The organism is Corynebacterium sp. zg-331, assembly GCF_014267345.1.
In the GTDB taxonomy this organism is placed as follows: domain Bacteria; phylum Actinomycetota; class Actinomycetes; order Mycobacteriales; family Mycobacteriaceae; genus Corynebacterium.
Genome location: NZ_JACMYD010000001.1, coordinates 516633 through 631975, shown reverse-complemented (window position 1 = coordinate 631975; position 115343 = coordinate 516633). Strand labels below are relative to the sequence as shown.

The 115343-nt window shown below is 65.5% G+C and carries 108 protein-coding genes, 1 tRNA gene and 1 riboswitch (2 of these 110 cut by a window edge); of the genes, 32 read left to right on the top strand and 77 right to left on the bottom strand.

Features of this window, described 5'->3' with window-relative positions; all coding sequences use genetic code 11:
• The 8 genes in view from H7347_RS03090 to H7347_RS03055 are tightly spaced (at most 30 nt apart) and all read right to left on the bottom strand, a layout consistent with a single transcriptional unit that may run on beyond the window.
• On the bottom strand, positions 1-176 hold the start of the coding sequence (locus tag H7347_RS03090) for a YafY family protein (RefSeq protein WP_152821098.1). It extends 775 nt beyond the left edge of the window; only the first 176 of its 951 coding nucleotides appear in the window; it begins with the start codon at positions 174-176; its stop codon lies beyond the left edge, outside the window.
• A complete protein-coding gene (locus H7347_RS03085; protein WP_186337166.1) occupies positions 173-1099 on the bottom strand; it encodes a YafY family protein in 927 nt (308 codons plus the stop codon). The genes H7347_RS03090 and H7347_RS03085 overlap by 4 nt, the downstream gene beginning before the upstream one ends.
• On the bottom strand, positions 1080-2420 hold the full coding sequence (gene pafA, locus H7347_RS03080) for a Pup--protein ligase (protein WP_152821094.1): 1341 nt from the start codon (positions 2418-2420) through the stop codon (positions 1080-1082). The genes H7347_RS03085 and pafA overlap by 20 nt, the downstream gene beginning before the upstream one ends.
• Positions 2421-2425: 5 nt before the next feature.
• Entirely contained in the window at positions 2426-2617 is a 192-nt protein-coding gene (locus H7347_RS03075) for a ubiquitin-like protein Pup (protein ID WP_152821093.1), read from the bottom strand.
• 18 nt (positions 2618-2635) lie between these two features.
• Positions 2636-4156 carry a depupylase/deamidase Dop gene (dop, locus tag H7347_RS03070; protein ID WP_152821091.1) on the bottom strand — a complete coding sequence of 507 codons (1521 nt, stop codon included), beginning with the start codon at positions 4154-4156 and terminating at the stop codon, positions 2636-2638.
• Complete coding sequence (gene arc, locus H7347_RS03065; RefSeq protein ID WP_152821089.1) at positions 4134-5696, bottom strand: proteasome ATPase; 1563 nt, start codon at positions 5694-5696, stop codon at positions 4134-4136. Before arc ends, dop begins: the two co-directional genes overlap by 23 nt.
• Before the next feature lie 29 nt (positions 5697-5725).
• The gene (locus H7347_RS03060) at positions 5726-6562 is read right to left on the bottom strand and encodes a tRNA (adenine-N1)-methyltransferase (protein WP_152821086.1); all 837 of its coding nucleotides are present in this window, start codon (positions 6560-6562) and stop codon (positions 5726-5728) included.
• A 30-nt stretch (positions 6563-6592) separates the two neighbouring features.
• Positions 6593-7813: a M18 family aminopeptidase gene (locus H7347_RS03055; protein ID WP_152821084.1), complete on the bottom strand. Its 1221-nt coding sequence runs from the start codon at positions 7811-7813 to the stop codon at positions 6593-6595.
• A 34-nt stretch (positions 7814-7847) separates the two neighbouring features.
• Between H7347_RS03055 and H7347_RS03050 the strand changes: the two genes are divergently transcribed.
• A complete protein-coding gene (locus tag H7347_RS03050; protein ID WP_152821082.1) occupies positions 7848-8642 on the top strand; it encodes a RecB family exonuclease in 795 nt (264 codons plus the stop codon).
• Here the strand turns inward: H7347_RS03050 and H7347_RS03045 are convergent.
• The 9 genes from H7347_RS03045 to H7347_RS03005 form a co-directional block, all read right to left on the bottom strand.
• Positions 8639-10285 (bottom strand): formate--tetrahydrofolate ligase, encoded by a 1647-nt coding sequence (locus tag H7347_RS03045; protein ID WP_152821080.1) that lies wholly within the window; start codon positions 10283-10285, stop codon positions 8639-8641. The two genes, H7347_RS03050 and H7347_RS03045, sit on opposite strands and share 4 nt — an antisense overlap.
• A gap of 29 nt (positions 10286-10314) precedes the next feature.
• Positions 10315-11622 carry an anaerobic C4-dicarboxylate transporter gene (locus H7347_RS03040; protein ID WP_152821078.1) on the bottom strand — a complete coding sequence of 436 codons (1308 nt, stop codon included), beginning with the start codon at positions 11620-11622 and terminating at the stop codon, positions 10315-10317.
• Positions 11623-11722: 100 nt separating this feature from the next.
• Entirely contained in the window at positions 11723-13201 is a 1479-nt protein-coding gene (aspA, locus tag H7347_RS03035) for an aspartate ammonia-lyase (protein WP_152821076.1), read from the bottom strand.
• A 67-nt stretch (positions 13202-13268) separates the two neighbouring features.
• Complete coding sequence (gene hisG / locus H7347_RS03030) at positions 13269-14111, bottom strand: ATP phosphoribosyltransferase (RefSeq protein WP_152821074.1); 843 nt, start codon at positions 14109-14111, stop codon at positions 13269-13271.
• A gap of 11 nt (positions 14112-14122) precedes the next feature.
• Entirely contained in the window at positions 14123-14386 is a 264-nt protein-coding gene (locus tag H7347_RS03025; RefSeq protein ID WP_186337165.1) for a phosphoribosyl-ATP diphosphatase, read from the bottom strand.
• Positions 14387-14399: 13 nt separating this feature from the next.
• Complete coding sequence (locus H7347_RS03020; RefSeq protein WP_152821072.1) at positions 14400-15086, bottom strand: HAD family phosphatase; 687 nt, start codon at positions 15084-15086, stop codon at positions 14400-14402.
• A 7-nt stretch (positions 15087-15093) separates the two neighbouring features.
• A complete protein-coding gene (locus tag H7347_RS03015; RefSeq protein ID WP_152821070.1) occupies positions 15094-15477 on the bottom strand; it encodes a hypothetical protein in 384 nt (127 codons plus the stop codon).
• Between the two features lie 23 nt (positions 15478-15500).
• Positions 15501-16733, bottom strand: coding sequence for a cysteine--1-D-myo-inosityl 2-amino-2-deoxy-alpha-D-glucopyranoside ligase (gene mshC, locus H7347_RS03010; RefSeq protein ID WP_152821068.1), 1233 nt, complete (start codon positions 16731-16733; stop codon positions 15501-15503).
• A gap of 72 nt (positions 16734-16805) precedes the next feature.
• Positions 16806-17624 carry an undecaprenyl-diphosphate phosphatase gene (locus H7347_RS03005; protein WP_152821359.1) on the bottom strand — a complete coding sequence of 273 codons (819 nt, stop codon included), beginning with the start codon at positions 17622-17624 and terminating at the stop codon, positions 16806-16808.
• A 78-nt stretch (positions 17625-17702) separates the two neighbouring features.
• On the opposite strand from H7347_RS03005, the gene H7347_RS03000 reads away from it, so the two are divergent.
• From H7347_RS03000 to H7347_RS02990, 3 genes are read left to right on the top strand one after another with little or no spacing between them, the layout of a single operon-like run.
• The gene (locus tag H7347_RS03000) at positions 17703-18560 is read left to right on the top strand and encodes an aldo/keto reductase (RefSeq protein ID WP_186337164.1); all 858 of its coding nucleotides are present in this window, start codon (positions 17703-17705) and stop codon (positions 18558-18560) included.
• A gap of 23 nt (positions 18561-18583) precedes the next feature.
• On the top strand, positions 18584-19618 hold the full coding sequence (locus tag H7347_RS02995) for a hypothetical protein (RefSeq protein ID WP_186337163.1): 1035 nt from the start codon (positions 18584-18586) through the stop codon (positions 19616-19618).
• Between the two features lie 9 nt (positions 19619-19627).
• Positions 19628-20719: a quinone-dependent dihydroorotate dehydrogenase gene (locus tag H7347_RS02990; RefSeq protein ID WP_152821062.1), complete on the top strand. Its 1092-nt coding sequence runs from the start codon at positions 19628-19630 to the stop codon at positions 20717-20719.
• Here H7347_RS02990 and H7347_RS02985 read toward each other — a convergent pair.
• Positions 20716-21237 (bottom strand): YbhB/YbcL family Raf kinase inhibitor-like protein, encoded by a 522-nt coding sequence (locus tag H7347_RS02985; RefSeq protein ID WP_152821060.1) that lies wholly within the window; start codon positions 21235-21237, stop codon positions 20716-20718. The two genes, H7347_RS02990 and H7347_RS02985, sit on opposite strands and share 4 nt — an antisense overlap.
• Before the next feature lie 125 nt (positions 21238-21362).
• On the opposite strand from H7347_RS02985, the gene H7347_RS02980 reads away from it, so the two are divergent.
• The 4 genes from H7347_RS02980 to H7347_RS02965 all read left to right on the top strand — a co-directional run bounded on the left by H7347_RS02980 (position 21363) and on the right by H7347_RS02965 (position 23365).
• Positions 21363-21448, top strand: a tRNA-Leu gene (locus H7347_RS02980).
• 53 nt (positions 21449-21501) lie between these two features.
• Complete coding sequence (locus tag H7347_RS02975) at positions 21502-22107, top strand: GNAT family N-acetyltransferase (RefSeq protein WP_152821058.1); 606 nt, start codon at positions 21502-21504, stop codon at positions 22105-22107.
• Entirely contained in the window at positions 22077-22796 is a 720-nt protein-coding gene (locus H7347_RS02970) for a TVP38/TMEM64 family protein (RefSeq protein ID WP_370513893.1), read from the top strand. The genes H7347_RS02975 and H7347_RS02970 overlap by 31 nt, the downstream gene beginning before the upstream one ends.
• Positions 22797-22822: 26 nt before the next feature.
• Positions 22823-23365 carry a MarR family transcriptional regulator gene (locus H7347_RS02965; protein WP_152821056.1) on the top strand — a complete coding sequence of 181 codons (543 nt, stop codon included), beginning with the start codon at positions 22823-22825 and terminating at the stop codon, positions 23363-23365.
• Here the strand turns inward: H7347_RS02965 and H7347_RS02960 are convergent.
• The 3 genes from H7347_RS02960 to H7347_RS02950 are packed head-to-tail and all read right to left on the bottom strand — an operon-like array spanning position 23362 to position 25792.
• On the bottom strand, positions 23362-24498 hold the full coding sequence (locus tag H7347_RS02960) for an SPFH domain-containing protein (RefSeq protein ID WP_152821054.1): 1137 nt from the start codon (positions 24496-24498) through the stop codon (positions 23362-23364). The two genes, H7347_RS02965 and H7347_RS02960, sit on opposite strands and share 4 nt — an antisense overlap.
• Positions 24498-24929 (bottom strand): NfeD family protein, encoded by a 432-nt coding sequence (locus H7347_RS02955; protein ID WP_186337162.1) that lies wholly within the window; start codon positions 24927-24929, stop codon positions 24498-24500. The genes H7347_RS02960 and H7347_RS02955 overlap by 1 nt, the downstream gene beginning before the upstream one ends.
• Positions 24930-24955: 26 nt before the next feature.
• A complete protein-coding gene (locus H7347_RS02950; protein ID WP_152821052.1) occupies positions 24956-25792 on the bottom strand; it encodes a DUF3097 domain-containing protein in 837 nt (278 codons plus the stop codon).
• 22 nt (positions 25793-25814) lie between these two features.
• Here H7347_RS02950 and H7347_RS02945 point away from each other — a divergent pair, with 22 nt between their 5' ends.
• On the top strand, positions 25815-26525 hold the full coding sequence (locus H7347_RS02945; protein ID WP_152821050.1) for a hypothetical protein: 711 nt from the start codon (positions 25815-25817) through the stop codon (positions 26523-26525).
• Here H7347_RS02945 and H7347_RS02940 read toward each other — a convergent pair.
• The 3 genes from H7347_RS02940 to H7347_RS02930 form a co-directional block, all read right to left on the bottom strand.
• Entirely contained in the window at positions 26489-27562 is a 1074-nt protein-coding gene (locus tag H7347_RS02940) for a ferrochelatase (protein WP_152821048.1), read from the bottom strand. The genes H7347_RS02945 and H7347_RS02940 overlap by 37 nt on opposite strands.
• A 39-nt stretch (positions 27563-27601) precedes the next feature.
• Positions 27602-29311 carry a DIP1281 family NlpC/P60 protein gene (locus H7347_RS02935; protein WP_152821354.1) on the bottom strand — a complete coding sequence of 570 codons (1710 nt, stop codon included), beginning with the start codon at positions 29309-29311 and terminating at the stop codon, positions 27602-27604.
• 438 nt (positions 29312-29749) lie between these two features.
• Positions 29750-30229: a DUF6676 family protein gene (locus tag H7347_RS02930; protein ID WP_152821046.1), complete on the bottom strand. Its 480-nt coding sequence runs from the start codon at positions 30227-30229 to the stop codon at positions 29750-29752.
• A 235-nt stretch (positions 30230-30464) separates the two neighbouring features.
• Between H7347_RS02930 and can the strand changes: the two genes are divergently transcribed.
• The 5 genes from can to H7347_RS02905 are packed head-to-tail and all read left to right on the top strand — an operon-like array spanning position 30465 to position 36309.
• Positions 30465-33287, top strand: a complete 2823-nt coding sequence (gene can / locus H7347_RS02925) for an aconitate hydratase (protein ID WP_370513892.1) — start codon at positions 30465-30467, stop codon at positions 33285-33287.
• 9 nt (positions 33288-33296) lie between these two features.
• A complete protein-coding gene (locus H7347_RS02920) occupies positions 33297-33857 on the top strand; it encodes a TetR/AcrR family transcriptional regulator (RefSeq protein WP_186337161.1) in 561 nt (186 codons plus the stop codon).
• Between the two features lie 49 nt (positions 33858-33906).
• A complete protein-coding gene (locus H7347_RS02915; RefSeq protein ID WP_152821042.1) occupies positions 33907-34680 on the top strand; it encodes a glutamine amidotransferase in 774 nt (257 codons plus the stop codon).
• Entirely contained in the window at positions 34665-34934 is a 270-nt protein-coding gene (locus tag H7347_RS02910; RefSeq protein ID WP_152821040.1) for an ACT domain-containing protein, read from the top strand. Before H7347_RS02915 ends, H7347_RS02910 begins: the two co-directional genes overlap by 16 nt.
• 10 nt (positions 34935-34944) lie before the next feature.
• Positions 34945-36309: a PFL family protein gene (locus H7347_RS02905; RefSeq protein ID WP_186337160.1), complete on the top strand. Its 1365-nt coding sequence runs from the start codon at positions 34945-34947 to the stop codon at positions 36307-36309.
• On the opposite strand, the gene H7347_RS02900 is transcribed toward H7347_RS02905, so the two are convergent.
• Both H7347_RS02900 and H7347_RS02895 read right to left on the bottom strand, forming a co-directional pair.
• A complete protein-coding gene (locus tag H7347_RS02900) occupies positions 36306-37964 on the bottom strand; it encodes an AMP-binding protein (protein WP_227658946.1) in 1659 nt (552 codons plus the stop codon). The two genes, H7347_RS02905 and H7347_RS02900, sit on opposite strands and share 4 nt — an antisense overlap.
• 11 nt (positions 37965-37975) lie before the next feature.
• Positions 37976-38812, bottom strand: coding sequence for a GDSL-type esterase/lipase family protein (locus tag H7347_RS02895; protein WP_152821037.1), 837 nt, complete (start codon positions 38810-38812; stop codon positions 37976-37978).
• Between the two features lie 277 nt (positions 38813-39089).
• Positions 39090-39181, top strand: a riboswitch (SAM riboswitch).
• 6 nt (positions 39182-39187) lie between these two features.
• On the opposite strand from H7347_RS02895, the gene H7347_RS02890 reads away from it, so the two are divergent.
• The 4 genes from H7347_RS02890 (at position 39188) to H7347_RS02875 (ending at position 44639) form a co-directional block, all read left to right on the top strand.
• Entirely contained in the window at positions 39188-40255 is a 1068-nt protein-coding gene (locus H7347_RS02890) for a methylenetetrahydrofolate reductase (RefSeq protein ID WP_152821035.1), read from the top strand.
• 23 nt (positions 40256-40278) lie between these two features.
• Positions 40279-42627 (top strand): 5-methyltetrahydropteroyltriglutamate--homocysteine S-methyltransferase, encoded by a 2349-nt coding sequence (gene metE, locus H7347_RS02885; protein ID WP_152821033.1) that lies wholly within the window; start codon positions 40279-40281, stop codon positions 42625-42627.
• Positions 42628-43224: 597 nt separating this feature from the next.
• Positions 43225-43455, top strand: a complete 231-nt coding sequence (locus H7347_RS02880) for a helix-turn-helix domain-containing protein (RefSeq protein ID WP_152821031.1) — start codon at positions 43225-43227, stop codon at positions 43453-43455.
• Positions 43452-44639: a type II toxin-antitoxin system HipA family toxin gene (locus H7347_RS02875; RefSeq protein WP_152821029.1), complete on the top strand. Its 1188-nt coding sequence runs from the start codon at positions 43452-43454 to the stop codon at positions 44637-44639. The genes H7347_RS02880 and H7347_RS02875 overlap by 4 nt, the downstream gene beginning before the upstream one ends.
• A gap of 263 nt (positions 44640-44902) precedes the next feature.
• On the opposite strand, the gene H7347_RS02870 is transcribed toward H7347_RS02875, so the two are convergent.
• The 8 genes from H7347_RS02870 to H7347_RS02835 are packed head-to-tail and all read right to left on the bottom strand — an operon-like array spanning position 44903 to position 52749.
• Positions 44903-46534, bottom strand: a complete 1632-nt coding sequence (locus H7347_RS02870; protein ID WP_186337159.1) for an ABC-F family ATP-binding cassette domain-containing protein — start codon at positions 46532-46534, stop codon at positions 44903-44905.
• 23 nt (positions 46535-46557) lie between these two features.
• Positions 46558-46935, bottom strand: coding sequence for a metal-sulfur cluster assembly factor (locus tag H7347_RS02865; RefSeq protein ID WP_222129902.1), 378 nt, complete (start codon positions 46933-46935; stop codon positions 46558-46560).
• 1 nt (position 46936) lies between these two features.
• Positions 46937-47389 carry a Fe-S cluster assembly sulfur transfer protein SufU gene (sufU, locus tag H7347_RS02860; RefSeq protein ID WP_186337158.1) on the bottom strand — a complete coding sequence of 151 codons (453 nt, stop codon included), beginning with the start codon at positions 47387-47389 and terminating at the stop codon, positions 46937-46939.
• Positions 47386-48660 carry a cysteine desulfurase gene (locus tag H7347_RS02855; protein WP_152821025.1) on the bottom strand — a complete coding sequence of 425 codons (1275 nt, stop codon included), beginning with the start codon at positions 48658-48660 and terminating at the stop codon, positions 47386-47388. Before H7347_RS02855 ends, sufU begins: the two co-directional genes overlap by 4 nt.
• Positions 48660-49415: a Fe-S cluster assembly ATPase SufC gene (sufC, locus tag H7347_RS02850; RefSeq protein WP_152821022.1), complete on the bottom strand. Its 756-nt coding sequence runs from the start codon at positions 49413-49415 to the stop codon at positions 48660-48662. Before sufC ends, H7347_RS02855 begins: the two co-directional genes overlap by 1 nt.
• 44 nt (positions 49416-49459) lie before the next feature.
• Entirely contained in the window at positions 49460-50629 is a 1170-nt protein-coding gene (gene sufD, locus H7347_RS02845) for a Fe-S cluster assembly protein SufD (RefSeq protein WP_152821020.1), read from the bottom strand.
• The gene (gene sufB, locus H7347_RS02840; RefSeq protein ID WP_152821018.1) at positions 50630-52075 is read right to left on the bottom strand and encodes a Fe-S cluster assembly protein SufB; all 1446 of its coding nucleotides are present in this window, start codon (positions 52073-52075) and stop codon (positions 50630-50632) included.
• Positions 52072-52749, bottom strand: coding sequence for a metalloregulator ArsR/SmtB family transcription factor (locus tag H7347_RS02835; protein WP_152821016.1), 678 nt, complete (start codon positions 52747-52749; stop codon positions 52072-52074). Before H7347_RS02835 ends, sufB begins: the two co-directional genes overlap by 4 nt.
• 156 nt (positions 52750-52905) lie before the next feature.
• On the opposite strand from H7347_RS02835, the gene mptB reads away from it, so the two are divergent.
• The 6 genes from mptB (at position 52906) to H7347_RS02805 (ending at position 59281) form a co-directional block, all read left to right on the top strand.
• A complete protein-coding gene (gene mptB / locus H7347_RS02830; protein WP_186337157.1) occupies positions 52906-54567 on the top strand; it encodes a polyprenol phosphomannose-dependent alpha 1,6 mannosyltransferase MptB in 1662 nt (553 codons plus the stop codon).
• Positions 54568-54573: 6 nt separating this feature from the next.
• Positions 54574-55500 carry an ABC transporter ATP-binding protein gene (locus tag H7347_RS02825; RefSeq protein WP_186337156.1) on the top strand — a complete coding sequence of 309 codons (927 nt, stop codon included), beginning with the start codon at positions 54574-54576 and terminating at the stop codon, positions 55498-55500.
• 2 nt (positions 55501-55502) lie between these two features.
• Positions 55503-56267: an ABC transporter permease gene (locus tag H7347_RS02820; protein WP_370513891.1), complete on the top strand. Its 765-nt coding sequence runs from the start codon at positions 55503-55505 to the stop codon at positions 56265-56267.
• 61 nt (positions 56268-56328) lie between these two features.
• Complete coding sequence (locus H7347_RS02815) at positions 56329-57345, top strand: zinc-dependent alcohol dehydrogenase family protein (protein WP_152821012.1); 1017 nt, start codon at positions 56329-56331, stop codon at positions 57343-57345.
• Between the two features lie 109 nt (positions 57346-57454).
• Positions 57455-58390: a COX15/CtaA family protein gene (locus tag H7347_RS02810; RefSeq protein WP_186337155.1), complete on the top strand. Its 936-nt coding sequence runs from the start codon at positions 57455-57457 to the stop codon at positions 58388-58390.
• 3 nt (positions 58391-58393) lie between these two features.
• On the top strand, positions 58394-59281 hold the full coding sequence (locus tag H7347_RS02805) for a zinc-binding dehydrogenase (RefSeq protein ID WP_152821010.1): 888 nt from the start codon (positions 58394-58396) through the stop codon (positions 59279-59281).
• Between the two features lie 2 nt (positions 59282-59283).
• On the opposite strand, the gene H7347_RS02800 is transcribed toward H7347_RS02805, so the two are convergent.
• A complete protein-coding gene (locus H7347_RS02800; RefSeq protein WP_370513899.1) occupies positions 59284-60261 on the bottom strand; it encodes a heme o synthase in 978 nt (325 codons plus the stop codon).
• Between the two features lie 188 nt (positions 60262-60449).
• Here H7347_RS02800 and tkt point away from each other — a divergent pair, with 188 nt between their 5' ends.
• The 5 genes from tkt to pgl all read left to right on the top strand — a co-directional run bounded on the left by tkt (position 60450) and on the right by pgl (position 66906).
• Positions 60450-62543 (top strand): transketolase, encoded by a 2094-nt coding sequence (gene tkt, locus H7347_RS02795; RefSeq protein WP_186337192.1) that lies wholly within the window; start codon positions 60450-60452, stop codon positions 62541-62543.
• A 17-nt stretch (positions 62544-62560) separates the two neighbouring features.
• Positions 62561-63652 (top strand): transaldolase, encoded by a 1092-nt coding sequence (gene tal, locus H7347_RS02790; protein WP_152821008.1) that lies wholly within the window; start codon positions 62561-62563, stop codon positions 63650-63652.
• Between the two features lie 93 nt (positions 63653-63745).
• A complete protein-coding gene (gene zwf, locus H7347_RS02785) occupies positions 63746-65263 on the top strand; it encodes a glucose-6-phosphate dehydrogenase (RefSeq protein WP_186337154.1) in 1518 nt (505 codons plus the stop codon).
• A gap of 15 nt (positions 65264-65278) precedes the next feature.
• The gene (locus H7347_RS02780; protein WP_186337153.1) at positions 65279-66202 is read left to right on the top strand and encodes a glucose-6-phosphate dehydrogenase assembly protein OpcA; all 924 of its coding nucleotides are present in this window, start codon (positions 65279-65281) and stop codon (positions 66200-66202) included.
• Entirely contained in the window at positions 66199-66906 is a 708-nt protein-coding gene (gene pgl / locus H7347_RS02775) for a 6-phosphogluconolactonase (RefSeq protein WP_152821006.1), read from the top strand. The genes H7347_RS02780 and pgl overlap by 4 nt, the downstream gene beginning before the upstream one ends.
• 13 nt (positions 66907-66919) lie before the next feature.
• Here pgl and secG read toward each other — a convergent pair whose 3' ends face one another.
• From secG to carA, 27 genes are all read right to left on the bottom strand, one after another.
• Positions 66920-67153 carry a preprotein translocase subunit SecG gene (secG, locus tag H7347_RS02770; protein WP_152821004.1) on the bottom strand — a complete coding sequence of 78 codons (234 nt, stop codon included), beginning with the start codon at positions 67151-67153 and terminating at the stop codon, positions 66920-66922.
• A gap of 98 nt (positions 67154-67251) precedes the next feature.
• A complete protein-coding gene (gene ppc / locus H7347_RS02765) occupies positions 67252-70017 on the bottom strand; it encodes a phosphoenolpyruvate carboxylase (protein WP_370513890.1) in 2766 nt (921 codons plus the stop codon).
• A 77-nt stretch (positions 70018-70094) separates the two neighbouring features.
• Positions 70095-70877, bottom strand: a complete 783-nt coding sequence (gene tpiA / locus H7347_RS02760) for a triose-phosphate isomerase (RefSeq protein ID WP_152821002.1) — start codon at positions 70875-70877, stop codon at positions 70095-70097.
• Positions 70878-70908: 31 nt separating this feature from the next.
• Positions 70909-72126: a phosphoglycerate kinase gene (gene pgk, locus H7347_RS02755; protein ID WP_186337152.1), complete on the bottom strand. Its 1218-nt coding sequence runs from the start codon at positions 72124-72126 to the stop codon at positions 70909-70911.
• Between the two features lie 84 nt (positions 72127-72210).
• On the bottom strand, positions 72211-73215 hold the full coding sequence (gap, locus tag H7347_RS02750) for a type I glyceraldehyde-3-phosphate dehydrogenase (protein WP_186337151.1): 1005 nt from the start codon (positions 73213-73215) through the stop codon (positions 72211-72213).
• Between the two features lie 274 nt (positions 73216-73489).
• Positions 73490-74503 carry a DNA-binding protein WhiA gene (whiA, locus tag H7347_RS02745; protein WP_152821000.1) on the bottom strand — a complete coding sequence of 338 codons (1014 nt, stop codon included), beginning with the start codon at positions 74501-74503 and terminating at the stop codon, positions 73490-73492.
• A gap of 14 nt (positions 74504-74517) precedes the next feature.
• Positions 74518-75477 (bottom strand): uridine diphosphate-N-acetylglucosamine-binding protein YvcK, encoded by a 960-nt coding sequence (gene yvcK / locus H7347_RS02740; RefSeq protein ID WP_186337150.1) that lies wholly within the window; start codon positions 75475-75477, stop codon positions 74518-74520.
• Positions 75478-75485: 8 nt separating this feature from the next.
• Positions 75486-76373 carry an RNase adapter RapZ gene (rapZ, locus tag H7347_RS02735; RefSeq protein ID WP_152820998.1) on the bottom strand — a complete coding sequence of 296 codons (888 nt, stop codon included), beginning with the start codon at positions 76371-76373 and terminating at the stop codon, positions 75486-75488.
• Positions 76374-76382: 9 nt separating this feature from the next.
• Positions 76383-78434: an excinuclease ABC subunit UvrC gene (gene uvrC / locus H7347_RS02730; RefSeq protein ID WP_152820996.1), complete on the bottom strand. Its 2052-nt coding sequence runs from the start codon at positions 78432-78434 to the stop codon at positions 76383-76385.
• A 14-nt stretch (positions 78435-78448) separates the two neighbouring features.
• The gene (locus H7347_RS02725; protein WP_193702279.1) at positions 78449-79012 is read right to left on the bottom strand and encodes a PH domain-containing protein; all 564 of its coding nucleotides are present in this window, start codon (positions 79010-79012) and stop codon (positions 78449-78451) included.
• A 10-nt stretch (positions 79013-79022) separates the two neighbouring features.
• Positions 79023-79496: a 6,7-dimethyl-8-ribityllumazine synthase gene (gene ribH, locus H7347_RS02720; RefSeq protein ID WP_152820992.1), complete on the bottom strand. Its 474-nt coding sequence runs from the start codon at positions 79494-79496 to the stop codon at positions 79023-79025.
• A gap of 7 nt (positions 79497-79503) precedes the next feature.
• Positions 79504-80781, bottom strand: a complete 1278-nt coding sequence (locus H7347_RS02715) for a bifunctional 3,4-dihydroxy-2-butanone-4-phosphate synthase/GTP cyclohydrolase II (RefSeq protein ID WP_186337149.1) — start codon at positions 80779-80781, stop codon at positions 79504-79506.
• A gap of 10 nt (positions 80782-80791) precedes the next feature.
• Positions 80792-81406: a riboflavin synthase gene (locus H7347_RS02710; RefSeq protein ID WP_152820990.1), complete on the bottom strand. Its 615-nt coding sequence runs from the start codon at positions 81404-81406 to the stop codon at positions 80792-80794.
• Positions 81406-82395 (bottom strand): bifunctional diaminohydroxyphosphoribosylaminopyrimidine deaminase/5-amino-6-(5-phosphoribosylamino)uracil reductase RibD, encoded by a 990-nt coding sequence (ribD, locus tag H7347_RS02705; RefSeq protein ID WP_152820988.1) that lies wholly within the window; start codon positions 82393-82395, stop codon positions 81406-81408. Before ribD ends, H7347_RS02710 begins: the two co-directional genes overlap by 1 nt.
• Complete coding sequence (rpe, locus tag H7347_RS02700; protein ID WP_152820986.1) at positions 82380-83054, bottom strand: ribulose-phosphate 3-epimerase; 675 nt, start codon at positions 83052-83054, stop codon at positions 82380-82382. Before rpe ends, ribD begins: the two co-directional genes overlap by 16 nt.
• A gap of 10 nt (positions 83055-83064) precedes the next feature.
• Positions 83065-84561: a transcription antitermination factor NusB gene (locus tag H7347_RS02695; RefSeq protein ID WP_186337148.1), complete on the bottom strand. Its 1497-nt coding sequence runs from the start codon at positions 84559-84561 to the stop codon at positions 83065-83067.
• Positions 84558-85502, bottom strand: coding sequence for a methionyl-tRNA formyltransferase (gene fmt / locus H7347_RS02690; RefSeq protein ID WP_152820982.1), 945 nt, complete (start codon positions 85500-85502; stop codon positions 84558-84560). The genes H7347_RS02695 and fmt overlap by 4 nt, the downstream gene beginning before the upstream one ends.
• Positions 85499-86023, bottom strand: coding sequence for a peptide deformylase (def, locus tag H7347_RS02685; protein WP_152820980.1), 525 nt, complete (start codon positions 86021-86023; stop codon positions 85499-85501). Before def ends, fmt begins: the two co-directional genes overlap by 4 nt.
• Positions 86024-86042: 19 nt before the next feature.
• Positions 86043-88073, bottom strand: a complete 2031-nt coding sequence (locus H7347_RS02680) for a primosomal protein N' (protein ID WP_152820978.1) — start codon at positions 88071-88073, stop codon at positions 86043-86045.
• An 11-nt stretch (positions 88074-88084) separates the two neighbouring features.
• The gene (gene metK, locus H7347_RS02675; RefSeq protein ID WP_186337147.1) at positions 88085-89308 is read right to left on the bottom strand and encodes a methionine adenosyltransferase; all 1224 of its coding nucleotides are present in this window, start codon (positions 89306-89308) and stop codon (positions 88085-88087) included.
• A gap of 56 nt (positions 89309-89364) precedes the next feature.
• Positions 89365-90609, bottom strand: a complete 1245-nt coding sequence (coaBC, locus tag H7347_RS02670) for a bifunctional phosphopantothenoylcysteine decarboxylase/phosphopantothenate--cysteine ligase CoaBC (RefSeq protein ID WP_152820974.1) — start codon at positions 90607-90609, stop codon at positions 89365-89367.
• Positions 90610-90735: 126 nt separating this feature from the next.
• Positions 90736-91026 (bottom strand): DNA-directed RNA polymerase subunit omega, encoded by a 291-nt coding sequence (gene rpoZ, locus H7347_RS02665; protein WP_186337146.1) that lies wholly within the window; start codon positions 91024-91026, stop codon positions 90736-90738.
• A gap of 61 nt (positions 91027-91087) precedes the next feature.
• Positions 91088-91660: a guanylate kinase gene (gene gmk / locus H7347_RS02660; RefSeq protein WP_152820972.1), complete on the bottom strand. Its 573-nt coding sequence runs from the start codon at positions 91658-91660 to the stop codon at positions 91088-91090.
• 3 nt (positions 91661-91663) lie between these two features.
• A complete protein-coding gene (gene mihF, locus H7347_RS02655; protein ID WP_186337145.1) occupies positions 91664-91987 on the bottom strand; it encodes an integration host factor, actinobacterial type in 324 nt (107 codons plus the stop codon).
• A 204-nt stretch (positions 91988-92191) separates the two neighbouring features.
• Entirely contained in the window at positions 92192-93013 is an 822-nt protein-coding gene (pyrF, locus tag H7347_RS02650) for an orotidine-5'-phosphate decarboxylase (RefSeq protein ID WP_186337144.1), read from the bottom strand.
• Complete coding sequence (gene carB, locus H7347_RS02645) at positions 93010-96351, bottom strand: carbamoyl-phosphate synthase large subunit (RefSeq protein WP_152820968.1); 3342 nt, start codon at positions 96349-96351, stop codon at positions 93010-93012. The genes pyrF and carB overlap by 4 nt, the downstream gene beginning before the upstream one ends.
• 30 nt (positions 96352-96381) lie before the next feature.
• Positions 96382-97584, bottom strand: coding sequence for a glutamine-hydrolyzing carbamoyl-phosphate synthase small subunit (carA, locus tag H7347_RS02640; protein ID WP_186337143.1), 1203 nt, complete (start codon positions 97582-97584; stop codon positions 96382-96384).
• 274 nt (positions 97585-97858) lie between these two features.
• Here carA and H7347_RS02635 point away from each other — a divergent pair, with 274 nt between their 5' ends.
• Together H7347_RS02635 and H7347_RS02630 are read left to right on the top strand one after the other, a co-directional pair.
• The gene (locus tag H7347_RS02635) at positions 97859-98338 is read left to right on the top strand and encodes a YbjN domain-containing protein (RefSeq protein ID WP_186337142.1); all 480 of its coding nucleotides are present in this window, start codon (positions 97859-97861) and stop codon (positions 98336-98338) included.
• Complete coding sequence (locus H7347_RS02630; protein ID WP_152820966.1) at positions 98335-98778, top strand: YbjN domain-containing protein; 444 nt, start codon at positions 98335-98337, stop codon at positions 98776-98778. The genes H7347_RS02635 and H7347_RS02630 overlap by 4 nt, the downstream gene beginning before the upstream one ends.
• Here H7347_RS02630 and nusB read toward each other — a convergent pair.
• From nusB to aspS, 15 genes are all read right to left on the bottom strand, one after another.
• On the bottom strand, positions 98756-99280 hold the full coding sequence (gene nusB / locus H7347_RS02625; protein WP_186337141.1) for a transcription antitermination factor NusB: 525 nt from the start codon (positions 99278-99280) through the stop codon (positions 98756-98758). The genes H7347_RS02630 and nusB overlap by 23 nt on opposite strands.
• 8 nt (positions 99281-99288) lie before the next feature.
• Positions 99289-99852 carry an elongation factor P gene (gene efp, locus H7347_RS02620; protein WP_186337140.1) on the bottom strand — a complete coding sequence of 188 codons (564 nt, stop codon included), beginning with the start codon at positions 99850-99852 and terminating at the stop codon, positions 99289-99291.
• A gap of 45 nt (positions 99853-99897) precedes the next feature.
• Entirely contained in the window at positions 99898-100989 is a 1092-nt protein-coding gene (locus H7347_RS02615) for an aminopeptidase P family protein (RefSeq protein ID WP_152820964.1), read from the bottom strand.
• A gap of 34 nt (positions 100990-101023) precedes the next feature.
• Entirely contained in the window at positions 101024-101479 is a 456-nt protein-coding gene (aroQ, locus tag H7347_RS02610) for a type II 3-dehydroquinate dehydratase (protein WP_186337139.1), read from the bottom strand.
• Positions 101476-102540 (bottom strand): 3-dehydroquinate synthase, encoded by a 1065-nt coding sequence (gene aroB, locus H7347_RS02605; protein ID WP_152820962.1) that lies wholly within the window; start codon positions 102538-102540, stop codon positions 101476-101478. The genes aroQ and aroB overlap by 4 nt, the downstream gene beginning before the upstream one ends.
• A 44-nt stretch (positions 102541-102584) precedes the next feature.
• On the bottom strand, positions 102585-103094 hold the full coding sequence (locus tag H7347_RS02600; RefSeq protein ID WP_186337138.1) for a shikimate kinase: 510 nt from the start codon (positions 103092-103094) through the stop codon (positions 102585-102587).
• The gene (aroC, locus tag H7347_RS02595; RefSeq protein ID WP_152820958.1) at positions 103091-104308 is read right to left on the bottom strand and encodes a chorismate synthase; all 1218 of its coding nucleotides are present in this window, start codon (positions 104306-104308) and stop codon (positions 103091-103093) included. The genes H7347_RS02600 and aroC overlap by 4 nt, the downstream gene beginning before the upstream one ends.
• 13 nt (positions 104309-104321) lie before the next feature.
• Positions 104322-104720, bottom strand: coding sequence for an A24 family peptidase (locus tag H7347_RS02590; protein ID WP_152820956.1), 399 nt, complete (start codon positions 104718-104720; stop codon positions 104322-104324).
• 11 nt (positions 104721-104731) lie between these two features.
• Entirely contained in the window at positions 104732-105544 is an 813-nt protein-coding gene (locus H7347_RS02585) for a shikimate dehydrogenase (RefSeq protein ID WP_152820954.1), read from the bottom strand.
• On the bottom strand, positions 105541-106731 hold the full coding sequence (mltG, locus tag H7347_RS02580; protein WP_227658945.1) for an endolytic transglycosylase MltG: 1191 nt from the start codon (positions 106729-106731) through the stop codon (positions 105541-105543). The genes H7347_RS02585 and mltG overlap by 4 nt, the downstream gene beginning before the upstream one ends.
• On the bottom strand, positions 106728-107246 hold the full coding sequence (ruvX, locus tag H7347_RS02575; protein WP_152820952.1) for a Holliday junction resolvase RuvX: 519 nt from the start codon (positions 107244-107246) through the stop codon (positions 106728-106730). The genes mltG and ruvX overlap by 4 nt, the downstream gene beginning before the upstream one ends.
• 195 nt (positions 107247-107441) lie before the next feature.
• Positions 107442-110123 carry an alanine--tRNA ligase gene (alaS, locus tag H7347_RS02570; protein ID WP_186337137.1) on the bottom strand — a complete coding sequence of 894 codons (2682 nt, stop codon included), beginning with the start codon at positions 110121-110123 and terminating at the stop codon, positions 107442-107444.
• Between the two features lie 79 nt (positions 110124-110202).
• On the bottom strand, positions 110203-111558 hold the full coding sequence (locus H7347_RS02565) for a replication-associated recombination protein A (protein WP_186337136.1): 1356 nt from the start codon (positions 111556-111558) through the stop codon (positions 110203-110205).
• Between the two features lie 5 nt (positions 111559-111563).
• Positions 111564-112802 (bottom strand): phosphotransferase, encoded by a 1239-nt coding sequence (locus H7347_RS02560; protein ID WP_152821322.1) that lies wholly within the window; start codon positions 112800-112802, stop codon positions 111564-111566.
• 33 nt (positions 112803-112835) lie between these two features.
• A complete protein-coding gene (gene aspS, locus H7347_RS02555; RefSeq protein ID WP_186337134.1) occupies positions 112836-114644 on the bottom strand; it encodes an aspartate--tRNA ligase in 1809 nt (602 codons plus the stop codon).
• Positions 114645-114771: 127 nt separating this feature from the next.
• On the opposite strand from aspS, the gene H7347_RS02550 reads away from it, so the two are divergent.
• On the top strand, positions 114772-115343 hold the 5' portion of the coding sequence (locus H7347_RS02550) for a neutral zinc metallopeptidase (RefSeq protein WP_152820946.1). The gene runs 304 nt beyond the window's last position; the window shows 572 of its 876 coding nt (coding positions 1-572); the start codon lies at positions 114772-114774; its stop codon lies off the right edge, out of view.

Below are 115343 nucleotides of genomic sequence, written 5' to 3'. Positions count from 1 at the left end.
GGCATCAGCCCGGGTAGGCCGCAGCAAAACAGGCGATTGAGATCTGTCATGATCTCCTGGGGCGTTCGGCCTAGGTCGCGGGCCGCCTCGAACACGGAGCGGTCGGGGTGCGCCTCAAAGTACGGGATGAGGTTAAGCACGCGGACCAGCTCTTCTACCCGATGCAGGTTGCTCATTGCGCCTCCTTGAGCAGTGCGATGATTTCCGCGCGCAGTTCCTCGTCGTCGAGCAGGATCGCGTCCGGCCCGTGGGCCGCCACCGTGCGCACCAGCCAATCTCGATCCACTCCGCGAAGTTCCGCGATCTCCCCGGTCATCGTTGCGACCTCGCGCAGGGCCAGCACACGCCCCGGACGCAGCCACACCCGTGCGTCTACCCGCTGCCGATGCCGCTCCAGGGCAGTCACGACGATGGCCTGGAGATCCTGGCCATCAGCCTCGTGCTCGCGTTTGCCGATCTCGCGGAAGTCCGCGGTGCGCACCAGGCGGAAGGACCGCGGCTGACGGCGCTCCACGTCGAAGCCCACCAGGTAGAGCCGATCGCGGTGATTGACGATCCCCCAGGGATCCATCGCTCGCGTGGTGCCCCGGTAATGGAACTCTACGCGCCGTCTCCTCGTGATGGCCGCGACGAGGGCGGTCAGCGTGCGGGCGGAGACCCTATCCCAGTCCCCGCTGCCGGTGATCTCCGGGGAGGCCTCGCTCAGGTCTCGATGCGCACCACCGGCGGCGAGTTTGGCCCAGCCGGATCGCGCGAAGGCACCCAGCTGCCCGCCGCGTCCCATCTGACCGGCTACCCCCAGCACGGCGACCTCCTCGGCGGTGAACTCGATGGGCGGAAGTTCGTAGTCCTCCTCGCGCAGGCGGTAGGAGGCAACGCCGTCGCTTTTGCTCCGCTCCAGGGGCACCCCGGCCTGAGCTAGGGTGCGCAAGTCGCGCTGCAGGCGCTTGCGGGCGGTGTCCTCGCTGACTCCGCCGTATCCGGCCACGTGCTCGCGCAGCCACCGTCCGGTGAGGTAAGGCCGCCCGGTGCGGGTGGCGTGGAGGAAGGCGAAGGTGAGGTTCACCAGGCGTTCGAGATCACTGCCGCGCACGGCCATGATGCTCCTCCATATAGGAAACGAGGTCATCGACCCGGGCGTCCACGGCGGCAAAGGGGTCGTCGAGTTCAACCAAGCGCGGCTCGGGCCGATTAACCTTCAGGCGCAGCCAATCCGCCGTGACCGGTGCGTGAAGCTCCCGCGCGCGGGAGAGAAACTGCCCGCGCAGCCTTGCCCTGGTGGTTTGCGGCGGCGTGACGGTGGCCAGGGCGGCTTCTTCTTCGGTGATCCATCGGCGGATGAATCCCTTGGATTCCAGCACGCGGGCCAGGCCCCGACTGGGGCGAATGTCGTGGTAAGCGAGGTTGATCTGGGCCAGGCGCGGATGCTCCCACCCGCAATCTAGGCGCTGGCGGTAGCGTTCCAGCAGCGAATACTTGATGGCCCAGTCGATCTCCCGGTCAATGGCTGAGTAATCCCCCGTTTCCAGGGCGTCTAATACGCGCCGCCACAGATCCACCACGGCGCTTAAGTGAGGGTCCTGCGGGCGGTGAGCCAGCCATTCCTGTGCGGCCGCGCACAGTGCTGATTGGAGATCCAGGGCGCTGAGAGTGGTGCCATCCGTGAGCGTGAGGACAGCGCGAGCGTCCTTGTTGACGGCGCGGATCGCGGCGATGGGATCGGCCAACTCCCAGTCCGGTAGCGGGTATCCCTCCTCTATCATCTCCAAGACCAAAAGGGTGGAACCGACCTTGAGCGCCAGGGTGGGTTCGGCCATCACCGAGTCTCCCACAATCACGTGCAGGCGCCGGTAACGGGAGGAATCCGCGTGGGGCTCGTCGCGGGTATTGATGATGGGTCGCGAGCGGGTGGTGGCTGAGGACACCCCCTCCCACACCTGCTCCGCGCGCTGGGAAAAGCGGAAGGTCCCGTCGATGTTTCCGGCCCCACAGATGATCTGCCGGGTGACCATGAAAGCGAGCAATTGCCGACCCAGGGTCTTGAGCACCGTGCTCCGGCCGATGAGGTAGTTTTCGTGGCAGCCGTAGGAATTGCCCACGGAGTCCAGGTTGTTTTTGAACAGGTAGACCGGGGTGTCCAGAGCCTCCTGGGCTCGCAGCGCCAGCTCGTCTACCGCCGCGTCCCCGGCACGCTCGTGGGCGATAAGCTGCGGTATGCTATCGCATTCCGCCGTGGCGATCTCCGGGTGCGCGCCCACGTCGAGGTACAGGCGTGAGGCGTTGGGGAGAAACACGTTAGAGCTGGCGTATTTCTCCACCACGGGGCGAAACAGCTCTCGGGCGACGTCCTCGGGGCTCAGGCCCCGGCGGCCGGTGCTCAGCCCGTATTCGGTCTCTATGCCAAAGATCCGGCGGAACATGGCTCTTATTGTCCGCCCTTCTGAACGTAGGAGTTGACGAACTCCTCGGCGTTGTCCTCCAGGAGGCCGTCGATCTCGTCGAGGAGGTCGTCGGTGCCTTGGGTGTTGATCTGCACCTGGGCGTGATCCAGGGCCTCTCCTGCGGGATCGTCCTGGTTGCCGTCGGCGGTGCGGTGAAGGTGAGTGTGCTCGGACAAGGCAAAGACCTCCTTGGGTTAGGCAGTGGAAGGGGTGTAATGGTGGACGGAGTAGCCGCGTTTTTCCAGGCCGCGCAGGACCTCGGCGGCGCTGGTGGCCCTGGCTACCAGGTCGCCGACCTCGGCCTCGGTGAGGCGGCCGACTTCTGGCATAGAAAGACGCAGATCATCGAGAGCGAGGGACTGCCAGCTGGCCGCGGCGATCTCTGCCGGGAAGCGAGCCAGGAGCTGGCCGCGCAGCCACGCCCGGGAGTGGGCCGGCGGTGCGACGGCGGCTCGGGCAATCTCCTCGGCGCTGAGCAGGGTGCGCATTCTTTTCTTGCGCACCAGCGCACTATAGAGGCTGCGCTGCGGATCCACGTCGCTGTATTGCAGATCGATTAGGCGCAGTCGGGGATCCCCGGGCGTCGCCCCGCGTTCCTGGTAGGCGCGGATGAGCGCGTACTTGGCCACCCAGTCCAGCAGGTGCGCGGCCGCCATCGGGTCGTGGGCCAGCAGGGCCGCGGCTTCGTCCCAGGCGGCGAGCACCCGTGCGTCCGTCGCGCTGAGCGGGCGCACGCGCGCCCGGTACTGAGCCAGGATCTCCAGGGCGGTGAGCTCGCGGCCGTCGCGAAGCGCTAGACGCACACGCAGATCGAGGTCCCGGGAAACGCGGGTGAGATCCCCCACTGGGTCGCACAGGCGCAGATCACTAAAGTCCACCTCGGCCTCCACGGCGTCGATGACCAGGGAGGTCATTCCGAGCTTGAGCAGCGTGGAGGTGTGCGAGCGGTTGGCATCGCCCACGATGACATGCAGGCGGCCGTAGCGCTCGGCATCGGCGTGAGGCTCGTCGCGGGTATTGATGATGCCCCGGTTGAGCGTGGTCTCTAGGGAGACCTCCTGGCGGAAGTAATCGGCGCGCTGCGAGATCTGGAACCCGTCGTCCTGGCTTTCCTCGCCGATGCCCATGCGTCCGGCCCCCACCAGGACCTGGCGGGTGACGAAGAAGGGAATGAGGGCCTGGCTGAGTTCCTCGAAGTCCGTGTCCCGGGAATAATGATAGTTTTCGTGGGATCCGTAGGATGCCCCCTTGCCATCCACGTTGTTTTTATAGATTTTCAGCGGTGGGCAGGGTTCGTGTCCCTTGAGCACGGAGGTGTTGTGTTCGCTGAGCCGTTGCACATCCCGGATGGCCTGGGAAATGATGACGTCCCCGGCGGCGTCGTAGAGCAGGGCCTGCCAGGCATCGGCGCACTCCGGGGAGGAATACTCCGGGTGGGCGTGATCGACGTAGAGCCGGGCGCCGTTGGGCAACATGACGTTGGCCACGCCTACCGCGTCCGGGTCCACCACCGGAACCGTGTGGTAGCGGCGCAGATCGAAGCCGCGGGTATCTCGCAGGGGCGATTCGTCCTGATAATCCCAGCGCGAGCGCGCCCCGGTGTGCGCGGCGGCGTAGGCCACCACCGCGTGGCTGGAGGTGATAATGGGGCTGAGCCCGGGTTCGCTGGGCGTGGCGATCCCGTACTCCGTTTCAGTTCCCAGGAACCGTGCCATGGCTCTCACCATATCGAAGTGCCCGGGCCTCGATCACGCGCGCGTCCTGGCGTCCGACGATGCGCGACCATTCCTCCGGGTTGGAGGTATTAGGCAAATCCTCGCTTTCGCGCTGTTCCGCCGCCACTGCGGCGCGCATGTGGTCGGCGCTGATGCCCGCGCGGGAGGCCCCGGCTAGGTGCTCCTTGATGGCGATCTTCTTGGCCCGATCCACCACGTTGGCGATCATAGCCCCGGAGGCGAAGTCCCCGTAGTGGAGCACCGCCGTGGAGCCGTCGCTTAAGGTCAACTCCACGTAGGGGCGCGGGGCAAACATCTCCGCCACGGCGGCCTCGATGAGTTCCTCCGTGGGCTGCGCCACGGGAATAACCCCGCTGATGTAGCGGCGGAAGATATCGCGTGCGGCCTCGGGGCCAGGGCGCTCGATGCGGATCTTGACGTCCAGGCGCCCGGGCCGCAAGATCGCCGGATCGATCAGCTCCTCGCGGTTGGTGGCGCCGATGACGATCACATTGTGGAGGCTTTCGACCCCGTCGAGCTCCGTGAGCAGCTGAGGCACGATGGTGGTCTCCACATCCGAACTGCGTCCGGAGCCGCGGGTGCGAAAGAGCGACTCCATCTCGTCAAAGAAGATGATCACCGGCCTCCCCCCGGAGGCCAACTCCCGGGCGCGCTCAAAGATCGTGCGAATTTGCCGCTCGGTTTCCCCCACGTACTTGTTGAGCAGTTCCGGGCCCTTGACGTTGAAGAAGTAGGCGGCCGAGCCGCCGCGTCGGGATAGCGAGTGCGCCACGGCCTTGGCGATCAGCGTCTTTCCACACCCCGGAGGCCCGTAGAGCAAGACCCCCTTGGGCGGACGTAGATCGTAGGCGGCGTAGAGCTCCGGATGACTAAAGGGGAGCTCCACGGCGTCGTGAATCTGCTCGATCTGGGCGTCCAATCCCCCGATGTCCTCGTAGGTGACGCTGGGGACCTCCTCCAAGGAAAGCTGGGCGACCTCGGAGTGGGGCACGACCTCGAAGCCATAGGCGGATTTGGGGTCGTAGATGAGCGTGTCGCCCACCTTGGGTGGGTGCTCCAGCAGCGGGCCGGCCAGGCGGATGACCTGCTTGTCCCCCGTGGAATCCTCCACCACGGCCCGATGCCGCCCCATGAGCTGCTGGATGGTGGCCAATTGCCCGGTGGTGCGAAAACCGGTGCCCTCTAGCAGCTGGTGGCCCTGGCCCAGGCGGACCTCTGCGCCCGGCATGAGATCGGCCAGGCATACCATCGGGGACATGGGCACGCGCAGCCGCCGCCCCTGGCTCATGATCTCGGCCGAGGAGCCATCGTCCGAGCGTTCCAGGAACGTACCATAGGTTGAGGGCGGCGCGGCCATCTCCTCAAGCTGTTGATAGAGGTTAGAGAGCTTGTCGCGGGAAGACTTCAGCATCTCCGCCAGCTTGGCGTTGCGCTCCCCCAGATACTTGTTGTTGCGCTTGAGCTCCTTGACCTCATCGGCAAGATCGAGTGTCCAGGTGTCGGGGCGTGGGCTGGTCATGTGTCTAGCCTAGCCTAAGCAAATAACGGCTATCGACGCGCCTTACGCTGCGGGCGCGGCGGTGTCACCCCATTGGCCAGCCGACGCGCGCTCACCAGGAAGGCCGTGTGCGCGTTCATTCGGTGCTCCGGGCGGGTGGCCAGACCCTCCACCCGCCAATCACGCACCAGGGACTCCCAAGCGCGCGGTTCCGCGAAGCATCGCAGCTCGCGGATCGTCTCCATCGTGTTCATCAGCTGCGGCACGGTGGCTACGTAGGTCATCAGCACACCGCCGGGGATCAGCAGATCGCGGGCGGTATCCAGGAAATGCCAGGGCTCCACCATGTCCAAGATGATCCGATCTACCGGCCCGCCGAGATCCGCGGCGCGCACCTGGCCAAAGTCTCCCAGGCGTGGGTGCCAGTTGGAGGGGCGGGAACCGAAGTAGTCGTCCACGTTATTCTCGGCGTACTCTAGGTGATCCTTGCGGATCTCGTAGGAAAACACCTCCCCCTTCTCCCCCACCGCTCGCAGCAGGGACATCGACAGCGCACCAGAACCCGCGCCTGCCTCCAGCACCCGCGCGCCGGGGAAGATATCGCCCTCCACCAGAATCTGGGCGGCATCCTTGGGATAAATCACGGCCGCCCCGCGGGGCATGGACAGGACGTGATCGACGAGCAGGTGGCGGAACAGGAGAAACTCGCTGCCCTGGACGGAACGCACCACGCTGCCCTCATCGAGACCGATGATGTCGTCGTGAAAGATCTGCCCCTTGTGGGTATGGAATACCCCGCCTTCGGTGAGCACGATGGTGAAATGCCGCCGCTTGGCGTCGGTAAGCTGAACGCGATCGCCGGGCTGGAACGGGCCGGAGTAGGCCATGAGGGGTGTTTCTCCTTAAAGACGGGATACCTAGCTGTCGATCAAGTATGCCTCAAGAGCCTCCCGGAACCACACCATGTCCTGGGCCCCGCACACCTCGCGGGCCGAATGCATGGATAGCAGCGGGATGCCCACATCTACCGTGTCGATGCCCAGGCGCGTGGCGGAGATCGGCCCAATGGTGGAACCGCAGGGCACCGCGTTATTACCGGCAAAGATCTGGGTGGGTACCCCGGCGGCCGCGCAGCAGCGCCGCCACATTGCCGTGGTGGCCGCGGTGGAGGCATAGCGCTGATTGGCGTTGATCTTCATCACCGGTCCGTGATTGAGCAGCGGGCGGTGCTCGGAATCGTGTTTCTCCGGATAATTGGGGTGCACCGCGTGGGCGGCATCGGCCGAGACCATGGTGGAACGCGCATACATGGGACGTGGATCGATCCCACAGGCGACCGCGATGCGATCGAGCACCTCTCCCAGCAGGGGTCCGGCCGCCCCGCGCGTGCTGGCGCTGCCGACCTCCTCGTGGTCGAAGGCTGCCAGCATCCACACATCCTGACCAGCCTCCCCGGAGGTTACCGCCCGGTCAAGCGCGCGCATTCCCGCGTATACCGAGGTCAGATTGTCCAGCCTGCCCGAGGCCAGCAGATCCCCGCTGAGCAGCCCCGGCTGGGCGTCCGCAAGGATAAGTTCGTGGCCGAAGATATCCTCGGGTGCGACACCCGCGGCCTGGGCGATGACCTCGCTGACCGTGGCCTCTTCCAGCGTGAGAATCGGTTGCACGTGCGTTTGCCTGTTGATCTCCGCGTCGCGGTCGAGATGAATGGCCAGGCGGGGCAGCCGAAATACCGGCTCCGTGCGGATCAGGGTGCTGGAACCATCCGCTAGTACCACCTCCCCGGCCAGGCATAACTCTCGATCGAACCAGGAGGACAGCAACGGCCCACCGTAAACCTCCACCCCGGCCTGTGGCCAGCCCGTGCTGCGTCGCTCCGGCTGAGGTTTGAGCATGAAACCAGGCGAATCGGTGTGCGCCCCGATGATGCGCACACCGGAATCCGGGCCCACGGAATCCGGAATCCACCACGCGATGATGGCCCCGCCTCGGCGCAGCAGGTATCCCCCGGACGGCAGCTCCCAGGTCGTGGCCGGATCCACCGGGCTAAAACCCAGGCGGCGGCCTACCTCGTGGGCGGCGTGGGCCGCGCTGGGAGAGGCGGACAGGAAATCGAGGAAGTCGATGCTTTCATTCATGCTCTCTAGTCAATCATGGTTAGGCTGGTAAGCCATGAGCTCTCCGGCCCTTTCCCCCTCGCGCGCCAACGACTACCAGCAATGTCCGCTGCTCTATCGTTTCCGCGCCATCGATAAGCTTCCCGAGCCCGCCACCGTGGCCCAGGTCAAGGGCACCCTTGTGCACGCTGTTCTCGAGGAATTGCATTCTTGGCCACGCTCTGAGCGCGACTACCCCGCCGCCGTCAAGAGGCTCGCGCCCAACTGGGAAAAGATGTGTCAGCAGGACCCGGAACTGCGGGAGCTGGTGCCGAAGACCTACCCCTTTTTAGTGGAGTGCCGCGGCCTGCTCAAGGGGTACTTCATGATGGAAAACCCCCAGGGATTCGACGCTCACTCCTGCGAGCAATACGTGGGAACCACCCTACCCAACGGGGTGCCGGTGCGCGGATTTATTGACCGCATCGACATCGCCCCCACCGGGCAGGTGCGCGTGGTCGACTATAAAACCGGTAAGAAGCCGCTGCCGCGCTACTCCCAGAGCGCTCAATTTCAGATGCGCTTCTACGCCCTGGTGTACTGGCGGTTGCACGGACGCATCCCCGATCAGCTCCGCCTCATGTACCTTAAGGTACGCGACGACATGGTGCTGGCCCCTTCCAAGGAGGAGCTGGAATACTTCGAGCGCGATCTCGCCCGGCTATGGGGGGATATCGTCAGCGATGGTCGGGAGGGAACCTTTGCCCCCAAGACCTCCAAGCTATGCGGCTGGTGTTCCTTCCAGGAACACTGCCCCGCTTTTGGCGGCACCCCGCCGGAGTACCCCGGCTGGCCCGGAGACGAGGGTTAGAACAGGCCGCTGACGGTCCCATCGGGGTCAATGTCGATGGCGTTGGCCGCGGGCTTCTTGGGCAGACCCGGCATGGTCATCACATTCCCGGTCAGCACCACCACGAAGCCGGCCCCGGTGCGCGGAATCAATTCGCGCACGTGCAGGGTATGACCTTGCGGTGCGCCGAGTGCGGAGGGATCGTCGCTGAAGGAGTACTGGGTCTTGGAGATGCACACCGGCAGCCGATCCCAACCGTGGCGGCGCAGCAGCACGAGATCCTTCTTCGCCCTGGGGGAAAACTCCACCGCCTCGGCGCCGTAGATTTCCCTGGCGATGATGGCGATGGATTCCTCCACCCCATCTCGAGGATCGTAGAGTGGGCGCGCCGGCCCGCCGAGGTTCTCCATGACGGTCTGGGCCAGTTCCTTCGCCCCCGCCCCGCCGTGCGCCCATACCTCCACCTCGCACAGCCGCACGCCTTCCGCCTCGGCCCACCGTTGCATCATTGCACGCTCCGCCGAGGTATCCCCGCTAAAGAGATTCAGCGCCACCACAGGTTCCACCCCGAACTTGCGCACGTTGCGCACGTGACGCTCCAGATTGACCAGACCTCGGCGCAGCGCCTCGGTATCCTCCACCGAGTAATCCTGCGCCGCACCATTGAACTTGAGGGAACGGATGGTGGCCACGACGACGGTACCCGCCACGTCCAGCCCGTAGCGGGCCTTGATATCGAAGAACTTCTCCGCCCCCAGATCGGAGCCGAAGCCCGCCTCGGTGACCACCACCTCCCCGCACTGCAACGCGGTGCGGGTGGCCAGCAGCGTGTTGCAGCCGTGGGCAATGTTGGCGAAGGGGCCGCCGTGCACCAGGGCCGGGGTACCGCCCAAGGTTTGCACCAGGTTCGGGTGCAGGGCGTCCTTGAGCAGTACCGCCAGTGCGCCCTGTGCCTGCACGTCCGAGGCCGTTACCGGCTCGCCGGAGTAGGTGTATCCAATCGTGATCCGGCCCAGGCGTTCCTTGAGATCCGCCGCATCCTCCGCCAGGCCCAGCACCGCCATGATCTCGCTGGCCGCGGTGATGGTGAACCCGGTTTCTGCGGGCACGCCGTGAGCCCTGCCACCCAGGCCGGTGATGACCCCGCGCAGGGAACGGTCGTTGACGTCCAGGCAACGCTGCCAGGTGACCTGACGCGGATCGATGCCCAAGGCGTTGCCCTGATGAATATGATTATCGATGAGCGCCGCCAGCGTGTTGGTGGCCGCGGCGATCGCGTGAAAATCGCCGGTGAAGTGCAGATTGATGTCCTCCATGGGCACCACCTGAGCGTAGCCCCCGCCAGCGGCCCCACCCTTGATCCCCATGACCGGCCCCTGGGAGGGCTCACGCAGCGCGGCGATGGCGTTGTGTCCCGCGGCGCGCAGCGCGTCGGCCAGGCCGATCAACACGGTGGACTTGCCCTCCCCCGCGGGGGTGGGAGACATCCCGGTGACCAGGACGAGCCGGCCCAGCTTGCGCTGCGGCAGGGCGCGAACATCCACCTTGGCCTTGGTAGCGCCGTAAGCGATGAGTGCGGTATCGGGGATGCCCGCGCGCCGGGCGATCTCGGTAATGGGCTCGAGGCGGTGTGCCTGGGCAATCTCGACGTCGGTGAGGCTCATGGCCTCTAGCCTAGCCGTGCGGACGGCGATCAGAGCAGAACCGAGCCGAAGAGATAGCCCAGCGCTACGGAGATGGCCGTATACACCACCCCTGGAAGGAGGAACGGGTGATTAAACACGGCCCTGCCGATGCGGGTGGAGCCGGTATCGTCCATCTCCACCGCGGCCAGCAAAGTGGGATAGGTGGGCAGCACGAAGAGGGCTGAGACCGCAGGAAAGGCGGCCACGGCGGTCAGCGGACTGATCCCCATGGCCAGCGCGGCAGGCATGAGGGCCTGGGTGGTGGCCGCCTGAGAGTACAGTAGCGCGGCGGCGAAGAAGAGTACCACGGCCAGCAACCAGGGGCTGGATTGGAGCACGGAGCCGGCCAGCGATTCGATGCCCTCCATGTTGTTCTTGATGATGGTGGTGCCCAGCCAGGCCACGCCCAGCACGCAGACGCAGGCGGACATACCGGAGCGGAAAACCTGGGTGGACAGGATATCTCCGGCCGGAATCTTGGTCGCCACGACGATGACGGTGGCGGCACTGAGCATGAGTGCCATGATGGCCTCGTTGCGCGGCAGCGTGGGGTCCTCGATGAGGCCCACCTGGGAGGAAGTGAGCGTGGCATAGAGCACCACCAGCACGATGGCGGCGAGGAAGATTCCCACGGAGACCGTGGCGGCGCGGGTGGGCGTATATCCGGATCCGATCGAGGGTTTCTTGACCAGGCCCTGCTCCACGCGTTCGCGGTAGTGGGGATCGTGCTCTAAATCCTTGCCCAGCCGATTGCACAGCCATGCGGTGGGAAAGATCGCCAGGAATGTCGCCGGTATCACCACCGCTAGCAGACTGAGGTAGGACACCCCCAGGGGTTCGAGAATCGAGGCCAAAAAGACCACGGCTGCCGAGATGGGCGAGGCGACGATGCCCATCTGCGCGGCCACCACCGCCACCGATAGTGGCCGCGAGGGGCGTACCTTGCCCTCCTTGGCCACCTCCACGATCACCGGCAGCGTGGAAAAAGAGGTATGCCCGGTGCCAGCAAAGACCGTCATGAGGTAGGTGACCACCGGAGCCCAGAACGTGATTTGGCGAGGATTGCGGCGCAAGAACCGCTCCGCCCAATACACCAGGAGATCCATTCCCCCGGCGCGCTGCATGGCAGCGATGGCGGCAATGACCGCCATGATGATGCCAATGACGTCGAAGGGAATATCCTCCCGGCTCACCGGAACGCCGGCGAGCCCCAGGAGCAAGACGCCGAGGCCACCGGCGAAGCCGATGGCGATGGAACCGAGCCGGGCGCCCAGTACGATCGCCGCGAGAACGATCGCAATGTGCAGGATAAGCATCGGAGAAAGCCCTTTCCGATATGCGGTTGTATGGCACCGCAATTATCCTGTGCGGGATATGGGCTGGGCAACTTCTGTGATATGGGTTAAGCCGCCGGGCTTAATCATCCAGATATATGGTGCCGCGGAACTCCGGGTGCATCAGGTTCTCTTTGGACAAGACCCGGTCCAGGGTTTCTTTATCCATGAGTCCCTTATCCAGCACGAGGTCTCGCACTTTGGCCCCGGTGGCGGCAGCCTCCTTGGCGATGAGATCGCCGTTGTGGTGGCCGATGAAGGGGTTGAGGTAAGTAACGATGCCGATGGAGTTCTCCACGTAGGCCCGGCACACCTCGGCGTTGGCGGTAATGCCCGTGACGCACTTGGTGCGCAGCGTGTCCGCCGCGTTGCGCAGAATGCGCAACGATTCGAACAGGGCCTCCCCGATCACCGGCTCCATCACGTTGAGCTGCAGCTGGCCGGCCTCGGCGGCCATCGTGACGGTGAGGTCGTTGCCAAAGACTTTGAAGCACACCTGATTGACCACCTCCGGGATCACCGGGTTGACCTTCCCCGGCATGATGGAAGAGCCCGCCTGGCGCGGGGGTAGGTTGATCTCGTGGAGACCCGCCGTGGGGCCGGAGGAGAGCAGGCGCAGGTCGTTGCAGATCTTGGAGAGCTTCATCGCGGCCCGCTTGATAGCCGAGTGCGCCAGGACATAGGCACCGGTATCGGAGGTGGCCTCGATGAGATCCTTGGCGGACTTGATTTCTAGGCCGGTGGTCTCGCTGAGCGCGGCCACCACCTGGTGCCGGTACCCGGCCGGGGTATTGACCCCGGTGCCGATGGCCGTGGCCCCGAGATTGACCTCCAAGAGGCGTTCGGCGGCGGTGCGCATGATGGCCTGCTCCTCGCTGAGGTTGGAGGCAAAGGCTCGGAACTCGTCGCCCAGGGTCATGGGAACGGCGTCTTGGAGCTGCGTGCGTCCCATCTTGAGGATGTCCTCGAACTCCGCTCCCTTGGCCTGGAAAGCGGACTGGAGGGCATCGTAGGCCTCGATGAGGCGCATCAGCTCGTTGTGCACCCCCAGGCGGAAGCCGGTGGGATAGGCATCGTTGGTGGACTGCGACATGTTCACGTCGTCGTTGGGGTTGATGATGTCGTAGGAACCCTTGGGCTCGCCTAAGTGTTCCAGAGCGAGGTTTGCGATCACCTCGTTGGTGTTCATGTTGAGGCTGGTTCCGGCCCCGCCTTGGAAGAGATCGATGGGGAATTGATCCATGCAGCGCCCCTTGTCCAGGATCTGGTCGCAGGCCCAGATAATCGCCTCAGCCTTCTTGCGGGGCAGGGTGTGTAGGCGGCGGTTGGCCATTGCGGTGGCCTTTTTCACCTGCACCATGCCGCGGATGAATGCGGGCACCTGGTTGATGGTGTTGCGTGAAATCTGGAAATTCTCCACGGCGCGCAGGGTGTGAATGCCGTAGTAGGCGGAGGAGGGCACCTCCATGGTTCCCAGTAGATCCTCCTCCGTTCGAGTACCCGGGGTGGGGGTGCTCGCTTCCTGATTCTTAACCTTGGCAGTCTTTTTGGACGTGGCCATGGGGAAACGGCGTCCTTTCTCGATGGGGTGAATTGACGCCTCCATCCTAGCGAGGATGTGGTTTTGCCTAGATCCTCGCTATACGTAGATCCGTGGCGAGGATTGCCTCCGCACCCACCCCGGCCAGGGCGTCCATGACCTCGTTGGCCTCCGCGCGCGGGATCATGGCCCGTACCGCCACCCAATGAGGCCTGGTCAGCGGCGAAATGGTGGGGCCGGACAGGCCCGGTGTGATGGCGGTGGCCTCGTCTAAGCGTTCGCGCTCGACGTTATAGTCGAGCATTACATAGTGATGCGCGTGGACAATTCCCTCAAATCGCCGCAACATCACACGCTGCTCGGGGGTAATTTCGGGGGTGCGGCTGACTACCACGGCCTCCGAGTGGCAGATCGCTTCTCCGAAGGGCTCCAGGCCCTGCTGGCGCAGGGTGGCGCCGGTGGAAACGACGTCCGCGATCGCGTCCGCGACGCCGAGCTTGATGGAGACTTCCACGGCCCCATCCAGCCGGATCACGGTGGCCTCGATCCCCTGCTGCTCCAGGTAGGTACCCACCAGGTGCGGGTAGGCCGTGGCTACGCGCCGCCCCTCCAGGTCTGCCACCGTCCACTGCTGGCCTGTGGGGGCGGCGAATCGGAATGTAGAAGCGCCAAAGCCCAGGGAGAGCACCTCAACGACCTCGGCCTGGGCGTCTGCGGCCAAATCCCTGCCGGTGATCCCCAGGTCCAGCTGCCCCGAGGCCACGTAGATGGCGATGTCCTTGGGGCGCAGGAAAAAGAACTCTACGTTATTGGTGCGGTCGATCACAGTGAGGGCCTTAGGGTCCCGCCGGGTGGCGTAGCCCGCCTCCTTGAGAATGGTGGCGGCCACGTCGGCCAGGGCACCCTTGTTGGGCACGGCGATGCGCATCATGGTGAATTCTCCTACAGGTAGCGGTACACGTCGTCGGGGGTCAGTCCGCGCGAGAGCATGACGACCTGGGCCCAATACATCAGCTGGGAAATCTCCTCGGCCAGCTCCTCCTTTGACTGGTATTCCGCGGCCATCCACACCTCGGCCGCCTCTTCTACCACTTTCTTACCGATGCCGTGAATACCCGAGGCGAGGGCCGCGGCGGTAGCGGAGTCTTCCGGGTTGGCCTGGGCGCGGGACTGCAACTGCTCATACAGGGAGTCAAAGTTCTTCACCTGGAAGATTATTTCATGCCCGGGCGCTCAGGGTGAACCATCGTGCGATCTCCTCCGTGCTCACTTCGGTAAAAGAGCGAGACCCGCCGTGTAGATCCTGCATCAGCAGGGCCCCGGATACCAGATCGGCGGGATCCTCCGGCAGGCCGATGACCCGGCATCCGGCCGCCACGGCGGCGTGCATCCCGGCGGGGGAATCCTCGAATACCAGGCAGTCCTCCGGCGGCGCTTCGACGCGGCGAGCGGCCTCAAGATACATGTCGGGGGCGGGCTTAAACCTGGCAACCTCGTCGCCGGCCACCGAGCCGCAGAAGAATTCGGCGCCGACGGCGGCGATCGCGGTATCGGCCAGGGATCGCTCGGTGTTCGTGGTCACCATCATCGGTATCCCGTGCCGATGCAGGGCGCTGAGCACGGCGCGCACGCCGGGGCGGGGAACCAGAAAGCGGGAGAAGAGCTCGCCCATCCGGGCAAACATGGAGTCGTGGAGATCCCGGGCCTGGGACGCCGTCACGGTCACGCCGGCGTGCTCGGCGCAGATTCGCAGGGTGTTGTCGAAGGAACCTCCCACCGTAGCGTCGCGCTGCTGAGCAGTGATGCGCCGCCCCAGGCGCTCACTGAGCTCGTAGGTGGCGATCTCCCAGAGCGGCTCGGAATCCACCAGGGTGCCGTCCATGTCCCAAAAAATGGCACGGGGCATTCCGGGTTTACTCAAGGATCGGCAGGTCATTGAGGGCTTCCTCGGGCACCCCGGCGGTGCGTGCGAGGGCGGTGAAGAGATCGTTGAGCTCCGCATACTCCTCCGGCTCCAGCACGGCTCCGTGATGCTTGTCATTGAAGGCGTGCAGCTCCGCGATGGTTGCGCGCAGGAAAACGGGCACCGCCTGCGGGGACTCCCCCTCCACGCGATCGAGCAGGGTGTGCAGGATCGTCCCCAGCTCCTCCAGGGCGTCCGGGTCGAAGGGCTGGTCCCACCGGTCTTTTTCTTCCTCGTGGAGGTAGGCCCCGGAGACGAACGTGGTGAGGTCGGTCAGGAACTGCTCGATGGCCGGTTCAAACTCGCTGCGAACGGCGGTGGCGGGAGTGCTCATGGAACCATTGTGGGGCATGGCGTCTAGAAACGCACGCCCAGCAGCGCCTCGACGGCGGCCTCCACGGCACTGCCCTGCCCCTCGTCGGAGCAGGTACGCGCCCATTCGTCGATTGCCGCCAGCGCGCCGGGGGTATCGAGGTCATCGGCGAGCCGCTGGCGAACCTCAGCTACCACGGCCCGCGCGTGCTCGGGGGAACCGCCGCGGCGGGCGGCCTCCCGCCAGTAGGCTAGGCGGCGCTCCGCAGTGGCGAGAACCTCCTCGGACCAGTCGCGGTCGCTGCGATAGTGCGCGGAAAAAATTCCCAGGCGGATGGCGCTGGGGTCGTGTCCGGCGCGCACGAGGTCGGAGACGAACACGAGGTTGCCTAGGGATTTAGACATCTTTGTTCCGGCCAAGGCCATCATTCCGGCGTGCACGTAGTGGCCGGCCATCCGTTCGATATCGAGGGCGGACTCGGCGTGCGCGGCGGAGAACTCGTGGTGCGGGAAGATCAGGTCGGAGCCCCCACCCTGCACCGCAAAGCGTGACCCCAGGCGGTTGGTGGCGATGGCGGAGCATTCGATATGCCAGCCAGGGCGGCCGGGGCCAAAGGGGGAATCCCAGGCGGGCTCGCCGGGGCGTTGTGCGCGCCATACCAAGGCATCGAGGCTGTGTACCTTGCCGGGACGCTCGGGGTCACCGCCGCGCTCAGCAAAGAACTTTTCCATCTGTGCCCCGGAATAGTTCGACTCGTAGCCGAAGTGCTCGGTGGCATCGACGGAGGCGTATACGTCCGGGTAACGCGGGTCATCGACGGTGTAGGCCGCTCCCCGGTCCAGAAGAGCGGATACCATCTCGATGACCTCGTCTACCGATTCCATGGCCCCCACGTAGTCCTGTGGCGGGATCACGCTCAACGTCTCCATGTCCCCGCGGAACTTATCGATCTGGGCAGTACCCAGATCGCGCCAGTCCACGCCGTCGCGGTCTGCGCGCTCGAAGAGGGGATCGTCCACGTCGGTGATGTTTTGCACGTAATGCACCGCGTGCCCGTTGTCCAGGAGCACTCGATGGATCAGGTCGAAGGTCAGATAGGTGGCCGCGTGACCGAGATGCGTGGAATCATAAGGGGTAATGCCGCAGACGTAGACGCCCACCGGGCCATCCTCGGGGATCTCCACCTCGCGCACGGCCTGATCGGCAGTATCGTAGAGGCGCAGCGTCACCGGGGGGCCGGGAACGGGGGGAATCGAGGGAGAGGGCCAAGAATGCATGGCATACACCCTAACCCTTCGCCCCGCAGGTGGGAGGAACCGGCAGGTGAAGAGAGCCGTGGCGGTCGAGGACTACAGCAGGCCCGCGGTCAGGAGGACCATCACCGCAAGGCCCAGGGGAATGCGGTAGGCGGCAAACCACGCGAAGGAGTGGTGTGCCACGAACTTCAGTAGCCAGGCGATGCAGGCATACCCCAGGGCGAAACAGATCGCCGTACCTACGAGGAGCTGTCCGGCGGAGGCGGCCTGCCCCACCGTGGGGTCAAAGACATCTTTGAGGGAGAACAAGCCGGAGGCCATGACGGCGGGAATGGCGAGCAGGAAGGAAAAACGAGTGGCTACTTCGCGATCGAGGCCCAGAAAGAGACCGCCGGAGATAGTGCCGCCGGAGCGCGAGACCCCGGGAATGAGGGCTAAGCACTGGCACATGCCCATGACGAGGGCATCCCTCATGGTGAGCTCCTCGAAGGAACGGTCCTTGCGGCCCACCCGCTCGGCGAGGATGAAAACGAAGGAAAAGAGGATGAGTACCGTGGCCGTGATCCACAGGTTGCGCAACGTATCGCGGATGGCGTCCTGAAAAAGTACCCCAGCGATGCCGATGGGTACGGAGCCAGCGATCACCATCCAGCCCATGCGATAGTCAAAGCCGCGATGCTCTCGGTGCACCAGGCCTCGGAACCAGGCGCCGATGATCCTGGCGATATCGCGGGCGAAGTACACCACCACCGCCAGCTCGGTGCCCAGCTGAACTACGGCGGTAAAGGACGCCCCGGCGTCGGCGCCCCAGAATAGTTCGGAAACGATGCGCAGGTGACCGGAGGAACTCACGGGAAGAAATTCGGTGAGACCCTGCACGATGGATAGGACGATCACCTGAATCCAGGACATCTGCGCGGTGTCGGCGGCAGCGGAGGCAAACACGGTCATGTCAGTCACCCGCACGACCCTACTACTAGGCTGGGGACGGTGGAGGTAAGAACACTGGGGCAATCCGGACTGCGGGTCTCCGCGTTGGGGCTGAGCACGGCGCACTGGGGGCGAAGCGTGGCGATGGATACCACCCCGGCCATCCTGAATGCTTTTCTCGACGCCGGGGGCAACCTGGTGGACATTTCTACGGTGGATGCGGTGGAAGGCGTCGTCCGCATGCTTGACCGGTCTGACCTAGTGCTCTCCGCGGCCTCCGGGGTCAATCCCGACTCCCCGGCGGGCCGGCGGGTGGACTGCTCGCGCCGTGCCCTGCTGAACGACCTCGACAGGATACTCACCCGGCTGCGCCTGGATCACCTCGATCTGTGGAGCGTGGCCTACTGGGATCCGCATACCCCGGTGGCGGAGGTGGCGGGCGCGATAGATTACGCGATCGATACCGGACGGGTGTGCTATGCCGGGGTGCGAGATTATTCGGGCTGGCAGCTTGCCGTGACTCACGCGTGCCGAGCCGTGGTGGCGGCACAGATGCCGTACTCCTTGCTGATGCGCGAGGCGGAGTTGGAGGTGATGCCGGCCGCTGAGCACCTGGGCGTGGGTATCATTGCCGCCAATCCCTTGGCACACGGAGTGCTCACCGGGGAGATCGCCCCCGATGACCCGCATGCCTCCCGGTTGCGCGGCCAGCGTGCGGGCAAGATTGCCGAGGCCCTGCGCACGGCGGCGGAGGGTCTCGGTCTGTCCGCGGCGACGGCGGCGGTAGCGTGGGTGCGCCAGCGCGAGACCGTGGCCTCCACCCTCGTGGAGGCTCGCGCCCCGGAGGATATTGAGCGCTGCGTCAGGGGTACCTTGCCGGGGCCGATTAAGAAAGCGCTTGACGATATATCGCGCTGAGGGCACTGCTAGAGTCTCCTAGTGTGAAGACGGCAAAGAGGGCGAAGTACACGGCCACGCTCGCACTGACGTGCGCGGCGTTGCTCGCGGCGGGCTGCCAATCTCAGGTCTCCTCGGACCTCGGAGAGGGGATGGGGGATGCCACGGCCGTTCCCTCGCCCCCCGGCATCCGGCCCGCTGGCGAGGTCATCGCACTGCCGGAGCCGGTGGCCCGGGTGCAGGCGATGGAGAACATCGGGGAGGTCGTGGCCCTGCGTTCCCCCGAGGCCCTGACCGTGGGTACCCTGGAGGATCTGCGCGCCGACTCTGCGACCACGGTGGCGCTTTCCCCGGAGTGCGGGGAGCTCACCGCTACGGACTCGGCCTTCGTGGTGGCCTGCGGGCGGGAAGTGCGTTTCTACCCGGCCCGCGATCCCCGCCACGAGCAGGTGCGTCAGGTGGAGCGTCCGGCCACCGCCGCCACGGTGCTCAGCGGCGGCGAGCTGGTCACCGCCAACGACGCCGAGGGCGAGGTGGCGATCTATCCTGAGGCCGGTGATCCTACCGTGATCGAGGTCGCGGCCCCCACCACCCAGCTGCTTTCTACTCCCCTAGACGGTGCGCCCGACGCTATCGTGCGCACCTGGGCGAAGGACACCACGATCCAGAACATCGACCGCTCGCACGAGCGCCAGGGGGGTCGTCTGCGCGTGGGATTGGGGGTGGGGCGCATCGCCGTCGGCCCCCGGGGGCTTGTGCTTGCCTCCGACACCACGGGCAATCAGCTGGCGGTGTACACCTCCGACGAAGTCATCCGTCTGCATCAAACGGTGCCGGTGCCGGAATCGCCCTGGGCCGTGGCCTGGGATGAGCGTCATCGCCTGGCCTGGGTGGCCTCCACGGCGGGTAACGTGCTCACCGGCTGGGACATCTCGAAGGGGGTACCGCAGCGGCGCTACGAGTTGCCCACCGTGGCCCGGGCCACCTCGCTAGTAGCCCTCGACTCCGGCAGCCTTGTGCTGGCCTCTGCCGAGGGCGAGGGCCTGCAAGTGATCAACGATCCCACCTCTTCCACGTAAGGATTCCCCATGGGTGCTATTCGCAATACCGCCTACCAACTGATCCTCAAAGGACTCTTTACCCTTGACCCAGAGCGCATTCACGGCATGGTGAGTGACGTTTTGGGCATGTTGCAGTTTGTGGGCCCCCTCAACCGACTGATCGGGCGCGTGATGCCGGTGCGCGACCCCATCCTGGAACAGGAGGTCTTTGGGGTGGTGTTCCCCAGGCCGCTGGGATTGGCGGCAGGCTTCGATAAGTCCGCGAACTCCCCCGACCTCTGGACGCCCCTGGGCTTTGGGTACGCGGAGATCGGCACCGTAACCGCCTCCCCGCAGCCGGGTAATCCCACGCCCCGGTTGTTCCGGCTCAAGGCGGATCGTGGCATCCTCAACCGGATGGGTTTTAACAACCCCGGGGCGGCCCAGGTGGCCACGAATCTGTACCGCCGTCGCTACGACGACATCGTGGGGGTAAATATCGGCAAGACCAAAGTGGTTCCCCTGGAGGGGGCGGTGGAGGATTACCGCCGTTCGGCCAAGCTCCTGGAGCACCTGGCCACGTACCTGGTGGTCAATGTCTCCTCCCCCAATACCCCCGGGCTGCGAGACCTACAGGCGGTGGAATCCCTGCGCCCCATCCTGCAGGCGGTGCAGGAGACCACCGATGCCCCCGTGCTAGTCAAGATCGCCCCGGATCTCTCCAATGAGGATGTCGACGCGGTGGCGGATCTGGCCTTGGAATTGGGGCTGGCCGGCATCGTGGCGACCAATACCACCGTTTCCCGGGAGGGGCTGGCCACCCGTAAGGTCGAGGAGCTTGGCCCCGGTGGGGTCTCCGGTCCCCCGGTGGCGGCTCGTTCCCTGGAGATCCTGGCCCGACTCCGTGAGCGGGTGGGAGATCGGCTGGTGCTGATCTCTGTGGGGGGCATCGAGACTCCGCAGCAGGCCTGGGAGCGTCTTGCCGCGGGAGCGACCCTGCTTCAGGGCTACACCGGCTTGATCTATGGCGGCCCGGATTGGATCCGCAACATTCACCGCGGCCTGGCCGACCAGATCCGCGCCCAGGGTTTTCATAACATCGCCGAGGCCGTGGGCTGCGGGCGCCCCTGGGTGGACTAGTTTTCGTACCAGCCCCACAGCACAGCGCGCCCCAGGGAGTGGAAGTAGAGCTGGAACCCGAGCGCGGTGGGCCGGGTGTCAGCATCGACGTCTAGTTTTTCCACATCCACGGCATGCACGGCGAAGAGATAGCGGTGCGGGCCGTGGCCTTCGGGCGGCTGCGGCCCGTAGTAGGCCCGCTGCCCATTGTCCCCCACCAGGGTCAGCGCGTCCGCAATGGTCTCTCCCCTGGCGACCTCGGAGACGGTCGTCGGGATGTTGCACACGGCCCAGTGCCAGAAGCCCGCGGCCGTGGGGGCGTCCGGATCGAAGCAGGTGATGGCCAGGGACTTGGTCCCCTCGGGGAGGCTAGACCAGGCCAGGTGCGGGGAGCGGGAATGGGGCGCCGTGAGCTCGGCGGGGAGGCGCTGGCCATCCTCGAAGTCGTGGGAATGGAGCGGAAATTTCGGGAGTGCGTGAAGCGGGGCGTACGGATCGGGGCCGGGGAAACGGGGATCGTGGGCGTAGGAATAGCTCATGGTTTCCACTTCTACACGAACTTTCGCGCTTGTTATTTCATTTTCTGGAAAATCCTTCCGTGAACTGCGGATTTGTGGGAAATATGGGGGTAGGTTAAGGTAAACGTCGTTCGCACGAACCACCGGCCCGGGTGGCGGAATGGCAGACGCGCTAGCTTGAGGTGCTAGTGTCCTATTAACGGACGTGGGGGTTCAAGTCCCCCTCCGGGCACTTCCGGCACACGATCCGCATCATGGCGGGTCGTGTGCATATTGAGGAGTTTTATGCTCATTCGCCCCTATCGCCCGCGCGACCGCGACGCCGCGGTGGAGATCCTTTCCGGCGCGTTCGCTGCAGATCCCGCTTTCGCTCGCGTCACTCCCCTGGCTGCCGTCGAGGCCCCGCGCGCGTTGCGCGACCTCTTTTACCTTCAGCTCGCCCAGGACTACGAGCCCGCGGGCGCGATCGATGTTGCCGAGGAGGAGGGGACGATCCTGGGTGTGGCCTTGTGGTCGCCACCCGGGGCTACCGCGAGCCTTCTCGCGCGAACAAGGCTCGCGCGGGGATACGCCGCCATCTTTGGCCGCAACGTAATCACGAGATATCGCCGGGAACGCGAACTCGGGACGTATCAGCCCAAGTTCCCGCACTGGTATCTCTACACTCTGGCGGTTCGCCCCGAAGCCCAGGGCAAGGGGGTCGGCTCGGCGCTCCTGCGACGAGGAACGCAGCGGGCCGGCCACACGGCCGTATACCTGGAGGCCTCCACCCCGCATTCGGCACAGCTCTACGCTAGGTTCGGCTTTGTGCCCCTCGGCGAGCTTCCCCATCGGGGACAAGGCCCCAGTGAACTGGCCATGTGGTTGCCGCCGACCCCGCCCGCATCGTGAGGGACTTCCTGTCCCTCCTTTTCAAGGATGCGCGGCAGACCGTGTGTGGGTGGTCGTGGCCGCGACGCCTTGCCATTGCCCTGGCGTTAGCGTGTTTCTGCGCGCTCACTTTTTGGCTGGATGTTCCGGGCCTCGGCACCCTGCACCGGTGGTCGGAGCGGGCGGGTGCGGGGTTTCCGGCGCTGTTTTGGTGCCTGTACGTGGCGATCACGCAGCTTCCTCTCCCCCGCACGGTGCTCACCCTGGCCGCCGGGGTTTTCTTCGGCCCCTGGTGGGGCGTGGCCTTGGCGCTGAGCGCCACCACGGCTTCCTCCGTGGTTTCGTTGTTGCTCGTGCGGAGCCTGCTGGGCGAGTGGATCCGCCCGCGACTGCGTCATCCCGCGATGGCGCGATGGAGTCTGCGCTTGGAACAGCGCGGTTGGTTGGCCGTGGGGTCGCTGAGGCTGATCGCGGGCATCCCCTTTAGCGTGCTTAATTACGTCGCGGCGCTCTCGCCTGTGCCCGTGGCGGCTTTTGCCCTGGCCACCGCGGTGGGCTCGGCACCGGGCACCCTCGCGGTCGTCCTGTTGGGTGATTCCCTGACCGGCACTCCGGATGCCCGTTTCCTCGGGGCTATGGCTTGCCTGGGGCTATTGGGCCTGGTGGGATTAGTGCTGGATCGCCGCCTGCCCGTCAAGCCCTTGACCTAGACAATTCGCGTACTAAACTGTGAAGAATGTTTGCCCTCCATGCCCGGTATCGCGGGCGTGCCACCCGGCGCGCCGATTTGGTGGAGCGCTCGGCGCAGGCGCTCGGGACTCTCGAGGGGGTGGGGCCTTTCCGGTCGTTGGGGGTCGAGGATATTCGCGCAGATATCGCTACCCCGGAGGCCCTTTGTAACGTGGTGATGGCCCTGCTCTCCGACGGTGATTGGGCCATCGGCGTGGGCCTGGGTGAGGCTGCCGCGCGCGAGGCGACTGGCAGCCTCAGCCGGGCGGCACGCTCGGGAACCGTGAGCGTGGGGGCCGCTTCCGGGGTGCGGGGCGCCGAAGAGGTGGCGGCGGTCTTTGCGCTGCTCGGTCAGGTCTTGTCTAAGCGCACGGTGGAGGGCAGGCAGGCCACCGCCTTGGTGCGAGGCGGCCTGAGCCAGAACGAGGCGGCCGCCGAGTTAGGCATTTCCAAGCAGGCGATGTCGCAGCGCCTACAGGCCGCCGGATGGCAGGCGGAGAATGCGGGTTGGGGCCTGGCCGTTGCGCTGCTGCGCCGGGCGGTGGGTTAGCCCTGCTCCTCCTCCGCAACGAGCTCGGCCAGGGAGGGGTCGACGGGTTTGTTTGCCACCGCGTTGGCGGCGGCCACGGCCGCGGCGATCTCGGGATCGGATTCTGTGGAGAACCAGTTATCGGTGTTCCCCGGCTCGGCCATCTCCTTGGTCTCCGCATCGACGGCCTGCGGCTCATAGCGGAAGACGCCCTCGTCGTCCTTCTTTGCCATCGCGCGGGCAAATTGCTCAAGGGAGTCGCCGAATTGGGAGGGCACCAGCCACATTGTGGAGGCTTGTCCTTCAGCCATCTTGGGCAGCTTTTCTAGGTACTGGTAGGCCAATACTTCCGGGGTGAGTTTGGCGGACTTGATAGCGGCATTGATCTTCTGGATGGCGCGTGCCTCGCCCTGGGCCTCCAGGTAACGGGCGGCGCGGCGGCCCTCGGCGCGCAGGATCTCGGCCTGGCGATCGGCCTCGGCAGCGAGGATCGCAGCGTGCTTTTCTCCCTCGGCGGCCAGGATTCGGGCCTGCTTCTCGCCCTCGGCGGTCTTGATATCGGATTCGCGCTGACCTTCGGCGCTCAGGATTGTGGCGCGCTTTTCTCGATCCGCTTTCATCTGCATCTCCATGGACTGCTGGATCGACGGCGGCGGATCGATGGCCTTGAGTTCCACTCGGCTGATGCGCAGCCCCCACTTGGTCGTGGCGGCGTCGAGTTCCCCGCGTAGGCGGCGGTTGATGACTTCGCGGGATGTGAGGGTTTCTTCCAGGGTCATGCCGCCGACCACGTCGCGCAGTGTGGCCACGGAGATCTGCTCCACGCCTACGATGTAATTGTCTACCCCGTAGATGGCGCGAGCGGGGTCGTTGATCTGGAAGGTGACCACCGTGTCGATGGCCACGGTGAGATTATCCTGGGTGATCACGGCCTGGGGTGGGAAGGAGACCACGCGTTCGCGGGTGTCCACCCGGGCGCGCACTCGGTCGAGAAAGGGTACGAGGAAGGTAAGACCGCCCTCCACGGTGCGGGTGTAGCGGCCCAGGCGCTCGATCACGGCGGCTTGTCCCTGTGGGATTAGCGCAATAGCCTTGATGACAAGCAGTGCGATGAAGAGGATGAGAACAAGAAGAACGAGGAATCCAGGTTCCATTATTTTTCCTTCCAGACGATGGCAGTGGGTCCGTCGATGCGCATGACGGTGACGTGCTCGCCCTCGCTGTACGAGGCGTGGGGATCATCGGAGGTGGCAGACCAGATGCTGCCATCGAGCCTGACCTGCCCTCCGGCGCTCGCGTGCACGGTCTCGATGACCTCCGCGGTGTGTCCCACCAGGGCGTCCGCGGAAGTATCCAGGGTCAGTGGCACCTGCATTCGGCGGCGTAGCAGGGGTTTGACGAAAAACAAGAGTCCGAGGGAGACGAGTGCAAAGGCCAGAACCTGGCCCCACAACGGCGCGCCGATCAGCGCGATTCCACTGGCGGCCAGCGCCCCGCCGCTGAGCATGAGAAGGGTAAACTCCCCCACCGCTAGCTCCAGTCCCGCCAAGGCGAGGGCTGCGATGAACCACGCGATGATTTCCACCCGACCCAGCCTACCGAAATCGGGGTCTAGAGGAGATCGGATTTGGTGAGTTCCGGGGTGGTGACAAAGTCCACCAGGCGTTCTACGGCGCCGATCAGGGTGGAATCCACGTCGCGGAAGGAGCGTACCGCGTTGTAGACGCGGCTCCACCCTTCCTTGGGATCGGACCAGCCCAGCCTGCGACAGACGCCGGTCTTCCAGTCCTCTCCATAAGGAATGTCCGGCCAAGCGCGGATGCCCAGGCGTTGGGGCTTGACCGCGGCCCAGATGTCGATGTAGGGATGCCCGGTGACCAACACGTGCGGACCCACCTGCCGCGTGAGTCGGGTCTCCTTCGACCCCTCCACGAGGTGGTCGGCTAGCACCCCCACGCGTCTTGCTGGCCCGGGCCCAAAGGAAGCCAGGCGGTCGGGAAGATGATCCAGGCCCTCAAGGTATTCCACGACCACCCCCTCCACGCGCAGGTCGTGACCCCAAATCCGCTCCACGATGGCGGCATCGTGGACGCCTTCTACCCAGATGCGGGAGGGGGCGGCCACCTTGGCCTGAACGTTGTGCACCCGTCGGGAGCCGGAATTGGAGCGTTGCGGTACCTGTGGGGGAACGTAGCGCGTGAGTGTCACGCGCTTTCCCTCGTGGAGAAAGGCCCCGGGGCGCAGATGGAAGAGGCGCTGCGTGCCGTGGCGATCCTCCAGGCGCACGAAGTCGCCGTCGTAGGTGCGCTCGGTGCCGATGACGGCTCCTACGAAGTCCTGGGCGGGGACCTCTACCACCTCGCCCGGCATAGCAGGCATGGTTGGGTAGCTGGGACGCCGGTTGCGGGAATGCCCGGAAAGAATGTCGCCGTAGTCGTTTCTCGCCATGATGTCCTACACTACTAGGATCATGCTTATCCGCCCGCACGTGTACTCCCCGCTTCAGCACGCCGCCCTGTGGTGGGGGGCGTGGTTTTACGGGCACGAAGCCACCGATGCGCTCATCGACGCCCTGCGTGATCTTCGCCAACCTCACCGCGTCGATACGCTGCGCGAGATGCGGGCCGCGGCGGCGCTTCGCAGCGAGGGACCCGCCGTGCGCCTGGTGCTTGCTGGGCCCGGATACCCCAGCGGATTACCCGAGCCCGCCGACGAATACGGCGCGCTGGTGGTTCCGGACGCCGACGGTCACCGTCACCACGTGCTCATTGCGGTGCCGGGGGAGGAAGAATGGCGCTGTCGGATCGTCGAGAAGGTACCGGCGGGGCTCCACCTCTCCCCCGGCGAGGCCGATATGCGCCTGGCCGATGCGACCAGGCGTGCGGCGGAACTCATCGAGGCCCAAGGCTATCGCCACCAGCGCCTTCGCCAGCCGCGCCTCAGCGTGGGACGACTGAATGATTTTTACGAAACCCCCGGGGTTCCCGGTTCCACTCCAGGCCGGGCGGCGAAGTTGATTGCACGCGCGGATCGGGTGGCCGCGATCGTGGAGACCCTCCTCGATCAGGGCCGGGATCACAGCCTTGATACCGAGTTATCCAGCTTGTGGCGGGTCATCCGGGAGGCCCGGATGGTGGCCGTGGATTACGCGGTGCGGGAGATGGGCCTTGTGGCGGGCTGACAGCATCCTTCGTGGCAGGCCGCGCCGTTGACGGTGCAGCCGTTGATGGTGACCTTTCCCATGCTCTCGGGGGCGCGCCCAGAGGTGTGTTCTTCGATCAGATCCACCACCATCTGGGTGAAGAGTTCGGTGGGCCCGGCCGTGCGGCTGCGCTCCATGTGCATGCCGCGCTCGTCGGTGGCCTGGCGCAATTCCGTATCGAGGTCCCAGACCACCTCCATGTGATCGGAGATAAACCCGATGGGGCACACCACGATATTATTCACGCCGTGTTCGTCGTGAAGAGCGGAGGCATGATCCACAATATCCGGTTCCAGCCAGGGGATTGCCGGGCTGCCCGAGCGGGACTGCCATACGAGGTCATATTCCTCGATGCCCGCCTGCTCGGCCACCAGGCGGGAGGCCTCAGCCACCTGTCGCTCGTAGAGCCTGGCGTCCTCGGGGCCGCCGGCGGCGTTATTGGCGCTTAGCGGCACGGAATGCGCCGTGAAGATGGTGCGAGGTCGATCCTCGGGGGAGAATTGGGCGTGCGATTCCTTGGTGGCCTGGGCCATCGCGGTGATGAACTTGGGGTGATTGTAGAACTGGCGCAACTTGGTGAAAGTGATGTCCGGGAGCCCCTCGTCCGCGAGGCACCGGCGAATCCGCTGGATGTCCTCGTCGTATTGGCGGCACCCGGAGTAGCCCCCCCAGGCGGAGGTGCTAAAGACCAGGGCATTACGCACGCCATCGGCTGCCATGCGTCGCGCGGTGTCTTCACCAAAGGGATGCCAGTTTCTGTTGCCAAAGTAGACCGGAAGGTCCAGGCCGCGGTGAAGCAATTCCTGTTCCACGTTGGCGATGATTTCCTTGTTCAGCCGGTTGAGGGGGCTGACGCCGTCGAAGTGGAAGTAATGCTCCCCCACCACCTTGAGGCGTTCGCGCGGAATGCCGCGGCCTCGGGTTACGTTTTCCAAAAATGGAACGACCTCCTCGGGTCCCTCGGGACCGCCGAAGGAAAGAACGAGGAGGGCATCGTAGTGCTGCTCAAGGCTCATGGTCTCAAGCCTACGGGCTAGGCGAGAATCAGAGCAAAGCTACACTATGCGCACAGCATGGGGGCTCATCCCCGCCCAGCGCACGGGCACGACCTGAACATAAGAACCCGATTGCGGTGCCTCGATCATCTGCCCGTTACCCAAATAGATGGCCACGTGGGTATTGCCGGTTGGACCGTAGAAGATCAGGTCTCCGCGCTTCATGTCGCTCGGGTCGATCGGTGTGCCGCTTTGGTATTGATATCCCGTGTAATGAGGCAGGGAAATGCCGGCCCCGGCAAAGGCATAGAGGGTCAGGCCGGAGCAATCGAAGCCCACCTTGTTGTAGTCGCCGTGAGAATCGGCCACCCCGCCGTCGCGGATTCCCTGGCTGGGCCCGTTGGCAGTACCCCCGCCCCAGGCGTAGGGCTGACCGACCTGGGACATCGCCCTCGCGATCACCGTTTCGATGATGCTGCTGGAGTCTGCCCCGGTGGTCTCGGAACTGGATAGCTCCGCAGCGCCAGTGGCACTCGGTTCGCCGGACTCAGTTTCCTCCGTTGCGGTCTGAGCTGCGGGCTCCTCCGTGAGAGGCGCCTCCATCGCCGTCTCTTCGGCCTCGGTTTCCTCGGTGGCGCTGGCCTCCGACAGCTCCTCCTCGGAGTCGTTTTCCTCCCGAGGGGTGATCTCCGGGGTGACCTCCCTGGCGGAGGTAGCGGTCGCAGACGCCTCCGGGGTGACGTCTGCGGTCGCCGGTGCTTCCTCGGCCGAGGTGTCCTCGGAGAAATGAGGGTTCTGAATCTCCGCAACCTCGGTGGACTGCGCATCCTCATTCTGCGGATAGGGATTATCCAGGCGGGTGTGCTCCGGCTGCTTGCTGGCCACCGCGGCTGCGGCGGCTGTCGCGGCGCGGTGGTGTTCGTCGCGTTGTGCCGCCTCGCGTGCCTCTTTGCGCGCGGCCTCGGCCTGACGAGCCTGCTCTGCGGCGCGCCGTTCTTTCTCCCGCGCCTGATACTGCTCGAATTCCTCACGCTGGTCGAGCAGGCTTTGGGCATTGTTCTTGGCGGCATCGAGGCGCTGTTGCGCCCATCGTTGCTCGGTGAGCAGCCGCTCGTGTTCCTGGGTACTGCGCTCTAGGGAACGAGAGGTCTCCTCGATGGCAGCCTGCGCGGATTGTTGCGCCTGCTGGGCCTCGGCCTCGCGGCGTTCGGCGACGTTGCGCGCCTTGCGCAGTTCGGATTCCCGATTCGCGGTCACGGTACGGGCGCGGTCAAGCTCCTCGATAGCCCGGCGTTGTTTGTCGGAATTGGTCCGAAGATAGGTGCTGCGATCGAGCGCTTCTGCCGAGGTGGTCTTCCCGGAAACCGCCCCCAGGGGGCTGGAGGCCCCGCGGCGGTAGGCGGTGCGCGAGATCTCGTTGAGGATGTCCTGCGCTTTGTCGAGTTCCTGCTGGCTGCGCCCCAGTTCTGTCTTGGCGGAAGCGGCGGCCTGGCGGGCGTGTTCCGCCGTGACCTGGGAGTCGTGGAGATCTACGAGGGACTTATTGACGGCCTCGCGCAGTTGTCCCATGGATAGCTCCAGATGAGCGAGGCGTTCCTGGGCGGAGCTGACCTGACCCGCGAGCTCGGATACGGAGGCGGCACCGGAGGTCAGCGCCTGTCGCGCGCGCTCTAGGTCGACGTCGCTGGGGTTGGAGGGCGTGGCCACAACCGGCGTGATTGCGCACAGCGAGGAGGCGCACACGACCGTGGCCACGCTAATCCGCACCATGCGGCGTAACGACGTGCTGCTTGTGGACGCAGAGGTTCCCACTACAAGTCTCCCTTCGGAGGCGAAGGTAAAGTTTTGAAGCTTTACCGGCTTCCGCAAAGCGTTACTGACACGGAGGTGGTACGCGGGTCGGGTGAGTTGACTGTCGAATGGGAGCGTGGATATGCGGGCAGGCTTCCCCACGTGCCCTCTATCGCCACGCTGCCCGACATGCACCTCTTAAGTCCCATGACTTAAAAAACATCTCGCACGACCCGTGTGCCAATAGGAAAACAGTATGTCACTGTTTTCGCAGGAGCCCCATCTATGGCATTGTCCGCCAGGGGGTGGGAGGGTTTGCGGCACCCGGTGGGGCGGCTGTCCAGCGGAAACGGCCGACCGGGCATAATTTATGATTTTCATCACTATCGAGGGTTGGGGTGTGTCGATCCTTGACGATCAACTCTCCCGCCTTGATCGAAGATAGGTGGAGGCGAGGGTAAACAGGCATGCGGTGAGCGCCGTGAGGGACAGGGGTATCCAGGGGATCGGGGCGTCCGCAAGATGCTCGGGATACTCCCGCACGGCGGTCGTGTAGTTGGCTGTCGCGAGGAATTCGTCCTGAGCACGCTCGATGTCGTGCCGGGAATAAACCGAACTGACGGTGGCTCCCGAGCTCGGCGCGCGGACGATAACGGTGTCGAGCCCGGCGGCCCGATGAAGCTCCTGGGCTATGTCGCGAAGGTCGGGGGTGTGGGCGGGGGTGAAGTCCAAGACCGCGAGGCCAAAACTGCCCCGGCCGGTGCTTTCTGCCGCGTCGATGGCGGAGGCAAGATCGTTGCGCCAGGAGATGTTATCGCTCCCCCTGCCATGGATGGCCACGCCCTGTTCGTTGAGCTGTGCACTCAAAGCGGCGAGGTCTATCTGATCGGGAATCACCGGGGCCTCCTTGGTCTTTCCGGGGTGGATTCCCCCTCTAGTTATATACGGAAGGGGTGGTCTCGGGGGTGGAGTGGGAGTTCACCAACAGAACGCACGTACTGTTATGATGCTGAGAAACGAGGAATCTGGTGCGAACCGGATAGTAAACTCGTGAATAAGCCTCGTGGAAACGCTGGACTCCGGCTCCGGCAACGAGTCTTGACTCTCAACCCGTTAGGAAATGGAGCTCACTGTGATAGAAAGCAAGAACTCCTTTGCCGCCAAGCGCAAGCTGAAGGTTGGCGACAAGGAATACGACTACTTTGCTCTCGACGCCGTGGAGGGCATGGACAAGCTGCCCTATTCCCTGAAGGTGCTTGGCGAAAACCTGCTGCGTACCGAGGACGGTAAGAACGTCACGCAGGAGCACATTCGCGCCATTGCGAACTGGGATCCCAAGGCGGAGCCCTCCACGGAAATCCAGTTCACCCCGGCCCGCGTGCTCATGCAGGACTTCACCGGTGTGCCCTGCGTGGTGGATCTGGCTACTATGCGCGAGGCCGTGACCGCCCTGGGCGGCGACCCTGATCAGGTCAATCCGCTCAACCCGGCGGAGATGGTGATCGACCACTCCGTGATCGTGGAGGCCTTCGGCGGCCCCGAGGCCCTGGCCAAAAACGTGGAGATCGAATACCAGCGCAACGAGGAGCGCTATCAGTTCCTGCGCTGGGGTTCGGAGAACTTCTCCAACTTCCGCGTGGTGCCCCCGGGAACCGGCATCGTGCATCAGGTGAACATCGAGTACCTCTCCCGCGTGGTCTTTGACAACGAGGGTGTGGCCTACCCGGACACCTGTATCGGCACGGACTCCCACACCACGATGGAAAACGGCCTGGGCATCCTGGGCTGGGGCGTGGGTGGCATCGAGGCCGAGGCCGCAATGCTCGGCCAGCCGGTCTCCATGCTGATCCCCAAGGTTGTAGGCTTCAAGCTCACCGGTGAAATCCCCGTGGGGGTGACGGCCACCGACGTGGTGCTGACCATCACCGATATGCTGCGCAAGCACGGCGTGGTGCAGAAGTTTGTAGAGTTCTACGGCAACGGCGTCAAGTCGGTGCCGCTAGCCAACCGTGCCACTATCGGCAACATGTCCCCCGAGTTCGGTTCCACCTGTGCGATCTTCCCGATCGACGAGGAGACCGTCAATTACCTGCGCTTGACCGGTCGCCCGGAGGAGCAGGTCGAGCGCGTGGAGGCCTACGCCAAGGCACAGGGCATGTGGCTGGAGAAGGACGCCCCCGAGGCGGAGTACTCCGAGTACCTGGAACTGGACCTGTCCACCGTGGTGCCCTCCATTGCGGGCCCGAAGCGTCCCCAGGATCGCATCCTGTTGACGGAGTCCAAGAAGACCTTCCGCGAGCAGCTGGGCACCTTTACCGACGACCCCATCTGCCAGGACGACTCCCCCGCCGCCGCCCGCATGGCGGCCGAGGGCGAGGCGGAGGACGCCGCCGATGCCCCGGTGGCTGGCTACAATTCCTCCCCGCGGGGCCACGGCGAGTCCGCGGCCGAGGGGGCCAAGGGCCGTCAGTCCAAGCCCGTGGTGGTGCAGTCCCCCAACGGGGGGCACTACACCCTGGATCACGGCATGGTCGCCATTGCCTCCATCACCTCGTGTACTAACACCTCTAACCCGTCAGTGATGGTGGGCGCCGGTCTCATCGCCCGCAAGGCTGCCGCCAAGGGCCTCACGTCCAAGCCCTGGGTCAAGACCATCTGTGCTCCTGGCTCTCAGGTGGTGGACGGCTACTTCAAGCGCGCCGATCTCTGGAAGGATCTGGAGGCCCTGGGCTTCTATCTCTCGGGATTCGGTTGCACCTCCTGCATCGGCAACTCCGGCCCGCTGCCGGAGGAGGTCTCTCAGGCCATCAACGATCATGATCTCACCGCCACCGCGGTTTTGTCCGGTAACCGTAACTTCGAGGGGCGCATTTCCCCCGACGTGAAGATGAATTACCTGGCTTCCCCCATCATGGTCATCGCTTACGCGATCGCGGGCACGATGGACTTTGACTTCGAGACTCAACCCCTGGGGCGGGATCAGGACGGCAACGACGTGTTTCTCAAGGACATCTGGCCGTCCACGGAGGAGATCGAGTCCACCATCGCGGAGTGCATCACCCGCGAGATGTACGTGGAGGACTACGCCGATGTGTTCAAGGGCGACGAGCAGTGGCAGAGCCTGGACGTGCCCACCGGCAAGACCTTCGAATGGGACGAGGACTCCACCTACATCCGCAAGGCGCCCTACTTCGACGGCATGCCCACCGAGCCCGCCCCGGTGGCGGACATCCACGGCGCCCGCGTGCTGGCCAAGCTGGGCGATTCCGTGACCACGGACCACATCTCCCCCGCCTCCGCCATCAAGCCGGGCACCCCGGCCGCGCAGTACCTGGATTCCCGCGGCGTGGAGCGCCAGGACTACAACTCCCTGGGCTCGCGGCGCGGCAACCACGAGGTGATGATGCGCGGCACGTTCGCCAACATCCGCCTGCAGAACCAGCTGGTGGACGTCCAGGGCGGTTACACCCGTGACTTCACCCAGGAGGGCGGCCCGCAGTCCTTCATCTTCGATGCCTGCCAGAACTACAAGGCCGCGGGCACCCCGCTGGTGGTCATCGCCGGCAAGGAGTACGGCACGGGTTCCTCCCGCGACTGGGCGGCCAAGGGCACGAACCTGCTGGGCGTGCGCGCCGTGATCACGGAATCCTTCGAGCGCATCCACCGCTCCAACCTCATCGGCATGGGGGTGATCCCGTTGCAGTTCCCCGAGGGATCCTCCCATGAGTCCCTGGGCCTGGACGGCACGGAGGTCTTTGACATCACCGGTATCACCGCGCTCAACGACGAGTCTGCGGGCATTCCGGAGACCGTGCACGTCACGGCCACCAAGGACAACGGTGAGAAGGTCGAGTTCGACGCCAAGGTGCGCATCGATACCCCCGGTGAGGCGGATTACTACCGCCACGGCGGCATCCTGCAGTACGTGCTGCGGTCGATGGCCAAGGCCCAGTAGCGCCGAATCGTGCCCGTCGTTAGCGAAGCGGAGCTAGAGCGGCGCCGCCACGACATTCTCGAAGGAGCGCGTAGGTGCTTCGGGGAGTTCGGCTACGAGGGCGCAACGGTGCGCCGCCTGGAGGCGGCCACCGGAAAGTCGCGGGGAGCGATCTTTCATCACTTCGGTGATAAGGAATCGCTCTTCCTTGCTATCGCCCGTCAGGACGCGGAGCGTCAGGCCGATGTGGTCGCCGCCGAGGGGCTGGTGGAGGTGATGCGGGACATCCTCGATCACCCGGAACGGCACGATTGGTTGGCTACCCGGCTGGAAATCGCAAGGATGTTACGCACCGATCCTTCCTTTCGGGCTCGCTGGCAGCAGCACCAGGAGGTGCTGGATCAGGCGGTGCGCACGCGCCTGCAGCGCAATGCGGAACAAGATCGCATGCGCACTGATGTCCCGGTGGAGGTTCTCATCATCTATCTGGAAACAGTGATGGAGGGCCTTATCTCGCAGCTGGCCTCGGGTCAACCCGTGGCCGGGCTGAGCCGGATGCTCGATGTAGTGGAGGCCTCGGTGCGGAAATAGATAGACCGCTTGGTTCATATTTTTCCCGGATTAATATAGACTAAGCGGTATGTCTTTGTTTCTGATGCTCTCCCTACGGGAGAACGAGGCCGTGGCGGCCTCGGAGTATCGGGATTTTGTGCAGGCCACGGGGCTCAGTCCTGAGTTGTTGGAGCACCGAATTTTCGATTCCGCGGGATTTCGGGTGGGGGACGTGTCTCGATACGACGGGATCTTTGTGGGGGGTAGCTCCCTGAATATGAGCACCCCGCAGTACGGCGCGTGGCAAGTTGCGGTGGTGCGCGAGCTAAGCTCCCTCCTTGATTCCCCCACCCCCGTGTTCTTCACCTGCTTTGGCACCGGGCTGATCGCTCAGGTGCTTGGCGGGCGTATCGGCCATGAGTACGCGGAGCAGACCAGCGCCAGCCGGGTAGAACTCACCGCCGCGGGCCGCACGGACCCGGTCTTTGGCTCCCTGCCGACCACCTTCGAGGCATTGACCGGCCACACGGAGTGCGTGATCGATCCCTCCCCGCGGGCAACGGTGGTGGCCAGCGGTCCCACCTGCCTCGTGCAGGCGCTGCGGGTGGGACCGCACACCTGGGCGACACAGTTCCATCCGGAGATGGACGTGGAGGGCATGGCGCGTCGCATGAATTTTTATCGCCATCACGGCTATTTTCCCGACGAGGAGTTCGAGGCCATCGTGGACTCCCTGCGCGGCGTCGACACCAGCCACGCCCATCGGATCCTGCGCAACTTTGTGGGCTATTGCCGGGCCCGGGCGGCGACGGAGCCCGAGGAAGCGGCCGATTACACTGTGGAGGCATGTATGCGATCATGACCGTGACAGGCCAGGATCACACCGGCATCATCGCCGCGGTGACCTCGGCCCTGGCCCGCCAGAACATTAATATCCTTGACGTTTCTCAGACCCTCATGGATCGCTGGTTCACCATGATCCTGCGGGTGGAGTTCGACGAAGCCACCCGGGGTATCGCCGCCATCCAAAACGAGATGGCCGCGGTGGAACGGGAACAGTGCCTGACCATCCGGGTGCAGTCGGAGGCGCTTTTTAGCGCGGTCAATGAGATATAGGGGTGGCGCCATGAGCCTGAGTTTCAACCCGGGATCCGTGCTCGACACGATCGAGATGATCCAAAAGTATCGACTGGATATCCGCACCGTCACCATGGGCATCTCCCTGCTGGAGTGCCGCCGCTCCACGATGTCGGAGACCGCGCAGGCCGTCTACGACCGGGTAACCACCCAGGCCGCTCGCCTAGTGGAGGTATGCGAGGGAATTGAGGCGGAGCTGGGTATCCCCATCGTGAATAAACGCATGAGTGTGACCCCCGTGGCCCTGCTGTGTGGGGGCCTGGAGGGTAGCCCGGCGGACCTGGCACGGGCGCTGGATCGAGCGGCCATGGAGGTGGGGGTCAATTTCATTGGCGGCTACTCCGCGCTGGTGGAGAAGGGGGCCACGGCGGCCGATTCTCACCTGATTGCCTCCCTCCCGGAGGCGCTGAGCCAGACCCGGGTGGTGTGTTCCTCGGTGAACGTGGCCTCCTCGCGCGCGGGCATCAACATGGATGCGGTGCGGGATCTGGGCGAGGTCATCAAGGAGGCAGCCCACGCCACGGCGCAGGAAGCCGCGATCGCCTGCGCGAAGCTGGTGGTTTTTGCCAACGCGGTGGGCGATAATCCCTTCATGGCGGGGGCCTTTCACGGCGTCGAGGAGCCGGATTGCGTCATCTCCGTGGGAGTTTCCGGCCCCGGGGTGGTGGATCGCGCGCTGAGTGGGCTGGAGGGGGCCAGCCTGGATGAGGTGGCCGAGGAGATCAAGAAGGCGGCCTTCAAAATCACCCGCACCGGACAGCTGGTGGGCGCGATGGCCGCCCAGCGCCTGGGCGTTCCCTTCGGGATCGTGGATCTCTCCCTGGCTCCCACGGCGGAGCTGGGGGATTCCGTGGCCCATATTTTGGAAAATATGGGCCTGGCTCAGGTGGGCACCCACGGCACCACCGCGGCGCTGGCGCTGCTCAACGACGCGGTCAAGAAGGGCGGCATGATGGCCTGCTCCAGGGTGGGTGGGCTCTCCGGTTCCTTCATCCCGGTGTCCGAGGATAAAGGTATGATCGACGCGGTGCGTTCGGGCTCCATCTCCATCGACAAGCTGGAGGCCATGACGGCGATTTGTTCGGTGGGCCTGGACATGATCGCCATTCCCGGCGATACCCCCGCCGAGACGATTTCCGCGGTGATCGCCGACGAAGCCGCCATCGGCGTGATGAACCATAAGACCACTGCCGTGCGGGTCATCCCGGTTCCCGGGACGCTGCCCGGCGACGAGGTGAACTTCGGCGGCCTGCTGGGTTACGCCCCGGTGATTGACGTCAATACGGTCTCCTCCGCCGAATTCATCCGACGCGGGGGCTTTATCCCCGCGCCGGTGCACGGCTTCCGCAACTAGTCCGGCTGAGGAAGGTGCCGGGGCACCACCTTGCCGGCGTCGTTGCGCGGCAGGGCGTCCATCCAACAGATGTAGTCCGGGATATTGTGCTGAGCGAGGTGAGTGCGCACCAGCTCGCGTACGGTCTCCTCGGTCAGCGCCTTGCCCCGCTCGGTGTTGTCCCGCACGATGTAAGCATCGAGCCGGGCAACGATATCGTTGCGTACCCCGCGCACAAAGACATCGTCGATGCCCTCCTGGCGTAGGAGGAAGTCCTCCACCTCGCGAGGATAGACGTTCTCGCCGCCCTTGATCACCATGTCGTCGCAGCGTCCATGGACGTAGAGAAAACCCTCGGAATCGAAGGTGCCGAAGTCTCCGGTGCTGAGCATGTTATCGCGCACGTCCACGCCATCGCGCTTGGAGAGATAACCGATCATTGATTCCGAGTTGGCGCTATAGATGATGCCCCGCTCCCCCGGCCCAGCCAGGGTTCCGTCCTCCTTATACAGGGCAATACGCACCCCGGGGGCCACCGTGCCGGTGCGGGTGGGATCAGCCCTCAGCTCCGGGCCGCTGGCGGAGGCCACGGGGCCGTGTTCGGTGGAACCGTAGAAGTTGCATACCACGGGTCCGAAGCGGGCGTGGAGATCCTGGATCAAAGTGGGAGGAATAGCGTTGCCCGAGGAGGCGATGAACTCTGGTGGGCGCAGGTTCCGCAGTTTGTCCGCGGGCTGCGCGGCCAGGGTGCGTTCTAGATCGCGCAAGAATACCGCGGCGGATAAAATGCCGGTGACCCGGTAGCGCAGGCAGTCGTCCACGGCCTGCTGGGGATCGAAGGTGCGCCGCAGGATCGTGGTGGACTTGGTGGCGAAGGTCAGGTTGACGTTGAGCCAGCCCCAGGCGTGATAGGTGGAGCAGGTCATCTGGATCACGCCGCCGCGCCGCCATGGGATCTTGGGCAGCAGACTGGCGGCGACAGCCGGGGACTTGGGTACGCCGCGCACCACGCCCTTGGGCGTGCCGGTGGTGCCCGAGGACATGATGACGGTGGGGCCGGGGGTGGGGCGAAAGTGCAGATTCGGTGCCGAGGCCTGGGCGATGGCTTCGTGGAAACTGATCGCGCCGGGGTGCTCGCCGTACCCGGTAATCAGGGGAAGGTCGCCTATCTCGAGAGCCGGAATGAACTCGGCGTCCGCGATGACCACGGCCGCGCCGTAATCGGTGATGGTGCGCGAGATCTGGTGCGCGGAGGAACCCGGATTAATGATCATCGGTACCGCACCTAGGTACGTGCAGGCCGCCAGGGTCATGGGGGTCACGCGGCTATTGCGAGCGATGATTGCCACCTGGGAGCCCTGCTCCACTCCCTTGCTTTGCAGCGCGGCGGCTAATCGGAGGGTCTGGCGATGCAACTCGGCGTAGGTGATGGTGCCGATATCGTCGATGATGGCGGTGCGCTGGGGGCAGTATTGTGCCGCCGTATCGAGGAAGGTCCCCACGGAGAAACCCCAGCGGGCGTAGCAGCGCGCCCAGTTGGTGAGGTCCTTGGGCCCGCGGACGCTGAGGATTCCCGCGCGCACGATGTGGGGCACGGCGTGGGCGAAAGATCGGATCTGTTCCCCCAGCGGGATGGGCAGGGCTACGGGTTGTTCCATGCGGAAAAAAGCGGACATAAAGTACCCCTCTAGTTGGCGGCGATGATCTCAGAGGCCTTGGCTACTCCCAGGTCGGTCATGTGCACGGGGACGTTGCGCGGCTGGCCAAAATCGATGGCGGCCCCGAACCAGCGCTGCCCATCCGGGGCGCACATGCCGTGTCCTTGGGATGCGGCGCGCAGGTCGATGTAGCCTACCCCGGCCTGGGCGGCGGCGTCGCGGTTCATGGCCTCGGCCATATTCTCCAAGTCGGCGGTCAAGGGGACGCCCTCGAAGGAATGGATGTTGTTGCCCAGCTGGATCAGGCAGGTACCCGTGTTGTCGGAGATGGAGGGGTAGCCCACGACCTTGATCTCTGCCTGCGGCGCGGCCTGGCGAATGCGGTGGATCTGCGGGGTCAGGGCGGCCACGAAGGAGCGGTGAATATCCTCCGGGCTCTTGCGGTCGGCAAGGTTGAGGTAGGTGTCGTTAAAGCCGATCTGGATCATAACCTCGCGGGTCTGGCCGTCCAGCGCCCCCTGGCTGATCGCGTCGTCGATCTGCGCGGAGATTCGCTTGCCGCCGGTGGTGACGGAGGCACCCGGGCAGGAGTAGTCTCGCGCTTCCATTCCCTTGATCCGTGCCACCTGCTTGACCATGCCGTTGGGATCCGTGGCGCAGTTGTTATGGACGTTGGGCTTGTGCCCTTCCGGGATGGGAAGGCCCGCGGAGAGGTGATCCAGTGCGCGGGGATTGGCCATGACGGAATCGCCGAAGCCGACGAGGGCGTTGGGCGAGGCGAGGGCCGGTGCGGAGGCGAGCCCCAGCGCGAGCGCGGCGGAAGCCGCCAGGACGGTGGTGCGCTGGCATAGGGAACGAATACTCATGGGTGCTTTCCTTGCGGATCGGAAGTGATATGTACGGGGTAGATGTTACTGGTGTTAATAAGGGGTCGGGGAGTCATCCTAGCGCTAGTGTTATTTTGCTTTCAAAATCTGGCGTGCCCTGGTCCGTCCTGCACATCGCTGCGCTGGCCCTCGCCGTTACCCGTGGGGTGAGCGGAGTACCTGCATGCGATTTATTTTCACGCTGTGAGCTGCGCCGATGGTGAAAATTTCCGCAAAGCATACCGCACGGTCTGTCTTGTATTCTAGGGTGGACAACAACCTATTCAGAGCGGCCGAGAGACCCGGCTCTACGACGCCGCAGCAACCCCCAGAGCCCTGGAAGGGTGCTACAGCCAGGTTCGATAGGGAGCAGCCATGTCTACCGCACACTTGTACATCGGGTATCGCCCCGGTGTGAGAACGGATACCCCCACGGTGTCCTTCGAACTTTATCCACCCCGTAACCCCTCCCGGGGATCCGGGGTGTGGGCCGGGATCGGGCGGCTCATCGATACCGCGCCCGATTACGTTTCCGTCACCTACGGCGCGGCTGGCAAGAGTACCGATACCCGCGATCGCTCTGTTCAGGTACTTCTCAACGTCCTGGATCGTCACCGAGATTTGCCCGCCGTCGCGCACCTGACTTGCCTGGGTTCCACGCGCGAAGAACTGACCCTCCTCGTGCGCCTGCTGCTGCGGGCCGGGATCCGGGATTTTCTGGCGCTACGCGGGGATCCCCCGGGCGGTGATCCGCACTATCAACCCCCGCGGGGCGGGCCCACTCGCGCCGTGGACCTGGTGCGGCTGATCCGTGAGATCGCCGCCGAAGAACTTCCCCTCGGGGTGGGGCGTGGCTATAACGGGGCGGGTGCAGCCACCGCCGCGCGTCCGGAGGATTACGTGTCCATCGCGGTGGCGGCCTATCCCGCCACCGGAGGGCAGGCCCGCGCCAATGACATCGCCGCGCTGGTGGAAAAGGAACGGGCGGGTGCGGATTACGCCATCACGCAGGTGTTTTACTCGCCCGAGGACTATGCCTCTATGGTCCGGGAACTCAGCATGGTGGGGTCAAGGCTGCCCATCGTTCCCGGTATCATGCCCCTGCACGACCTCAACCGCCTGCGCACGATGGAAAAACTGGCGGGCATTGCCGTGCCAGAGCGCATCGAGCGGATTTTTTCCCAGGCCACTAGCCCGGAGCGCCTGGTGCGCGACACTCTGGGCGCCACCGTCGATCTCATCGGCGGAGTGCTCGAGGCTGGCGCCCCGGGGATTCATCTTTATACCTTCAACCGTCCCCGTCCCACGCTGGACATCCTGGAGTACCTCCGGGCCTCGGGGTATCTGGGCAGGACCACGGGGGCACGCACCCCCGGCGACCCTCACGTGGATACGGAGCTTGTATCCCTCGCCCTGCGCCGCATGACCCCCAACTATTACTGAACTCTCACAGAAAGGCGACAATCATGACTCACTTTCCTTCCGCGACCGTGCTGGGGTACCCGCGCATCGGTGCCAATCGGGAGCTCAAGCGAGCCCTGGAATCCTTCTGGTCTGGCCGCGGTGGTAACCCAGCCGAGACCGCCGAGGAGCTGCGTGCCGCGCGCACGCATCGGCTGGCGGAGCTGGGGCTGACCCAGGAGGCCGGAATCCCGGAGGACTTCAGCTACTACGATCAGGTGCTCGATATCACCATTGCTACCGGGGCGCTGCCCGGTCGCTTCGCTGCGGAGCGCGAGGTGCTCCGGGCGCAGGTCGATACGCCGGAGTCGGAGGAGGCGCTGCGTGCCCAGTTCACGGTGGCGCGCGGCCAGGGAGATCGCCCGGCGCTGGAGCTGACCAAGTGGTTTGATTCCAATTACCACTACCTCGTGCCAGAGATCGGCCCGGAGACCGCCTTTACGTGGCTGGGTTCCCCCCGGGTGGGTGCCGCCCGCCGCCTGGGTGCGCAGGTGCGCCCCGTGCTGGTGGGCCCCGTGACGTTCCTGGCGCTGGCCAAAGCCAGCGAGGAGGCTCCGGAGGGGTACAACCCGCTCGATCGACTCGACGATCTGCTGGCGGTGTACGCACAGTACCTGAGCGCCCTCAAGGAGGCCGGGGTGCCGTGGGTGCAGCTCGATGAGCCGGCCCTAGTCACCGACCGTCATCGCACCCCCCAGGAGCGCGCGGCCCTGCTCGATGCGCTGCGTCGCGCTTACACGACCCTGGCTACACCGGAAGCACCACAGCTGGCCGTGGCGCTGACCTATGGGCATGCCTTCGACGCCGTGGACGTCCTCGCGCAGACCGACGTGCAGGCCGTGATCATCGATGTCGTCCGCGGGCTCGTCCCGGGCACCGCCGAGCTGGACCGCTGGGCCACTGCCCTGGTGGGCAAGACCCTGGGAGTGGGCGTGGTCTCCGGGCGCAACATTTGGCGCGCCGATCTTGACGCCGCACTCGGTACGCTGCGCGCGATCCAGTCCGGCCTGGGCAAGGATGTCTCGGTGGCGGTGACCACCTCTACCTCCCTTCAGCACGTTCCGCACGATGCCGAGCGCGAGACCCAGCTCGATGAGCAGCTGCGCTCCTGGCTTTCCTTCGCGGATCAGAAGGTTCGCGAGGTGGCGGTGCTGGCCCGCGGCCTGGCCGAGGGCGACGAGGCCATCGCCGAGGAGCTGACGCAGGCTCGTGCAGCGGCGGCAGCACGGGCGGCCCACCCCGGCGTGGAAAAACGCGAGGTGCGCGAGGCCACCTCCGCGGTGACCGAGGAACAGCGCACGCGTGGAGACGCCGCCGAGCGTCACGAGGCGCAGGCCGCCGCCCTGGGGCTGCCGGTGCTGCCCACCACCACCATCGGCTCCTTCCCGCAGACCGACGAGATTCGTCGAGCCCGCGCCGAGCACCGCAGCGGCAAGATCGACGATCACGCCTACGAGGCGGCGATGAAGAAGGAAATCGCCGAGGTGATCGCCGTACAAGAGGAGATCGGGCTGGATGTGCTGGTCCATGGCGAGGCCGAGCGCAACGACATGGTGCAGTATTTCGCCGAAAACTTTGAGGGCTTTGCCACCACCGCGCACGGCTGGGTGCAGTCCTATGGCTCGCGGTGCACGCGTCCCTCGATTCTCTGGGGCGACGTGACGCGCCCCCGGGCGATCACCGTGGAATGGTCGCGCTATGCGCAATCGCTGAGTGAGCGTCCGGTCAAGGGAATGCTCACTGGCCCCGTGACCATCATGGCCTGGTCCTTTGTCCGCGAGGACATTCCTTGGGGCGAGGTGGCCGATCAGCTCGGCCTGGCGCTGCGGGCCGAGGTGGGTGACCTGGAGGCCGCTGGAATCAAGGTGATCCAGGTGGACGAGCCCGCCATCCGCGAGCTGTTGCCGCTGCGGGAGGAGGATCGTGAGGACTATCTGCGGTGGTCCGTGGGGGCCTTCCGCCTGGCCACCGCCGGTGCCGCCCCCGCCACGAGTATCCACACCCATCTGTGTTACTCGGACTTCGCGACCATCGTCGATGCCATCGACCGCCTGGATGCGGACGTGACCTCCATCGAGGCCTCTCGTTCCAAGCTCAAGGTGTTGCCTGCGGTGGCCGAGCACGGTTTCCACCGGGGCCTGGGGCCCGGTGTGTGGGACATTCATTCCGCGCGCGTGCCCTCCACCGAGGAGATTACCGAGCTACTGGGAGTAGCCGTGGATGCGCTCGATCCGCAGCAGGTGTGGGTAAACCCGGACTGCGGTCTGAAGACCCGCGGCTGGGAGGAGACCTCGGCTACCCTGCGTAACCTGGTGGAGGCCACCACCCTCGTGCGCGGACGCCTCAGCAGTTAGGTCGCCGTGCGGCTGGGAGTCTGTGGTGATGATCGTCTCTCCCTCGTGGGGAGGGGCGAGCATGGACGCTCGTTGGTATCCCTGAAAACACCCCCGTCTTCGTTGCGGTTTTCTCATGCGTCCTGAGGGCTATAGCTCTTTGGCCGAATCACCGATCGGTGCGCATCGCCATCGCGATGATGTGCCCCGTACCCCCGCCGATGGCGATTCTGCCCACGATGGGCGCGGTGGGTGACCTCGCGGTGGTTCTTTTGCTGCTCGTGCGCCGCCTCCAGGGCATCTTCGTGGGCACCACCCATGTCCGGGGTAGGCAGTGCACATCGGTGGGGTTTCTTTTTCGGCTTCTTATGCGTCACACTTCTCGATGAGGGCTGGTGGCGCGGTGGCTCTTCCACCTTCATTATCCGGGGCTTAGGCCTGGGCTAGGCTGGTCACGACGTTGTTCATGCAAGAACACCCCGCCCAGGATGGCGCGCGGGTGACGAAGAAAAATAGGTGCGATCGTACCGGTTTTTCTTTGTTCTCCGTAGCGACCTGCGCTAATATCTCGAGCAAGGAAGAAACGGCGCGATCGTGCCGGTTTTGAAGGGAGGCGGCATGACCCCACGCGAGATTGGGGAACTGGCTCGCGAGCGTCGCAGGGAGCTCCAGTTACGCCAACTGGAGCTGGCGCAACTGGCGCAGGTTTCGGAGCGATTCGTGCGTGATCTCGAAACGGGCAAACCCGGCATCCGACTGGATAAACTTATCGCCGTGGTTGGCGTGCTGGGGTTTGACCTCAGCCTCAAGGAGCATGTGCCTCCGGCGCTTCGAAGTGGTAAGCCATGACATACGATCCGCGACTGGTCGATGCGGCAACCGTGTACGTCGACGCTACCGCTGCCGCTACCCTGACTCGAACTCCCATCGGTACGGAGTTTCGCTACCGCGACGATTATTCCGGGAGACCGGTAGCGACCACTCTCGTCCTCGACGGTGGTCCGGTCATCAGTCCGGCAGGTGCGGTTCCGCCCTTTTTCGCGGGGCTCCTGCCCGAGGGACGCAGGCTGAGTGCCTTGCGGCGATCCATCAAAACCTCGGCCGATGATGAATTGTCTCTCCTGCTTCCGGTCGGCGCCGATCTGGTGGGAAATATCTCCCTTTTCCCCGAAGGAAAAGAAAGGAAAACCGTTACTCCCGCCGTGGATATGTCCGCACGGGAACTGGATTTTAGTCATGTGCTCACCGAAGCAGGTATCCCCGATCCTGTTTCACTCGCGGGAGTGCAGGATAAGGCCTCGGCTCGCACGATTGCCATTCCTACCTCTGCTGGCGGTGGTGCCTCTGATGCGATCTTGAAAATATCGCCACCCGAATATCCCATGTTGGTGGAAAATGAGGCGGAATCCCTGGCCTGCGCTCGTATCATGGCGGCCAGGCTGCGCCTTCCTGTTGCTCGCGCCGAGGTGGTACGAGATGTACATGGGCGCAGCGGCCTGTTGGTGGGAAGGTTTGATCGAGAGCGCGGCGCGCGTTATCCGGTCGAGGACGCGGCTCAAATCATGGGAATCTACCCGGCCGATAAATACTCGGTGGACTTCGAGGAACTCACCCTCGCAGTGGCGGGGGTCTGCCGCTCCCCTCTTTTGGCTTTGCGTTCTCTTGCCGCACAGTTAGCATTCGCCTGGCTGACGGGCAATGGTGACCTTCACGCTAAAAATATCTCCGTGGTGGATCGCGGAAAGGGATTTGAGGTGGCTCCCATCTACGATATCCCCACCACCGCGCCGTATGGGGATCACTCCCTGGCCCTGCCCGTGGCGGGAAGCTCGGTGGGTCTGAGCAAAAAGAAATTTTTATCTTATTGCATGGAGGTAGGACTTCCGGCTCCCGTGGGTGAGGCAGTAGCACAAAAGGCCGTATCTGCCACCGAGAATTACGCTGAGAGAATCATCGCGGCGTGTTCCTTCGATCCTCGCCGAGCGCGCGATCTCACGCGGATATTGCGCTCCCGGCGTAGAGCGTGGGAATGATCCCACTTCCGCCTGCGGGCCCTGCGTCATGCCGGGGATGACGGGCCACTACCCCTTCCAGCGAGGATAGGAAATTTATACCCTAAGGAAATCTTGGGCAGCTCCGGCCTTACTAGGAATCAACGACCATGTCCTTTTCCAAGGAGATCCACACGCCGTCGGGATATAGAGCTGCACGGGTTGTGCGCTCCTCTTGCTGGAATGATGACGTGCCGCTCACCCTAGAGGTCTTCTGGAGGACATACCTGCGTTTGGCGAAATTTTTATGCCAATTCCACGATTTCCATGTACTCGTCACCCCACAGATCCTCTGTGCCGTCGGGAAGCACGATCACGCGTTCCGGTTCCAGGGCGCGCACGGCACCCGGATCATGAGTGACTAGCACCACGGCGCCGGTGTAGGATCGCAGGGCATCGAGCACCTGCTCTCGGGATATGGGGTCGAGGTTGTTGGTGGGCTCGTCGAGAAGGAGCACATTGGCCCGGGACGAGACCAGCGCGGCCAGCGCCAGGCGGGTCTTTTCACCGCCGGAAAGGGTGCCCGCGGGTTGATCGAGCTTGTCTCCGGCGAACATGAAGGCGCCGAGCAGCCCGCGCAGATCCTGTTCCCCGGCCTCCGGGCAGGCGTCGATGGTGTTCTGCCACACTGTTTTATCGGGGTCGATGGTGTCGTGCTCCTGGGCAAAGTATCCCACTTTGAGGCCGTGACCGGAGACGATGCCGCCCTCCCCGTCCGTGCGCTCCACCCCCGCCAGGAGCTTGAGCAGGGTGGTTTTGCCCGCGCCGTTGAACCCCAATACCACCACCCGGGAACCCCGGTCGATGGCGAGGTCGATGCCGGCGAAGACCTCCAGGGAGCCATACATCTTGGTTAATCCCTTGGCAAACATCGGCGTCTTGCCGCAGGGAGCGGGTTCCGGGAAGGAAATGTGAGCCACCTTATCGGCCACGCGCACCTCGTCGAGGGCATCCATCATGCGATCCGCGCGGGCGGCCATCTGCTTGGCGGCCCTGGCCTTGGTGGCCTTGGCCCCGAGCTTTTCGGCCTGGGTGCGCAACGCGGAGGCGCGTTTTTCCGCGTTGGCGCGCTCGCGGCGTCGGCGGGCCTCATCGAGGGCGCGGGCGTCCTGGTACTTGCGAAAACCCATGTTGTAGACGTCGGCCTCCGCGCGCACGGCGTCGAGATACCAGATCTTATTGCATACGTCGTCGAGGAGCTCGACGTCGTGGGAGATCATGATGAGCCCGCCCTCGTGCTTGCGCAGAAAGCCGCGCAACCAGCCGATGGAGTCTGCGTCGAGGTGGTTGGTGGGTTCGTCGAGCAGCAGCGTGGTGGCGGATTTGCCCGAACCGGCGGTAGCGGCGAAGAGGATCTGGGCCAACTCCACGCGACGACGCTGCCCGCCGGAGAGCGTGTGCAGCGGCTGATCCAGGATGCGGGCGGGAAGCCCCAGATTATCGCAGATCTGCGCGGCCTCGGAATCGGCCTCGTAACCGCCCAGGGAGTGATAGCGCTCCTCCAGCCGGGAGTACTTGTGGATGGCCTTATCCCGGGCGACGTCGTCGTTGGTAGTCTCCATGATGCGCTGTTGGTGCAGCATCGAGGCGCGGATGCTGTCGAGGCCCCGTGAGGAGAGCACGCGATCCCGAGCGGTCTGCTCGATATTGCCCTCGCGGGAGTCCTGCGGCAGGTAGCCCACCTCCCCGGAGACCGTCACCGAGCCACCGTAGGGCTGGGTCTCCCCCGCCAGGATGCGCATGGTGGTGGTCTTGCCCGCGCCGTTGCGTCCCACCAACCCGATGCGATCCCCGGCCTGCACCCGAAGATGCTGGCCAGGGGCCGTCAAAAGGGTGCGGGCGCCGACGCGCACTTCCAGATCATTGGTGACAATCACAAGGAAGCAGTGTATCAATCCGCCTAGACAGAGAATCCCAGGGCGCGGAGTTGTTCGCGACCCTCTTCCGTGATCATGTGGGGTCCCCACGGGGGCATCCACACCCAATTGATCTGGAGTTCGTCGGCCGCACCGCCGCCCACCACCGCAGCCTCGGACTGATCCTCCAGCATGTCGGTGAGTGGGCACGCGGGGGACGTCAGGGTCATGTTCACCACGGCTCGCTTGACTCCCTCGGCGGGGCGATCCATCCAGATGTCGTAGACCAGTCCCAGATCCACCACGTTGATGCCCAGCTCCGGGTCGATCACGTCGCGCAGGTACTCCTCGACCGTCGAGGCGTCCGCGGCGTCCTGCTCCGTCTGCTCCGGGCGCTCGGGCAACTCCAATGGATTCGTCATATTAGTCCTCCTGTGCCTCTCGTGCTTGCGTGGTTGCTGCCTCAAAGGCCTTCCATCCCAGCAGCGCGCACTTCACCCGCGCGGGATACCGCGATACCCCGGCAAAGGCGATGCCGTCCCCGATGAGCTCGGGGTCTCCCTCGCGCTGCCCACGGGAGGTGAGCATGGCCTCGAATTCCGCGAGCTTGGCGCGCGCCTCGGCCACGGAGCGGCCGATGATCTCCTGCGCCATCACGGAGGTAGAGGCCTGGCTGATGGAACACCCCTCGGCCTCGTAGGAGACGTCCTCCACCGTGGCGCCATCGACGGAGAGGTGGACGCGCAGGGTGAGCTCGTCCCCGCAGGAGGGATTCACGTGGTGCACCTCCGCCTCGAAGGGCTCGCGTAGGCCTGCGTGCTCAGGATTTTTATAGTGATCCAGGATCACCTCTTGGTACATGGATTCCAGGTTCACGCGCTCACCCCAAAGAACTCCTTGGCCGCTGCGATGGCCTCCACCAGCCGATCCACCTCGTCCCTGGTGTTGTACAGGTAAAAGGAGACGCGCGCGGTGGCCTGCACTCCCAGGCAGCGGTGCGCTGGCCAGGCGCAGTGATGCCCCACCCGGATGCATACGCCGTGATCGTCGAGCACCTGGCTCAGGTCGTGGGGATGAATCCCCTCGACCACGAAGGAGAGGGCGCCACCGCGCGCCTCCGGGGTGGTGGGACCCACGATCCGCAGCTTATCGATCCCCCTCAGACGCTCCAGGGCGTAGGCGGTGAGGTCGTGCTCGTGGGCGGCGATGGTCGCCATGCCGATGGAGTCGAGGAATTCCACGGCCGCGCCCAGGCCCACAACCTGGCTGGTCATTTGTGTTCCGGCCTCGAAGCGCTGCGGCGGGGGCGCGAACGTCGTGCCCTCCATCCGTACCACCTCGATCATGGATCCCCCGGTGAGGAAGGGGGGGAGGCGACGGAGCAGGTCGTCGCGCCCGTAGAGTGCGCCGACCCCCGTGGGGCCGCACATCTTGTGGCCAGAAAAGGCCGCAAAGTCCACGCCGAGGTCGTGGAAGTTCACCGGCTGATGCGGCACCGATTGGCAGGCATCGAGCACGGTGAGCGCACCCACGGCGCGGGCGCGGCGCACCATCTCGGGGACGTCCGCAATCGCGCCGGTCACGTTCGACTGATGGGTAAAGGCGACCACCTTGACGGATTCGTCGAGATCGAGAGAATCGAGGTCGATCCTGCCGTCCGGCGTGGCGGAATACCACTTCAGTGTAGCCCCTGTGCGGGAGCACAGCTCCTGCCAGGGAACCAGATTGGCGTGGTGCTCTAGCTCGGTGACCACCACGGTGTCCCCCCGGCCCACCCGGAGCTCACCCGCGCGCGGGTCACCCAGGGTAAAGGCCACGAGGTTGAGGGCCTCCGTGGCGTTCTTGGTAAAGGCGATCTCCCCGCCCTCGGCCCCCACGAAGCGCGCGATGGCCTCGCGGGCGTGCTCGTAGGCGTCCGTGGCCTCCTCGGCGAGCTGATAGGCGCCGCGATGCACGGGGGCGTTGGTGTGAAGCACGAAGCGCTCTTCGGCGCGCCAGACCGATGCGGGACGCTGCGAGGTGGCCCCGGAGTCGAGGTACACCAGCGCCTTGCCCTCACGCACGGTGCGGGAGAGCAGGGGAAACTCCGCGCGCACCGCGCCCGGGTTCAGGGTGCCGTCCGGGAAAAGAAACCCTGACTGCGCCATCACAGGAACTGCTCGTAGCCATCGGCCTCCAGCTGATCGGCCAGCTCGGGCCCGCCGGTGCTCACGATCTGCCCGTTGGCAAAGACGTGGATCACGTCCGGCTTCACGTATTCCAGGATGCGCTTGTAATGGGTGATCATGAGGATGCCGCCGTTGGTGTCGCGCTGGTAGCGGTTGATCCCCTCGGAGACCACGCGCAGGGCGTCCACGTCCAGGCCGGAATCCGTCTCATCCATCACGGCGAACTTGGGCTTCATCAGGTCGAGCTGGAGCACCTCGTGGCGCTTCTTCTCCCCACCGGAGAAGCCCTCGTTGACGGAGCGCTCGCTGAAGGACTTGTCGATCTTGAGGTTCTCGCGGGCCTCGTTGACCTCCTTGACCCAATCGCGCAGCTTGGGGGCCTCGCCGCGCACGGCGGTCACGGCGGTGCGCATGAAGTTGGACATGGAGACCCCCGGTACCTCGGTGGGGTACTGCATGGCGAGGAAGAGACCAGCACGGGCGCGCTCGTCCACGGACATCTCCAGGATGTTCTCGCCGTCGAGGAAAACCTCGCCCTCGGTGATCTCGTAGCGGGGGTGTCCGGCCAGGGTGTAGGCCAGGGTGGACTTACCGGAGCCGTTGGGCCCCATGATGGCGTGAATCTCGCCGGAGTTGATAGTCAGATTCACCCCCTTGAGAATCGGCTTGGGTTCGGCGGATTCGTCGGAGGGAAGAACCTGGGCGTGGAGGTTCTTGATTTCCAGGGTAGACATCGTTTTTCTCCTGATCGTGAGTGCAGTGTGAGTGCGTTCTTGGGCTAGGCGGTGACACGCTCTAGCTCATTGACCACGCGGGATTCCAGTTCCTCTCGGATTCCCGCTACCGGGATGTGGTTGATGACCTCGGTGAAAAAGCCTCGGATGATGAGGCGTCGGGCCTCGGCTTCGGGAATGCCGCGGCTCATCAGATAAAAGAGTTGTTCGTCGTCGAAGCGCCCCACCGTGGCCGCGTGGCCAGCGCCGGCGATCTCGCCGGTCTCGATCTCCAGGTTGGGAATGGCATCGGCGCGGGCGGCCTCGCTGAGCACAAGGTTGCGATTGGTCTCGTAGGTGTCGGTGCCCTGCGCATTGGCGCGGATCAGCACGTCGCCCACCCAGGTGGTGCGAGTGTCTGGCTTGCTCGTGGCGGGGTCGCCCTGCAGGGCGCCCTTGTACAACACGTTAGACCGGCAGTTGGGCTGAGCGTGATCCACCAGCAGGCGGTTTTCAAAGTACTGGCCGTCATCGGCAAAGTACACGCCCAGCAGCTCGGCGTCGCCACCTTGATCCTCGAACTTCACCCGCGGAACCAGGCGTACCACCTCACCGCCGAAGACCGCCACGTTGTGGCGCAGCACGGCGTCCCGGCCCACCAGGGCGGATTGGTTGGACAGGTGCACGGCATCGTCGTCCCAATCCGCGTCCACGATCACCGTGAGGCGGGAATTCGCGCCGAGCACGAACTGCACGTTGTCCGCGTGGGTGCCGCTGCCTCGGTAATTGAGGGCCACGGTGGCCTCCGCGCCCTGCTCCAGCTCCACGACCACGGCGCCAAAGGAGGTCACACCCTCCCCCTTACCGGTGACCGTGACGGTCACAGGATCGGCAGTCACCGAGTCCTTGGCGAAGCTCACCAGAGTGGCCTCCGCCATGGACGTCCAGGCCTGGGCTCCCACGCGGTCGGAGGGGGCCCCGGCGCGGGTGGCACGGGGGTCGTCCTTGGCGATGGTGTGACTGCTCACTGGGGTCCCGGAGGGGATATTCACGACGATGTCGGGCGCTGCCGCCGGGCTAAAGGAGCCGTTGTGTAGGCCGCGTAGTCGGCGCAGGGAGACGAAGCGCCATTCCTCGTCCTTGCCCCGGGGAATCTCGAAGTCCTCCACGTTGAAGGAGGTAAGCACGTCGCCCTTGTTGTTGTGCGTGGTGGCGTTCTTGAGCGTCTCAGCCATTTATCCCACCGATCCTTCCATCTGTAGCTCGATCAGCCGGTTGAGTTCTAGCGCGTACTCCATGGGCAATTCCTTGGCGATGGGCTCGACGAAGCCGCGGACGATCATGGCCATGGCATCTGCCTCGTCGATGCCGCGGCTCATCAGGTAGAAGAGCTGCTCTTCGGATACCTGGGAGACGGTGGCCTCGTGACCGAGGGTCACGTGGTCGTTGCGAATGTCGTTGTAGGGATAGGTATCCGAGCGCGAGATGTTGTCTACCAGGAGGGCGTCGCACTCCACGTTGGCGGTGCAGTGATGTGCGTTGGCATTGATCTGCACCAGGCCGCGGTAGGCGGCTCGGCCGCCGGAACGGGCCACGGATTTGGAGATGATGTTGGAGGACGTGTGCGGCGCCATGTGTACCATCTTGGCGCCGGTGTCCTGGAACTGCCCCTCCCCGGCGAAGGCGGCAGAAAGCACCTCGCCCTTGGCGTAAGGTCCGGTCATCCACACGGCCGGATACTTCATGTTCACCTTGGAACCGATGTTGCCATCGATCCACTCCATCGTGGCACCTTCCTCTGCCTTGGCGCGCTGGGTGACCAGGTTATACACGTTGTTAGACCAGTTTTGAATGGTGGTATAGCGGCAGCGCCCGCCTTTTTTCACCACGATCTCCACCACGGCGGCGTGCAGAGAATCGGACTTATAGATGGGCGCGGTGCAGCCCTCTACGTAGTGAACGTAGGCGTCCTCGTCCACCACGATGAGGGTGCGCTCGAACTGCCCCATGTTTTCCGTGTTGATGCGGAAGTATGCCTGGAGCGGAATGTCCACGTGCACGCCCTTGGGAACGTAAATAAAGGAACCACCGGACCACACCGCGGCGTTGAGGGCGGAGAACTTGTTATCGCCCGCCGGAACCACGGTACCGAAGTATTCTTTGAACAGTTCCGGGTACTTCTGGAGCGCGGTGTCGGTATCCACGAAGATCACGCCCTGCTCCTCCAGATCCTCGCGGATCTGGTGGTAGACCACCTCGGACTCGTACTGGGCGGCCACGCCGGCCACCAGGCGCTGTTTTTCCGCCTCGGGGATGCCCAGCCGGTCGTAGGTATTGCGGATATCGTCGGGGAGGTCATCCCAGGACTTCGCCTGCTCCTCGGTGGAACGAACAAAATACTTGATGCTATCGAAGTCGATATTGCTTAAATCCGCACCCCACGTGGGCACGGGTTTTTTATCGAAGATGGTGAGGGCCTTGAGGCGCTGCTCCAGCATCCATTCGGGTTCGTTCTTTTGGGCGGAGATGTCGCGCACGACCTCCTCGCTCAGCCCGCGGCGGGCGACGGAGCCCGCGGCGTCGGAGTCGTGCCAACCGTAGTTATAGCCGCCCATGGATTCGATGATCTCGTCATCGTTCATAGGGCGTTGCGCGTCAAGATTGGGCGTCGCCTGGGTCATGAACCGCTCCTTTCTTCAGGAGAATTGGTGGAATAAAGGGGAATATTCGTGGTACAGATACCGTGTCCCCCGGCGATGGACGCTAGGGGTTGCACGTGGGTGCCCAGCACATCGGAGATCACCTCGTGTTCTGCCTCGCATAATTCCGGGTATTGCGCTGCCACCTGGGAAACCGGGCAGTGGTGTTGGCAAATTTGGATATTGCCGCCCGCGCGCTGCACGGTGGCGGCGTATCCGTGGTCGTCGAACGCCCGTGCCAGGGCGTACGCTGTGTCCTCGAGGGAGTCCGGGTTTTCCTCGCGCACCGTCGCGACGATGGATTCCGTGCGGGCGCGCGCCAGGTCGCGCACGGCCTGCGGCCCGCCGGCTCGGCGCAGAGCGGTCAGCGCTAGCGCGGCGAGGGAATCGTAATCGTGGCCGAAGTGCTCGCGGCCGCGCCGAGTAAGCAAAAAGTGCTTGGCGGGGCGACCCCGAGTGGTGGGTGCGGAGGAACGACGGGACTCGGCATATGCCAGCCCCTCCTCCAGGAGAATGTCCAGATGCCTTCTCACACCGGCGGTGGAAAGGCCAAGACGTTCGCCCAGGGCAGCGGCGGTCAGCGGGCCGTGGGTAAGCAGGCTGCGCATGATGGCATTGCGGGTGTCTCCTTCCACGGAGCCGGTTGAGCGCACCATGCTTATCACCTCCTACCCTCACGGGATCCTGCGTCTGCCGCGCGCGGCAGCGATCGTCTCTTTTAGACAACACTAGTGTTACTAAAATTATTCCTCGGCGCAAAAAGGTTCCCTGTGCCTTCCTGTCGGCGGGGGTGTCCTGTCTACGATGAGGCTGTGCGACAACAACCATCTGCGCTCTGGCAGACGCTCCTGAGGGATCTCCCCCGCCTTGGCGAGGCAGGGTCGCGCTCCGCGGAGCTGCATCGCGATAGCACGCCCGAGTTGATCGGCCCGCAGGGCTCGGCCACGGCGCGCAGCACGGGAATCGTGCGCTTCGCCCTCCTGCGCTGGGTAGGAACCACGGGGGCGCTGGTGCTGGCGCTGGGGGCGCTGGGCGGCGGCGCCCTCCCCGTGGTGGACAACCCCTACCAGTCCTTTCCCGGGGGTACCACCCTCGGCCAGATGATGCAGGCCTCGTCCTCGGTGGTGCTCGTGGGCACAGCGCTGGTGGTGCTGGCCTGGGTCGGCATGGCGCCCCTGGTAGGCGTGCCCTTGTGGTCACGGCAGCGCGCCATGCGGGTGGTGGATACCCGGCAGCTGTGGCGCACCTGGTGCGCCTGGTCCCTTCCCCTGCTGCTCAGCGCCCCCATTTTCACCCAGGACATCTACTCCTACCTGGCTCAGGGGGCCATCGTGCGCGAGGGGATGGATCCTTATTCCGCAGGCCCCATCGACCTGCTGGGTACGGATCATCATCTAGCGCGATCCGTGCCCTTTATCTGGGCCCACTCCCCCTCCCCCTACGGGCCGGTGGCCGTGGGATTGTCCGCCGCCATCAGCACGCTCACCGGTGATTCCATCGTGCTAGGCGTGCTGGTTCATCGCATTCTCAATCTGTTCATGCTGGCGGCCGCGGGCTGGGCCGTGCTCGCCATCGCCCGGCGCTGCCGGGTCTCTGCCCCGGCAGCATTATGGCTAGGCCTCCTCAATCCCCTGGTACTGCTGCATCTGGTGGGGGGAATCCACAACGAGGCCCTCATGCTCGGTCTGATGCTCGTGGGCCTGGAGCTGGGATTGCGCGGCCTGGATCGAGCGGGGGTTGGGGCCTACTCGCGGCTGGTGGCCTCGGGGATTATCCTGTCTTGCGCTGGCATGGTCAAGGTCACCGCCTTCCTTTCCCTTGGCTTCATCGGCATGGCCTATGCCCGATACCTGCACAGCCGCGGGCATCGGGCCTGGTGGTCCATCCTGCTGGCCATGGCCTTCTTCGCGGCCGTGCTCCTGGGGACGATCGCGGTGGTCTCCGCCCTCAGCGGCATCGGGTTGGGCTGGATCACGGGGCAGGGCGGCGCCGCCACGATCCGCAGCTGGATGTCCGTGACCACCGACGTCGGAGTGATCACCGGGGGAATCGGCATGCGCCTAGGGCTGGGCGATCACACCGCGGCGATCCTGACCGTTACCCGCCTGGCGGGGCTGATCGTGGCGGGTGCCTTCACCCTGCGCATGCTCCTGGCCACGTTTCGTGGCAGGATCCACCCGGTGGGGGCGTTGGGCGTGGCCACTTTCGTGCTCGTGGTGCTCTTTCCGGTGGTGCACCCCTGGTACGTGCTATGGGCGGTCGTTCCGCTCGCCGCGTGGGCCAATCGTCCCTTTTTCCGCCTGGCGGTCGTGGGTTATTCCGCCGCTTTTAGTTTTTTCGTCTTACCGCGCGGTCTGGCGTTACCGCCGGGAACGGTGGTGAACATTTACGTCGGTGCGGCGGTGGCCCTCGCGGCGATCCTCTGCCTGGGTTGGTGGTGGTTCCGGCGCTCGGCTCTGCTTGGCCTAGACTGAGACACCGTGGCTGTCCCAAACGCTCTAGAACTGCACGGCGTGGTCAAGGCCTTCCGCGCCACCACCGCCGTCGATGAGCTCTCCCTGAGCGCCCGCCGAGGGGAGATCTTGGCCCTGCTTGGCCCCAACGGGGCCGGGAAGACCACCACCATCGACATGTGTGTGGGATTCCAGAAGCCCACTGCGGGACGGATCAGCGTGTTGGGTTATGATCCCAGCACGCAGCCGGAACGCGTCCGCGAGCGCATTGGCATCATGCTGCAAGGCGGCGGCTCCTACTCCGGGATCAAGGTGGAGGAGATGCTGCGCCTGACGGCGGCCTATAACGCCCACCCCCTCGATCCCGCTTGGCTGATGGAGGTCGTGGGGCTCAGCGGCGTGCGTAAGAACACCTATCGCAGGCTTTCCGGGGGACAGCAGCAGCGCCTTTCCCTGGCGCTCGCCCTGATCGGCCGCCCGGAGCTGGTCTTTCTCGACGAACCCACGGCAGGCATGGACGCGCAATCGCGCCTGGCGGTGTGGGAGCTCATGCGGGTGCTGCGTCGCGACGGCGTCACGGTGGTACTCACCACCCACCTGATGGACGAGGCCGAGGCGCTGGCCGACCGAGTGGTCATCATGGATCGCGGCCGCGCGGTGGCCCACGGCACTCCCGAGGAGCTAACCACCGGATCGAAGCCGCAGGTGCGGCTGGGCACGGCGAGCGAGGTGGACCTGACCGCCCTGGAGCGCCAGGCCCACCTGCCTCCTGGCGCATGCGCGGCGGTGCGACCCCTGCATTACGTGGTGCGGGTCTCCCCCACCCCGGAGTCGGTGGCCCGGGTGGTCTCCGCGGTGGCCGCCCAGGGCGTGCTCGTGCGGACCGTGGACGTAGCGCGGTGCAGCCTTGAGGATGTCTTTTTAGAGATCACGGGCCGAGAACTGAGGAGTTGATTGTGTCCGATTACCCCACCGGCACCTTTACCCCCGCCCCCCAGCGCGCCCCCCGGGCGACGCTCATCGCCGCGCAGGGGCGCATCGAGACGTTGCTTTTTCTGCGTCACGGCGAGCAGCAGCTGCTCAGCCTCATCATTCCCCTGGGACTGCTCATCGGCATCTCGCAGGTGTCGATCCTGGAGGATCCCGATCCGCTGCGCCAGGGCTTTCCTATGATGCTGGCCATCGCGACTACCTCCTCCGGTTTTACCGGCCAGGCTATCTCCCTGGCCTTCGATCGCCGCTACGGCGCGCTCAAGCGCACGGGAGCCTCCGGAGTGCCCGCCTGGGTCATCATCGTGGGCAAGATCATCGCGGTGGCGGCCATGGTGCTGCTGCAAACCCTGGTCTTGGGGATCACCGCCGCCGCCTTGGGATGGCAGGTCTCGGCCGGGGGGTTGCTCCTCGGTTTGATCACGCTCGTGCTCGGGGCCGCCACGTTTACCGCCATGGGGCTGCTCATGGGCGGGACGCTGAGCTCTGAGCTGGTGCTCGCCCTGGCTAACCTCATCTGGGTACTCATGGTGGGACTGGTGGGATTGGTGCTTTACCACTCCGGATTCGACGGCAGCAGCTGGTGGGATCTTATTCCTTCGGTGACCCTGGCCAGCGGCCTGACCGATGCCTTTGGTGGCGCCATCCCCTGGGTTCAGTGGCTCATCCTGTCGGTGTGGCTCGTCGTGGTGTCCGCGGCTACCCGAACGTGGTTCCGATTCAGCGGCTAAGCCTCGACGGGTAAGGTGGTCTGGCATTATTGCCCGATCATCACTTTCCAAGGAGCGCTCCATGAAGGCGACGTTCATTCACGGTCCCGGCGACATTCGGGTGACCGAGGTGGATAAACCTACCGTTACTGACCCCACCGATGCGGTTATCAAGATCGTGGCCACCTGCGTGTGTGGCTCGGATCTGTGGTCGTATCGCGGCACCGACGAGGTCGAGGAGCCCTCCCGCATGGGCCACGAGTACGTGGGCGTGGTCGAGGAGATTGGCGCGGAGGTCACCACGGTCACGCCGGGCGACTTCGTGGTGGGCTCTTTTTGCCTTTCCGACAACACCTGCGATATCTGCGCGGGTGGGTATCCCTCCCGCTGCCTCAACGGCGGTTTTGTGAGCGAGGCCCAGGCCGAATACCTGCGGGTGCCGCTCGCCGATGGCACCTTGGTGGCCACCCCCTCCTATCCGGATAAGGATCTCATCGCCTCCCTGCTGGCGGCCTCCGATGTGCTGGGCACCGGGTGGTTTGCCGCCGACGCGGCCCAGGTTGGCCCCGGCAAGACCGTCGTGGTCGTGGGCGACGGCGCGGTGGGTCTGTTGGCGATTCTCTCGGCCAAGCAGATGGGAGCCGAGCGCATCATCGCCATGAGCCGGCACGCCGATCGCCAGGCCCTGGCCCGGGAATTTGGGGCCACGGACATTGTGGCGGAGCGCGGCGAGGCCGGGGTGGCTCGGATCAAGGAGCTCACCAACGGTCTGGGTGCTCACAGCGTGATCGAGGCCGTGGGCACCCAGGATTCCATGCAGCAGGCCATTGCCTCGTGCCGCCCCGGCGGGCACGTGGGTTACGTGGGTGTGGCCCACGGTGTTTCCCTGCCTGGCGAGGAGCTCTTCTTCTCCCAGGTACACCTGATGGGTGGCCCGGCCCCCGTGCGCACGTACCTCCCGGAGCTGATCCGCCTGATCTTTGAGCGTGCCATCGAGCCCGGCAAGGTGTTTACCAAGCAGGTGTCCCTGGAGAACATCGCCGAGGGGTACCGCGCGATGGATCGGCGCGAAGCCATCAAGGTGTTGGTGCGCCCCTAGTCGGATGGCGGGCGCGCTGAGTTCCGCCGCGCCCGCGTGTTTCTTATAACGTCGGCCGTCCCCACGTCGTGTGGTGTTTCCCGGTGGCGGAGCATTAGGCTAGAAAACCGTGAGTACCGTGCTGCCTTCCGCGAAAAGCAACGTCGTATCGTCCCTACGGTTTCAGCGCCTGGCGGCCCTGATCCTGTTGCTCTGTCAGGGGGGCATCACGGTCACGGGTTCCATCGTGCGCGTGACCGGCTCGGGTTTGGGGTGCGATACCTGGCCGCAGTGTCAGGCCGGGTCGCTCGTCCCCGTCCAGGGGGCCGCCCCCCTGGTGCACCAGGCCATTGAGTTCGGCAACCGACTGCTGACCTTCGTAGTGGTCGCCGCCGTGGTGGCGGTGTTCGTGGCCCTGGTGCAGGCGAAACGCCGCTGGGAGTTGATTAATTACGCCCTGATCTCCGCTGTGGGGGTGATTCTCCAGGCCATCATCGGCGGTATCTCCGTGCACCTCGACCTTAAGTGGTGGTCGGTGGCCCTGCACTTCCTCCCCTCAATGATCCTGGTATGGGTGGCGGCCCTGCTCGTTATCCGGGTGATGGAGCCCGACGACGGTGCTCCGGTGCGCGCCTACCCGCGCGCGGTGAGGGTCAGCGCGGTGGTAGCCGCCTGCGCCCTGGCCGTGGTGTTGGTCACCGGGACGATGGTCACCGGTGCCGGGCCGCACGCGGGCGACGCGGAAGCCGGAATGTCCGGGCGCTTGGAGGTAGACATCGACCTCATGGCCCACATCCACGGTTACCTCATGTACGTCTATCTTCTGTGCACCCTCATCACCGTGGTGCTGCTTCACCGGCGTGGTGCCTCGATGGAGGCCAAGCGCACGGGATTGTTGCTCCTGGCGATGATCGTGGTTCAGGCGGGCATCGGGATTGCGCAGTACCGGTTGGGAGTTCCACGCTGGTCCGTGCCGATGCACATCGCGATGTCCTCGGTGGTGGTGGCCCTTACGGCAATCCTGTACGCCCTGGGGCTGCGGCGACACTCTCCCACGGATGCTTAAGCGATGAAGGCGCTGATCTGGGGCGCCGGTGGACGACCCGAGGAAGTCGTGCTACCGCGACCTCACCCAGGGGAAGAAAGCGTGCTCGTGGAGGTGCGGGCCGCCGCGCTCACGGTGATCAAGCCGGGGACCGTGATGGGAACCCAGGGCACGGGGACGATCGCCCACGACCCGCAAGGGCTACTCCCCGAGGGAACGCTGGTGGCCTGGGCTGGGGTTGCCGGTTCCTGCGCCGCCGCCGTGTGCGTGCCCCGTGATCGGATCGTGGCAGTACCGCAGGGGATCATCCCCGGGGTCGCCGCCGCCATGCTGCAACCAGCCATGATGGCCCACGTCCTGTTGCACTGCCCCACCCCCGTGACGGCGGGAAGCACGGTGCTGATCAATCCCGCCGACGACCCGGTGGGGCTCATCAGCGCTCAGTGGGCCGGGGCTCTTGGCGCACGGGTGATCGCGGTGTCTCCCTCCGGGGAGTCGGCTCCCCATCTCGATCGGGCCACCGTGGTACGGCGGGCGCACGCGGCCACGCGCCGCGCCGCGGCAGCCGGAGGGGTGGACGTTGCCCTGCACGGTGCGGGGAAGCAGGGGCTGGAGCATGCGCTGGCGAGCCTGCGCCGCCGCGGTACCTTGTGCCTGTACGGGCAGCCGCCCCACCCCCTCAAGAGGATCTCCCCCGTGGAACTCGCCTCCCGGGGATCGCTCACCCTTTCTTGTCCGGTGCTAGAGGATTATCTGCGGGAGCCGGATGGTTTTCGCACGCGCGCCCAGGCGGTAACCCAGGCCCTCACGGAAGGGAGCATCACCATCCCGTTCGGTCGTCAGTATTGCTTGGAGGAGATCAGTGGGTTGCGCGGCGAGGACCTCACGGGCCTGGCGGTGCTGAGGTTCTAGATCTAGAATGCCGCGGTAGACCAGCCCGCCAGGCGACCAAAGGTCTCCCAGCCTAGAACCGCATCGACGGAGAGAGCCACGAACAACACCGCCAGGTAGTTGTTGGACAAGATAAATAGCTTGAGGGGCTTGACCGGCTGACCATCGCGCACCCCACGGTGCAGCTGGGTGGCCATGACGAGGAACGCGGCGCCGGAGACTACCGCTCCGAGCGCGTAGATCCAGGAGGCGGCCGGAACCAAAAGAAGGGACACGGCCACAGTGGCCCAGCTGTACCAGAGAATCTGCCGGGTGACCTCCACCGGCGTGCGCACCACCGGAAGCATGGGCACCCCGGCGCGCTCGTAGTCGTCGCGGTATTTCATGGCCAGCGCCCAGGTATGCGGGGGCGTCCAGAAAAAGATGATGAGCCACAGCACCAGGGCCTGCCACCAGGCCACGGCAGAGGCATTGGGGGTATTGTTCGTAATGACGGCCCAGCCCACCACCACCGGCATGCATCCGGCGGCGCCGCCCCAGACGATGTTCATGTGCGTGCGGCGCTTGAGGAACTTGGTGTATACCGCGATATAAAACCAGATGGTGACCATGACGAAGCCCGCGGCCAGGAGGGATCCGCATAGTAACCACAGCCACAGGAAGCTCACCACGGTGAGCGTCCAGGCGAAGATGATGGCATTGCGGTTGGATACGGTGTGGCGCACGAGGGGGCGGGCGCGAGTGCGACCCATTTTTTGGTCAATATCGGAGTCCGCCACCATGTTGAAGGTGTTGGCCGCCGCCGCGCCCATCCAGCCGCCGATGAGGGTGAGCAGGATGAGCACGATGTTGTTCTGCCCACGATCGGCCTGCAACATCGCGGGAATGGTGGCCACGAGGAGCAGCTCGATGACTCGTGGCTTCGTCAGAGCGATGTATGCCTTGATCGTGTTCAAGGAAGATGCCTCCAGCGATCTCGTGATGTTGTCAGCCGCCCCCACACTAGTCGAGCCGGGATGCGCGACGGTTCCCGCGCCTCGGGCCGCGCGCACAATCTTTCATTACTCTATCGCGCCGCGCTCCCGGGACGAACATCGGGAGAGATGTGGCGAGGCGTGGCTGCTCGCGGCGGAAAAACACTAAGGTAGTGTCTACGCAATTTTGTCGCTCCGAACGTGAGGATCCCATCGTGCCGCTTTCCCCCGATATGCAGGCCCTGACCGTGCGCCGCTACCCCGAGGACTGGACGGAGGTGGATACCCGGGCCGTGGATACCGTCCGGGTTCTAGCTGCCGATGCCGTTGAAAACTGCGGCAGTGGACATCCCGGCACCGCCATGAGCCTGGCTCCCCTGGCCTATACCCTCTACCAGCGCGTACTGCGGCACGATCCCGCCGATCCCACCTGGGTGGGACGCGATCGCTTCGTGCTTTCCGCCGGACATTCCTCCCTGACCCAATACATTCAGCTTTATCTGGGTGGGTTTGGTCTGGAGCTTGAGGACCTCAAGGCGCTGCGCACCTGGGGCTCGCTGACCCCCGGGCACCCCGAGTACGGTCATACCGCGGGGGTGGAGATGACCACCGGCCCGCTGGGACAGGGCTTGGCTTCCGCCGTGGGCATGGCGATGGCGGCTCGCCGCGAACGCGGTCTTTTTGACCCGGAGGCTGCACCAGGCCAGTCCCCCTTCGATCACTATGTCTACGTGATCGCTTCCGATGGAGACCTGGAGGAAGGTGTGACCGCCGAGGCCAGTTCCCTGGCCGGCACCCAGCAGCTGGGTAACCTGATCGTTTTCTGGGACGATAACCGCATCTCCATCGAGGACGATACGCAGATTGCTTTCACCGAGGATGTGGTGGCGCGCTACCGGGCCTACGGCTGGCAGACCCTAGAGATCGAGGGCGGCGAGGATGTGGTGGCCCTGGAACAGGCGGTAGCCCAGGCCAAGGCGGAGACCGGCCGCCCCACCTTCATCCGCGTGCGCACCGTCATCGGCCACCCCGCACCCACCCTAGCCAATACCGGCAAGGTTCATGGCGCGGCCCTCGGGGCGCAGGAAGTGGCCGGGGTTAAAGAAGCCCTAGGCTTTGATCCGAGGGAACATTTTGCCGTCGCCCCGGAGGTCATCGCCCACACCCGCGCCCTGGTGGAGCGCGGCGCCCAGGCTCACGAACGATGGAACGAGGAGTTCTCCCGGTGGGCCGAGGCCAACCCCGAGGGCCGCGCGCTCTTCGAGCGCCTCGTCTCTGGCGAACTGCCTCAGGGCTGGGACGAGGAGCTACCCGTCTGGGACGCCGATGCCAAGGGCGTTGCCACCCGCAAGGCTTCCGAGGCCGTGCTGCAGGTCCTAGGCGCCCACCTGCCGGAGCTGTGGGGAGGCTCCGCAGACCTCGCGGGTTCCAATAACACCCTCATCAAGGCGGATGCCTCCTTCGGCCCCGAGGCCATCTCGACCGGGGCATTCCGGACCAGCCCCTACGGGCGCAACCTGCATTTTGGCATCCGCGAGCACGCCATGGGCTCCATCCTCAACGGCATCGCCCTGCACGGGCCCACCCGCCCCTACGGGGGTACCTTCCTCATCTTCTCGGACTATATGCGTCCTGCCGTGCGTCTGGCGGCGCTGATGGGCACGGACGTTTACTACGTGTGGACGCACGATTCCATCGGCCTGGGCGAGGACGGGCCCACGCATCAGCCGGTGGAGTCCCTTGCCTCGCTGCGGGCGATCCCCAACCTCGCGGTGTTGCGCCCGGCAGATGCGAACGAGACCGCCGCGGCGTGGCGCGCGGCCCTGGCGAGTAAGGAACACGGCCCCAAGGCCTTCGCCCTGACTCGGCAGAATGTGCCGGTATTGGCGGGCACCAAGGAACGGGCCACCGAGGGGGTCGTACGTGGTGCTTACGTGTTGGTAGAGGGGTCGAAGACCACGCCCGAGGTGATCTTGATGGGTTCCGGCTCGGAGGTGCAGCTGGCCGTCGAGGCCGCAGAAGAACTGGAGCGACAGGGCGTCGCGGCTCGCGTCGTGTCCGTTCCCTGCCTGGATTGGTTCTCTCAGCAGGATCAGGCCTACATCGACGAGGTGCTGCCGCCCGAGGTTACCGCCCGGGTCTCCGTGGAGGCGGGAATCGCGATGCCTTGGCATCGCTTCCTCGGGTCCCGGGGTCGTGCGGTATCGCTGGAGCATTACGGCGCCTCCGCCGATTACCAGCGCCTGTATCAGGAATTCGGCATCACGGCGCAGGCCGTGGTAGCGGCGGCCAAGGAATCCCTCGCCTAACTAAGGAGCACTCAACAATGAGCAACACCATCGAACGGCTTGCCGAGATCGGCACCACGACCTGGTTGGATGACCTCTCCCGCGAGCGGATCGCCTCAGGGAACCTGGAACGGATGATCGCTACCGCGGGCATCGCCGGGGTGACCACGAACCCCGCCATCTTTGCCACGGCCATGTCCACGGGTTCCGCCTACGACGATCAGATTGCACGGCTGCGTGAGCGCGGTGCGGATGCGGACACCGCCGTCTACGCGATGAGCGTCGAGGACGTGCGCGCCGCCTGCGATCTTTTCGCGGGGGTCTACCGCGCCACGAAGGGGCGCGACGGCCGGGTGTCCATCGAGGTTGACCCGCGCTTTTCCGAGGATGCCGAGGCTACCGTGGCGCAGGCCCGCGAGTTGTGGCGGCAGGTGGATCGCCCCAATGCGATGATCAAGATTCCGGCCACCGAGGGCTCCCTGTCCGCCATCGCGGAGGTGCTGGCGGAGGGGATCAGCGTGAACGTCACCCTGATTTTCTCCGTGGAGCGCTACCGGCGCGTGATCGAGGCCTACAAGGAGGGCATCCGCCGGGCCGCCGCCGCGGGCCGCGACGTGTCCCAAATTGTCTCTGTGGCGTCTTTCTTCGTCTCCCGGCTGGACACCGAGGTGGACAAGCGCCTGGAGGCCATCGGCACCGACGAGGCGCTGGCGCTGCGAGGCAAGGCGGGGGTAGCCAATGCTCGTCGGGCCTATGCGCTTTTCCTCGATGCCTTTGACGCGACTGCACAGGAAAACCTACCGGAGGGTACCCAGGTACAGCGTCCGCTGTGGGCCTCCACTGGGGTAAAAAACCCCGACTACCCTGCCACCCTCTACGTCGCGGAATTGGCCGGCCCGCAGACCGTCAATACCATGCCGCAGACTACGATCGATGCGGTTATCAGCAGCGATGACCTGCGCGGAGATACCCTCACGGACACGGGAGAAGCCGCCGAGGACGTCTTTGCCGCCCTTGAGCGCGTGGGCATCGACCTTCACGACGTATTTGCGGTGCTGGAACGAGAGGGCGTGGAGAAGTTCGTGACCGCCTGGGAGGATCTGTTGGCCTCCATGAGCCAGCGACTCTAGATACCATCCTCACGGGTGCCGGGCCGGGGTCGGAATGAGTTATTATCCGCCAACCTCGGCCGGCGCTCTGCATTCTTCGAAAGGGAGAAGAACGTGACAAACCCGCTCCGCGATCCGCGGGATAAGCGATTGCCCCTCATTGCGGGCCCTTCGGGCATGGTGATCTTTGGGGTCACCGGCGATCTTGCCCGTAAGAAACTCCTTCCGGCCATCTATGACCTCGCCAATAGGGGGCTTCTCCCGGCTGGCTTTACCCTGGTCGGCTACGGCCGTAGGCAGTGGAGCAAGCAGGACTTTGAGGAATACGTGCTGGCCGCCGTCAAGGACAAAGCCCGCACCAAATTCCACCAGAATGTGTGGGATCGCCTCGCCGAGGGAATGCATTTTGTCACCGGCGACTTCGACGACGATGCCGCCTTCGATCGCCTCGCCGAGACCCTGGCGCACATGGACGCCACCCGCGGCACCTCGGGAAACTGGGCGCTATATCTCTCTGTGCCCCCGGACTTTTTCGCCGCGGTTTGCCACCAGCTAGAGCGCAGTAATGTGGCTAAGGCCCCGGAGGGTTCGTGGCGGCGTGTTATTATCGAAAAACCTTTCGGCCACGATCAGGAATCCGCCAGGGAACTCAACGGCATCGTCAACGCGGTCTTCCCGGAGTCCTCGGTCTTTCGCATCGATCACTACCTGGGCAAGGAAACGGTGCAAAATATCATGGCACTGCGCTTTGCAAACCAGCTTTTCGAGCCGTTTTGGAACGCCCATTACATCGACCACGTACAGATCACGATGGCCGAGGACATCGGCGTGGGTGGTCGCGCGGGCTATTATGACACCATCGGCGCGGCCCGCGACGTGATTCAAAACCATCTCATTCAGCTGCTGGCCTTGGTGGCCATGGAGGAACCGATCTCCTTTTCGCCCCATCAGCTGCGCACCGAGAAGATCAAGGTATTGCGCGCCACCAGGCCGGTCTACCCGCTGGAAGAGACCACCGCGCGTGGACAGTACACCGCAGGCTGGCAGGGCTCCACCTACGTGCAGGGCCTGCGCGAGGAGGAGGGTTTTGACCCAGATTCCACCACGGAGACCTACGCCGCCTGCACCCTGGAGATTGCCTCGCGGCGCTGGGCGGGGGTGCCGTTTTATCTGCGCACCGGCAAGCGCTTGGGACGGCGCGTCACGGAGATTGCCCTGGTGTTCAAGTCCGCCCCCCACCACCTCTTCGGCGACCAGGGACCTCATCCCCTGGAACAGAACGCCGTGGTGATCCGCATCCAACCGGACGAGGGGGTGCTCATGCGCTTTGGCTCCAAGGTTCCCGGCTCCGCGATGGAGGTACGCGACGTCAACATGGACTTCTCCTACGCGGAGGCCTTTACCGAGGAATCCCCCGAGGCTTATGAACGCCTGATCCTCGATGCTCTGCGCGACGAGTCCAGCCTCTTCCCCACCAACTCCGAGGTGGAGTTGAGCTGGCAGATCCTCGACCCGGTGCTGGAGCACTGGGCGGTCTCCGGCAAGCCGGACGAGTACCAGGCCGGCACCTGGGGACCGGCTTCCGCCGATCACATGCTCACCCGAACCGGTCGCGCCTGGCGGCGACCCTAGAGAAAGGCATCGGACGTGATTATCGAGCTTCCCGATACCACCACCCGCGATATTGCCGCATCGCTACAGCACATTCACGAGACCACCGCTCAGACCACCGGCCGAGTCCTCACCCTCATCGTGATGACGGCCTCCGGCGACGACCTCTCCGAGATCATCCGGGTCACCACCGACGCCTCCTGGGAACATCCCTCCCGGGTGCTCGTGCTCATCGATGGCGGTCCCGCGCAAATTCCCGGAGTGGACGCGGAAATTCGCGTGGGAGGAACCGTGGGCGCCAGCGAATTCGTCATCATGACCCTGCGCGGGGATGTGGCCGCCCATGCGGATTCCGTGGTCACCCCCCTGCTGCTACCGGATACCCCTATCGTGGCCTGGTGGCCCTCCCAGGCCCCCGAGGTGCCCGCCGAGCACCCGGTGGGGTGCCTCGCCCAGCGCCGGATCACCGACGGTGGGCTCCGGCCTGACAGCTATGCCCCCGGTGACTCCGATCTCGCCTGGGCGAGGATCACCCAGTGGCGGGGCGTGGTGGCCTCCTCCCTGGACTTTCATCCCCAAGAAGACATCGTCTCTGTGAGCGTGAAAGGCCCGCGGAATAACCCGAGCATCGACTTGGCCGCGGGATGGCTGGCCAGTCGCCTGGGGGTACCAGTGCGCCGAGGCGTGGCCACCCACCAGATCAAGGGCGACCTGGATCCCTGCGAGCTGCACGTGGAGTTCCCCAGCGGCCCCGTGACCATTCACAACCGCAGTCATTCGACTATCTCCGTGCGCATGCCCCAGCGACCAGAATCCCTAGTGGCCCTCAATCCCCGCTCCACGGCGGACTGCTTGGCTGAGGAACTGCGGCACCTGGACCCCGACGTGATCTATGCGGAGGCACTCGAGGGGGTCGGCGCGGTGATCTTTGACAATAACGAGGAGGAAGAGCGCGTATGAATATCCAGCGATACCCGGATCTGTCGGCCCTCGTGGCGGCGGCCGCAGACGGCGTGGCCGCGGTGATCCGCCAGGCGCAGGCCCGTGGCGACGGCCAGGCCCGCGTGGTACTCACGGGCGGGGGTGCCGGCATCGCCCTGCTCGAACGCCTCCGCGAGCGGGCAGATATTGACTGGGCGCACGTGCACGTCTTTTTCGGAGACGAACGCGATGTGCCGGTCACCGACTCCGAGTCGAACGAAGGGCAAGCGCGCGCCGCCCTGCTCGACGCCGTGGAGATCCCCGCGAAGAACATTCACGGCATGGGGCTGGGGGGTGGGATCCGTCTGGACGAAGCGACCGAGCGCTACGAGGACATCCTACGCTGTTACGCCCCGGAAGGGTTTGACCTGCATCTGTTGGGGATGGGTGGGGAGGGACACGTCAATTCCCTCTTCCCGCACTCCCCCGCCATCGCGGAGACGCGGCGGTGGGTGGTGGCAGTGCCCGACTCCCCCAAGCCCCCGGCACGCCGAGTGAGCCTGACGTTGCCGGCCATCCGAAGGGCGCGGCGGGTATGGCTGCTGGTTTCCGGGGCGACCAAGGCCGAGGCCGTGGCGGCGGTGGCGCGCGAAGAAGAAGCCTCGTCCTGGCCCGCATCCGGGGCACAGGGCACGGAGGAAACGATTCTTTTCCTCGACGAGGAGGCCGCCAGCGCGCTGTAGCGCGCCAAGGCCGCTAGGCGTAGGCCTGGATAAGATTCAGGGCAATGATGCACACGACCCAGATCAGCGCCACCACGATGGTGTAACGATCGAGGTTCTTTTCCACCACGGTGGAGCCGGAGAGGTTGGATTGCACGCCGCCGCCGAAGAGGCTAGAGAGGCCGCCGCCCTTGCCCTTGTGCAGCAGCACCAGCACCGTCATGAGGACGGCGGTCAGCACAAGAATGATCTCAAACGCAAGAACCATGTCATTCCTTTTCAAGGATACAGTCGGGGGAACTGTCCCCACCCTACACCACGGGTGGGGACAGGCCAGCGGGCGCTCCGCCCCCGCCGGCATATTATTTAGCCGGAGTTGCGCAGCGCCGTGGCCAAACCGTTCATCGTGAGCTGAATGCCGGCGGTCACGCTATCGCGGTGATCGCCCGCGCGGTACCGACGTAGCAGCTCCACCTGAATGATATTCAGCGGCAGCAGATAGGGGTAGCGCGAACGCACGGAGCGAGCCAGAGCGGGGTTATCCGCCAGAAGCTGCTCGCGTCCGGTGATCCGCGCGAACATCGCCAGCGTGAGATCGTATTCCTCCCGGATGGTACGGTAGATCCGCGCGGAGACCTCCTCGTTGTCGATGAGATCGGCATACAGCCGAGCCAGGTGCATCTCCGCCTTGCTCATCACCTGGGCCATGTTGGAAAGCACCGAGTTGAAGAAGGGCCAGGACTCGTTGAGCGCGCGCAACTCCCGCACCCGCTCCTCGGGGTCATCGCCCGTCTCGATCCATTGGTGCAGCGCGGTACCCACGCCGAACCAGCCGGGCAGCATGACCCGGGACTGCGACCACGAGAGTACCCACGGGATGGCGCGCAGGTCCGCAAGCGTGGTGGTCTGCTTGCGGGAGGAGGGACGCGAACCAATATTCAGGGCACCGATCTCCTGCAAAGGGGTGGACTCCGTGAAATATTGAATGAAGCCGGGGTCCTCGTGCGCCAGCTCGGAATATTTACGCTGGCTCGCCGTGGAGAGCCAGGCCATGATCTCGTAGGCGCGCTGCGGATCCTCCAGGTCATTGATGTCCAGGACGCTGGCCTCCAGCGTGGCAGAGACCAGGGCCTCCAGGTTCCACCGGGCGGTGTCGCGGGAACCATACTTGGCGGAGATGATTTCGCCCTGCTCGGTGATGCGCACGGAACCGGCGACGGCCCCCTGCGGCTGGGCCAGGATCGCGTCGTAGGATGGGCCGCCACCGCGGCCCACGGTGCCGCCGCGACCGTGGAAGAGGCGCAACCGCAGGCCGTGCTCGCGGCACACGCGCACCAGATCCATCTCCCCGCTGTAGAGCGCCCAGTTGGCGGCGAAGTACCCGCCATCCTTGTTCGAGTCGGAATAGCCCAGCATGACCTCCTGGACGTCGCCGCGCTGGCGCAGATATTCGCGGTACAGGGGGATGTTCCAGAGCTTTTCTAGGATACCGGCCCCGGCGTTGAGGTCGTCGATGGTCTCAAAGAGCGGGATGATGTCCACGGTGCCGGTGGGTGCTTGCCCGCCGGCCTGGATCAGGCCCACCTCCTTGAGCAACACCATCGGTTCCAGGATGTCGCTGACGGATTCAGCCATGGAGATGATGCAGTGCGGAACGGACTCCGGACCAAAGCGCTCCACGGAGGCTGCGGCCTGGCGGAATATTCCCAGTTCGCGTTCGGTGACCTCCCCGTAGCCCGCGTAGCCGGTGGGCACGAGCGGTCGCGGGGTCTCCAGCTCGCGCACTAGGAGCTCGATCTTGTCGTCCTCCCCAAGAGCCCGGTAGTTCTCGGTGACGCGAGCCACGCTCAGGATCTCCGTGAGTACGTCCTCGTAACTCTCGGAGTTTTGCCGAATGTCCATCGAATAGAGGTGGAAGCCAAAGCTCTGCACGGCGGCGCGCAGGCGAGCCAGCCGATCATCGGCGATGATGTCGTCCTTGCTGATGCGCAGGGAGGCATCGATGGTCTCCAGATCGGAGGCGAACTCCTCCGCCGAGGCATAGGGCTCGTGGGTGCGGTGCCACTGGCCCTCTACCGCATCCTCGTCGATGAGTGTGGCGATGGTGGCGAGCATGCGTCCGCGCAGGCCATGAACGGCGCGGCGATACGGCTCGTCGATGCGACTGGGCACGTCGTTGTGGCCTCGTTCGGCCAGCGCGTAGAGATCGACGCTGACCTCGCTCATCCGATCAGAAATGCTCAGCTCGTGCTCCAGGGCGTGCAGTTCGGAACAGTAGTGCTGAAGCACCGTGGCCGCGGCTCGGCGGGTGGCGTAATCGAGGGTCGCCGCGGTGACGTAGGGGTTGCCGTCGTGATCGCCGCCGATCCACGAGCCGGGCCGGATGATCGCATGCGGCTCCACCTCGCGCCCCAGAGCCTGGCGCAACCGAGCGAGCACGTCCAGGTTAATCCTGGGTATCTCCTCGAGCAGGCTGAGCTTGTAGTAGCGTAGACCCACCTCGATCTCGTCCTCGATGCGGGGGCGCGCCACGCGGATCAGTGCGGTCTGCCACAGCACGGTAAGCCGACGCCGAATGGCGTCGTCGATCGCCTCCAGCTCCTGCTGAGCATGGGCGTTGTTCGGGGAACCCATCAGCGCGTGGCGACGCCTCATGGCCTTGGCAATGTGCTTTTGGGCGTCGAAAACGGTGCGTCGGCGCGTCTCGGTGGGATGCGCGGTGAGCACCGGGGCCACCAGGGTGTGGGGAAGCTCCTCTGCCAGCGCCTCCGGAGTCACCTTTGCTTCCCTCAACTTGGCCCACGTGGCCTCCAGCGTGGAATCCGGCGCCGGGGCGCCACTGCGCTGGTGCTCTAGGCGGGCGTGTTCGTCGTGAATATCCTCCGCGAGGTTGGCCATGAGCGCGAAGTGGCTAAAAGCGCGGATCACCGGCTCGGCGCGATCGGGATCAATGTCCCGGAACATCTCGATGAGCGCGGACATATCGGCGTCCTGCCCGGCGATGTCAAAGGCCTGGAGGCGAGCCAACTCCACGAGGTCAAAGACCTCCGGCCCCTCCTGCCGCGCGATGACCTCACCGAGGATACGGCCGAGATAACGGATGTCGTCTTGAAGATTAATAGTCTGTTCCACGGGTCGCGTGTCCTTCCTAACAACGCCGCGGTCCCGGCGGGTGGGCCAGGCTGCCGCGGCGTCGAAAAATGGGTGTGCTAATTCAGCGGGCCAGCGGCGTTCGCGGCCAGCTTGGCAAAGGCCTGCCCGTCGAGGGAGGCGCCGCCCACTAATCCTCCGTCCACGTCCGGTTGGCCCACGATCTCGGCCACGGTGTCGGCTTTGACCGAGCCACCGTAGAGAATGCGGATACCGTCGGCCACCTCCTCGTCGGCAATCTCGCGGATCAGGTTGCGCACGGCGTGGCAAACCTCCTGGGCGTCCGCAGCGGAGGCCACCTTACCGGTGCCGATGGCCCACACCGGCTCGTAAGCGATCACGGTGCGCGCTAGCTCCTCGGGGCTCAGGCCCGCGAGGGAGGCCCTGGTCTGCTCCACCACGTGTTCCACGTGGGTGCCCTTCTCCCGGATCTCCAGGGACTCGCCCACGCACACGATGGGAGAGATGCCCTTATCCAGGGCGGCCTTAGACTTGGCCGCCACCTGAGCATCCGTCTCGTGGTGATACTGGCGGCGCTCGGAGTGGCCGGTAACCACCCAGGAGCAGCCCAGCTTGGCGAGCATAGCGGCGGAGATCTCGCCGGTATAGGCACCGGATTCGTGCTCGGAAACATCCTGCGCGCCGTAGCTGATCTGCAGCTTGTCGCCCTCCACCAGGGTCTGCACGGAGCGCAGGTCGGTGAAGGGTACGGTCACCGCCACATCGACCTTCTCGCAGTACTCCTTGGGGAGGGCAAAGGCGAGTTTTTGTACCGTAGCGATGGCCTCAAGGTGATCGAGGTTCATCTTCCAGTTGCCAGCAATCAGGGGGGTACGTGCCATGAGGAAAAGCCTTTCTTGGTTGCTCGGGTGTTTAGACGTGGAGGACGGCCACGCCGGGCAATTCCTTGCCCTCTAAGAACTCCAGGGAGGCGCCGCCGCCGGTGGAGATGTGGGAGAAGCCCTCCTCGTTCAACCCCAGTGCGCGCACGGAGGCCGCGGAGTCCCCGCCGCCGACCACGGTGAAGGAACCATGTTCGGTGGTGGCGTCGATGATCGCCTGGGCCACGCCCGCGGTGCCCTTGGCAAAGGCCTCGAACTCGAATACGCCCATCGGGCCGTTCCAGAACACCGTCTTAGAATCCGCCAGGACCTGTGCAAACCGGGCCACGGATTCCGGGCCGATGTCGAGGGACTGCCAACCCTCCGGGATGGCGTCGAGGGACACCACGGTATTATCCGCATCCGCCGCAAACTCCTTCGCGGCTACCAGATCCACCGGCAACACGATCTTCTCTCCGAAGCGCTCCAGCAAGCGGGAGCAGGTCTCCACCATCTCCTCTTGGAGAAGGGACTGCTGCACGTTATAGCCCTGGGCCGCGAGGAACGTGTAGCACATACCGCCGCCGATGATGAGGCGATCAGCCTTGTTTGCCAGGGCCTCGATCACACCAAGCTTATCGGAGACCTTGGAGCCGCCGAGCACCACCACGTAGGGGTGCTCGGGCTCGGCGGCCACCTTCTCCAGCACATCGACTTCCTTGCCCACCAGGTATCCCGCATAGGCCGGCAGGTGCTTGGCTACGTCGTACACGGAGGCCTGGGCGCGGTGCACCACGCCGAAGCCATCGGAAACGAAGGCTCCGTTATCGGCAGCCAGGGCGGCCAGCTCCTTAGCGAGGCCGCCGCGCTCCTCCTCATCCTTCGAAGTCTCTCGGGGATCGAAGCGGACGTTTTCCAGCAGCAGCACGTCCCCCTCGTTGAGCCCGTTGGCGCGCTCGTGGGCGTCCTCCCCCACGACGTCACTGGCTAGGGCCACGTATTGGCCCAGCGCCTCGGAGAGCGCCGCGGCCACCGGCGCCAGGGAGAACGTGGGGTTTATCTCGCCCTTGGGGCGGCCCAGATGCGCGGCGATGATGACCTTGGCCCCGCCCTCGACCAGCGCCTTGAGCGTGGGCAAAGAGGCGTGGATACGCCCAGGATCGGTGATTTCCCCGGCTTCGTTAAGCGGAACGTTAAAATCCGAACGCACCAGGATGTGGCGGCCCTCCACGCCCTCGCCTAGCAGGTCATCGACGGTCTTGATGGTCACAGTATTATCCTTTCAGGCTAAGAAAAATGCGGCCCCGGTGTGCCGAGGCACACCCCGGGCCGCAGGGTACAACGCACCAAGTGGTTAGAGCTTGGAGGCCACGTGCTCCGTCAGGCGCAGCAGCTGGCAGGTGTAGCCCCACTCGTTGTCGTACCAGGAGACGACCTTGACCTGCTTGCCGATGACCTTGGTCAGGCCGGCGTCAAAGATCGAGCCGTGGGAATCGGTCACGATGTCATGGGAGACGATCGGATCCTCGGTGTAGGCCAGAGTATCACCCATGGCGCCCTCGGCGGCGGCCTTGATGGCGGCATTGACAGCCTCCACACTGACCTCCTCCTTGGCCGTGAAGGTCAGATCCGTGGCGGAGCCGGTGATCACGGGAACGCGCAGGGCGTAGCCATCGAGCTTGCCCTTGAGCTCGGGCAGCACCAGGGCGACGGCCTTCGCGGCGCCGGTGGAGGTGGGAACGATGTTCACGGCGGCGGCGCGGGCGCGACGCAGATCCTTGTGCGGGGCATCGTGCAGGCGCTGGTCACCGGTGTAGGCGTGCACGGTGGTCATCAGGCCCTCCTCGATGCCGAAGGCATCGTTGAGCACCTTGGCCATCGGGGCCAAGCAGTTCGTGGTGCAGGAGGCGCCGGAGATCACGGTGTGCTTCTCCGGGTCGTAGTCTTCGTGGTTGACGTTGTAGACGAAGGTGGCATCCTCGTTCTTCGCCGGAGCGGAGATGATGACCTTCTTCGCACCACCCTCGAGGTGAGCCTTGGCGGCGTTCGCGTCGGTAAAGAAGCCGGTGGACTCGATCACGATGTCCACGTTGTGGGCCGCCCAATCCAGGTTCTTCGGATCGCGCTCGGCGGACACGGCGATGCGCTTGCCGCCCACGGTGATGGAATCGTCATCGAATTCTACGTCCTGGTCCAGCTTGCCAAGGATCGAGTCGTACTTCAGCAGGGTGGACAGGGTCTGATTATCGGTCAGATCGTTCACGGCGACGACCTCAAGATCTTCGCTGCGCTGCAGCACGGCGCGGAAGAAGTTGCGGCCAATGCGGCCAAAGCCGTTGATGCCAACACGAATGGTCACTATGAAAACTCCTCTAGGTTGAGAGTGGTGTCCAAAGCGCTCCCGCGCTTTGCCTCACAGGAACGAGTGTACCGCCCCCACCCCTCGCCCGCAGACCTTCAACCAGACACTATCCAACAAAAGCAAAAAGTCGGCGCGGGAAAGTCGAGGGTTATCTCGTCCGGACGATAACTATTGCCCTGCGATCGGCGGTGAATCACCCCCGTACGGGGGAGGTTAGGGGCGTCACGCTCCACGCTATCGCCCCGCCGTCACAATAAGTGATACTCATCACTTATTGCTCCTCGCCCTCAAGCATCTCCTCCGTGAGAACGGACCGAGTATCCTCAAGACCCTCTTCCTGCGCTTTTTTATCTGCCATGGACAGCAGGCGGCGAATGCGCCCCGCGATGGCATCCTTGGTCATGGGCGGCTCCGCCAGGCGGCCCAGCTCCTCCAAGGAAGCCTGTTGATGCTCCACCCGTAGGTAACCAGCCTCCGCGAGGTGCTCGGGGACGTCGTCCCCCAAGAGCTCCATCGCGCGCTCCACTCGAACCGCGGCCGCGAGGGCGGCGCGCGCCGAACGACGCAGGTTCGCATCGTCGAAGTTCACCAGCCTATCGGTACCCAGGAGCTCCTCGCGCTCCCGGCGTAGCACGTCCCACTCCAGCCGGGTGCGCTGGGCACCCATGCGGGTTAACAGGGCCCCAATGGCCTCGGCCTCGCGCACGACGACCCTGTGCATACCGCGACTCGCCCGAATCTTAGCGGTCATGCCCAGGCGCCGCGCGCAGCCCACCAGCGCCAGGCCGATCTCCTCCCGCGGGCACACCACGTCCAGGGACACCGCCCGTCCCGGTGCAGCCAGCCGTCCTTTGGCCAAGAAGGCTCCTCGCCAGGCGGCCTCGATATCTCCGATGGTGCCCGAGACCACCTGGGGCGGCAGCCCCACGATGACAACCCCGGTTGGACCCACCAGCCCTGTGCGGCGCACCACCTCCATCGCCCCGGTGCCGATCGTCACCAGGTGGCGTGGTTTTTTTCGGCCGCGACCGGGCAGGGAACGCACCCGGGGGGAGGTGTGAAAGAGCTCCTCGATGGCCACGCGCAGGCGCTGGGCGACGGTGAGGGAATCGAATTCGGCCTCGACCACGAGGCTGCCGTTGTCGTTGATCATAGTGGAGCCGCAGCGCAGCATGGCCGCGACCTCCGCGATTCTCGCGGAGGTCGTACGGGTATTCACCGTCGCTAACTCCGCCTTCGCCTGGGCGGTGAACTCCGTTCCACCGGGTTCCTTATTCCTTGCCATAATGCCGAGCCAGTCTAATCGGCGGCGGCGAGGCCGCGTAACGCGGCGGCAAGTTTGGCCGGATCGTGCCGATTCGTGCGCTCGCCCCCCACCGTGACGGCCTCCACATCCGCGAACTCCACGATCGCCCCCAGCCTGGCCGCGGCGCGCTCCACGTGAGCGCGCTCGCCGGTGGTGGGAATGGAAGAAGCCTCGATGAGGATCCGATCCACCCGCAGCGCCGGGGCGTGTTGGGAGAGCATGTGGAGGTGGCGCTCCGAGGAAAAGCCCTGGGTCTCCCCCGGTTCCGCGGAGAGGTTAAGCACCACGATCTTCTGCGCGGAGGTGGCGTTGAGGGCTTCCACAATGCCGGGGACCAACAGGTGCGGAATGACGCTGGAAAACCACGAGCCCGGCCCCAGCGTGACCACGTCCGCCCGGATGATCGCCTCCTGCGCCGTGGGATTAGCCTCGGGGTTTTCCGGAAGGAGGCGCACCCGACGCACCGAACCGGGGGTGGAGGCCACGGCCACCTGCCCGCGCACGGGGCGCATGATGCGGGGATCGTCGTCGAGACCGGAGACGTCGGCCTCGATGTCGAGGGGCTGAAGGCACATGGGCACCACGCGTCCGCGAGAGCCCGTCAGCCGCGCCACCGTGTCCAGGGCCTGTTGGGTGCTGCCCAGCACCTCCTCCAGGCCGGAGATGAGGAGGTTTCCCACGGCATGCCCGGCCAGCGCTCCGTGGCCGCCAAAACGATGCTGCAGGGCGCTGGCCCACATCTGATCCGAGGGGTCATCCCCGGCCAGCGCGGCCAGCGCCATACGAAGATCTCCCGGAGGAATGGTCCGGAGCTCGCGCCGGATCCGGCCGGAGGAACCGCCGTCATCAGCCACGGTGACGATCGCGGTGATCGTCTCGGGTGTGCAGAGCCGATCAGCACGCAGGGTCTGGAACAGGCCGTGTCCACCGCCCAGGCTCACAATATGCCGCACAGTACCCCCTAATCCCGCGCGATGTCTCGGTGCACGATATTCACGCTGAGGTCCTCGCGTTCCCGCAAGCACCGCCCGATCTCCTCTGCGATGGCCACGGAGCGATGGTGCCCCCCGGTACATCCGATGGAGACGGTGATGAAGTTCTTGCCCTCGTGTCGGTACCCCTGCTGCATAGAATCGAACATGCGTAGGAAGTTACGCACGAAGGGCTCGGCATCGTGTTGCTCCAAGACGTATCGCGCCACGGCGGCGTCCGTGCCGCGATGCGCACGGAGTTCCGGTTGCCAATAGGGATTGGGGAGGAAGCGCACGTCCACCGTGATATCGGAATCGCGAGGCACCCCGTGCTTAAAGCCGAAGGATTGCACGGTCACGTGGCGGCGCTTATCGACGCTGCGGCCGAAGGTTTCCTCGATCCTGCGCCGCAGGTCGTGCACGGAAAGATCCGAGGTATCTAGTGTGACGTCCGCGTCCTCCTTGATCTCACTGAGCAGGCTTCGTTCCCTCGCGATCCCCTCGGACAGGGTATCTGCTCCCTGAAGGGGGTGGGTGCGGCGTACGCTGTCGAAGCGCTTGATCAACACGTCATCGCGCGCATCGAGGAAAAGGATCGTGGGCGCCAGGTCGCGGGCGCGCAACTCCTCGAGAGTTTGGAGCATGTTACCCCGGAACATCCGAGCGCGCACGTCGGTGACCATAGCGACCTTGCGCACCGGGGAGTCCTCCGCATCGCACAGGGAGGCTAACTGCAGGATCAGCTCCGGTGGGAGATTATGCGCCACGTACCAGTCTCGGTCCTCAAAGACCTTGGCCGCCGTGGATAATCCGGCCCCGGACATGCCCGTAATCAGCATGGGCGGTTGAGAAAGATGGTGCAGCGTCATGGCGGCCATTGTACGTGCCTAGGAGGCCGCATGGAGGCCCTCGTACACCGCTCGAGCCAGGGCGGGACCGAATCCCTTGACCTCCTCAATATCCGCCACGCTGGCCTCCCTGAGTTTTTTCAGAGAGCCAAAGTGGCGCACGAGTTCCGTGCGTCGCGTCTGGCCCAGGCCGTGAATGCTATCGAGCTCGGAGTGCCGCATCCGCCGCGAGCGTTGCTGCCGGTGATAGGTGATGGCAAAGCGGTGCGCCTCGTCGCGGATCTGCTGGAGCAAATACAACCCCCGGGAATTACGGGGCAGAATCACCGGATCCTCCTCCCCCGGCACCCACAGTTCTTCCAGACGCTTAGCCAGGCCCACCAGAGTGACGTCGACGATCCCCAGCTCGTCAAAGACCTTCTGGGCGGCGGTCACCTGCGGCGCGCCACCATCCACGATGAAAAGCTGCGGCGGATAGGCAAAGCGCCGGACCTCGGTGCTCATCTCTGCCACGGCCTCGTCACTGAAGGTGGACCCATCGAATTCCTCGGCCTCGGGCACCGCCGAGCGCTGGCTATGATGACGCAGGAAACGCCGCCGCGTGACCTCCGCGATGGAACCGACGTCGTCGCTGCGCCCCCCGCCCGCGGCCTCCTTGATCCGGTAACGGCGGTAGTCGGATTTTTTGGCCAGCCCGTCTTCGAACACTACGAGCGAGGCCACCACGTCGGTGCCCTGGAGGTGGGAGATATCCGTGCACTCGATGCGTAGCGGGGCAACCTCCATGCCCAGGGCGTCCTGAATGTCCTGGATGGCGGCCGATCTCGCCGTGAGGTCTCCCACTCGCTTGAGCTTGTGTTGACGCAGCGCCTCCTTGGCGTTTCGCTCCACCGTCTCGATCAGGGCGCGTTTATCGCCGCGTTGCGGCACCCGAATCTCGACCGGTCCGCCGCGCATCTCGCGCAGCGCCCGGGCGGTCTCCTCCGGGGCCTCCGGTAGAACCTGCAGCACAATCTGGCGGGGAATGACCTGACTACGGCTTCGCGGCTGGTGGGAGAGCCGATCCACGCCGCGGCGACGGACGACCTCCCTGTCCTCTTGATCGGCCCGCTCGGCGGCGTCGCCATAGAACTGCACCAGGAAGTTCTGCAGGAGTGCTCCCAGCGCGGGATCGGGCTGTCCCTCCGCCCAGGACTCGCTTCCGGCCTGGTCTCCGGCCTTTTCTACCACCCACCCGCGCTGGCCACGCACGCGCCCGCCACGCACGTGGAAGATCTGCACAGCGGCCTCAAGCTCATCGGTAGACAACGCGATGACGTCGGCGTCCGTGCCATCGCCCAGCACCACGGACTGCTGCTCCGTGAGCTTGTCGATGGCGTCCAGGTCGTCGCGCAACCGAGCGGCACGCTCGAACTCGAGAACCTCGGCGGCCTGGGTCATCTGCTCGGTGAGCCGCCGGCGCACGGCGTCGGTACGGCCCTGCATGAAAGAGCAGAAACCCTCCGCGATCTCCCGGTGTTCATCCTCGGTGACCCGTGCCACGCACGGGGCTGCGCACTTGTCAATGTAGCCCAACAGACAGGGGCGCCCCAGCTGCTCGTGGCGGTGGAACACGCCTTTGGTGCAGGTGCGCATGGGAAAAACGCGGGTCAGCAGATCTAGGGTCTCGCGCACCGCCCAGGCGTGGGAATAAGGGCCGAAATAACGCACCCCCTTGCGGCGCGGGCCGCGGAAGAAAAAAGCGCGGGGAAAACGCTCCCCCATGGACACCGCCAGCATGGGATAGGTCTTATCGTCCCGGTACTTCACGTTGAAGCGCGGGTCGAAGCGCTTGATCCAGGTGTATTCCAGCTGTAGAGCCTCCACCTCGCTGGCCACCACGGTCCACTCCACCTCGCTGGCCGCGAGCACCATCTGGCGGGTGCGCGGGTGCAGCTGCGCGATGTCCTGGAAATAGTTGGACAGGCGGGCCCGCAGGTTTTTTGCCTTCCCCACATAGAGCACCCGGCCGTCCTCCCTGCGAAACTTATACACCCCCGGATCGGTAGGAATGGCGCCGGGGGCGGGACGGTACGTGGTGGGATCGGCCATGCGGTGCTGGGTAGCTAGTCCTGCGGCATGTACTGGGCTTCCAGGGCGCGGAAAGCCTCCACCTCGGAGACGATGCTCGTCCGGTCAGCCGACTGCATGGCCCACATGGGGACATACTCGAAGTCCGGCAGCTCCAAGCGAGCCATACGAGAGCCGCGCGGAAAGGACAGGCCATAGATCACCGACCAGTGATAAAAACGGGTGCCGATGAAATTGCGAACCTCCACGCCATCGGCATTCACGCGCACCCGGGGGCGGGTCAGCCCGATCCATGCCACGAGGGAGATCACCACCCCGACCCCAAAGAATGCGAAGTGATCCACGGTGGTCAGTGCCGCGCCGGTATCTCCCACCCCCACCACGGCGGACATGAAGATGTGAACGGCCATGATGACCACCACCGCCACCCAGGCTAGCGTCCGCATCCGCGGGGAGGTCACCACCAGCTCCCACGGCTTGGTGGAAACCACCGCGGTGGGATCCGCAGCGTTATATCGCTGCAAATCGGCATCGCTGAGAGCGCTACTGTGTTGCCTGCTCGTGTCCACCTCTGCCTCGTCTCCCTGCCGATTACTCAAGTCCGTGATTCTAGCCGGTGATGCCGCGTAAGACCAGGGCGGTGTGCAGGGCCGCAATCGCGGCCTCCGATCCCTTATCCTCCAGGGATCCCTCCCCACCGGCGCGCTCCAGCGCCTGCGCATAGGTATGGGTGGTCAGCACGCCGTTGCCCACCGGGGTGGCCTCCGCCATCGCGATCTGCGATAGACCGCGCATGACGGAATCGCAGACGTAGTCGAAATGCGGGGTGCCTCCCTCGACCACGCAGCCCAGGGCCACCACCGCGTCGTAGCGGCGGGCCAGCTCCTGGGCCACCACGGGAATCTCCAGGGCGCCGATCACCCGGAATTCATCTACGCTAGCACCGGCCTTGCGCGTCGTGTCCACCGCATGAGAATGCAGGAGATCACAGATCTCCTCGTTCCAGGTAGAGGTGACCACCGCCACCGTGAGTCCGGCAGCGTCGAGATCCGCACCCACTCGAGGCAAACCTTCCTTTGCCATGGTCCTTCTAATCTCCTTCCGGGTGGCCGTGATGGGCCTCCCATTGCGCAAGATCGGGCAGGGCGTGCCCCATGCGATCCCGCTTGGTGGCGAGGTAGCGCGCGTTGTCCTCATTGATGTCCACGGGCACGGCCACCCTGCCGGTGACCCCCAGCCCGTGATCCTTGAGCACCTCGCACTTATGCGGATTATTGCTCATGATGGACAGCGATCGCACCCCTAGATTACGCAGGATCTGCGCCCCGGTATCGTACTCGCGGGCGTCGGCGGGCTGCCCCAGGGCCAGGTTGGCGTCGATGGTATCCAGGCCCTGATCCTGGAGCGCGTAGGCCTTGAGCTTTTCGTTGAGACCGATGCCTCGACCTTCCTGTCCACGCAGGTACACGATGATGCCACGGCCGGCCTCCTGTACCATGCGCATGGAATTGCTCAGCTGCTGGCCGCAGTCGCAGCGCCGGGAGCCAAAAACATCGCCGGTGAGGCACTCGGAATGAATCCGTACCATCACATCCTCGCCACCATCACGATCCGGCTCACCGGCGACGAGGGCCACATGCTCCTGCCCGCTGAGAGAATTGACAAAGCCCACGGCGCGGAAGAACCCATACTCCGTGGGCATAGAGGTCTCCACCGTGCGCTCAATGAGGCAATCGTGGCGGCGCCGCCAGGAAATGAGCTGATCGATCGAGATCATGCGCAGCCCGTGGCGGTCGGCAAAGCGGCGCAGCTCCGGCGCGCGCGCCATATCCGTGGGATCCTCCTCGGACACGATCTCGCAGAGCACCCCGGCCGGGTGCAGCCCCGCGGCCCGGGCTAGATCGATGGCGGCCTCGGTGTGTCCATCGCGCACCAGCACCCCACCGTCGCGGGCGCGCAGGGGCACCACGTGACCGGGACGGGTGAACTCCTCCGGGGCGCAGTGGGGGTCGGCCAGGCGGCGAATGGTCTCCGCCCGGGAGGTCGCGGAGATGCCGGTGGTCCCGGTGGCGGCATCCACCGTCACGGTATAAGCCGTACCTCGCGTGTCCTCGTTGCGGCTCACCATCGGCGGCAGGCCCAGGCGATCCGCATCCGCGTTCGTCAGCGGGGCGCAGATATATCCCGATGTATAGCGCACCATGAAGGCCAGCAGTTCGGGAGTGGCCTTCTCGGCAGCAAAAATGAGGTCGCCCTCGTTTTCCCGGTCCTCGTTGTCCACCACCACCACGGCCTTGCCCGCCGCGATGTCCGCTATGGCCTCATCGACGCTATCAAGAGGAATATTCTGCTCCGCGTGTACAGTCACGTCGATCACTTTAGCCCTCCCGGGCCGCGGCCCCCGCGCCGGGGGCCAGCAGCCTCTCCACGTACTTGGCCAAGACGTCTACCTCCACATTCACGAGGTCGCCGGGGACGAGATCCCCATGGGTGGTATCGCGCAAAGTGGTGGGGATCAGCGACACTTCGAACCAGCCCTTCCCCAGCCCGGAGACGGTCAGCGAGGTGCCGTTGAGTGCGATGGAACCCTTCTCCACCACGTAGCGCGCCACGGAGGAGGGCAGCGCATACCGCAGCACGTCCCAATGCTCGGAATGCTCGCGCCCCAGCAGGGCGGCGGTGGCGTCCACGTGCCCCTGCACGATGTGCCCGCCCAGGTGCTCCCCCACGGCCATCGCCCGCTCCAGGTTCACCCGCGAGCCAACCTCCAGGTTCCCCAGGTTGCTGCGGGTAAGCGACTCGCGCATGACGTCCGCGCAAAAGGCGTGCTCCCTCAGATCCGCCGCCGTGAGGCACACGCCGTCGACGCTGATGGAATCCCCCCGCCGCGTTCCCTCCAGGACCGTCGCGGCCTTCACGGTCAGGCGCAGCGCATCGCCTTGATCCTCCACCGCAGCCACCATGCCGACTTCCTCGATAATCCCGGTAAACATCACTCGCCTCTTTCCATTTCTATGAGGGTATCCAAGCCCAGCTGGCGCACCTCGCGGGTACGCCAGCGCCGCGCCGCGCCCAGCGTTTCCACCAGGGGCCGAGCGACGACCCCTCGCCCACCACCCACGATGACAGGGGCGAGGTACGCCTGGATGGCATCGACCTCGTCTGCCATCAACGCGGAATGGGCCAGGTGCGCCCCACCCTCGATGAGGATGTCTCGGTCCCCCTTGTCCCATAACGTCGCTAGGGCCTGCGGGATTCCGGGGTATTGCTCGAAGCCTTGCTCGCGCATCTCCTCGGGCAGCTCCCGGGTCCCGATGACCACGCGGCGCGGCTGGTGCGGGTACAGGCCGCCGGACGCGCGCGCGGTGAGGGCTGGGCGATCCGCCCAGGCCGTCCCCGTCCCCACGACGATCGCGTCGCGTCGGGAGCGATCCAGGTGCACGTGCGCGCGGGCCTCCTCCCCGGTGATCCACTGGCTCGAGCCATCGAGGGCGGCCGTGAAACCATCGAGGGTCTGGGCGAACTTGAGCGTCACGTGCGGTCGTCCCCGCCGCATCGCCACGAGCCAGGGCCGCAGCGGGGCCACCTCAACGGGCAGGCGGCGCACCGTCACGCCCCGGGAACGCAGGTAATCGGCCCCTCCGCCCTCGCGCTCCCCGGGATCGGGATGGGCGTAATACACCTCGGCAATGCCTGCACGCAGCAGTGCCTCCGTGCAGGGTCCGGTGCGGCCGGTGTGGTTGCAGGGCTCCAGCGTGACCACGGCCGCACCCCCTCGGGCCGCCGCACCGGCCCGACGCAGGGCCACGACCTCCGCGTGCGCTTTCCCGGCAGGCTGAGTGGCTCCCACCGCCAGCACCTCCCCGGAAGAACCCAGGATCACCGCACCCACCGGAGGATTAGGGCTGGTGGTGCCCTTGACTTTCCACGACTCCTCAATCGCCAGGTCGAGGGCGTGGGAAAGCGCTACCGGGCCGAGCATGAACGCTGGGCGTGGGCGCGTAGGGACTCCACCATCGCGGCGGGATCGTCCGCCCTGTACACCGCCGAGCCCGCCACGAAGGCATCGCATCCGGCGGCGGCGGCCTGCCCGATGGTGGCCTCGGAGATACCGCCGTCGATCTCGATGAGGGTATCCAAGCCTCGGCGATCGATCTCCCGGCGCAACACGCGCACCTTTTCTAGCTGATCCGGCATGAAGGATTGCCCGCCGAACCCGGGCTCCACGGACATCACCAGCACCTCGTCGAAGTGATCGAGGTCGCCCAGATATGGTTCGATCGGTGTGCCGGGTTTGAGGGAAAAGGCCGCGCGCACCCCCAGCGCCCGGATCGAGGCCGCCAGCGCCACGTGATCCGAGGTCGCCTCCACGTGAAAGATGAGGGTGTGCGCGCCCGCCTCGGCATAGCGCTCCACCCAACGCTCGGGTTCCTCGATCATCAGGTGCACGTCCAGGGGCTTATCCGTGAGGTGACGAACGGTAGCTGTGATGTCCGGACCAAAGGAAAGATTGGGCACAAAGTGTCCGTCCATGATGTCCACGTGCAGCACATCGGCGGTGGGAATCCGGGCGATGTCCTCGCCGAGGCGGGAAAAGTCCGCGGCAAGGATCGAGGGGGCGATGATCGGGACGTGTTGCATGAGGCCCAGTCTAGTCCGTGGGTAATCCGCGGCGAATCCCCTCCGCCTTGCGTAGTACGGCGAAGAACATCGCGTCCGTGCCGTGGCGATGCGGCCACATCTGCACCGAGGGGTGGTTCCCCACGTCCGCCATGCCCGGAACGAGGCCGTGGGCATCAAGTTCCACCGCGTCGAGATCCGCTATCGCTTTGTCCACGATCGCGCGGGTCTCCCGAAGATCGGGCGAGCAGGTGGAATACACCACCACCCCGCCGGGACGGGCGAGAGCCAGGGCCGAACGCAGCAGCTCGTATTGCAGCGCCGCAAGGCCTGCGATGTCGGATTCTCGCTTACGCCAGCGGGCCTCGGGGCGTCGGCGCAGGGCACCCAGGCCGGAGCAGGGGGCATCCACGAGCACCCGGTCGTAGCCCGGTGCCAGGCCGGGGGCGCGACCGTCGGCGGTGTGCACCGTCACCGGCAGGCCGTGTACCGCGGATCGCACCAGATCCGCACGATGCTTGGCCGGCTCCACCGCGTCCACGTGGGCCGCCTCGATCCGGGCCAGGGCACCCAGCAGGGCCGCCTTCCCGCCGGGACCTGCGCACAGATCCAGCCAGCGTCCCTCGTCGCGGCCCGTCACCGGGGCCTGGGCGGCGGCCCGAGCGATGAGCTGACTGCCCTCGTCCTGTACCGCAGCCAGCCCGCTGCGCACCGGCTCGAGCTGCGCCGGTGCGCCGGAGTCCAGATACACGGCGTACGGGGAGTAACGCCCCTGCTCACCGCCGATCACCAGGGCAAGTTCCTCGGCGCTCATCTCGCCGGGACGCGCCACCAGGTGCACCTTGGGGCGCTGCGAGTCCGCTGCCAACGCGGCCTCCAATTCCTCGGCGTGCGCGCCCAGAGCCGCGGCGAAGGATCGGGCGATCCATGCGGGATGGGCATGTCGGAAGGCCGCCCCCTCGAGTTCACCGCGCGGGGACAGGCGAGTGATCCACTCGGAGGCCGGGGTACGCGTCATAGTGCGCAGCACGGCATTAGCAAACCCCTTGGCTCGCTCCTGGCCCGCCTCGACCACCAGCTGCACGCTCGTATCCACTGCGGCGTGAGGCTCCACTCTGGTGTATAGCACCTGATAGGCACCCAGGCGCAGGGCATCGAGAACCTCGGGGGCGATCGCCTCGAGCTGCCGAGAGGAGCACGCAGCGATCACCGCGTCGAGAACCCCCTGGGTGCGCAGGGTGCCGTAGGTGATTTCCGTGGCAAAGGCGGCATCCCGCCCGCGCACCCGGTGCTCCTTGAGCGCCGCGGGCAGCACAAGGTTGGCGTAGGCGTCCTGGGCGCGCACCGCGCCCACCACCGCGTAGGCTACCCGCCGGGGGGCGTCTACCCGCGATGGCACCGGTACGGAGCGCTGGGGCCGTGGTTTTTCTCCGCGACGACGATCGCGCCCACCGGTCCTGTGCGCCTCGGAAGCGGTCCGCTGCGCGGACTTGGAGCGGGAGCGAAAACCCCCGGGTTGGCTGCTCACTGAAACTTCGTCCCTTCCTTCGGTTGCGCTCCGCGCGCCCAATCGGCCGCCGCCATCATCTTCTTGCCCGGAGGTTGCAGGCGGGTTAGACGCACCGGATCGGTTCCCGTACCCACCAGCACCTCCTTCTTGGTGGCGACGATCCGCCCCGGTTCCAGATCTCGCACCCCGGTATCCAGGGGTATTTCCACCGGGGCCACCTTGAAGCGCCGCTCGCCCCACGTCGTCCACGCGCCGGGGGCCGGGGTGTGGGCGCGGATGGCTCGCGCGATCTCCTCGGCGGGGGCCAACCAGTTCACGCGGGCATCCTCGGTGGTGATCTTTGGTGCGTAGCTGGCCGGTCCTTCCTGCGGATGCGGGCGCAGGGTTCCCGCCTCCAGACCGGTCATAGTATCGGCCAAGAGATCCGCGCCCCGGTGGGCCAGCCGGGTGAGCAGATCGTCTGCGGTATCGTGAGCGCGAATCTCCTCGTTCCGGCTCGCCAAGACCGGCCCGGTGTCTAAACCCTCGTCGATGCGGAAAGTGGTGACACCCGTGGCCCGATCTCCCGCCCGAATCGCCGCCTGCACCGGGGCCGCCCCGCGCCAGCGGGGCAGCAGGGAAAAATGCAGATTAATCCAACCGTGCGGAACCACCTGAAGCAGATCGGTGGTGACCAGGTTGCCGTAGGCCACCACCGGGATCGCCTCGGGAGCAAGCTCCCGCAAGCGATCCCGCAGCGCCTGCCCCTCCTCGGTGCTCGGCTTAAGGGTGGCGGGCGTAAGCACCTCAATCCCCTGCTCCACCGCCAGCGCTTTGACCGGGGAGGGATGCAGGGTGCGCCCGCGACCGCGCGGGGCATCGGGACGGGTCAGCACCGCGACCACCTCGTGCGGGGAATCCAGCAGCGCCCGGAGCGCCACCACGGCGGGTTCCGGCGTGCCGGCAAAGACAAGCCTCATCGCCGCGCACCCCCGTTCTCGCACCACGCGGCGGCACGAATCTGCCCCATCGCCTCCTTGCGGTCCTGGACCGCGGCGCGCTTGAGGAAGAGCACCCCGTCGAGGTGATCGGTCTCGTGCTGAATGCACCGCGCCAGCAGACCCGAGGCCGCAATGCTCAGGGGCTTGCCCTCCACATCCGTACCGGTGAGGCGCACGTGACGATACCGCGGAATCGACAGCGATATATCCGGAATCGACAGGCACCCCTCCGTTCCCTGCTCCTTTTCCTCCCCGACCGGCTCCCACACCGGGTTAATCACGTGGCCGCGCAGGCCGCCCGCCACGTGCGAGCAGTCAAAGACGAATACCCGACGCAGCACGCCCACCTGATTCGCCGCCAGGCCCACACCCCCGGCGTGAGCCATCGTCTCCATCATATCGTCCACGAGGGTACGCAGCGCGGCATTGTAGTCCGTGACCTCGGTGGCTCGGGTAGTCAGCACCGGATCACCAAAAAGGCGGATGGGCAAAACAGTCATGGTGCCTCATTGTATCCGCTTAGCCAATGTGCATCGGGTCCACCCGCACCCGCAGCGGCAAATCCTCGCGCCGCGCCACCCGCGCCACCATCGCGCTCTTGAGCGCGGACCCCAGCTGTCCCCGCGGGCCCAACGGGGTCCGCACCAGGACCCGCTGCACAGGCCCGAAGCGCCGCTCGTCGTATTCGCCCGGTACATGCTCGCCAGGAGGCAGGTCCACCGGGCCGAGCACCTCGGCGCGATCCGGCAAGCTGGCCTCCTTCAGCAGGCTATCGACGGCCGTCGCCGCGCCGTCAATAGCCGCCATGTGCACCGCAGGCGGAAAGCCCACCTCGCGGCGCTGGGCCAGTTCCCGAGCCGCGGCCCCCGGCATGTCCCAGCGGATGAGGTGCTGCACCACGGCCAGGCCCGGGTCCGCCGCCACCACCACCTGGCCGCCCCGGCGATGCGGCTCCACCAGCGTGGCCACCGCCGCCCAGGTCGCCAGAGCCTCCTCTTCCGCGCGCAGATCCTGGCGACCAAGCAGCGCCCAGGTGTCCAGCAGCACCGCTGCACCGTAGCGCCCGCCCCCGGCTACCCTGGGCTCCGATCCCGGCGTGGCAACCACCAGGGCCGGACAATCCGGCACCTCTCGATGCCGCTGATTCCCGCCGGAGGCAATCACCCGCACCGAGGGAAAAGCCCGTCCCAGCTCCTCCGCGGTGCGCTGATTGCCCAGAACCACCGCCCGCAGTGAAGCCGAGCCGCAGTGCACACAGCGATAGCGGGGATCGATCCGCCCGCACCATCGGCAGGTGGGCACCGCCGCCTCCCCCGAGTTGCCGGAGGGCAGCCCCACGGGTCCATTGCACTGGCGACACCGGGCCGGGGTTCGGCATTGCCCGCAGGCCAGGGTAGGGATATAGCCCTTGCGGGGAGTATGGACCAACACCGGTCGGCCCGCTGCCAGTCCCTCCCGCAGGGCCCGAAAGGCCACGGCGGGAATGCGCGCCGAGCGGGCTAAGGGATCCTTGGCGAGCTCAAAATCGGAATCCGCCACCGCCTGCACCCTGGGCATCCGGGTGCGCAGGGTCTCCCTCCCCGCCACCAGGCCGTGCGCCCACCCCGACTCCACCAGCAGTTGCGCCTCCGCGGTGCGCGTGTGTCCGGCAATCACCAAGGAGGCCTCCGTGGCCGCCACCCGGGTAGTGAGCACCTCCCTTGAATGGACGTAGGGGGCGCGTGGGTCCACGTGATTGGAGTTGCCATCGAAGAGCACCACGGCCAATTGGAGGTCGGCCACCGGGGCAAAGGCCGCGGAGCGGGGGCCAATCACCAGCCTGCCCTGGCCGTGCAGGATCGACAGGAAGCGACGATAGCGCGCCTGCGGACCCAGGGCCGCTCCCAGCGCGGTGATCTGCTTGGCGCTTACGTGCTCCCGCAGCGCCTCCTCCAGGGCGTCCACGTCGGCCTGATCGGGGGCCACGATGAGCACACCCCCGCCGCTCAGGGCCACTTTGGTAGCCAGGGCGGCCAGGGCGGCCGCCCAGTCATCACCGGGGGCGATTTGCCAGGCCACCCGGGCGCGTCGGCGGGCCAACACCGCGTCCACGAAGGACTCCCCGTGCTCATAGGCCGACCAAGCGGAGAGATCGGGCTCCTGGACCTGGCCGAGTTCCTCCCACGGAGTATGGGTATCGGCGGACTCCGCCGCCGCATGGCGTGCCGGGATCGCCGCCCGAATCAAATCCGATCGGGTACCCGCGTAGCGGGCGCACAGCGATTCCACCAGGCGACGAATCTGCTCCGGATACACCACCTCCGGGGAGATCACTCGCTCGATATAGCGCAGCTGACCGGGGTGTGTGCTCCCCTCTGCCCGCTCGATGAGCAGGGCATCCACCAGACGCCCGGCGAAGCGAATGCGCACCCGCACCCCAGGCTGGGCCTGCTCCGCGTCCTCCTGGGTTACCCGGTAGTCAAAGAGCCGATCCAGGTGCACTAACCCCAACAGCGGCAACACCCGCGCCACCGGCTTCTGTGCTGCGGGAACGCGGGAGGAGGTGGCCATGATGGCCGATTTTACAGGCCTGCGGCCTCGCGCAGGACGGCGGCTCGGTGCGTGCTTTCCCAGGGGAAATCCACGTCCGTGCGGCCGAAGTGACCATAGGCGGCCGTGGGGGCGTAGATGGGACGCAGCAGATCCAGCTCCCGGATAATTGCGGTGGGGCGCAGATCGAAAACCTCGCTGACCGCGCACTGAATGTCCACGTCGTTGAGGCCCTCCTTGGCGGTGCCAAAGGTCTCCACATAGAGTCCCACCGGGGTGGCGCGGCCGATCGCGTAGGCCACCTGCACCTCGGCGCGATCCGCCAGCCCCGCGGCCACGATGTTTTTGGCCACCCAGCGCATGGCGTAGGCGCCAGAGCGATCCACCTTGCTCGGATCCTTGCCGGAAAAGGCGCCGCCGCCGTGGCGAGCCATACCACCGTAGGTGTCCACGATAATTTTGCGGCCGGTCAGGCCGGCGTCTCCCATCGGGCCGCCGAGGGTAAAGGAACCCGACGGATTGATGAGCAGGTTGAGATCCTCCGTGACCAACGATGCCAGGCCGGCGTCGTTGATCACCCAGTCCAGGACGTGCGGGCGCAGCTGCGCCTCCAGCCAGGCGGAATCCACCTCGGGATCGTGCTGGGTGGAAATCACCACGGTATCCAGGTAGAGCGGCCGACCGGCCTCGTCATAGGCGAAGGTCACCTGGGTCTTGCCATCCGGGCGCAGGTGTGCGACGATGCCCTCCTTGCGCACCTGGGAAAGGCGGCGGGAAAGTCGATGAGCCAGGGCGATGGGCAGCGGCATGTACTCGGCGGTCTCGTTGGTGGCATAGCCAAACATCAGGCCCTGGTCGCCGGCGCCGGCCTGATCGTCATCCTCGTAATGGCCCCCGGAGCGCATCTCCTGGGAGGTATCTACCCCGTGGCCGATCTCTGCGGACTGCTCCCCGATGGCGATGTTCACGCCGCAGGTGGTGCCATCGAATCCCACGTCCGAGGAGGTAAAGCCGATGCGCACCAGAGTGCTGCGCACCAGGCTCGGGATGTCCACGTATCCGGTGGTGCGCACTTCCCCGACCACGTGCACCTGGCCGGTAGTCACCAGTGTCTCCACGGCCACGTGGGCGTGCGGATCCTCCCGCAGGATTGCGTCGAGGATGGTGTCCGAGACGGCGTCGCAAATCTTATCGGGGTGTCCCTCCGTCACGGACTCGCTAGTAAAAAGCCGCACGGAGCGCGGGGAAGATGCCACGAACTTTTCCTTTACTACCCAGGGATGAACTACTGAGCAAGGATAGACCAAGCGGTCTACTCTTGCAAGGATGGGAACCGGACCACAGCGTCAAGGTAGGCCCCGGCGATCTGATGCTTGGTGGAGTCGTCGAGTTCGATCACCTCGGGCGGCTGCTCCCCGCGGGCACGCAGCAGCCATCCCCGGTTGCGGCGCTCCCCAAAGACCTTGCCCACGCCCACCTCGTTGCACATGAGCAGATCGCAGCCCTTGCGCTCCAGTTTTCGCAGCCCGTACTCCAAAGCGGAATAAGCGCCATCACCGGTCTCCGCCGCAAAGCCCGCGATGACCGTGTGCGTCGGGATCTCCCCGCGCCGTCGCGCCTGCACCACGCCGTGCAGGATGTCGGGGTTTTCCACCAGGTTCAGCGTGGCCAGCGCGCCATCGTCGGACCCCTTTTTCATCTTGGTTCCAGCCTGCGTGGCTGGCCGGAAATCCGCCACCGCCGCCGCCATAACGATCGCGTCAGCCTCAAGGGCCTGTTCGGTCACCGCCGCCGCCATCTCTGTGGCGGAGACCACACGCTCCACTCGAGCCCCCGCCGGAACCGGCATATCCTCCGTGGCCCCGGCGATGAGATGCACCCGGGCTCCGCGCTGGGCCGCCACCTCGGCCAGGGCAAAGCCCTGCCGTCCGGAGGAGCGATTACCCAGGTAGCGCACCGGATCCAGGTTCTCCTGGGTTCCGCCCGCGGTGATGAGCACCCGCTTTCCTTCCAGATCGCGCGGCAGGCTCGTCCCTGCGATCACCATGCGCGCCAGATCCGCGATCTGCTCCGGCTCCAGCAGCCGGCCCGTGCCGCTATCGGTCCCGGTAAGCCGACCCGAGGCGGGTTCGAGCACCGTTACTCCCCGGGCACGCAGCACCTCGACGTTGGCCTGGGTAGCGGGATGGAGCCACATCTCCGTGTGCATGGCCGGGGCCACGATCACCGGGCAGGCGGCCACCAGGATCGTGGCGCTGAGCAGATCATCCGCTCGTCCCGCAGCCAAACGGGCGAGCAGATCCGCGGTGGCCGGGGCGATGATCACGCCGTGGGCCTCCTGCCCCAGGCGCACGTGCCGCACCTCATCGACCCCCTCAAACACGGAGGTGCTCACCGAGTTGCCCGAGAGCGCCTCAAACGTGGCGGCACCCACGAAATTTAGCGCGGCGGGAGTGGGGATTACGTGCACCTCGTCGCCGGATTCCTTGAAGCTTCGTATCAGGTGACAGGCCTTATAGGCCGCGATTCCCCCGGCCACTCCCACGATGATTTTCAACCCTCTTGCGTCCTTCCCGCTGGGTCCGTGCGCTCGTTGCTGTCTTCCGTCGGTGCCACGGCAAAGGCCACCGCCCAGCCCCCGGGCAGCGGCCTAGGATCGCAGTGGCTCCGAGAAACCGCAGGCCTAGCGGCCTTCCTCGTGCTCGAGAAGATCGCCGTCGATCTCGCGCAGAGCGATGGACAGCGGCTTCTCCCCGGCTTCCGGGGTCACGAGCGGACCGATGAATTCAAAAACACCCTCGTCGGCCTGCTGATAGTAGCTATTGATCTGACGCGCGCGCTTGGCCGCGTAGATCACCAGGGCGTACTTGGAGGAAACCTTTTCCAGGAGGCGATCGATCGGCGGGTCGGTAATACCCACCGGCGGATCGAAAACCGGCTGCTTCTTCTCGGTCCCGTTACTCACGTTCGTCACTTACACCTTAATTCTTTTGCTCAAAAGGATTACCCGGGGCGCGCCCACGCGCCGCCCCGTCCTACTCGCCCCGCAGGATACCACCGATGGCGGCCACGGCGGTATCGACGTCATCGTTGACCACCACGCGATCGAATTCATCCATGGCGGTCAACTCCCCGCGCGCGGTTTCCAGGCGGCGCGCGATGACGTCCTCGGACTCCGTGCCTCGCCCGGTGAGGCGCTCCACGAGCACCTCCCAGGACGGCGGCGCCAGAAAGACCGTGGTGGCCTCGGGCATCATCGCCTTCACGTTACGCGCGCCCACGAGATCCACCTCGACGAGAACGGGCCTTCCCTCCGCCAAGGCTTGTTCCACCGGTGCCGCCGGGGTGCCGGAGCGCTGGAGGCCACCGTGAATATCGGCCCACTCCAGCATCTCACCCCTATCGATACGCTCCTGGAACTCCTCCGGGGTGACGTAGAAATAATCCACCCCGTCCACCTCGCCCGGACGCGGGCTGCGGGTGGTCATGGAGACACTAAAATATAGCCCGGAGACGCTCCCGCGGAGGCGATGAACCACCGTGGACTTGCCTACGGCAGACGGGCCAGCCAGAACCACCAGCTGACCACGAGGGCTCTCGCCGGTCATGGGTTATTCCTCGGCGTAGCCGAAGCGATCCAACAGGGCACGCCGCTGGCGCTCGCCCAGGCCGCGCAGGCGGCGGGTGGGAGCGATCTCCAACTCCTCCATGATTTCCTTGGCCTTGACCTTGCCCACCTTCGGCAGCGCCTCGAGAAGCGCAGAGACCTTCGTCTTACCCACGATCTCATCGTCCTGGGCCTTGTCCAGGACTTCCTTCAGGGTCATGTCGCCGCGCTTGAGCTTCTCCTTGAGCTCGGCGCGAGCCTTGCGGGCCTCGGCAGCCTTAGCAAGGGCCTCCTTGCGCTGCTCATCGGTCAACTTCGGAAGGGCCACGAGTTCCTCCAGTTCGTTTCTTTATTCTTCCTGTTCGGCGGTGCGCCTGGAATACCATCGCTACCTCATGCCGATGTCCGCTCAGTGTAACACCGCCGGGGGTGGGCCACCGCAATCGGCGCAGGGCACAAGGCCTATCAACCGAGATGGTTCAGCGTGGCTCCCCCTAAAATAGCAGGGCAACCGCCTCGGGCCGGCGGACGGTCATAATCTCAGAGCTTGCCCAAAAGATTCCACGGCTTTGCGCAGGTCACAGACCTCAGGACCGCAGCCGAGCACGCCTCGAGACACATTGGGATAGGCCAAATCCGCCCGCGAACCCATGATGTGCGCCACGTCCTGGGCGCTGCCACCCTGCACCCCCACGCCCGGCATGAGCACCGGACCGTTGAGGCACCGACAATCCGGGGCCCGCTCCACCGTCGCCCCCACCACCACGCCGAGATTTCCCAGACCCTCGTGGGCGGCGTTACGCCGCGTGACCTCGTCCACCACCTGCTGAGCGATGCTGCGCCCATCGGCGCCCTCGTGGGCCTGGAGTACGCGGGCTTCCGGATTCGAGGTGGCCGCGAGCACGAAGACGCCTCGGCCGGTAGCCTCCGCGCGCTCGAAGGCAGGATCCAGGGCCCCTATCCCTAGGTAGGGCGAGACGGTCACCGCATCGCTGCACAGGGGCGAGGAATCGTCCAACCACGCGGAGGCGTAGCCCGCCATCGTCGAGCCAATATCGCCGCGCTTGGCGTCGGCCACCACGAGCGCGCCCTGGGCGCGCAAGCCCGCGATCGTCTCCTCCAACACGGCAAAACCCGCGGAGCCGAAACGCTCGTAGAAGGCCACCTGCGGTTTGACCAGGCAGACCGTGGGGCCAAAGGCCTCCACGCACCGGCGGGAAAACTCCGCCAAGCCCGCCGCCGTATCACCCAGACCCCAGGACTCCAGGAGCCCCGGGTGGGGATCAATACCCACGCACAGGCGCCCGCGCCGCCGCGCCACCCGAGCCAGACGATCGCCAAAGGTCGGCGTCACTTCCCCATCGCCTTTCCCGCCGAGGCGTGATCGAGCTCTTGCAGGGCGCGCACCGCAAAGCCCTCGCCGCGCAGGGCCTCGATGCCCTGCACGGCCGCGGTGACCCCCTGCACGGTGGTGACCGCGGGCACTCCCACGCTTACCGCCGCCGCACGGATGTCGTAACCATCGTGACGCGCCCCGGAGGAACCCGCCGGGGTATTCAAGATGAGGTCCACCTCGCCGGCCCGGATCCGATCCAGGATGGAGGGGCCCTGCGCGCCGGCGCGGATGTCCGAGCCCTTGAGCACCTCCTCGCAATCGATACCGTTGCGCCGCAGTATGCTCGCGGTGCCCGCGGTGGCCAGGATCGTGAAGCCCAACGAGGCTAGACGCTGGATGGGGAAGATCAGGGTACGTTTATCCCGATTGGCCACGGAGACGAACACTGTCCCCTCGGTGGGCAGGGCGCCGAAGGCCGAGGCCTCCGCCTTGGCATAGGCCGCACCGAAGTTGGTAGCCACGCCCATGACCTCGCCGGTGGACTTCATCTCCGGGCTCAGCAGGGTATCGAGCATGGTACCGTCCGGGCGACGGAAGCGATTAAACGGCAGCACCGCCTCCTTGACGGCGATGGGCGCGTCGATGGGCAGGGAACCGCCGTCGTGAGTGGCGGGGATCATCCCCTCGGCGCGCAGCTCGGCGAGGGTGGCGCCCATCATGATGCGGGAGGCCGCCTTGGCCAGAGGCACGCCGGTCGCCTTAGAGACGAAGGGAACCGTGCGCGAGGCGCGCGGATTGGCCTCGATGACATAGAGCACGTCGTCCTTGAGGGCATACTGCACGTTCATCAGCCCCTTGACACCGATACCCTGCGCGAGGGCCACCGTAGAGCGGCGCACCGCCTCGATGTCCTCCGGGCCCAAGGTCATGGGGGGCAGGGCGCAAGCGGAATCGCCGGAATGGATGCCAGCCTCCTCGATGTGCTCCATCACTCCGGCCAGATAGACCTCCGTGCCGTCGCACAGTGCGTCTACGTCGATCTCGATGGCGTTATCGAGGAAGCGATCCACCAACACCGGGTGATCGGAGGTCAGCTCCGTGGCCCGCTCGATGTAGCTGCTCAGCGAGGACTCGTCGTAGACGATCTCCATGCCGCGCCCGCCCAATACATAGGAAGGACGCACCAGCACCGGATAGCCGATGGCGGCGGCCACCTCGCGGGCCTCATCGAACGACGTCGCGGTGCCGAAGGCCGGGGCCGGCAGCTCCGCACGGCGCAGCACCTCGCCAAACTCGCCGCGATCCTCGGCCAGGTTGATGGATTCCGGAGTGGTGCCCACCACCGGCACGCCCGCAGCCGCCAGGCGCTCCGCCAGACCTAGGGGGGTTTGGCCGCCGAGCTGCACGATCACGCCTGCCACCGTGCCGGACTGGCACTCCGCGTGATAAACCTCCATCACGTCCTCGAAGGTCAGCGGCTCGAAGTAGAGGCGGTCGGCGGTATCGTAGTCCGTGGAAACGGTCTCCGGGTTGCAATTGACCATCACCGTCTCATAACCCACCCGGGACAACTCCAGCGCCGCGTGCACGCAGGAATAATCGAACTCGATCCCCTGGCCGATCCGGTTGGGCCCGGATCCCAGGATGATGACCTTCTCCCGCTCCTTCTGCTCGGTGACCTCGGATTCCGCCTCGGGGTCGAGCTCGTAGGCGGAATAGTGGTACGGGGTGCGCGCCTCAAACTCCGCCGCGCAGGTATCCACCGTCTTATACACTGGGCGGATGCCCATCGACCAGCGCAGTCGACGCACGCCCTCCTCCCCGGCGAACTCGGGGCGCAACCGGGCGATCTGGGCATCGGACAGGCCGAAGACCTTGGCGCGGCGCAGCAGGTCCTCGGTGAGCACCTGGGCCGCGATCAGCTCCTCGCGGAACGCCACCAACTCGGCCAGCTCCGCCAGGAACCAGGGATCGATGCCGGAGGCCTCGTGCACCTGCTCGATACTCGCTCCCCAGCGCAGCGCCAGCTCCACGTCGTACATGCGGCCCTCCGTGGGGCGCCGGAGGTCCTCCAACACCTCCTCGACTGAGCCAAACTCCGGGTCCGGGGCCGTCCAGAAGCCCGCCTGTTTCTGCTCCAGCGAACGCATCACCTTATTGAGGCCCGCGATGTAGTTACGGCCGATGCCCATCGCCTCGCCCACGGACTTCATGGTGGTGGTCAGCGTATCGTCCGAGCCCACAAACTTTTCAAAGGCGAAACGGGGCGCCTTGACGATCACGTAGTCCAGGGTGGGCTCGAAGGCCGCCGGGGTAACCCCCGTGATGTCGTTGGTGATCTCGTCCAGCGTATAGCCGATCGCCAGCTTGGCGGCGATCTTGGCGATGGGAAAACCCGTGGCCTTGGAGGCCAGGGCGGAGGAACGCGAGACGCGCGGATTCATCTCGATGGTGATGAGGCGGCCATCGCGGGGGTCGAGGGCGAACTGAATGTTACAGCCACCGGTGTCCACGCCCACGGCCCGGATGATGGCGATGCCCTGATCGCGCATCTTCTGGTACTCGCGATCCGTCAGCGTCATCGCCGGTGCTACCGTCACGGAGTCGCCGGTGTGCACGCCTAGGGCATCGACGTTTTCGATGGAGGCGATGACCACCACGTTATCGTCGCCATCGCGCATCAACTCCAGTTCGTATTCCTTCCAGCCGAGGATGGATTCCTCGATGAGCACATTGGCCTCCGGGGAAGCCGCCAGGCCACCGCCGGCGATACGCTCCAGATCCTCCTCGTCAAAGGCCAATCCGGAACCCAGACCGCCCATGGTGAAGCTGGGGCGCACCACCACCGGCAGGCCCAGCTCAGCCACCGTCTTGTGCACCTCTTCCATGCTGTGACAGACCCGCGAACGAGCGGATTCCCCGCCGATGGAGGCCACGATGTCCTTGAACTTCTGGCGATCCTCGCCGCGCTCGATGGCCTCGATGTCCGCACCAATGAGTTCCACCCCGTACTTATCCAGGATGCCCTGGCGATCGAGCTGAATCGCGGCGTTCAGGGCGGTCTGACCGCCGAGGGTGGCCAGCACCGCGTCGATGGGGTGGCCCTGGGCAGCCTCCTTGGCAAAGACCTTGTCGATGTATTCCGGGGTGATCGGCTCGACGTAGGTGTGATCGGCAAACTCCGGATCCGTCATGATCGTGGCCGGGTTGGAATTTATCAGGGTGACGCGCAGCCCCTCCTCCTTGAGCACACGGCAGGCCTGGGTGCCGGAGTAATCGAACTCACAGGCCTGGCCGATCACGATGGGACCGGAGCCGATGACCAGGACGTGATTAATATCGTTGCGCTTGGGCATGGGATTCCTTAGGTTACCTTCCTGGTCTGGTTACTGCTGAGCGGGGGAGCACTCGGCCATGAGGTCGATGAACTGGTCAAAGAGCGGGCTGGCGTCGTGCGGGCCAGCGGCGGCCTCCGGGTGGTACTGCACGGAATAGGCGAGCCCGTTCTCCAACGCCACGCCCTCAACCACATCGTCGTTGAGGCATACGTGGGTGACCTTGGCCGGACCGAAGTCCGTGTCGAAGGTCTCCCCCGCCTTGCCCTTGAGTGCAAAGCCGTGGTTCTGCGCGGTAATGTCAATCTTTCCGGTCACCACGTTGAGCACCGGCACGTTGATCCCCCGATGGCCGAATTTCATCTTGTACGTCTCCATCCCCAGCGCCCGGCCGAGGATCTGGTTGCCAAAGCAGATGCCGAAGAAAGGAATCTTGCGCCCCAGTACCTCGCGCACCACCGCCACCACGGCGTCGGCGGTGGCCGGATCGCCCGGGCCGTTGGACACGAACACCCCGTCCGGGCGGTATTGCTCCACGTCCTCCCAGGTGGCGGTGGCAGGCACCACCACGGTGCGCACGCCGCGGGCGGCGAAGTGACGCGGGGTGTTGGTCTTAATTCCCATGTCAAAGGCCACCACCGTGTGCCGGTGCTCGCCCTCCGGTTCCACCACGTACGGCTCCGCGGTACTGACCTGAGCCGCAAGATCGGCCCCCTCCATCGCCTCCTGCTGCGCGACGATGTCTACCAGCTCCGCCAGCGGGCGTTCGGCCTCCGGCCCGGAGAAGATGCCCGCGGCCACCGAACCCTTGTCGCGCAGGTGGCGCACCACCGTGCGGGTGTCCACGCCGCGGATCCCCACGATGCCCTGCTTTTCCATCTCCTCGTCCAGGCTGCGGGAGGCCCGCCAGCTCGACACTCGCGCCGAGAGATCGCGGATGACTAGGCCCGCCACCCAAATGCCGCGATCCCGCGATTCGTCGTCTTCATCGTTCCAACCGGTATTGCCTATCTGCGGCGCCGTGGCCACCACGATCTGCCGGTGATACGAGGGGTCGGTCATGGTTTCCTGGTAGCCGGTCATCGCGGTGCTAAACACGGCCTCGCCCAGGGTGGAACCCACCCTGCCCAGGCTGTATCCGGGGAAGGAACGGCCGTCGGCAAGAACCAACACGGCGGGGATGAGCGGTGTAGACGTCACAGTATCGACCTTTCGGTTGTGCGTGATGGGCTGCTTGAATGAGGTATTACTCATCGACGTGATCCCCCATATGCTAACCCTCCCCCGTGATATACCGCTGCCTCCACGCAGCTGGTGTGCCGGTGCGCGATGGGCACGACGACGCCTCGGGCGTTCGCCTGACTCATCGTGACCTCCTTTCCCGCCTCTCTGTGCGGCCTTTAAAGGATGTCCAGTGATTAACCACGACCCTCATCACAAGGATCCCCGCAAGCATATCACCGCAACTTGGCTACTGTGGTGGACAGATCATTGTCGAACACAGACAAGCCCTCGATGAAGGAGATGCGTGACTCACCCCGAACCAGATACCCCCCTCGCCCCGGTCTCCGAGCAATCCGTGGTGGATATCCTGGAGGCCGAAGACCTCGCCTACCGGCTCCACCAGGACCCCACCCCCGTGGTGCGCACCGGATTCCACAACGCCGCCGTGTCCTTTGCCATCGAGGGCGACTACCTGCTGTGCGATTCCATCTGGCGCGGCGAGGTGGACAGCAACCGGGCCGCCACCGCCCTGGCCGCGAGCAACGAGTGGAACCTCACCCAGCTCGCCCCCACCCTGCGTTTTTTCGAATCCACCCCTGGCGTCCTGGCCTTTTCCGCCTGCCGACGCCTCCACATCGCCCAGGGTCTCAGCCGCAATCAGATGGGGGCCTTTGTCATGTCCACCCTCGATGCCATCGCGGCGTGCTTCCAGTGGCTCGAGGCGCAGTTCCCGGAGGCCGTCACCTGGGAAGATACCCACAACCACGAGGAGGAAGAGGCATGAGCGAGCAGCGCGTTTCCGAGCTGACCTTCGACCGCGTCACGGCAGCTATGAAGGCTTTTGGGATCACCCTGTGGCCTACCGAGGACCCCCAGGTGGCCACCGCCAACCTCAACGGCTTCCGCGTGACCTTTGCGCTGCTGAACTCGGTGCTCATCGTGCGCGCGGACAACCCCACCGAGCTGGCCTCCGATTCTGGCGTGCCCACCCTGCACCTGGCGGCCAACCAGGTGAATTGCTCCGGCTTCGGTGCCAAAGCCGTGGTGGCGGATCGGGAGGAAAACCTCGTGGTGCGCACCGAATGCGACCTCCCCATCGCCGCCGGGATCACCGAGGAGCAACTGAGTGCGGCCCTGCGCGGGGCGGTGGACGAGGTCCTGGCGAGCCAGGATCGCGTGGCCCGTGCCGCCGAGGAGCTGCTTAATCGTCGAGAGAATCGCTAGCCTCGGCCGAGTCCGCCTCCTCGGCGGGGGCAGGCGCGGCGGCCGCACGCAGCTCGTCGAGGTGCTTGGCCACGTCGTCGAGCACCGCGTGAATATACGGTGCGCCCTGTTCCCCGGAGTACTCGCTGGCAATCTCCACGCCCTCCACGACCGCAGTGGCGGTGGGCACCTCCGGGTTAAAGATCAGCTCCCACACGGACATGCGCAAAATCGCGCGATCGACTGCGGGAATACGCCCTAGCTCCCATTGATCGCTGAGGAACCTGGTGATGGCGGCGTCCACCGCATCCAGTTCCTCGGCGGCACCCAGGACGATCTGCCGGGTGTAATCTGCGATGGGAGCCACCTGATTTTCCGGCACCCGTGCCAGCTCCGTGCGATCCGCCACGATACTCATGGGATCGACGTCGCGGGCCTCGGCCTCAAAGAGCACGTCCACCGCGCGGCGACGGGCCTTATAGCGGGCACCGTGTCGGCGCCACTTCTCCTGGCGTTTGGTCACGGCGGCCACTAGTTGTTCACGCGGGAAAGATACTCGCCCGAGCGGGTATCCACCTTGAGCACGTTGCCCGTCTCGATGAAGAGCGGCACCTGAATCTCCGCACCGGTCTCCAAGGTGGCGGGCTTGGTGCCGCCGGTAGAACGATCGCCCTGCAGGCCGGGATCGGTGTGCTGCACCTTGAGATCCACGGACACCGGCAGCTCGGCAAAGAGCGGCTCTTCGTCGTGGAAGGACACCTGCACGCGCATATTCTCCAGCAGGAAACGGGCGGCGTCACCAAACTTATCCGCGTCCAGCTCCACCTGCTCGAAGGTCTTGTCGTCCATGACCACGTAGTTGCTGCCGTCGTGGTACAGGTAGGTCATATCCCGGCGATCCACGTTGGCGGTCTCTACCTTGACGCCGGCGTTCCAGGTCTTATCCACCGTCTTGCCGGAGACAACGTCCTTGAGCTTGGTGCGCACGAACGCCGGCCCCTTCCCCGGCTTAACGTGCTGGAACTCAATGATCTGCTGCAGCTTGCCGTCGATTTTGAGCACAAGACCGTTTTTGAAATCAGCGGTGGTTGCCACTTAGCGGTTCTCCCTCGTGTGATCCGGTATCCTAACTATGCCAGTCTACAACACCGTGAGGTCCTTGCTCACCCTGGTGATCACTTCCGGGAAGCCAGGGGTGATGATGAGCGTGTCTTCGATGCGCACCCCGCCCCGGCCCGGAACGTAGATTCCCGGCTCGATGGTCAGCGTCATGCCCTCGCGCAGCTCTCCCTCCCCCGTCGCCGAAGCATAGGGTCCCTCGTGCACCTCCAGACCCACGCCGTGCCCCGTGGAGTGCACATAATACTTCCCGTACCCGGCCTCCTCGATCACCTGTCTGGCGGCGCGATCGATATCGGACAATGCGGTACCCGCCGTGGCCGCTTCCACCCCGGCCTCCTGGGCACGGCGCACCACCTCGTAGATCTCCGCGGCAAACTCATCGGCCTCGCCCATGACTACCGTGCGCGTCATGTCGGAGTGAAAACCCCCGCGTAGCGCCCCGAAGTCCAGCGTCACCAGATCGCCGTGGCGCAGCACCCGATCCCCCGCGCCGTGATGCGGCTTCGCGGAGTTCGGCCCCGAGGCAACGATCGTATCGAAGCTGGTGCGCTCCGCCCCCGCTGTGCGCATACGATATTCCAGGTCTGCGGCAATATCGCGCTCCGAGCGTCCCACTGCAAGCTCACCAGCGGTCATAAGATCCACAAACGCCTGGGAGGCCAACTCCGCGACCTCGCGCAGGCCATCGAGCTCGCGGGGATCCTTGACCAGGCGCAGCTGCTCCACCACGCCACGCACCGGAACCAGGGTCACGTCCTCCCCCGCGGCCGCGCGCAGGGCCTCCCACTGAGCCACGCTTACCTCATCTGCCTCGATTCCCACGCGGCGCGGCCCCTCCAGTCGCGAGAGGAGGGCCTCGGCGCAGGGCCGGGCGATGAGCGCCTCAACGTCGGGCACCTCCTCGGTCACCTGCGTGGTATAACGACCATCCGTGCAGATCTGAGGATTGAGGTCTTTGGAAAGCAGGAGGGCCGCGTTCGAGCCGCTAAAGCCGGAGAGATACCGCACGTGCACGAGGTTGGTGATCAGCATCATGTCGATGCGCTGCCCCGCCAAGCGGGACGAAAGGGTGCGGCGACGCTGGGAATAACGGGTATCGGCTAGGGCCATCGTGTCCTCCTCGAAAGCGGGGTTCTCTCCCGCCTCAGTCTAGCGGGGCGTCTGCCTCGCGGCGGGCAAAAAAGCACAGGGCCGCCCGGTACCCCTCCACCCCCAGCCCCGCGATCACGGCCAGCGCGATCGGGGAAAGGTAGCTGTGCTGGCGAAATGCCTCGCGCGCATGCACGTTGGATATGTGCACCTCGACGAACCCGGGGCCATCGGCAACCTCCGCCAGGGCGTCACGCAGGGCCACCGAGGTGTGCGTGAATCCCCCCGGGTTGATGATCACCGCCCAGCCCGCATCGGCAGCCTCGTGCACCCACTCGATGAGCACGTGCTCCGCGTTGGACTGGCGGCATTCCACGGCCAGGCCCCGGGCCCGCGCCTCCTCCTCGAGCATCGCCTCCACCTGCGCCAGCGTGGTGGAACCGTATATCTCCGGCTGGCGTTTGCCCAGGCGATCGAGATTAGGGCCGTTGATTACTACCACCTTGGTCACGATCGGTCCCCCTCGCTCAGCGAGCGATAAGCCACCCGCAGCTCCTCCTCGCTCGGTCCCTCCAGCCGCATCACGCGGCCCGGCTCGCCGTCGAGGACCACAAAGCGGACGGTATCCTCACGATTTTTTTTGTCCTTGGCCATCGCCGCGCGCAAGGCCGCAAAGTGCCCCGGCTCATAGGTCGTGGGCAGGCCCACGGAGGCCAGGATGTCGCGGTGGCGACGCACCAGGGCGGCGTCGATCAGGCCCCGGGCGTGGGACAGGTGCGCCACGTACATCATGCCCACCGCCACCGCGGCCCCGTGTCGCCAGCGGTAGTCCTCCCGCAGCTCCACCGCGTGCCCGAAGGTGTGCCCGTAATTGAGGATTTCCCGCAGGCCCGCTTCTTTCAGGTCCTCCCCGACCACCCGCGCCTTGACCCGCACGGAGCGCTCGATGAGCTCCGGCAGCAACCCCTCGGGATCCAGTGCTGCGGCCGGGTCCGCCTCGTAGCGCTCGAGGATCACCGGATCCGCGATGAATCCCGTCTTGATGATCTCCGCGGAACCCGCCACGATCTCCGCGGCGGGCAGGGTGTTGAGATAGTCCAGGTCGATGAGCACAGCGGCCGGTTCGTGGAAGGCCCCCACGAGGTTCTTGCCCAGGGTGGTATTGATCCCCGTCTTGCCGCCCACGGCGGCATCCACCATGGCCAGCAGGGTGGTGGGAACCTGCACCACACGAATCCCGCGCATCCACGTGGCCGCCGCGAACCCGGCCACGTCCGTGACGGCTCCACCGCCCAACCCCACCACGGTATCGCGGCGCGTCCACCCCGCTTCCCCCAGGCGATCCCAGATAGCGCTCAGGGGGGCCAGGGTCTTGCCTTCCTCGGCATCGGGCACCTCGATGGTGAGGCTACCCGATCCGCAAGCCGCGGCGAGCCGCTCGGCGGCCTGCCGCAGCACCGGCTGGTGCACAATCGCCGCGCGGCCTCGTACCTCGGCGCGCACGTGCCGGCCCAGCTCGGAGCCGATGGTCACGGTATAGGGCTGAGGCCCTCGTACGTCAATGCTAGGCATGGTTTTCTCCGATCACCGTCGCGCGTGTATTCCACCGCGCACGTTTACTGCTCCGCGTCAAGAATCGCCAGAATAAGGGATACCACCTGGGCGGGGGTGCGGCCGTCGGTGCGCACCCGGTGGGTGGCCACCTCTTTGTACCACGGCTCGCGTTGCGCAAGCAGGTCGCGATACCGCGTCACGGGGTCCTCGGCCTGCAGCACCGGGCGGGTTCCCTCCGCCTGCGTACGTCGCACCCCCTCGTGAACGCTAACGTCTACCCACACCACCACGTGTTCCCGCAGTGCCTCGCGGGTCTCCGGGCGAGTCACCGCCCCGCCACCCAGGCTCACCACCCCACCGTGGTGCAGGGCCATGGCCACGTGCCGGGCCTCGACCTCGCGGAAGGCGGATTCGCCGAGGTCCGCAAAAACCTGCCCGCAGGGCTTTCCGCATTCCCGCGCAATGAGATCGTCAGTATCTACCACCGGCAGGTTGAGGGCGTTGCCGAGGCGGCGCGCCACCGTGGATTTCCCGGCCCCGGGCGGGCCGACCAGGATCACCGCAGGATTCACCGGGCCGCCTCCTCGCCGAAAGACAGCCGACGCTCCGCATCCGCCATATAGGCCCGGGCGTTGCGCCGGGTCTCCGCCAGGCAATCCCCGCCGAATTTCTGCACCACGGCCCGGGCCAGCACCAGCGCCACCATCGCTTCGGCCACCACCGCACCCGCGGGGACCGCGCACACGTCGGACCGCTGGTGGATGGCCGAAGCCGCCCGCCCCGTGGCCATGTCCACCGTGCGCAGGGCGCGTGGCACCGTGGAGATCGGCTTCATCGCGGCGCGCAGGCGCAACACCTGGCCGTTGGTCATGCCTCCCTCCAGGCCACCGGCGCGGTTGGAGATCCGCGCGACACCATCGTCCGTGCGCACCATCTCGTCATGGGCCTCGCTGCCCCGGCGGCGCGCCTCCTCGAATCCATCGCCCACCTCGACGCCCTTGACCGACTGTATTCCCATGAGCGCCGCGGCGAGCTGCGCATCCAGGCGATCCTCGCCGGAAACGTGAGAGCCCAGCCCGATGGGCAGTCCGTGCACCACCACCTCGACAACGCCGCCCAAGGTATCGCCAGACTTCTTCGCAGCCTCGATCTCTGCGATCATGGCCTCCTCCGCGGCTGAATCGAAGGCACGCACCGGGGAAGAATCGATGGCCTCGATGTCTCCCGGCCCCGGTTGCCCCTGCGAGGGGCGGGCGGCACCGATGGACACGACGTGCGAAACTACCTCGACCCCCAGCACTTCCCGCAGGAAGTTCCGGGCCAGAGTGGCCGCCGCCACCCTGGCGGCGGTCTCCCGGGCCGAGGAGCGCTCCAGCACCGGGCGGGCCTCATCAAAGCCATACTTGATCATGCCGGCGAAATCCGCGTGGCCGGGGCGCGGCCGGGTTAGGGCGGCCCCCCTCCCGGAGCTCATCGCTGCGCTCACCTCGGGATCGTCGAGGTCCACCGGATCCGCGGACATGATGGTGGTCCACTTGGGCCACTCCGTATTGCCAATCATCACGGACACGGGGCTACCCAGCGTCAATCCGTGGCGCACGCCACCGAGAATGGTGACCTCATCCGCCTCGAACTTCATCCGCGCCCCCCGGCCGTAGCCAAGACGCCGGCGCGCTAACTGGCGAGCGATATCCTCACGACTCAGCGGGACCCCGGCCGGCATATGTTCCACCACGGCGATCAACGCCTGGCCGTGAGATTCCCCTGAGGTAGTCCAACGAAGCATGAACACCATTCTTTCACATCGCCGCGGCGCACAGCGTAGATAGAACCATCGACGGGCCGTGGGGCACCCTGGTACGGCGCAGCAGCGCCATCGACGCCAGGGACAGAACCGACGCCCCCACCACCGCCGCACACCAGCCCCGCACCCCTCCCCCCGCGCAGGCAAGCACCCCCAGGCTGGCGGCCAGCTTCACATCCCCGCCGCCCACCCCGGCCACCAGCCAACCGACCACGAGATACAATGCCGCCCACGCCACACCGCCCATCATCCACCACGGCTGCGTGCTCAGCGCCCACACCCACCACAGCGCTATCCCCGGCAGAGTCAGGCAATGCGGTAAGATTCCGCGCCGCAGATCGCACCATACCAACGCGCACAACCACGCCCCCACCCCGATGTATATCCCCCACATGGCCCTCAAGCCTAACCGATATGATCCTCCAGGGCTTGGCGCATAGCAGTGCGGGGTGCCGCCACGCCGGTGAACTGCTCGAACTGGCTATACGCCTGGTGCGCCAGCATGACGTGCCCCCCCACGGCGCGGAAGCCATTGGCCGCCGCCTGGGTGCACAGGGGCGTGGGCCAGGGATCGTAGATGACGTCCAGGACGCGCCCGTGCGCAAGATCCCTCACGTGGGGTTCTATCGCCTCACTGGGCACGGTGGAGACGATCACGTCCGCCGCGCGCGCCAATCCCGCCACGTCACCATCGTAATCGTGGCCGATCAGCTCGCAGGCGGTCCCGGCCACCAGCGGACGCAGCTGGGCCAGGCGATCACTGCGGTTGAGCACGTCCACCCGAACCGCCCCCATGCGGGCCAAGGCATACAGGGCGGGGCGGGCCGTCCCCCCCGAGCCCACCAGGAGCGCGCGCCGCGGCGCGCTCACTCCCAACTCGCCCAAGGCCCCGAGGATGCCCTCCACGTCCGTGTTATCCGCCCGCCATCCCCCGGGAACGCGCACCAGGGTATTGGCCGCCCCAAGGGTACGCGCACGCTCGGTGGATTCGGTCGCGTACTCCAGGGCCGCAAACTTGCCCGGCATGGTCACGGAAAAACCAACGTATTCCGGTCCTGCCCGGCCGACCAGCGCGGGTACATCCTCCGCCCGGCACTCCCTGCGGAGGTACTCCCAGCCGACTAATCCGGCGGCGGCATAGCCAGCCTGGTGCAGCACCGGGGACAGGGAATGGTCGATGGGGCTGCCGAGCACCGCCGCGCGCCGGGGAGTGCTCATCGGTTGCTATCGAGGATTCCGCTGCCCATCGCGTCCTCCACGGAGCGCTGGTGAGAATCGAAGTCGTCGTTGAACACGGTAGTTCCCTGCCGATCCACGGTGACGAAGAAGAGCCAGTTGCCTTCGGCGGGATTCTCCATCGCCTCGATGGCGTCGTCGGAGGGCGCGGCGATGGGGGTATCCGGCAGTCCCTCCTTGGCGTAGGTGTTCCACGGGGTAACGCGGGCGCGATCGGCGTCCGTGGTGGCCACCTCCTGCTCCGAGAGTCCGTAGTTGACTGTGGAGTCGAACTCCAGGCGCATGGGCTCGTGCAGGCGGTTGAGGATCACGCGAGCCACCTTGTCGAAGTCCCCGGCCGGGGCCTCGCGCTCCACGAGGGAGGCGGCGGTGAGCAGCTCGTAGGGGGTCAGACCCGCGGCCTGAGCGCGTTGCTCAATGCCGGTGGAGTTGTAGTAGTCCGCGGAGCGCGTGATGAGGTCCTTGAGGATGGCCTTGGCGTCCATGCCCGGGTCGATCACATACTGGCCAGGGCGGATCAGGGCCTCAATGCGGCGGGGGTCGTCGCCGCGGGCCAGCACCGGAGCCACCGCCCAGTCCGGCACGCCCAGTTCCTGCGGGGCGGTACGGGCCGCGACCTGATGGAGCTGCTCGGCAGTCACGCAATTGCCGTGCCCGGCCTCCGCGCAGGAGACCTCGGAGATCATGGTGTAAATGCCCTTGCGGGTATCCCCGGCCACCACGGTGACGTCCATGAGGGTCGCCCCTCCCTGCACGTCCAGCAGCTCTACCTTGTTCGCCGGGTTGAGCAGGGCCGCGACGGCCGCCGAAGCGCTCATCTCCTCCTGGAGGCGATAGAAGCCCGGCTGAATGTTACCGGCGTTGGGGTTGCTAAAGGCCGCGCTCTGATACGCCGCATCTGTCTTGACGATGCCGCGCTCCTCCAACTCCTCGCCCAACTCGGAGACCGAGGAGCCCTCGGGCACCTGCACCAGCTGCACCACGCCGTTGCCCTCGCCCTCATAATCTTTACCGCCGATGGCCCCCACCACGTTCAACGCAATCCACACCAGCGCGCCGACGATGAGGATGATGGCGGCCACGAGCACCGCCGCGCCGCGCTGGCGGCGTTTGACGTATTTGGGGTCCATCCGACGCCCCTTGGGCGAACGGCGCGGTTTCTTGGTCATGAAGACTTCTCCTCGTCGTTGGCAATGGCATGAGCGCGACCGTCGAGCCAGGTTTGCAGAATCTCCACCGCTGCGGCCTGGTCGATGAATGCTCGGCCTTTCTTTGCGCTCACCCCCGAGGCCTGGAGGGCCTGGGTAGCGGCGACGGTAGTCAGGCGCTCGTCGGCCAGGCGCACGGGCACCCGGCGGCCGCCCCTGCGCAACCGTCGTTGAATGCGGAAGGCAATATCCTTGGCGTGCCTCACGCTCTTCGACCCATTCCCCTTAAGGTCCCTGGGCAATCCCACGATGACCTCCACGGCGTCGTAGGATTCGATGATCTCCACGAGGCGATCAATATCGCCGCGGTCGCGGTCACCCAGGCCCGTCTCGCGGGGCACGGTTTCCACCGGGGTGGCAAGCATAGCGGCACGATCGCTCACGGCGACGCCGATACGGACCGTCCCCACGTCGATGCCCACGCGCCTGCCGACGCCGGGATCATCGGGGCCGGGAGTGTCCACTCTGACCGCCATGAAAGACCACGTACCTCCTGAAATGATGTCGAAAAATGGCCGCACAATACGCACCGCGCGAGCCGTGCTGATGATCCGGCGCACCAAGATCACACATAGTGTAACGAAATGGTCACGGAACGCCTAATGCCCGTGACCTTTTCGCAATATACTTATACGATAATTTCCTCCGCAATGCGAGCAATGAGAGACATCTTACAGCTTCTCAAGCTCCCGATGCACCGCCTCGAAGGCCGCCACCAGGCCCTCCTCCGTGGTCCCGGATCCCTGAGCCATGTCCGCCTTGCCGCCGCCGCGACCGGACACGTACTGGCCCAACAACTTGACCAGGTCGCCGGAGTGCACGCCGCGCGCCACCGCGGATTTCGTGGCCGCCACGATAAACGGCACGGCGCCCTTCTCCTCGTGATCGGAGGCGAAGACCACCACCGCCTCCTCGCCACCGAGGCGCTGACGGGCCTCCGTGGCCACCACCCGCAGGTCAGCGGCGGAAGTGTTCTTCGGCAGGCGCGCGGTCACCACACGGAATCCGTTGATGGTCACGGCCGCGGCCGCAAACTCCGCGGACTGCGCCGCCAGCTGCGCTCGGCGCAACCGCTCGACGGTCTTTTCCGCCTCCTTCAGCTTGGCCGTCAGCTGCGCGATGCGCTCGGGAAGATCCTCGCTGGGAGCCTTCAGCATAGTGGCAAGCCCGGTGGCCAGCGCCGTCTCCTTGGACATGTAGGCAAAGGCATCCAGGCCGGAGTAGGCCTCGATGCGCCGCGCGCCGGAACCCACAGAGGACTCCCCCAGCACGGAGATGGGACCGATCTGGGAGGAATGCGCCACGTGGGTGCCGCCGCACAGCTCCATGGAGAACGGGCCGCCGATCTCCACCACGCGCACCACCTCCCCGTAATTTTCCCCAAAGAGCGCCATCGCACCCATCTTCTTCGCCTGCGCCAGGGAGGTCTCGGTGGTGTTGACCTGCCAGTCTGCGTCCACGGCCTGGTTGGCCACGCGCTCAATCTCGCGCAGCTGTTCCGGGCTCAGCTGATCGGTGTAGTTAAAGTCAAAGCGCAGGTATCCGGGCCGGTTCAACGAGCCGGCCTGCACCGCCGTGGGGCCGAGCACCTGACGCAGCGCTCCGTGAATAAGGTGGGTGGCCGAGTGCGCTTGACGCGCGCCGTGGCGCCAGGCCTCATCCACCTCCGTGGTCACGGCGCTGCCCACGTCGAGCCCGCCCGAGGTCACGGTGGCCCTGTGCACCCAGAGCTTCTTGCCGATCTTCTGCACGTCGTGCACCTCTAAGAGGGCATCGCCGGCAACGATCCGGCCGCGATCACCCAGCTGGCCGCCGGCCTCGGCATACATGGGCGTGGAGTCCAGGATCACCTCCACGTCCTGCCCCTGATGGGCCTCGCCCACCAGGGCGCCATCGTGCAGCAGGCCCAGTACCGTGCCGGGGGCCTCCAGGGCGGTATACCCCACGAACTCCGTGGGGTGATGATCCACGAACTCCCGGTACATGGACAGATCCGCGTGACCGTGCTTTTTCGCCCGGCTATCGGCCTTGGCCCGGGACTTCTGTTGCGCCATCGCGGCCTCAAAGCCCGCCATGTCTACGTCCAGGCCGGCCTCGGTGGCTATCTCCAGGGTGAGGTCGATGGGGAAGCCATAGGTATCGTGCAGCACGAAGGCCTGCTCGCCGGTCATGGTGCTTTTCTCGGCGCCCTTGAGCTGCGCCACCGTCTGCTCGAAGAGATGGGTACCAGATTCCAAGGTCTTGAGGAAGGCCGCCTCCTCCGCCACGGCCACCTTCAGGATCCGCTCTCGGTTCTCCGCGATCTCCGGGTAGGAAGGGGTCATGGTATCCATGATCGTGTTCATGAAGGTGGCCATCGTGGTGCCCGTGGCCCCCAATAGCCGAGCCGAGCGCACGATGCGACGCAGCAGGCGGCGCAGGATATAGCCGCGTCCCTCGTTGGCGGGGGTCACCCCATCCAGGATGATCATCATGGCGGTGCGCGAGTGATCTGCGATCACCCGGAAACGCACGTCCTGGGCGCGGTCGCTATCGGGATCTTCGTAGGAGGTGCCGGTGATCTTCTCCGCCGCCTCGATCACCGGGCGCAGCAGGTCCGTCTCATACACGTTATCCACGCCCTGCAGGATGCAGGCCACTCGCTCCACACCCAGGCCGGTATCGATGTTCTTCTTGGGCAGGGGGCCCAGGATCTCGAAGTCGCCCTTGCCGGTTCCCTCCCCGCGTTCGTTTTCCATGAACACGAGGTTCCAGATCTCCATGTAGCGGTTATCGTCCGCGATGGGCCCGCCCTCTTTGCCATGTTCGGGGCCACGATCATAGTAAATCTCCGAGGACGGGCCGCAGGGACCGGGCACGCCCATGGACCAGTAGTTGTCCTCCATGCCCAGGCGCTGGATCCGTTCCCTCGGCACGCCCATCTTCTCGTGCCAGATATCGGCGGCCTCGTCGTCATCCAGGTACACGGTCACCCACAGGCGCTCCGGGTCCAAGCCGTAGCCGCCGTCGGCCACGGAACCCGTCAGCAGGGTCCAGGCATGGGTGATCGCGCCTTCCTTGAAGTACTGGCCGAAGGAGAAATTGCCCGCCATCTGGAAAAACGTGTTGTGACGGGTGGTGATGCCCACCTCGTCGATGTCGAGGGTGCGCACGCACTTTTGGATGGAGGTGGCCTTACCCTGGTCAAAGGGCGGGGTCTGCTGGCCCAGGAAGTAGGGCTTGAACGGCACCATGCCGGCGTTGACGAACAACAGGTTCGGATCATCCAGGATCAACGAGGCACTGGGCACCTCGGTGTGACCTGCGGCCACGAAGTGCTGGGTAAACCTCTCCCGGATCTCATGAGTCTGCACGAGCGTCTCTTCCTTATAACTTATGTCGGCCATTGCTACGGGTGGTTACTTTACCCCAGAGCAGACGCGGCCACGCCCCCTACCGCCGTTTGGTTCCGCGCACCATCCGCCGCAACCGCCCCAGGTAATCGCTGATGCGCTTTTCCGCGCCGTGCTCGGTGGGACGATAATACACCGCGTCCTCCAGTTCCTCCGGGAGGTAACGCTGCTCGACCACCCCGCGCGGATCGTCGTGCGGGTACCGGTAGCCCACCGCATGACCGAGCCTGGTGGCCCCGGCGTAGTGGCCGTCGCGCAGGTGCGGGGGAACGTGCCCGATCCTGCCGGCGCGAACATCGGCCTGGGCGGCGTCGATGGCCCGCACCACGGCGTTGGACTTGGGGGCGGTGGCCAGGTGAATGGTGGCCTGGGCCAGCACGATGCGCCCCTCCGGCAATCCGATCTTCGCCACCGCCTCGGCCGCCGCCACCGCGGTGGGCAGCGCGGTGGGATCGGCCAGCCCGATGTCCTCGCTGGCATGGATCATCAGCCTGCGGGCGATGAAGCGCGGATCCTCCCCCGCCTCGATCATGCGAGCCAGGTAATGCAGGGCGGCATCGACGTCGGAACCACGAATAGACTTGATGAAGGCGCTGACCACGTCGTAATGCTGATCGCCATCACGGTCATAGCGCACCACCGCCCTGTTCACGTTCGCCTGCACCGTCTCCGCGGTGAGCTCCCCGCCGTCCGGCACTGCCTCGGCGGCGGCCTCCACGTAGGTCAGCGCCCGGCGAGCGTCTCCCCCTGCCAGGCGCACCAGGTGATCCACGGCCTGCTCCGTCACCGTGATACGCCCGTCTAGCCCCCGGGCATCGGTCACTGCCCGGCGAACGAGCACCCGCAGATCCTCCTCGGTCAGCGGCTGTAGCTGCAACAACAGGGAACGCGAGAGCAGCGGCGCGACCACGGAAAAGGAGGGATTCTCCGTGGTCGCAGCCACCAACAACACCGTGCGGTTTTCCACCGCCGCCAACAAGGCATCCTGCTGCGTCTTAGAAAACCGATGCACCTCATCGATGAACAAGACGGTACGGCGTCCGCGCGCGAGATCTCGGCGGGCCTGAACGATCACCTCGCGCACCTGCTTGACTCCCGCGCTCAGGGCGGACAAGCCCACGAAGTGCTGGCCGGTGGCCGCGCTGATGAGGGAAGCCACCGTGGTCTTGCCCGTGCCCGGCGGGCCGTACAGGATCACCGAGGCCTCCCCGGAACCCTGAATCAGCCGGTGCAACGGGGTGCCCGGCCCCAGCACGTGTCGTTGGCCCACCATCTCCTCCAGGCTGCGCGGGCGCATGCGCGCGGCCAGGGGCGCCGAGGGCGATACCTCGAAGTAGTCCGCGGCACCGCGCGCGGCCTCCGGTTCCTCCGGGCCGAAGAGAGATTCCTGCACCACCGGTGCTACGCCCCCGAGGCCATGGCGGTTTCCCGCCCATTGCCCTCCACCAGCCGGGCCACCACGTCGCGGGCGAAATCGGCCACCGGGCCAGCCTCGCGAGCGGCGTAGCGATGCAGAGCATCGAAGGTTTCGTAGAGATCCCGGCGCATCATCGCCTCGTCCTCGGTCGTCTCGACGCTGTCCGCGGGAAGCAGCAGCCGCTCTACCGGCATCACCTGTTCTTCTTGCAATCCGATGGAAGGATCCCCCTCGGCCTCAGCCACGGCGTGCACGAGGTTGTGCGAGGTGCCCAGGTGCATGGCCGTGACCTCGCCCAAGGCCAGGCCCACCAGCGCCGTGACCAGCCGGGAACGCAGCGCGTTCTCGTCGCGTACCTCCGGCCACAGGCCCGATACCTCCCGCGCCCAGGCATCGATGAAGGCATCGGCCTCGTCGTCGCCGATGGTGCGGGCAAACAGGTATTGCGGGAAACCCGCCACCACGCTGGCCAGATCGAAGGCGGTATCGCGAAAATCCGCCCACTCGTAGTCCAGGAAGTGCGTGCGCTCGGCCACGATGATGTTATCGGGGGACAGATCGAAGGGGGTAAAGGCGCGCTGCCCACCGCGCAGGCGGCGAATCGCCTCGCGGGCCACCCGCTCCACGGAATCCGGAACGGCGATCCCGGCCTGACGCACCAGGTCAAGGCCCCGGCGAATGGCGTATTCCTGGGAAGCCACCCGGTAACGGTTGATCCGGGCCGCCTGCGGGTGAGCGCGCGCCATGCGCGAGCGCAGGGAAAGAAAATCCTGCTCCCGCTGGGCGGTGGCGGCGTGCATGAGGCCCAAGGCCTGGCCGAGGTTGCGCAGGATGTTGATCCGGCGTTCCTCATCCCCGCTGGTCAAGAGATCGGCAAAGGTGTCTCCGTTGCCGGAATCCGTGATCACGATGATGCGCTCGGCGATGTCGTAGGCCAACAGCACGGGACCGGGACGCGCCTCCTCGCTCAGCGAGGTGGTGAATTGGTAGGCCACCACCTCACGCACCAGGGCGGCATCGTCGAGGGCATCGTCGGTGACGGGAATGTACTTCACCACCGCCGAGCGTTCCTGGAGAAACGGGTTGGGGCTCAGCTTGACCCGGTGGACCACGGCATTGCCGCCGCCGGTGAGCAGCTCCGCGCCCGTGCAGCGCTGGGTGCCGCCGAAGCGCTTGGAGAGCAGGGCCTCCGCGCGATCCAGAATCTCCCGGTTACTGAGCATCACATCGCCACATCCCTCGTGTTCTCGTCGGATCTAGTTCTGCGCGGTGTCCTTCTTGGCCGCCTTCTTTTCCGGTTTCGCATCGATGCCGGATTCCTTGCGCTGCTGAGTGGTGATGGCCGCCGGGGCATCGGTGAGCGGATCCACGCCGCCGCCGGACTTGGGGAAGGCGATGACATCGCGGATGGAATCGAAGCCACCGAGCAGGGAGACGATGCGATCCCAGCCGAAGGCGATGCCGCCGTGCGGCGGAGCGCCGAAGGCGAAGGCGTCCAGCAGGAAGCCGAACTTCTCGCGGGCCTCCTCCTCGGAAATTCCCATCACCTTGAACACCCGCTCCTGCACGTCGCGGCGGTGGATGCGAATGGAACCGCCGCCGATCTCGTTGCCGTTGCACACGATGTCGTAGGCGTAGGCGGTAGCCTGCCCGGGGTTGTCATCGAAAGTATCCAGCCATTCCGGCTTGGGGGAGGTAAAGGCGTGATGCACGGCCGTCCACGAGGAATGCCCCAGGGCCACGTCCCCGGAGGCGGTGGCCTCCACCGTCGGCTCGAAGAGCGGGGCGTCCACCACCCAGGTAAAGGCCCAGTCGCCCTCCTTGATCAGGCCCAGTTTCGCAGCGATCTCCCCGCGCGCGGCGCCCAGCAGCGCACGGGAGGATTTGGTATCGCCCGCGGCAAAGAAGATGCAGTCGCCCGGCTGGGCGCCCACGTGCTGCGCGATGCCGGCACGTTCCTGCTCGGTGATGTTCTTAGCCACCGGGCCGGAGAGCTCGCCGTCCTCGCCCACCAGGATGTAGGCCAGGCCCTTGGCCCCACGCTGCTTGGCCCAGTCCTGCCAGGCGTCGAGCTGACGGCGCGGCTGGGAGGCCCCACCGGCCATGACCACCGCGCCCACGTACTCGTTCTGGAACACCCGGAAGGTCGTGTCCCGGAAGAAGTCCGTGCACTCGGTGATCTGGATGTTAAAGCGCAGGTCGGGCTTGTCCGAGCCATATTTTTCCATCGCTTCCGCGTAGGTGATGCGCGGGATCGGGGTGGGGATCTCGTAGCCGATGAGCCGCCACAGCTCCACCAGGATCTCCTCGGCCAGCGCGATGACGTCCTCCTGATCGACGAAGCTCATCTCCACGTCGAGCTGAGTAAACTCCGGTTGGCGATCCGCACGGAAGTCCTCGTCGCGGTAGCAGCGCGCGATCTGATAGTAGCGCTCCATGCCCGCCACCATGAGCAGTTGCTTAAACAGCTGCGGAGACTGCGGCAGGGCGTAGAACGTGCCCGGTTTCAGACGAGCCGGAACGAGGAAATCGCGCGCGCCCTCCGGGGTGGAGCGCGTCAGCGTAGGCGTCTCGATCTCCGTGAAATCGTGGGCGTCGAGCACCGCGCGCGCGGCGCGGTTAGCCCGGGAACGCAGCCGCAGCGCCTCGCCCTGTTCCTTACGGCGCAGGTCCAGGTAGCGGTAGCGCAGGCGAGCTTCCTCCCCCACCTCGCCGCTGGCGGAGGGATCGTCGATTTGGAAGGGCAGGGCGGCGGACTCGTTGAGCACCTCCAGCTCGGCGGCATTGACCTCGATCTCGCCGGAGGGCAGGTGGGGGTTTTCTGAACCCTCGGGGCGGGCCTCGACCACACCGGTGACTTTCACCACATATTCGCTACGCAGATCGTGGGCGCGCGCGGCCACCTCGGAATCGCGGAATACCACCTGGGCCACCCCGGAGCGATCGCGCAGGTCGATGAAGATCACGCCGCCGTGATCGCGCCGCCGGGCTACCCAGCCCGTGAGGGTGATGGTTTGACCGGCATGTTCTTTGCGGAGTTCCCCCGCAAGGTGAGTACGCAGCACGGAGCCTCTGATCCTTCCCCTAGATACTTCTTGCAGAATAAATAGTACAACCGCGTAGTTTACCTCTCCCGGGGTCTCTCGGCTGCGCTACCCCTGCTCGCGCGCCGCCTGTGGCAGCATGGCAGGCATGACTTTCCGCAACGATGCCTCCTATGACGCCGCCCGCGCCTCCTCCTCCGGCGGCGGGCGGGGCGGACTTATCGCCGGCGGCGGCGTGGGCACCCTCGTTCTCGTGGGCCTGTATCTCTTTCTCGGCGGCAACCCCGCCGATCTCCTGGATTCCGGCGCCGGGGTATCCACCGGGCGCAACACCGGATCGTATAGCCTGGATCACTGCCGCGGCACCGCCGAGGATGCCAATGCGCACGACGACTGCCGCATGATCGCCACCGCCCAGACCCTTGACGAGGTATGGGCGGGTCTGCTCCCCGAACAGGCGGGCCTTGATTACACCCAGCCCGCCCTGCATCTTTTCCGGGACACCGTGCGCACCGGCTGCGGCGGCGCAAGCTCGGCCACCGGACCATTCTACTGCCCCACCGATGAGACCGTCTACCTCGACGTTTCCTTCTTCAAACAGCTGGCAGACCTGGGTGGTTCGGCGGGACCGCTAGCACAGATGTACATCGAGGCCCACGAGTTTGGCCACCACATCCAGAACCTGGAGGGCACCCTAGGGTTAAGCGACTACCGCGACCC

Excerpts from the sequence above, each read along its gene's own strand:
- H7347_RS03085 (WP_186337166.1), bottom strand. The coding sequence starts at position 1,099 with ATGGCCGTGCGCGGCAGTGATCTCGAACGCCTGGTGAACCTCACCTTC.
- pafA (WP_152821094.1), bottom strand. The coding sequence starts at position 2,420 with ATGTTCCGCCGGATCTTTGGCATAGAGACCGAATACGGGCTGAGCACC.
- dop (WP_152821091.1), bottom strand. The coding sequence starts at position 4,156 with ATGGCACGGTTCCTGGGAACTGAAACGGAGTACGGGATCGCCACGCCC.
- arc (WP_152821089.1), bottom strand. The coding sequence starts at position 5,696 with ATGACCAGCCCACGCCCCGACACCTGGACACTCGATCTTGCCGATGAG.
- H7347_RS03060 (WP_152821086.1), bottom strand. The coding sequence starts at position 6,562 with ATGGCCTACTCCGGCCCGTTCCAGCCCGGCGATCGCGTTCAGCTTACC.
- H7347_RS03055 (WP_152821084.1), bottom strand. The coding sequence starts at position 7,813 with ATGAATGAAAGCATCGACTTCCTCGATTTCCTGTCCGCCTCTCCCAGC.
- H7347_RS03050 (WP_152821082.1), top strand. The coding sequence starts at position 7,848 with ATGAGCTCTCCGGCCCTTTCCCCCTCGCGCGCCAACGACTACCAGCAA.
- H7347_RS03045 (WP_152821080.1), bottom strand. The coding sequence starts at position 10,285 with ATGAGCCTCACCGACGTCGAGATTGCCCAGGCACACCGCCTCGAGCCC.
- H7347_RS03040 (WP_152821078.1), bottom strand. The coding sequence starts at position 11,622 with ATGCTTATCCTGCACATTGCGATCGTTCTCGCGGCGATCGTACTGGGC.
- aspA (WP_152821076.1), bottom strand. The coding sequence starts at position 13,201 with ATGGCCACGTCCAAAAAGACTGCCAAGGTTAAGAATCAGGAAGCGAGC.
- hisG (WP_152821074.1), bottom strand. The coding sequence starts at position 14,111 with ATGATGCGCATCGCCGTGCCCAACAAGGGTGCCCTGGCCGACGTGGCC.
- H7347_RS03020 (WP_152821072.1), bottom strand. The coding sequence starts at position 15,086 with ATGCCCCGTGCCATTTTTTGGGACATGGACGGCACCCTGGTGGATTCC.
- H7347_RS03015 (WP_152821070.1), bottom strand. The coding sequence starts at position 15,477 with ATGAGCACTCCCGCCACCGCCGTTCGCAGCGAGTTTGAACCGGCCATC.
- mshC (WP_152821068.1), bottom strand. The coding sequence starts at position 16,733 with ATGCATTCTTGGCCCTCTCCCTCGATTCCCCCCGTTCCCGGCCCCCCG.
- H7347_RS03005 (WP_152821359.1), bottom strand. The coding sequence starts at position 17,624 with ATGTCCTGGATTCAGGTGATCGTCCTATCCATCGTGCAGGGTCTCACC.
- H7347_RS02990 (WP_152821062.1), top strand. The coding sequence starts at position 19,628 with ATGGGTGCTATTCGCAATACCGCCTACCAACTGATCCTCAAAGGACTC.
- H7347_RS02985 (WP_152821060.1), bottom strand. The coding sequence starts at position 21,237 with ATGAGCTATTCCTACGCCCACGATCCCCGTTTCCCCGGCCCCGATCCG.
- H7347_RS02975 (WP_152821058.1), top strand. The coding sequence starts at position 21,502 with ATGCTCATTCGCCCCTATCGCCCGCGCGACCGCGACGCCGCGGTGGAG.
- H7347_RS02965 (WP_152821056.1), top strand. The coding sequence starts at position 22,823 with ATGTTTGCCCTCCATGCCCGGTATCGCGGGCGTGCCACCCGGCGCGCC.
- H7347_RS02960 (WP_152821054.1), bottom strand. The coding sequence starts at position 24,498 with ATGGAACCTGGATTCCTCGTTCTTCTTGTTCTCATCCTCTTCATCGCA.
- H7347_RS02950 (WP_152821052.1), bottom strand. The coding sequence starts at position 25,792 with ATGGCGAGAAACGACTACGGCGACATTCTTTCCGGGCATTCCCGCAAC.
- H7347_RS02945 (WP_152821050.1), top strand. The coding sequence starts at position 25,815 with ATGCTTATCCGCCCGCACGTGTACTCCCCGCTTCAGCACGCCGCCCTG.
- H7347_RS02940 (WP_152821048.1), bottom strand. The coding sequence starts at position 27,562 with ATGAGCCTTGAGCAGCACTACGATGCCCTCCTCGTTCTTTCCTTCGGC.
- H7347_RS02935 (WP_152821354.1), bottom strand. The coding sequence starts at position 29,311 with ATGGTGCGGATTAGCGTGGCCACGGTCGTGTGCGCCTCCTCGCTGTGC.
- H7347_RS02915 (WP_152821042.1), top strand. The coding sequence starts at position 33,907 with ATGTCTTTGTTTCTGATGCTCTCCCTACGGGAGAACGAGGCCGTGGCG.
- H7347_RS02910 (WP_152821040.1), top strand. The coding sequence starts at position 34,665 with ATGTATGCGATCATGACCGTGACAGGCCAGGATCACACCGGCATCATC.
- H7347_RS02905 (WP_186337160.1), top strand. The coding sequence starts at position 34,945 with ATGAGCCTGAGTTTCAACCCGGGATCCGTGCTCGACACGATCGAGATG.
- H7347_RS02900 (WP_227658946.1), bottom strand. The coding sequence starts at position 37,964 with ATGTCCGCTTTTTTCCGCATGGAACAACCCGTAGCCCTGCCCATCCCG.
- H7347_RS02895 (WP_152821037.1), bottom strand. The coding sequence starts at position 38,812 with ATGAGTATTCGTTCCCTATGCCAGCGCACCACCGTCCTGGCGGCTTCC.
- H7347_RS02890 (WP_152821035.1), top strand. The coding sequence starts at position 39,188 with ATGTCTACCGCACACTTGTACATCGGGTATCGCCCCGGTGTGAGAACG.
- metE (WP_152821033.1), top strand. The coding sequence starts at position 40,279 with ATGACTCACTTTCCTTCCGCGACCGTGCTGGGGTACCCGCGCATCGGT.
- H7347_RS02880 (WP_152821031.1), top strand. The coding sequence starts at position 43,225 with ATGACCCCACGCGAGATTGGGGAACTGGCTCGCGAGCGTCGCAGGGAG.
- H7347_RS02875 (WP_152821029.1), top strand. The coding sequence starts at position 43,452 with ATGACATACGATCCGCGACTGGTCGATGCGGCAACCGTGTACGTCGAC.
- H7347_RS02865 (WP_222129902.1), bottom strand. The coding sequence starts at position 46,935 with ATGACGAATCCATTGGAGTTGCCCGAGCGCCCGGAGCAGACGGAGCAG.
- H7347_RS02855 (WP_152821025.1), bottom strand. The coding sequence starts at position 48,660 with ATGGCGCAGTCAGGGTTTCTTTTCCCGGACGGCACCCTGAACCCGGGC.
- sufC (WP_152821022.1), bottom strand. The coding sequence starts at position 49,415 with ATGTCTACCCTGGAAATCAAGAACCTCCACGCCCAGGTTCTTCCCTCC.
- sufD (WP_152821020.1), bottom strand. The coding sequence starts at position 50,629 with ATGGCTGAGACGCTCAAGAACGCCACCACGCACAACAACAAGGGCGAC.
- sufB (WP_152821018.1), bottom strand. The coding sequence starts at position 52,075 with ATGACCCAGGCGACGCCCAATCTTGACGCGCAACGCCCTATGAACGAT.
- H7347_RS02835 (WP_152821016.1), bottom strand. The coding sequence starts at position 52,749 with ATGGTGCGCTCAACCGGCTCCGTGGAAGGAGACACCCGCAATGCCATC.
- H7347_RS02815 (WP_152821012.1), top strand. The coding sequence starts at position 56,329 with ATGAAGGCGACGTTCATTCACGGTCCCGGCGACATTCGGGTGACCGAG.
- H7347_RS02805 (WP_152821010.1), top strand. The coding sequence starts at position 58,394 with ATGAAGGCGCTGATCTGGGGCGCCGGTGGACGACCCGAGGAAGTCGTG.
- tal (WP_152821008.1), top strand. The coding sequence starts at position 62,561 with ATGAGCAACACCATCGAACGGCTTGCCGAGATCGGCACCACGACCTGG.
- pgl (WP_152821006.1), top strand. The coding sequence starts at position 66,199 with ATGAATATCCAGCGATACCCGGATCTGTCGGCCCTCGTGGCGGCGGCC.
- secG (WP_152821004.1), bottom strand. The coding sequence starts at position 67,153 with ATGGTTCTTGCGTTTGAGATCATTCTTGTGCTGACCGCCGTCCTCATG.
- tpiA (WP_152821002.1), bottom strand. The coding sequence starts at position 70,877 with ATGGCACGTACCCCCCTGATTGCTGGCAACTGGAAGATGAACCTCGAT.
- whiA (WP_152821000.1), bottom strand. The coding sequence starts at position 74,503 with ATGGCAAGGAATAAGGAACCCGGTGGAACGGAGTTCACCGCCCAGGCG.
- rapZ (WP_152820998.1), bottom strand. The coding sequence starts at position 76,373 with ATGGCCGCCATGACGCTGCACCATCTTTCTCAACCGCCCATGCTGATT.
- uvrC (WP_152820996.1), bottom strand. The coding sequence starts at position 78,434 with ATGGCCGATCCCACCACGTACCGTCCCGCCCCCGGCGCCATTCCTACC.
- ribH (WP_152820992.1), bottom strand. The coding sequence starts at position 79,496 with ATGGCAAAGGAAGGTTTGCCTCGAGTGGGTGCGGATCTCGACGCTGCC.
- H7347_RS02710 (WP_152820990.1), bottom strand. The coding sequence starts at position 81,406 with ATGTTTACCGGGATTATCGAGGAAGTCGGCATGGTGGCTGCGGTGGAG.
- ribD (WP_152820988.1), bottom strand. The coding sequence starts at position 82,395 with ATGCTCGGCCCGGTAGCGCTTTCCCACGCCCTCGACCTGGCGATTGAG.
- rpe (WP_152820986.1), bottom strand. The coding sequence starts at position 83,054 with ATGCAACACGTCCCGATCATCGCCCCCTCGATCCTTGCCGCGGACTTT.
- fmt (WP_152820982.1), bottom strand. The coding sequence starts at position 85,502 with ATGAGGCTTGTCTTTGCCGGCACGCCGGAACCCGCCGTGGTGGCGCTC.
- def (WP_152820980.1), bottom strand. The coding sequence starts at position 86,023 with ATGACTGTTTTGCCCATCCGCCTTTTTGGTGATCCGGTGCTGACTACC.
- H7347_RS02680 (WP_152820978.1), bottom strand. The coding sequence starts at position 88,073 with ATGGCCACCTCCTCCCGCGTTCCCGCAGCACAGAAGCCGGTGGCGCGG.
- gmk (WP_152820972.1), bottom strand. The coding sequence starts at position 91,660 with ATGACCGGCGAGAGCCCTCGTGGTCAGCTGGTGGTTCTGGCTGGCCCG.
- carB (WP_152820968.1), bottom strand. The coding sequence starts at position 96,351 with ATGCCCAAGCGCAACGATATTAATCACGTCCTGGTCATCGGCTCCGGT.
- carA (WP_186337143.1), bottom strand. The coding sequence starts at position 97,584 with ATGAGTAATACCTCATTCAAGCAGCCCATCACGCACAACCGAAAGGTC.
- H7347_RS02630 (WP_152820966.1), top strand. The coding sequence starts at position 98,335 with ATGAGCGAGCAGCGCGTTTCCGAGCTGACCTTCGACCGCGTCACGGCA.
- H7347_RS02615 (WP_152820964.1), bottom strand. The coding sequence starts at position 100,989 with ATGGCCCTAGCCGATACCCGTTATTCCCAGCGTCGCCGCACCCTTTCG.
- aroB (WP_152820962.1), bottom strand. The coding sequence starts at position 102,540 with ATGCCTAGCATTGACGTACGAGGGCCTCAGCCCTATACCGTGACCATC.
- aroC (WP_152820958.1), bottom strand. The coding sequence starts at position 104,308 with ATGCTTCGTTGGACTACCTCAGGGGAATCTCACGGCCAGGCGTTGATC.
- H7347_RS02590 (WP_152820956.1), bottom strand. The coding sequence starts at position 104,720 with ATGTGGGGGATATACATCGGGGTGGGGGCGTGGTTGTGCGCGTTGGTA.
- H7347_RS02585 (WP_152820954.1), bottom strand. The coding sequence starts at position 105,544 with ATGAGCACTCCCCGGCGCGCGGCGGTGCTCGGCAGCCCCATCGACCAT.
- mltG (WP_227658945.1), bottom strand. The coding sequence starts at position 106,731 with ATGACCAAGAAACCGCGCCGTTCGCCCAAGGGGCGTCGGATGGACCCC.
- ruvX (WP_152820952.1), bottom strand. The coding sequence starts at position 107,246 with ATGGCGGTCAGAGTGGACACTCCCGGCCCCGATGATCCCGGCGTCGGC.
- H7347_RS02560 (WP_152821322.1), bottom strand. The coding sequence starts at position 112,802 with ATGCTCAGTAACCGGGAGATTCTGGATCGCGCGGAGGCCCTGCTCTCC.